At 69.7% G+C, this 114,454-nt stretch carries 103 protein-coding genes (2 of these 103 only partly in view); 59 read left to right on the forward strand and 44 right to left on the reverse strand.

Annotated features, from left to right (window positions below):
- Positions 1-227: the 3' portion of a PAS domain-containing sensor histidine kinase gene (locus FHR38_RS19095; protein ID WP_184535941.1), read on the forward strand. Its footprint begins 1,336 nt before the window's first position; 227 of the gene's 1,563 nt are visible here — the last part of the coding sequence; the start codon falls outside the window, past its left edge; the stop codon is at positions 225-227.
- A gap of 146 nt (positions 228-373) precedes the next feature.
- Here FHR38_RS19095 and FHR38_RS19100 read toward each other — a convergent pair whose 3' ends face one another.
- On the reverse strand, positions 374-1,870 hold the full coding sequence (locus tag FHR38_RS19100; protein WP_184535942.1) for a glycosyltransferase family 39 protein: 1,497 nt from the start codon (positions 1,868-1,870) through the stop codon (positions 374-376).
- Between the two features lie 422 nt (positions 1,871-2,292).
- On the opposite strand from FHR38_RS19100, the gene FHR38_RS19105 reads away from it, so the two are divergent.
- The 4 genes from FHR38_RS19105 to FHR38_RS19120 all read left to right on the forward strand — a co-directional run bounded on the left by FHR38_RS19105 (position 2,293) and on the right by FHR38_RS19120 (position 5,951).
- Positions 2,293-4,023, forward strand: a complete 1,731-nt coding sequence (locus FHR38_RS19105; RefSeq protein ID WP_184535943.1) for a nitrite/sulfite reductase — start codon at positions 2,293-2,295, stop codon at positions 4,021-4,023.
- A gap of 70 nt (positions 4,024-4,093) precedes the next feature.
- Entirely contained in the window at positions 4,094-4,255 is a 162-nt protein-coding gene (locus tag FHR38_RS19110; protein WP_184535944.1) for a hypothetical protein, read from the forward strand.
- The gene (locus FHR38_RS19115; RefSeq protein WP_246446621.1) at positions 4,252-5,151 is read left to right on the forward strand and encodes a phosphoadenylyl-sulfate reductase; all 900 of its coding nucleotides are present in this window, start codon (positions 4,252-4,254) and stop codon (positions 5,149-5,151) included. The genes FHR38_RS19110 and FHR38_RS19115 overlap by 4 nt, the downstream gene beginning before the upstream one ends.
- Positions 5,133-5,951, forward strand: coding sequence for a sirohydrochlorin chelatase (locus FHR38_RS19120; protein WP_184535945.1), 819 nt, complete (start codon positions 5,133-5,135; stop codon positions 5,949-5,951). Before FHR38_RS19115 ends, FHR38_RS19120 begins: the two co-directional genes overlap by 19 nt.
- Before the next feature lie 166 nt (positions 5,952-6,117).
- On the opposite strand, the gene FHR38_RS19125 is transcribed toward FHR38_RS19120, so the two are convergent.
- Together FHR38_RS19125 and FHR38_RS19130 are read right to left on the reverse strand one after the other, a co-directional pair.
- Entirely contained in the window at positions 6,118-6,375 is a 258-nt protein-coding gene (locus FHR38_RS19125) for a WhiB family transcriptional regulator (RefSeq protein WP_184535946.1), read from the reverse strand.
- Between the two features lie 434 nt (positions 6,376-6,809).
- Positions 6,810-7,760, reverse strand: a complete 951-nt coding sequence (locus tag FHR38_RS19130) for a diacylglycerol/lipid kinase family protein (protein ID WP_184535947.1) — start codon at positions 7,758-7,760, stop codon at positions 6,810-6,812.
- Between FHR38_RS19130 and FHR38_RS19135 the strand changes: the two genes are divergently transcribed.
- A complete protein-coding gene (locus FHR38_RS19135) occupies positions 7,759-8,193 on the forward strand; it encodes a hypothetical protein (protein WP_221449084.1) in 435 nt (144 codons plus the stop codon). The genes FHR38_RS19130 and FHR38_RS19135 overlap by 2 nt on opposite strands.
- A gap of 181 nt (positions 8,194-8,374) precedes the next feature.
- On the opposite strand, the gene FHR38_RS19140 is transcribed toward FHR38_RS19135, so the two are convergent.
- The 3 genes from FHR38_RS19140 to sodN all read right to left on the reverse strand — a co-directional run bounded on the left by FHR38_RS19140 (position 8,375) and on the right by sodN (position 9,727).
- Positions 8,375-8,782: an ATP-binding protein gene (locus FHR38_RS19140; RefSeq protein ID WP_312882271.1), complete on the reverse strand. Its 408-nt coding sequence runs from the start codon at positions 8,780-8,782 to the stop codon at positions 8,375-8,377.
- A gap of 25 nt (positions 8,783-8,807) precedes the next feature.
- Positions 8,808-9,260 (reverse strand): GNAT family N-acetyltransferase, encoded by a 453-nt coding sequence (locus tag FHR38_RS19145; RefSeq protein WP_184539905.1) that lies wholly within the window; start codon positions 9,258-9,260, stop codon positions 8,808-8,810.
- Between the two features lie 62 nt (positions 9,261-9,322).
- On the reverse strand, positions 9,323-9,727 hold the full coding sequence (gene sodN, locus FHR38_RS19150) for a superoxide dismutase, Ni (protein ID WP_184535952.1): 405 nt from the start codon (positions 9,725-9,727) through the stop codon (positions 9,323-9,325).
- Positions 9,728-9,807: 80 nt separating this feature from the next.
- Between sodN and FHR38_RS19155 the strand changes: the two genes are divergently transcribed.
- The 4 genes from FHR38_RS19155 to FHR38_RS19170 all read left to right on the forward strand — a co-directional run bounded on the left by FHR38_RS19155 (position 9,808) and on the right by FHR38_RS19170 (position 14,230).
- The gene (locus tag FHR38_RS19155) at positions 9,808-10,161 is read left to right on the forward strand and encodes a S24/S26 family peptidase (protein ID WP_281385102.1); all 354 of its coding nucleotides are present in this window, start codon (positions 9,808-9,810) and stop codon (positions 10,159-10,161) included.
- Positions 10,162-10,302: 141 nt separating this feature from the next.
- Positions 10,303-11,478, forward strand: a complete 1,176-nt coding sequence (locus FHR38_RS19160) for an NAD(P)-dependent malic enzyme (protein WP_184535953.1) — start codon at positions 10,303-10,305, stop codon at positions 11,476-11,478.
- An 85-nt stretch (positions 11,479-11,563) separates the two neighbouring features.
- Positions 11,564-12,526: a zinc-binding dehydrogenase gene (locus FHR38_RS19165; RefSeq protein WP_184535954.1), complete on the forward strand. Its 963-nt coding sequence runs from the start codon at positions 11,564-11,566 to the stop codon at positions 12,524-12,526.
- Positions 12,527-12,961: 435 nt separating this feature from the next.
- On the forward strand, positions 12,962-14,230 hold the full coding sequence (locus FHR38_RS19170; RefSeq protein WP_184535955.1) for a hypothetical protein: 1,269 nt from the start codon (positions 12,962-12,964) through the stop codon (positions 14,228-14,230).
- A 140-nt stretch (positions 14,231-14,370) separates the two neighbouring features.
- On the opposite strand, the gene FHR38_RS19175 is transcribed toward FHR38_RS19170, so the two are convergent.
- From FHR38_RS19175 to FHR38_RS19200, 6 genes are all read right to left on the reverse strand, one after another.
- Complete coding sequence (locus FHR38_RS19175) at positions 14,371-15,366, reverse strand: alpha/beta hydrolase family protein (RefSeq protein ID WP_184535956.1); 996 nt, start codon at positions 15,364-15,366, stop codon at positions 14,371-14,373.
- Positions 15,367-15,393: 27 nt separating this feature from the next.
- Positions 15,394-15,795 carry an aminoglycoside adenylyltransferase gene (locus FHR38_RS19180; protein ID WP_184535957.1) on the reverse strand — a complete coding sequence of 134 codons (402 nt, stop codon included), beginning with the start codon at positions 15,793-15,795 and terminating at the stop codon, positions 15,394-15,396.
- Positions 15,796-15,798: 3 nt separating this feature from the next.
- Positions 15,799-15,984, reverse strand: a complete 186-nt coding sequence (locus tag FHR38_RS19185) for a DUF6104 family protein (RefSeq protein ID WP_184535958.1) — start codon at positions 15,982-15,984, stop codon at positions 15,799-15,801.
- Between the two features lie 85 nt (positions 15,985-16,069).
- The gene (locus FHR38_RS19190; protein ID WP_184535959.1) at positions 16,070-19,795 is read right to left on the reverse strand and encodes a multifunctional oxoglutarate decarboxylase/oxoglutarate dehydrogenase thiamine pyrophosphate-binding subunit/dihydrolipoyllysine-residue succinyltransferase subunit; all 3,726 of its coding nucleotides are present in this window, start codon (positions 19,793-19,795) and stop codon (positions 16,070-16,072) included.
- Between the two features lie 302 nt (positions 19,796-20,097).
- Positions 20,098-20,928, reverse strand: a complete 831-nt coding sequence (locus tag FHR38_RS19195; RefSeq protein WP_184535960.1) for an ABC-2 transporter permease — start codon at positions 20,926-20,928, stop codon at positions 20,098-20,100.
- On the reverse strand, positions 20,925-21,863 hold the full coding sequence (locus FHR38_RS19200) for an ABC transporter ATP-binding protein (RefSeq protein ID WP_184535962.1): 939 nt from the start codon (positions 21,861-21,863) through the stop codon (positions 20,925-20,927). Before FHR38_RS19200 ends, FHR38_RS19195 begins: the two co-directional genes overlap by 4 nt.
- Before the next feature lie 258 nt (positions 21,864-22,121).
- Between FHR38_RS19200 and FHR38_RS19205 the strand changes: the two genes are divergently transcribed.
- The 7 genes from FHR38_RS19205 (at position 22,122) to FHR38_RS19235 (ending at position 30,374) form a co-directional block, all read left to right on the forward strand.
- Positions 22,122-22,793 (forward strand): PadR family transcriptional regulator, encoded by a 672-nt coding sequence (locus FHR38_RS19205; protein WP_184535964.1) that lies wholly within the window; start codon positions 22,122-22,124, stop codon positions 22,791-22,793.
- 83 nt (positions 22,794-22,876) lie between these two features.
- The gene (locus FHR38_RS19210; RefSeq protein WP_184535965.1) at positions 22,877-23,578 is read left to right on the forward strand and encodes a response regulator transcription factor; all 702 of its coding nucleotides are present in this window, start codon (positions 22,877-22,879) and stop codon (positions 23,576-23,578) included.
- On the forward strand, positions 23,575-25,143 hold the full coding sequence (locus tag FHR38_RS19215; protein WP_312882274.1) for a sensor histidine kinase: 1,569 nt from the start codon (positions 23,575-23,577) through the stop codon (positions 25,141-25,143). Before FHR38_RS19210 ends, FHR38_RS19215 begins: the two co-directional genes overlap by 4 nt.
- 52 nt (positions 25,144-25,195) lie before the next feature.
- Complete coding sequence (locus tag FHR38_RS19220; protein ID WP_184535966.1) at positions 25,196-26,767, forward strand: S1C family serine protease; 1,572 nt, start codon at positions 25,196-25,198, stop codon at positions 26,765-26,767.
- Between the two features lie 270 nt (positions 26,768-27,037).
- Positions 27,038-27,745 carry a BON domain-containing protein gene (locus FHR38_RS19225; RefSeq protein WP_184535967.1) on the forward strand — a complete coding sequence of 236 codons (708 nt, stop codon included), beginning with the start codon at positions 27,038-27,040 and terminating at the stop codon, positions 27,743-27,745.
- A gap of 167 nt (positions 27,746-27,912) precedes the next feature.
- Positions 27,913-28,974, forward strand: coding sequence for a glycosyltransferase family 4 protein (locus tag FHR38_RS19230; protein ID WP_184539911.1), 1,062 nt, complete (start codon positions 27,913-27,915; stop codon positions 28,972-28,974).
- 101 nt (positions 28,975-29,075) lie between these two features.
- The gene (locus FHR38_RS19235; protein ID WP_184535968.1) at positions 29,076-30,374 is read left to right on the forward strand and encodes an ABC transporter ATP-binding protein; all 1,299 of its coding nucleotides are present in this window, start codon (positions 29,076-29,078) and stop codon (positions 30,372-30,374) included.
- A gap of 168 nt (positions 30,375-30,542) precedes the next feature.
- Here FHR38_RS19235 and FHR38_RS19240 read toward each other — a convergent pair whose 3' ends face one another.
- Complete coding sequence (locus FHR38_RS19240) at positions 30,543-32,183, reverse strand: carboxylesterase/lipase family protein (protein ID WP_184535970.1); 1,641 nt, start codon at positions 32,181-32,183, stop codon at positions 30,543-30,545.
- Positions 32,184-32,347: 164 nt separating this feature from the next.
- Here FHR38_RS19240 and FHR38_RS19245 point away from each other — a divergent pair, with 164 nt between their 5' ends.
- Both FHR38_RS19245 and FHR38_RS19250 read left to right on the forward strand, forming a co-directional pair.
- On the forward strand, positions 32,348-32,926 hold the full coding sequence (locus FHR38_RS19245) for a TetR/AcrR family transcriptional regulator (protein WP_184535971.1): 579 nt from the start codon (positions 32,348-32,350) through the stop codon (positions 32,924-32,926).
- Between the two features lie 188 nt (positions 32,927-33,114).
- Positions 33,115-34,638 (forward strand): chitinase, encoded by a 1,524-nt coding sequence (locus FHR38_RS19250; RefSeq protein ID WP_446685687.1) that lies wholly within the window; start codon positions 33,115-33,117, stop codon positions 34,636-34,638.
- A gap of 54 nt (positions 34,639-34,692) precedes the next feature.
- Here FHR38_RS19250 and FHR38_RS19255 read toward each other — a convergent pair whose 3' ends face one another.
- Positions 34,693-36,120: a serine/threonine-protein kinase gene (locus FHR38_RS19255; RefSeq protein ID WP_184535974.1), complete on the reverse strand. Its 1,428-nt coding sequence runs from the start codon at positions 36,118-36,120 to the stop codon at positions 34,693-34,695.
- Between the two features lie 166 nt (positions 36,121-36,286).
- On the opposite strand from FHR38_RS19255, the gene FHR38_RS19260 reads away from it, so the two are divergent.
- The 6 genes from FHR38_RS19260 (at position 36,287) to FHR38_RS19285 (ending at position 44,742) form a co-directional block, all read left to right on the forward strand.
- On the forward strand, positions 36,287-37,123 hold the full coding sequence (locus FHR38_RS19260) for a patatin-like phospholipase family protein (RefSeq protein WP_184535976.1): 837 nt from the start codon (positions 36,287-36,289) through the stop codon (positions 37,121-37,123).
- Positions 37,123-38,145 carry a 1-acyl-sn-glycerol-3-phosphate acyltransferase gene (locus FHR38_RS19265; RefSeq protein WP_184535978.1) on the forward strand — a complete coding sequence of 341 codons (1,023 nt, stop codon included), beginning with the start codon at positions 37,123-37,125 and terminating at the stop codon, positions 38,143-38,145. Before FHR38_RS19260 ends, FHR38_RS19265 begins: the two co-directional genes overlap by 1 nt.
- Positions 38,146-38,193: 48 nt before the next feature.
- Positions 38,194-42,012 carry an SCO7613 C-terminal domain-containing membrane protein gene (locus tag FHR38_RS19270; protein WP_312882275.1) on the forward strand — a complete coding sequence of 1,273 codons (3,819 nt, stop codon included), beginning with the start codon at positions 38,194-38,196 and terminating at the stop codon, positions 42,010-42,012.
- A 131-nt stretch (positions 42,013-42,143) separates the two neighbouring features.
- Complete coding sequence (locus tag FHR38_RS19275; protein ID WP_184535980.1) at positions 42,144-43,226, forward strand: golvesin C-terminal-like domain-containing protein; 1,083 nt, start codon at positions 42,144-42,146, stop codon at positions 43,224-43,226.
- An 86-nt stretch (positions 43,227-43,312) separates the two neighbouring features.
- Positions 43,313-43,606, forward strand: coding sequence for a 4a-hydroxytetrahydrobiopterin dehydratase (locus tag FHR38_RS19280; protein WP_184535982.1), 294 nt, complete (start codon positions 43,313-43,315; stop codon positions 43,604-43,606).
- A complete protein-coding gene (locus FHR38_RS19285; RefSeq protein WP_184535983.1) occupies positions 43,603-44,742 on the forward strand; it encodes an FHA domain-containing protein in 1,140 nt (379 codons plus the stop codon). Before FHR38_RS19280 ends, FHR38_RS19285 begins: the two co-directional genes overlap by 4 nt.
- Positions 44,743-44,849: 107 nt before the next feature.
- Here FHR38_RS19285 and rocD read toward each other — a convergent pair whose 3' ends face one another.
- The 3 genes from rocD to FHR38_RS19300 all read right to left on the reverse strand — a co-directional run bounded on the left by rocD (position 44,850) and on the right by FHR38_RS19300 (position 48,007).
- Positions 44,850-46,094: an ornithine--oxo-acid transaminase gene (gene rocD / locus FHR38_RS19290; protein WP_184535984.1), complete on the reverse strand. Its 1,245-nt coding sequence runs from the start codon at positions 46,092-46,094 to the stop codon at positions 44,850-44,852.
- Positions 46,091-46,906 (reverse strand): dimethylargininase, encoded by an 816-nt coding sequence (gene ddaH / locus FHR38_RS19295; protein ID WP_184539915.1) that lies wholly within the window; start codon positions 46,904-46,906, stop codon positions 46,091-46,093. The genes rocD and ddaH overlap by 4 nt, the downstream gene beginning before the upstream one ends.
- Before the next feature lie 372 nt (positions 46,907-47,278).
- Positions 47,279-48,007, reverse strand: a complete 729-nt coding sequence (locus tag FHR38_RS19300; RefSeq protein WP_184535985.1) for a thrombospondin — start codon at positions 48,005-48,007, stop codon at positions 47,279-47,281.
- Between the two features lie 344 nt (positions 48,008-48,351).
- Between FHR38_RS19300 and FHR38_RS19305 the strand changes: the two genes are divergently transcribed.
- Positions 48,352-48,528: a hypothetical protein gene (locus FHR38_RS19305; RefSeq protein WP_221449086.1), complete on the forward strand. Its 177-nt coding sequence runs from the start codon at positions 48,352-48,354 to the stop codon at positions 48,526-48,528.
- 62 nt (positions 48,529-48,590) lie between these two features.
- Here FHR38_RS19305 and FHR38_RS32355 read toward each other — a convergent pair whose 3' ends face one another.
- Together FHR38_RS32355 and FHR38_RS19315 are read right to left on the reverse strand one after the other, a co-directional pair.
- Positions 48,591-49,028 carry a hypothetical protein gene (locus FHR38_RS32355; RefSeq protein WP_246446624.1) on the reverse strand — a complete coding sequence of 146 codons (438 nt, stop codon included), beginning with the start codon at positions 49,026-49,028 and terminating at the stop codon, positions 48,591-48,593.
- A 26-nt stretch (positions 49,029-49,054) separates the two neighbouring features.
- Positions 49,055-49,258 carry a hypothetical protein gene (locus tag FHR38_RS19315; RefSeq protein ID WP_312882276.1) on the reverse strand — a complete coding sequence of 68 codons (204 nt, stop codon included), beginning with the start codon at positions 49,256-49,258 and terminating at the stop codon, positions 49,055-49,057.
- Positions 49,259-49,419: 161 nt separating this feature from the next.
- Here FHR38_RS19315 and FHR38_RS19320 point away from each other — a divergent pair, with 161 nt between their 5' ends.
- The 3 genes from FHR38_RS19320 to FHR38_RS19330 all read left to right on the forward strand — a co-directional run bounded on the left by FHR38_RS19320 (position 49,420) and on the right by FHR38_RS19330 (position 50,850).
- Positions 49,420-50,304 carry a helix-turn-helix domain-containing protein gene (locus FHR38_RS19320; protein ID WP_184535988.1) on the forward strand — a complete coding sequence of 295 codons (885 nt, stop codon included), beginning with the start codon at positions 49,420-49,422 and terminating at the stop codon, positions 50,302-50,304.
- Positions 50,297-50,500: a DUF397 domain-containing protein gene (locus FHR38_RS19325; RefSeq protein ID WP_184535990.1), complete on the forward strand. Its 204-nt coding sequence runs from the start codon at positions 50,297-50,299 to the stop codon at positions 50,498-50,500. Before FHR38_RS19320 ends, FHR38_RS19325 begins: the two co-directional genes overlap by 8 nt.
- Positions 50,501-50,646: 146 nt before the next feature.
- A complete protein-coding gene (locus FHR38_RS19330) occupies positions 50,647-50,850 on the forward strand; it encodes a DUF397 domain-containing protein (protein ID WP_184535992.1) in 204 nt (67 codons plus the stop codon).
- Positions 50,851-50,866: 16 nt separating this feature from the next.
- On the opposite strand, the gene FHR38_RS19335 is transcribed toward FHR38_RS19330, so the two are convergent.
- Positions 50,867-51,337 carry a hypothetical protein gene (locus FHR38_RS19335; RefSeq protein ID WP_184535993.1) on the reverse strand — a complete coding sequence of 157 codons (471 nt, stop codon included), beginning with the start codon at positions 51,335-51,337 and terminating at the stop codon, positions 50,867-50,869.
- Between the two features lie 56 nt (positions 51,338-51,393).
- Between FHR38_RS19335 and FHR38_RS19340 the strand changes: the two genes are divergently transcribed.
- Positions 51,394-52,218 (forward strand): Fpg/Nei family DNA glycosylase, encoded by an 825-nt coding sequence (locus FHR38_RS19340; RefSeq protein WP_184535994.1) that lies wholly within the window; start codon positions 51,394-51,396, stop codon positions 52,216-52,218.
- A gap of 63 nt (positions 52,219-52,281) precedes the next feature.
- Here FHR38_RS19340 and FHR38_RS19345 read toward each other — a convergent pair whose 3' ends face one another.
- Both FHR38_RS19345 and FHR38_RS19350 read right to left on the reverse strand, forming a co-directional pair.
- Entirely contained in the window at positions 52,282-52,629 is a 348-nt protein-coding gene (locus FHR38_RS19345; protein WP_184535996.1) for a hypothetical protein, read from the reverse strand.
- A gap of 240 nt (positions 52,630-52,869) precedes the next feature.
- The gene (locus FHR38_RS19350; protein WP_312882277.1) at positions 52,870-53,187 is read right to left on the reverse strand and encodes an SRPBCC family protein; all 318 of its coding nucleotides are present in this window, start codon (positions 53,185-53,187) and stop codon (positions 52,870-52,872) included.
- A gap of 155 nt (positions 53,188-53,342) precedes the next feature.
- Here FHR38_RS19350 and FHR38_RS19355 point away from each other — a divergent pair, with 155 nt between their 5' ends.
- The 3 genes from FHR38_RS19355 to FHR38_RS19365 all read left to right on the forward strand — a co-directional run bounded on the left by FHR38_RS19355 (position 53,343) and on the right by FHR38_RS19365 (position 56,350).
- Positions 53,343-54,758: an enterochelin esterase domain-containing protein gene (locus tag FHR38_RS19355; protein WP_184535997.1), complete on the forward strand. Its 1,416-nt coding sequence runs from the start codon at positions 53,343-53,345 to the stop codon at positions 54,756-54,758.
- Positions 54,759-54,872: 114 nt separating this feature from the next.
- Positions 54,873-55,673, forward strand: a complete 801-nt coding sequence (locus FHR38_RS19360) for a MerR family transcriptional regulator (protein WP_184535999.1) — start codon at positions 54,873-54,875, stop codon at positions 55,671-55,673.
- Entirely contained in the window at positions 55,667-56,350 is a 684-nt protein-coding gene (locus FHR38_RS19365; RefSeq protein ID WP_184536001.1) for a GyrI-like domain-containing protein, read from the forward strand. Before FHR38_RS19360 ends, FHR38_RS19365 begins: the two co-directional genes overlap by 7 nt.
- Positions 56,351-56,497: 147 nt before the next feature.
- On the opposite strand, the gene FHR38_RS19370 is transcribed toward FHR38_RS19365, so the two are convergent.
- Positions 56,498-58,234, reverse strand: a complete 1,737-nt coding sequence (locus FHR38_RS19370; RefSeq protein ID WP_184534137.1) for a transposase — start codon at positions 58,232-58,234, stop codon at positions 56,498-56,500.
- Positions 58,235-58,321: 87 nt separating this feature from the next.
- Positions 58,322-59,275: an endonuclease domain-containing protein gene (locus FHR38_RS19375; protein ID WP_246446627.1), complete on the reverse strand. Its 954-nt coding sequence runs from the start codon at positions 59,273-59,275 to the stop codon at positions 58,322-58,324.
- Between the two features lie 265 nt (positions 59,276-59,540).
- Between FHR38_RS19375 and FHR38_RS19380 the strand changes: the two genes are divergently transcribed.
- The gene (locus FHR38_RS19380; protein ID WP_184536003.1) at positions 59,541-60,368 is read left to right on the forward strand and encodes an isocitrate lyase/PEP mutase family protein; all 828 of its coding nucleotides are present in this window, start codon (positions 59,541-59,543) and stop codon (positions 60,366-60,368) included.
- Between the two features lie 50 nt (positions 60,369-60,418).
- Here FHR38_RS19380 and FHR38_RS19385 read toward each other — a convergent pair whose 3' ends face one another.
- The gene (locus FHR38_RS19385) at positions 60,419-61,825 is read right to left on the reverse strand and encodes an FAD-dependent oxidoreductase (protein ID WP_184536005.1); all 1,407 of its coding nucleotides are present in this window, start codon (positions 61,823-61,825) and stop codon (positions 60,419-60,421) included.
- A gap of 176 nt (positions 61,826-62,001) precedes the next feature.
- Here FHR38_RS19385 and FHR38_RS19390 point away from each other — a divergent pair, with 176 nt between their 5' ends.
- The 8 genes from FHR38_RS19390 (at position 62,002) to FHR38_RS19425 (ending at position 71,477) form a co-directional block, all read left to right on the forward strand.
- Positions 62,002-63,129, forward strand: a complete 1,128-nt coding sequence (locus FHR38_RS19390) for a LacI family DNA-binding transcriptional regulator (protein WP_184536006.1) — start codon at positions 62,002-62,004, stop codon at positions 63,127-63,129.
- 38 nt (positions 63,130-63,167) lie between these two features.
- Positions 63,168-64,763 carry an FAD-dependent oxidoreductase gene (locus FHR38_RS19395; protein ID WP_184539923.1) on the forward strand — a complete coding sequence of 532 codons (1,596 nt, stop codon included), beginning with the start codon at positions 63,168-63,170 and terminating at the stop codon, positions 64,761-64,763.
- A gap of 110 nt (positions 64,764-64,873) precedes the next feature.
- A complete protein-coding gene (locus FHR38_RS19400) occupies positions 64,874-66,157 on the forward strand; it encodes an ABC transporter substrate-binding protein (protein WP_312882279.1) in 1,284 nt (427 codons plus the stop codon).
- Positions 66,158-66,169: 12 nt separating this feature from the next.
- Entirely contained in the window at positions 66,170-67,156 is a 987-nt protein-coding gene (locus FHR38_RS19405) for a carbohydrate ABC transporter permease (protein ID WP_184536007.1), read from the forward strand.
- A complete protein-coding gene (locus tag FHR38_RS19410; protein ID WP_184536008.1) occupies positions 67,146-67,988 on the forward strand; it encodes a carbohydrate ABC transporter permease in 843 nt (280 codons plus the stop codon). The genes FHR38_RS19405 and FHR38_RS19410 overlap by 11 nt, the downstream gene beginning before the upstream one ends.
- Complete coding sequence (locus FHR38_RS19415; RefSeq protein ID WP_184536009.1) at positions 67,985-68,974, forward strand: ROK family protein; 990 nt, start codon at positions 67,985-67,987, stop codon at positions 68,972-68,974. Before FHR38_RS19410 ends, FHR38_RS19415 begins: the two co-directional genes overlap by 4 nt.
- Positions 68,971-69,660 (forward strand): N-acetylmannosamine-6-phosphate 2-epimerase, encoded by a 690-nt coding sequence (locus FHR38_RS19420; protein ID WP_184536010.1) that lies wholly within the window; start codon positions 68,971-68,973, stop codon positions 69,658-69,660. The genes FHR38_RS19415 and FHR38_RS19420 overlap by 4 nt, the downstream gene beginning before the upstream one ends.
- 155 nt (positions 69,661-69,815) lie before the next feature.
- Positions 69,816-71,477, forward strand: a complete 1,662-nt coding sequence (locus tag FHR38_RS19425; protein ID WP_184536011.1) for a DUF4127 family protein — start codon at positions 69,816-69,818, stop codon at positions 71,475-71,477.
- A 52-nt stretch (positions 71,478-71,529) separates the two neighbouring features.
- Here FHR38_RS19425 and FHR38_RS19430 read toward each other — a convergent pair whose 3' ends face one another.
- Positions 71,530-72,087, reverse strand: coding sequence for a GNAT family N-acetyltransferase (locus tag FHR38_RS19430; protein WP_184536012.1), 558 nt, complete (start codon positions 72,085-72,087; stop codon positions 71,530-71,532).
- 113 nt (positions 72,088-72,200) lie between these two features.
- On the opposite strand from FHR38_RS19430, the gene FHR38_RS19435 reads away from it, so the two are divergent.
- The 5 genes from FHR38_RS19435 (at position 72,201) to FHR38_RS19455 (ending at position 78,091) form a co-directional block, all read left to right on the forward strand.
- Entirely contained in the window at positions 72,201-72,500 is a 300-nt protein-coding gene (locus tag FHR38_RS19435; protein ID WP_312882280.1) for a DUF6412 domain-containing protein, read from the forward strand.
- 108 nt (positions 72,501-72,608) lie between these two features.
- Complete coding sequence (locus tag FHR38_RS19440) at positions 72,609-73,373, forward strand: YidC/Oxa1 family membrane protein insertase (RefSeq protein ID WP_184536013.1); 765 nt, start codon at positions 72,609-72,611, stop codon at positions 73,371-73,373.
- A 115-nt stretch (positions 73,374-73,488) separates the two neighbouring features.
- Positions 73,489-74,919: a carbohydrate-binding protein gene (locus FHR38_RS19445; RefSeq protein ID WP_184536014.1), complete on the forward strand. Its 1,431-nt coding sequence runs from the start codon at positions 73,489-73,491 to the stop codon at positions 74,917-74,919.
- Between the two features lie 154 nt (positions 74,920-75,073).
- Positions 75,074-76,498, forward strand: coding sequence for a chitinase (locus tag FHR38_RS19450; RefSeq protein WP_184536015.1), 1,425 nt, complete (start codon positions 75,074-75,076; stop codon positions 76,496-76,498).
- A gap of 33 nt (positions 76,499-76,531) precedes the next feature.
- Complete coding sequence (locus tag FHR38_RS19455; protein ID WP_184536016.1) at positions 76,532-78,091, forward strand: cellulose binding domain-containing protein; 1,560 nt, start codon at positions 76,532-76,534, stop codon at positions 78,089-78,091.
- A gap of 48 nt (positions 78,092-78,139) precedes the next feature.
- Here FHR38_RS19455 and FHR38_RS19460 read toward each other — a convergent pair whose 3' ends face one another.
- Positions 78,140-78,796 carry a DedA family protein gene (locus FHR38_RS19460; RefSeq protein WP_184536017.1) on the reverse strand — a complete coding sequence of 219 codons (657 nt, stop codon included), beginning with the start codon at positions 78,794-78,796 and terminating at the stop codon, positions 78,140-78,142.
- A 134-nt stretch (positions 78,797-78,930) separates the two neighbouring features.
- On the opposite strand from FHR38_RS19460, the gene FHR38_RS19465 reads away from it, so the two are divergent.
- A complete protein-coding gene (locus tag FHR38_RS19465; RefSeq protein WP_184536018.1) occupies positions 78,931-80,586 on the forward strand; it encodes an alpha-amylase family protein in 1,656 nt (551 codons plus the stop codon).
- Between the two features lie 99 nt (positions 80,587-80,685).
- Complete coding sequence (fabG, locus tag FHR38_RS19470) at positions 80,686-81,444, forward strand: 3-oxoacyl-ACP reductase FabG (RefSeq protein WP_184536019.1); 759 nt, start codon at positions 80,686-80,688, stop codon at positions 81,442-81,444.
- Between the two features lie 54 nt (positions 81,445-81,498).
- On the opposite strand, the gene FHR38_RS19475 is transcribed toward fabG, so the two are convergent.
- Complete coding sequence (locus FHR38_RS19475; RefSeq protein WP_184536020.1) at positions 81,499-81,918, reverse strand: hypothetical protein; 420 nt, start codon at positions 81,916-81,918, stop codon at positions 81,499-81,501.
- Positions 81,911-82,336 (reverse strand): hypothetical protein, encoded by a 426-nt coding sequence (locus tag FHR38_RS19480; protein ID WP_184536021.1) that lies wholly within the window; start codon positions 82,334-82,336, stop codon positions 81,911-81,913. Before FHR38_RS19480 ends, FHR38_RS19475 begins: the two co-directional genes overlap by 8 nt.
- A 194-nt stretch (positions 82,337-82,530) precedes the next feature.
- Here FHR38_RS19480 and FHR38_RS19485 point away from each other — a divergent pair, with 194 nt between their 5' ends.
- On the forward strand, positions 82,531-83,208 hold the full coding sequence (locus tag FHR38_RS19485) for a hypothetical protein (protein ID WP_184536022.1): 678 nt from the start codon (positions 82,531-82,533) through the stop codon (positions 83,206-83,208).
- A 63-nt stretch (positions 83,209-83,271) separates the two neighbouring features.
- The gene (locus FHR38_RS19490; RefSeq protein WP_184536023.1) at positions 83,272-84,177 is read left to right on the forward strand and encodes a Gfo/Idh/MocA family protein; all 906 of its coding nucleotides are present in this window, start codon (positions 83,272-83,274) and stop codon (positions 84,175-84,177) included.
- A gap of 64 nt (positions 84,178-84,241) precedes the next feature.
- Here the strand turns inward: FHR38_RS19490 and FHR38_RS19495 are convergent, their stop codons facing one another.
- Complete coding sequence (locus tag FHR38_RS19495) at positions 84,242-86,698, reverse strand: acylase (protein WP_184536024.1); 2,457 nt, start codon at positions 86,696-86,698, stop codon at positions 84,242-84,244.
- Positions 86,699-86,956: 258 nt separating this feature from the next.
- Here FHR38_RS19495 and FHR38_RS19500 point away from each other — a divergent pair, with 258 nt between their 5' ends.
- From FHR38_RS19500 to FHR38_RS19515, 4 genes are all read left to right on the forward strand, one after another.
- The gene (locus tag FHR38_RS19500) at positions 86,957-88,954 is read left to right on the forward strand and encodes a sensor histidine kinase (protein ID WP_184536025.1); all 1,998 of its coding nucleotides are present in this window, start codon (positions 86,957-86,959) and stop codon (positions 88,952-88,954) included.
- Positions 88,918-89,571, forward strand: coding sequence for a response regulator transcription factor (locus FHR38_RS19505; protein ID WP_184536026.1), 654 nt, complete (start codon positions 88,918-88,920; stop codon positions 89,569-89,571). The genes FHR38_RS19500 and FHR38_RS19505 overlap by 37 nt, the downstream gene beginning before the upstream one ends.
- 61 nt (positions 89,572-89,632) lie before the next feature.
- Complete coding sequence (locus tag FHR38_RS19510; protein ID WP_184536027.1) at positions 89,633-90,127, forward strand: MarR family winged helix-turn-helix transcriptional regulator; 495 nt, start codon at positions 89,633-89,635, stop codon at positions 90,125-90,127.
- Positions 90,120-90,890: a bleomycin resistance protein gene (locus FHR38_RS19515; protein ID WP_184536028.1), complete on the forward strand. Its 771-nt coding sequence runs from the start codon at positions 90,120-90,122 to the stop codon at positions 90,888-90,890. Before FHR38_RS19510 ends, FHR38_RS19515 begins: the two co-directional genes overlap by 8 nt.
- A 79-nt stretch (positions 90,891-90,969) precedes the next feature.
- On the opposite strand, the gene FHR38_RS19520 is transcribed toward FHR38_RS19515, so the two are convergent.
- Positions 90,970-91,161 carry a DUF2795 domain-containing protein gene (locus FHR38_RS19520; protein WP_184536029.1) on the reverse strand — a complete coding sequence of 64 codons (192 nt, stop codon included), beginning with the start codon at positions 91,159-91,161 and terminating at the stop codon, positions 90,970-90,972.
- Between the two features lie 96 nt (positions 91,162-91,257).
- Between FHR38_RS19520 and FHR38_RS19525 the strand changes: the two genes are divergently transcribed.
- Positions 91,258-92,514 (forward strand): erythromycin esterase family protein, encoded by a 1,257-nt coding sequence (locus FHR38_RS19525; RefSeq protein WP_184536030.1) that lies wholly within the window; start codon positions 91,258-91,260, stop codon positions 92,512-92,514.
- A 3-nt stretch (positions 92,515-92,517) separates the two neighbouring features.
- Here the strand turns inward: FHR38_RS19525 and FHR38_RS19530 are convergent, their stop codons facing one another.
- Positions 92,518-94,158: an ABC-F family ATP-binding cassette domain-containing protein gene (locus tag FHR38_RS19530; protein WP_184536031.1), complete on the reverse strand. Its 1,641-nt coding sequence runs from the start codon at positions 94,156-94,158 to the stop codon at positions 92,518-92,520.
- Between the two features lie 133 nt (positions 94,159-94,291).
- A complete protein-coding gene (locus FHR38_RS19535) occupies positions 94,292-94,933 on the reverse strand; it encodes a TetR/AcrR family transcriptional regulator (RefSeq protein WP_184536032.1) in 642 nt (213 codons plus the stop codon).
- A 145-nt stretch (positions 94,934-95,078) separates the two neighbouring features.
- Between FHR38_RS19535 and abc-f the strand changes: the two genes are divergently transcribed.
- On the forward strand, positions 95,079-96,707 hold the full coding sequence (gene abc-f, locus FHR38_RS19540; protein ID WP_221449088.1) for a ribosomal protection-like ABC-F family protein: 1,629 nt from the start codon (positions 95,079-95,081) through the stop codon (positions 96,705-96,707).
- Here the strand turns inward: abc-f and FHR38_RS19545 are convergent.
- On the reverse strand, positions 96,689-96,859 hold the full coding sequence (locus FHR38_RS19545; RefSeq protein WP_184536034.1) for a hypothetical protein: 171 nt from the start codon (positions 96,857-96,859) through the stop codon (positions 96,689-96,691). The genes abc-f and FHR38_RS19545 overlap by 19 nt on opposite strands.
- Before the next feature lie 243 nt (positions 96,860-97,102).
- Here FHR38_RS19545 and FHR38_RS19550 point away from each other — a divergent pair, with 243 nt between their 5' ends.
- Positions 97,103-98,314 (forward strand): helix-turn-helix domain-containing protein, encoded by a 1,212-nt coding sequence (locus FHR38_RS19550; RefSeq protein WP_184536035.1) that lies wholly within the window; start codon positions 97,103-97,105, stop codon positions 98,312-98,314.
- On the opposite strand, the gene FHR38_RS19555 is transcribed toward FHR38_RS19550, so the two are convergent.
- Genes FHR38_RS19555 through FHR38_RS19585 form a run of 7 tightly spaced genes read right to left on the reverse strand, consistent with a single transcriptional unit; the run spans position 98,311 to position 111,467 of the window.
- Positions 98,311-99,135, reverse strand: a complete 825-nt coding sequence (locus tag FHR38_RS19555) for an SseB family protein (RefSeq protein ID WP_184536036.1) — start codon at positions 99,133-99,135, stop codon at positions 98,311-98,313. The two genes, FHR38_RS19550 and FHR38_RS19555, sit on opposite strands and share 4 nt — an antisense overlap.
- Positions 99,132-101,048 (reverse strand): type VII secretion protein EccE, encoded by a 1,917-nt coding sequence (locus FHR38_RS19560; protein ID WP_184536037.1) that lies wholly within the window; start codon positions 101,046-101,048, stop codon positions 99,132-99,134. The genes FHR38_RS19555 and FHR38_RS19560 overlap by 4 nt, the downstream gene beginning before the upstream one ends.
- Positions 101,041-102,435, reverse strand: coding sequence for a hypothetical protein (locus tag FHR38_RS19565; protein WP_184536038.1), 1,395 nt, complete (start codon positions 102,433-102,435; stop codon positions 101,041-101,043). Before FHR38_RS19565 ends, FHR38_RS19560 begins: the two co-directional genes overlap by 8 nt.
- Complete coding sequence (locus FHR38_RS19570; RefSeq protein ID WP_184536039.1) at positions 102,432-102,662, reverse strand: hypothetical protein; 231 nt, start codon at positions 102,660-102,662, stop codon at positions 102,432-102,434. The genes FHR38_RS19565 and FHR38_RS19570 overlap by 4 nt, the downstream gene beginning before the upstream one ends.
- Positions 102,663-102,713: 51 nt before the next feature.
- Positions 102,714-110,678, reverse strand: a complete 7,965-nt coding sequence (locus FHR38_RS19575; protein WP_184536040.1) for a WXG100-like domain-containing protein — start codon at positions 110,676-110,678, stop codon at positions 102,714-102,716.
- A gap of 37 nt (positions 110,679-110,715) precedes the next feature.
- Complete coding sequence (locus tag FHR38_RS19580; RefSeq protein WP_184536041.1) at positions 110,716-111,069, reverse strand: hypothetical protein; 354 nt, start codon at positions 111,067-111,069, stop codon at positions 110,716-110,718.
- Complete coding sequence (locus FHR38_RS19585; protein ID WP_184536042.1) at positions 111,066-111,467, reverse strand: YbaB/EbfC family nucleoid-associated protein; 402 nt, start codon at positions 111,465-111,467, stop codon at positions 111,066-111,068. The genes FHR38_RS19580 and FHR38_RS19585 overlap by 4 nt, the downstream gene beginning before the upstream one ends.
- A gap of 150 nt (positions 111,468-111,617) precedes the next feature.
- Here FHR38_RS19585 and mycP point away from each other — a divergent pair, with 150 nt between their 5' ends.
- Positions 111,618-112,943 (forward strand): type VII secretion-associated serine protease mycosin, encoded by a 1,326-nt coding sequence (mycP, locus tag FHR38_RS19590; protein WP_184536043.1) that lies wholly within the window; start codon positions 111,618-111,620, stop codon positions 112,941-112,943.
- A 22-nt stretch (positions 112,944-112,965) separates the two neighbouring features.
- Here the strand turns inward: mycP and FHR38_RS19595 are convergent, their stop codons facing one another.
- From FHR38_RS19595 to eccB, 3 genes are all read right to left on the reverse strand, one after another.
- Complete coding sequence (locus FHR38_RS19595; protein WP_184536044.1) at positions 112,966-113,256, reverse strand: WXG100 family type VII secretion target; 291 nt, start codon at positions 113,254-113,256, stop codon at positions 112,966-112,968.
- A 28-nt stretch (positions 113,257-113,284) separates the two neighbouring features.
- Positions 113,285-113,620 carry a WXG100 family type VII secretion target gene (locus FHR38_RS19600; RefSeq protein WP_184536045.1) on the reverse strand — a complete coding sequence of 112 codons (336 nt, stop codon included), beginning with the start codon at positions 113,618-113,620 and terminating at the stop codon, positions 113,285-113,287.
- A gap of 176 nt (positions 113,621-113,796) precedes the next feature.
- Positions 113,797-114,454, reverse strand: partial view of a type VII secretion protein EccB gene (gene eccB / locus FHR38_RS19605; protein WP_184536046.1) — the 3' end only. The gene runs 752 nt beyond the window's last position; the window shows 658 of its 1,410 coding nt (coding positions 753-1,410); the start codon falls outside the window, past its right edge — the gene reads right to left on this strand; its stop codon occupies positions 113,797-113,799.

A 114,454-nucleotide genomic window follows, 5' to 3' on the forward strand; every position in this document is an offset into this window, starting at 1 on the left:
CGGCCCACCGGTTCCGCAAGCAGTTACACGTCTGCGTCGCCGACAACGGTCGCGGCCTGCCCGCCGACTTCGACTCCGAACGCAGTGGCCGACTGGGGCTCCAGATCGTCCGGGCCCTGGCCACCGGTGAGCTACGGGGCACCATCGAGCTGCGTAACCGGGAGAGCGGGGGCGGAACCGAGGCGGTGCTCGTCGTCCCGCTCGGAAACGCGGCAAGACCCCGCTGAGTGGCCCGGAACCCGAGCGCCAGTCAGCTGACGGGCCGGGTAGCAGGGCGGCGTCAGCTGACGGGTCGGGTGAGCAGGGCGGCGTCAGCTGACGGGCCGGGTGAGCAGGGCGGCGTCAGCTGACGGGCCGGGTGAGCAGGGCGGCGTCAGCTGACGGGCCGGGTGAGCAGGGCGACGGTCAGCCCCGGCACGGTCCACACCCGACTGGCCGGGAACTCCGTCCGCAGTGCGTTCGCCTTCGGCTCGGGCAACCCGCGCAGCGGATCCGTCTTTTCCCCGATCACCAGCAACCAGACCCGCTCCACCGAGGCGAGACATCGGGCCGGCTGGTCGCACTCGGTGGCCCACAGGTCGGCCCGGTCCAGCTGGTCACGGCTGGCCAGTACGTCCCGGGGTCGGTCCGTACCGAGGTGGTAGGCGGTCGCGATGTCGAGAAACTTCCATCCGGTACGCGGCGAGTAGACGATTCCGTCGCCGGGCTGCTGGTGGTGCGCGATGATCCGGGCCGCACCCCGGTAGTCGATCGGCGCCGAGCGTGGCCACTCGTGGGTCCGCCGGAGGCTGGCCTGCTCCGGGGTGCCGAGCAGACCGGTGACCGCGACGATCGCCAGTGCCCACGGCAGCCGGATCGTGGCGAGCACGTCGGCGGCGAGTAGACAGACGAAGGGCACCGTGAAGACGAGGTAACGCGGCACCCACAGCGGGGTGACCAGCCCACCGACGAAGAGCAGCACCACCGGCAGCACCGCGCAGAGGCCGAGGGCGACTCCCCACCGACCTCGGCTGACCAGGGCGACCGCCGCCAACCCGACCAGCAGACCGCCGACCACACCGGCCTGCGTGACGGCACCGGGGAGCCCGGGCAGTTCCAGGACGCCCGGTTTGTCGACCCAGTCGAGCTGCTGGTCCTGCTGGCTCCGCCCCAGCAGGGCCAGCGGAGCCAGTGCCAGTCCGACCGGCAACACGGTGACCAGCCAGCGCAGCGGTAGTCGGCGGTCACCGGCGGCCCGCCAGGCGAGCAGGACAGCGGCGGCATGACCGGCGATCAGGACCACCGCCACCAGATGTGCCAGCCCCAACCCGAGCACCGCCAACGCATAGCTGGCCCACCGGGGCCAGCTCGGTCGCCGTACCGCGCCGACCAGGAGCAGCGTGGCCAGGACCGCGAAGAAGGTGGCGAAGGCGTACGGCCGGGCCTCCTGCCCGTACCGGGAGGTGCTGGGCACTACGGCGAAGAGCAGCCCGGCGATCAGGCCGGTACGGGCACTGAACAGCCGCTCGCCGAGTACGGCGATCAGCCCCGCCGCCCCGGCCATGGCCAGGATGGTGGGGAGTCGCATGGCCAGTACGGAATCGCCGAAGAGCTGGATCCAGCCGTGCATGAGCAGGTAGTAGGGGGCACTGACCCCGTCGATGTTGCCGGCCATCCGGAGCAGGTCACCGAGGGGGCGGCTGGCGGCACTCCAGGTGGCCAGTTCGTCGCGCCAGAGTTGGGCTCGGTCGGCCTGCACCAGGGTGACCGCCAGCGTCGACAGCACCGGCCAGAGCCACACGGTACGGCGCAGGAAGCGGGGTAGGTCAGCCTCGGCCCCGTCGGTGCGGGTCGACGCCCTCACCGGTCCGGCTCGGGAGCAGGTGGTCATCGATAGCCCGTCCAATCGTCGTCACCACAAAGTCACCCGATGTGACAACGTGTCAACGAGTGGGTGCGGTGGCGGGCAGACGGCGTTTCATCTCGCAACTGCCGCGGTTTCTACCGACGGGGTGGGTCGTTCATCGGTCGCCCGTGATGTGGGAGCTACTGGCCGGGGCACGGGGGGTGTGACAGCATGGCGGACATGACCGCCGCCGTTGACCGTCGCTTCGTGGCCCGCCGCCACGTCGACTACGGCCGCGTGCGTAGCGCGATCTGTCCGGCTCACTAGACGCCGCCCGACCCATCTGTCCGGGCGCGCCCTCGCGCCGGCTTCACCGACACCGTCGTCCGCAGCCTCGACAGCGAGGCTGGCCGTCGCCTCCGCGCGCCACACCCAGCGATTTGTCACAGCAGACGGAGGACGCCGCGATGGCGGTCAGTAGCAGCACCCCAGCACCGCCCGACACCGCCGGCGCTCCGGCCCCTCCGGCCCGCTCGGCCCGCTCGGCCCGTCGGGTCAGGGGCGAGGGGCAGTGGGCGCTCGGTCACCGAGAACCGCTCAACCCCAATGAGCGAACCAAGGCCGACGATGATCCGCTCAACGTGCGGGCCCGGATCGAGAACATCTACGCGCATCGCGGTTTCGCCGCCATCGACCCCAGCGACCTGCGGGGCCGGTTCCGGTGGTGGGGGCTCTACACGCAGCGCAAGGCCGGCATCGACGGCGGCCGTACCGCCGTGCTCGAACCGCACGAACTCGAAGACGAGTACTTCATGCTCCGGATCCGGATCGACGGCGGGCAGCTCGACCTCGACCAGTTGCGGACCATCGCCGACGTCTCCCGCCGCTACGGCCGGGACACCGCTGACATCACCGACCGGCAGAACATTCAGCTGCACTGGGTACGCGTCGAGGACATGCCGGCGATCTGGCGTCAGCTGGAGGCGGTCGGGCTGCAGACCACCGAGGCGTGTGGGGACTGCCCCCGGGTGGTGCTGGGCAGCCCGGTCGCCGGGGTGGCCGAGGCGGAGGTGCTCGACCCGACCTCGGCGGTCGACGAGATCGTCCGGCGGTACGTGGGCAACCAGGACTTCTCCAACCTGCCCCGCAAGTTCAAGACATCGATCTCCTGGCTGGTCGACACCCCGTACGAGACCAACGACATCGCCCTCCTCGGTGTCGATCACCCCGAGCACGGCCCCGGGTTCGACCTCTGGGTCGGCGGCGGCCTGGCCACCAACCCGATGCTCGCCAAGCGGCTCGGAGTCTGGGTGCCGCTGGCCGAGGTGCCGGACATCTGGGCCGGGGTGGTGGGGATCTTCCGGGACTACGGCTATCGCCGGCTGCGCAACCGGGCACGGCTCAAGTTTCTGGTCGCAGACTGGGGAGTCGAGCGGTTCCGGGAGGTACTGGAGAGGGAGTACCTCGGTCGGCGCCTGCTCGACGGGCCGCCGCCGGTGCTACCGGAGAAGCCGATCGACCACGTCGGCGTGCACCGGCAGCGCGACGGGCGCTACTACGTCGGGGCCGCCCCGGTGGTCGGCCGGACCTCCGGGACCCAGCTCGCCCAACTCGCCGACGTGGTGGCCGCGCACGGCAGCGGGCGGGTACGGCTGACGCCGTACCAGAAGTTGCTGGTCCTGGACGTCCCGGCGGACCGGACCGAATCGCTGGTCACCGCCCTGGGCGGGATTGGGTTGGCGGCGCGGCCGTCGACCTGGCGGCGGGGCACCATGGCCTGCACCGGCATCGAGTACTGCAAGCTCGCCATCGTCGAGACCAAGGCGCGGGGCCAGGAACTGGTGGAGCGGCTGGAGGAGCGGCTACGCGAGTTCGACGCCGACATCTCGATCCACATCAACGGTTGTCCGAACGCGTGTGCGCGTACCCAGACCGCCGACATCGGGCTCAAGGGGCAGCTCGTGGTCGGCCCGGACGGCCGGCAGGTGGAGGGCTTCCAGGTGCACCTGGGCGGTGGGCTGGGCATGGCGCAGGGGCAGACCGCCGGCTTCGGCCGGAAGGTACGGGGACTGAAGACCACCGCCGAGGAGTTGCCCGGGTACGTCGAGCGGCTGGCCCGCCGTTATCTGGCCGCCCGTTCGACGGGTGAGTCGTTCGCCCAGTGGGTCGTCCGGGCCGACGAGGCGGAGCTGCGGTGACCGGGCGGAGGAAAGCCGCGGTGGTGACCGGGCGGAGGAAAGCCGCGGCGACCGGGCGGGTGGTGTCGCCATGAGTGGGGAGACCCGAGCCGCGCCGCTGTACTGCCCGTACTGCGGTGAGGAGGACCTGCGGCCGCACGACGGGGCGCATGGTGCCTGGGAGTGCCATGCCTGTGCCCGGGTCTTCTCGGTGCGGTTCTCCGGTCTGCTGCCCCGGAAGGTGGAGCGATGAGTGAATCCGTGCTGCCGTCGGGGCTGGTCTCGGCGGTGGGTCTCGATCTGGTGAGGCTTGCCCCGAGGCCCGCCGCCGGTCCGAAGCCCGCACCGGCTGCTGGTCCGAAGCCCGCACCGGTCACCGTGTCGCAGCCCGTACCGGCCACCGTGTCGCAGCCGGCGGCCGTGTCCGCTGTGCCGATCCCTGCGGACGCACCGCGCCGGCGGAGCCCGGACGAACTCCGGGCCCTGGCCGAGGCGGCTGGCCCGGCCCTGGCGGCAGCCTCGGCCGAGGAGATCGTCGGTTGGGCGGTCAGCACGTTCGGGGATCGGTTCTGTGTCACCAGCTCGATGGCGGATGCGGTCCTCGCCCACCTGGTGTCCCGGGTCGCTCCCGGGGTGGATGTGGTCTTCCTCGACACCGGCCTGCACTTCCCGGAGACCCTGGCGGTACGGGACACGGTGGCCCGGGAGCTGCCGGTGAAGGTCCACTCGGTCCGTCCCCGGTTGACCGTGGGCCAGCAGGACGGCGAGTACGGTCCTCGGCTGTTCGCCCGGGCTCCCGACGAGTGTTGCGCCCTGCGCAAGGTGGAGCCACTGGAACGGGCGCTGGCCGAGTACGACGCGTGGGGGACCGGCCTGCGGCGGGACGATTCGTCCAGCCGGGCCGGTACCCCGGTGGTGGACTTCGACGCCCGGCGCGGCAAGGTCAAGGTCAATGCGATCGCGGCCTGGACCCAGGCGGATGTGGACGCCTACATCTCCCGGTGGAACGTGCCGGTCAACGAGTTGTTCCAGCAGGGCTACACCTCGATCGGCTGTTGGCCGTGCACGCGGCGGACCCGACCGGGGGAGGATCCCCGAGCTGGCCGCTGGGCGATGTTCGACAAGACCGAGTGCGGTCTGCACGGGTGACGGTCGACGGCTTGCCGGCCCCGGTCGTGCTCGTCGCGCATGGCAGCCGGGATCCCCGGGCCGCTGCGGCGACCCGGGGCCTCGTCCGGGCCGTGGCGGCGGCGCGGCCGGGCCGGACCGTACGGGCCAGCTATCTGGATCACACCGCGCCGACGCCGGCCCAGGTGTTGCGTGAACTGGAGTCGGCCGGTCATCGGCGCGCGGTGGTGGTGCCGCTGCTACTCACCGACGCCTACCACGGGCGGGTGGACGTTCCCGGGGCGGTCGCCGCCGCTCGGGCGGACGGGTTACGGATGCCGGTACGGATCACCGGGGTGGTCGGCCCGGTGGGTGGGACGGTCGACGAGTTGCTGGTCGCCGGACTGCGTCGCCGGCTGGCCGAGAGCACCAGCGTCGACCGGATGGGGTACGACGGGGTGGTGCTGGCTGCGGCCGGCACCCGGGACGCGGCCGCCCGGCGTACGGTCGACGCTGCCGCAGCGGCCCTCGGGGCCGATCTGGCGCTGCCCTGCCTGGCCGGGTACGCCTCAGCGGCGTTACCCACGGTAGCCGAGGCGGTGTCCCACCTCCGGGCGGCGGGGGCTCGCCGGGTGGCCGTGGCGGCCTACTTCCTCGCCCCTGGGCGGCTCTACGGGGTCGCTGAGACGTCCGGTCGGGCGGCGGGTGCGGTGGTGGTTGCGGGCCCCTTGGGCGAGCTGCCGGAGCTGGCCCGGTTGGTGCTTGCCCGAGTGCGGTCCGCTGAGTCGGTGGCAGGCAACCTACTCGCGATGGCCGCGACGGCAATGGGCGGCGCAACCTAGCGCGTCGGCAAAATGCCGATCGGAACGCGGATAGCGAGCGGAATACCACGGTGTGGTGAATAGCGGATCGGTGGAATGCCGACGCGGATGAAATACCGATAGTGGGCAGAAAAACACCCTGGGGAGGGGTTCCCCAGGGTGTTTTTCGCGCGCTGTGGTGGTGTGATCAGGCAGAGTGAGCGCGGAGGACCCGAAGGCCGCCGCGGCGCTTGACGGCGCGTCGCTCTTCCTCGCTCATCCCGCCCCAGACGCCGGCGTCCTGACCGGACGCTAGTGCCCACTGAAGGCACTCGTCGGTCACGGAGCAGCGCCGGCAGACGGCCTTGGCCTGCTCGACCTGCAGGAGAGCCGGTCCGGACGTCCCGATCGGGAAGAACAGTTCCGGGTCCTCGTCGCGGCAGACAGCACGGTGACGCCAGTCCATGGCGGCAACACTCCTCATTCTGGATGGGTGGCGGTGTTGTATTGCTGATCGTTCTCATATGCAGACGCGGTACCAATCACGATAGTGGGCACCCATCGTTTTGGCAGCGCGAGAGCAGGCTGTTGGGCCCGTGGGACCTGCCCGGAACCTGCCGCAAAAAAGCGGGCATGTCCCAGCAATGACCCGGTAACTCAAGTTCGCTTGTGAATACTTTCACGAACTTGCGTGATGTCAAGAGTAGCGCTCAGAAAATGTCTGAGCGGGTGAGCAAGCTCACGACCCCTTTGTCCGGATTTCGGCGCTTGCCGAGACCCGCCGTGCCACAGCCAATAGTCAATATAGTACACTCCAGGCGACATTGCAGACATTTCAGGCGGCGGGTTTTCTTGTTCGAGTTCGGGGGGCGAGCGCCCGGTCTGTGTAGTACCCCAGGGTCAGCAGATTACTCTTAGTGCTGCTGGTGCGGAGGAAAAACGAACTTTTTCTCGCTCACCAAGATAGTCGCCATCCAGTTGGAACGCTTGGGGACGGGCGGTGACCAGGGTGAAATCGTCAAGATCGGAAAGTCGGAGCACCTGTTCGCCACGCGGGTCGGAGTTGCGGGACAGGATCTGCGTCACGGTACGTGCAGTGCTTGGTACGCGGAGCCGTCGGAGCGCGAGCACATCCAGTCCCCGGTCGAACGAAGCCCCGGGATTGGGGTTGATGGGCCGCTCACCCAGATAGGTCCAGGGGGCGGTGTTCTGAATGATCACGGTGGCCAACTCACCCTCCGTAGGCTCACCTGGCCGCTCCAGCCTGATCGCCGGATGTCGGCGGTCACTCCCCACGAAGTACTGGTTGAGCGCCGCGCGTACGTAGAGCCCAACGGTGGAGACCTGACCACGGCTACGGGCCCGCTCCACCCGGCGGACCACCGCCGCGTCCAACCCCAGCCCGGCGCAGAAGGTGAAGTAGCGATCGTCGGCCCGCCCGAGACCGATGGTCCGGGTCCGGCCCTCGCGCAGGCCCTCCAGAATCATGCTCGTCCCCTCCGGCCACTCCCGGGGCAGGCCCAACGCACGGGCGAAGACGTTGGTTGAACCGCCGGGGACCACCGCGAGGGCGGGCAGCCGCTCTGCCGACGTACGGCCGGTGGCCATCGTCGCCGGCTCGGCGGTCATCATCCCGTTGACCACCTCGTTGACCGTGCCGTCACCACCCAGTGTCACCACCAGGTCGACGCCGTCCCGCACCGCCTCCTGGGCCAGGGTCGCCGCGTGCCCCCGGCGACGGGTGTACCGGACGGTGAGGTCGACCTCACTACGGAGCGCCCGGACGAGTACGTCCCGGCTGCGCTCACTGGTGCTGGTGGCTTTCGGGTTCACGACCAGGACGGCCCGCATGGCCGGCACTGTACCGCGATCAGCCGCGGGTATCGTTTGGTCGGTGACCACCGACTCCGACACCCGCCCCGGGTCGCTGCGCTGGGCGGTGTTGCTGCTCCGGGGTGAGGCGGTCGCCCTCGGGCTGCTGGCCGTCTTCCTGATCTACAAGGACCTCACCGCGACTGCCAACGATCTCGCGTCGGCACTCTTCGTAACCGGATTCGCGGTAGGCGGGGCGATCGTGCTGTGGGCGCTCGCCACGGCGCTCGGCCGTCGCCGGGCCGGGGCACGCGCGCCGACCATCGTGTTGCAGCTGATGTTCCTCCCGGTGGGCTACTACATGATCCAGGGTGGCCTGGGTTGGCTCGGTGTTCCACTGATGGCGCTCGGGGCCCTGGTCTGCGGGCTGCTGGTCTGCGCGCCGACGAACCGCGCCCTCGGCGTCGGCTGACGGCTGCGGGTCGTCGCGGTGGACCCGGGGCCCGGGTGCCCACGGCCGGCGAGCAACGCAGCCTGGCCGGGCCACGGGCCGATGCACGCTGGGCCGGCGGGCCAGATGGGGCGTCAGCCGGCGGGCTAACGCAAGCTGGGCAGATGGGGCAGATGGGCCAGATGGAGCGTCAGCCGGCGGGCTAACGCACGCTGGGCCGACGGGTGCGCAGCGAGATCGTCGCCCGCCCGTTGTCTACGGTGGCCGAGGCGGCGGCGGTCAGTGCGGTGAGCACCTTCCAGGCGAAGGACGACTCGGCGGGCAGTTGGGCACCCGGGGTGGTCGCCAAGGTGACCATGACGGTGAGCGCGTCGTCGGTCACGGCGAACCGGCAGTCGAGTTCCGTGTCCGGGCGGGCGATGGCGAGGAGCATCGCGCACGCCTCGTCCACCGCGATCCGTAGATCCTCGATCTCGTCGAGAGCGAACTGTAGCCGGGCGGCCAGCCCAGCGGTCGCGGTCCGTAACACGCTGAGATAGCCGCCGTCAGCGGGCACGGTTAGTAGCACGACGTCGTCATCGATCGCCTGCTGGGCCGTCAGGTAAGTCACCGGTGCCATCCCCCCGTTCCGGACTCTACCGGTTGGCCGGTTCCGGCGCGGGGGCGCGGGCGGCGAGCGCCCGCAGCGCCGGCCCGGTCAGCCGGTAGGGCAGCCATTCGTCCAGTTGTACGGCGTCGATGGCCCGGTAGAAGCCGGCCGCCGGATTCCAGTGGATCATCATCCAGTCCAACCGGGGGTAGCCGCGTTCGACGCAGAGGGCGGCCAGGGTGGCGAGCAGCAGCCGGCCGGCACCGGTGCCCCGAGCCGCCGGTCGTACGTAGAGATCCTCCAGGTAGATGCCGTGCTGGCCAGCCCAGGTGGAGAAGTTGAGGAACCACAGGGCGAAGCCGAGCGGCTCCCCGTCGCCCCCGAGCGCGACGTGACCGAAGAGCGCCGGCTGTGGCCCGAACAGGGCGACGGTGAGCTGTTCCTCGGTGAGGTGGCACTGCTCCGGTGCCTTCTCGTACTCGGCCAACCCGTGCACCATCGCGACGATGGCCGACACGTCCTCGGGACGTGCCGGCCGGATCGTCGGTGCCGGGGGAAGGCTCACGCCTGCTTGGTCTCCCAGAAGATCTTCGAGATCTCCTCGATCTTCTGGAGCAGTTCGTCGGCCTTCGCCGGGTCGGTCGAGCCCTTGGCCCCGGTGCCACCGGCCAGCTTGGTGGCCTCGTTGAAGAGCTGGTGCAGGTGCGGGTACTTCTCGAAGTGCTGGGGCTTGAAGTAGTCGGTCCAGAGCACCCACAGGTGGTGCTTGACCAGCTCAGCCCGCTGCTCCTTGATGATCAAAGCCCGGGTGCGGAACTCCGGGTCGGTGTTCGCCTGGTACTTCTCGGCGATCGCCTTGACCGATTCGGCCTCGATCCGGGCCTGCGCCGGGTCGTAGACGCCACACGGCAGGTCGCAGTGGGCGCTGACGGTGCGGTGCGGGGTGAAAATGCGCGGAAGTCGCATCAGGACCCTCCAAGGAAGTTTGCGATGATCCAAGCCGACACTACTCCTGTGGTACGTCCCCTACCGAGCGGAGGTGAAACCTGGTGTCCACGGGTCGGACGGCACCAAATGCAGGGACTTTTGGCCCCCTGTTCGCCGTACTCGTGACGGGTCCCTCCATGGTGCCGACGCTGCGGCACGGTGACGCGCTGTTGGTGCGTCGGGGCGGTCGGGCCGTGCGTCCCGGCGATCTGGTGGTGGCCACCTTCCGGAGCCGTCCGGAGCTGCTGGTGGTCAAGCGCGCGGTCCGCCCGGCGGAGGGCGGTTGGTGGGTACGTGGGGACAACGATCTGGTGACCGACGATTCCCGTAGCTTCGGGGTGGCCGACGTGCGGGGCCGGGTGGTGCTGCGCTACTGGCCCCGGTTGCGATGGTTCGGTTACCGACCGGTATGACCCTGCCCACAGAAGATGGCGCTGGGCGACACTATGCTTTGGATGAAGTGCTCGGGCGATCCCCGCAACGCACCGCCGGTCATCGCTGACCTTGCGCCGAGCCGGCTCGGTCAATTCGCTCGAAGCCGTCTGGAGTCATCAATGTCATCGTCTACCGTGGAGTTCACCGATCGCGTCTTCGGGTTGCATCGGGGCGGGAAGATGGCGGTCACCTCGACCGTCCCCCTGACCAGCCGCGACGACCTCTCCCTCGCCTACACCCCGGGAGTCGCCCAGGTGTGCGAGGCGATCGCCGCCGATCCTCGCCTGGCCGCTGACTACACCTGGGCGTCGCGTGCCGTCGCCGTGGTCACCGACGGATCGGCCGTACTGGGACTGGGCAACATCGGGCCCCGCGCCGCCATGCCGGTGATGGAGGGCAAGGCGGTGCTGTTCAAGCAGTTCGGCGGGGTCGACGCCGTGCCGATCTGCCTCGACACCCAGGACGTCGACGAGATCGTCTCCGTGGTGACCGCGCTCGCGCCCTCGTTCGGTGGCATCAACCTGGAGGACATCAGCGCGCCCCGGTGCTTCGAGATCGAGCGGCGGCTGGACGAGGCGCTGCCCATCCCGATCTTCCACGACGACCAGCACGGTACGGCCATCGTGGTGCTGGCCGCGTTGCGTAACGCCGCCACCCTGCTCAACCGGAAACTCGGTGACCTGCGGGTGGTGATCAGCGGGGCGGGTGCCGCCGGGGTGGCGGTGACCAAGATGCTGATCGCCGGCGGGGTCAACCCAGCCGAGCTGGTGCTCTGCGACTCCCGGGGGCTCATCCACTCCGACCGGCCGGACCTGACCCCGGTCAAGGCCGAGCTGGCGACGCTGACCAACGCGGCCGGTCGTACCGGGGGCATCGGCGACGGGCTGCGCGACGCCGACGTGCTGATCGGCGTCTCGGGTGGGCAGATCCCCGAGTCGGCGATGGCGGGGATGGCCCCCGGCGGCATCGTCTTCGCGCTGGCCAACCCGACGCCCGAGGTGCATCCGGAGGTGGCCGCCCGGTACGCCTCGGTGGTAGCGACTGGCCGCAGCGACTACCCGAACCAGATCAACAACGTGCTCGCCTTCCCGGGGATCTTCCGGGGAGCACTCGACGCGCGGGCAACCCGGATCACCGAGGGCATGAAGGTCGCGGCGGCGGATGCCATCGCCAACGTGGTCGCCGAGTCGCTCCAGGCGGACGCGATCGTGCCGTCCCCGCTCGACCCCCGGGTGGCTCCAGCGGTGGCCGAGGCCGTGGCGGACGCGGCCCGCCGCGACGGCGTCACGCCTTGAGGTCAGGAAGGGTCTCTTCTTATCGCTTTCTGCCCTTGAAGAGGGGCCCTTCCTAACCTCCCACCCAGCCGTGTGCGCTGTTAGCGTGCGGATCATGCATGCCGCGTACGCCTCGATGTTCGATGCCGACAACCCGCTCGCCGCGCTCGCCGTCGGAGAGCGGCCGGAGCCCGTCCTGCCCGATCCGGGCTGGGTGACCGTGCAGGTCCGGGCCAGTTCCCTCAACCATCACGACCTGTGGTCGTTGCGGGGGGTGGGACTGTCGCCGGAGCGGCTGCCGATGATCCTTGGCTGTGACGCCGCCGGTATCGATCCGGACGGCAACGAGGTCGTCGTCTACCCGGTGGTCGCCGATCCGGCGGACCCGCGCGGCGTCTCGATCCTCTCCGAGCATCATCAGGGCACGTTCGCCGAGCAGGTGGCGGTGCCCCGGGCGAACCTCGTGCCCAAGCCGGCCGGCATGTCCTTCACCGATGCGGCGTGCCTGCCGACGGCCTGGTTGACCGCCTGGCGGATGCTCACCACCCGGGGACGGATGGCGGAGGCCGAGGCGGTCCTGGTGCAGGGGGCGGGTGGCGGTGTCGCCACGGCCGCGGTGGCGATCGCCGTCGCCGCCGGCAAACGGGTGTACGCGACCAGCCGGAGCGCGGCCAAGCGGGAGCGGATCATCGCGCTCGGTGCGACCGCGGTGGAGCCGGGGGCACGACTGCCGGAGCGAGTCGATGTGGTCATCGAGACGGTGGGCGCGGCGACGTTCGAGCATTCGATGAAGTCGGCGGCGACCGGTGCCCGCATCGTCGTGTCGGGTGCGACGGCTGGGCACGAGCCGAAGGTGAACCTGCGCCGCGTCTTCGCGATGCAGTTGGAGATCCTGGGCACCTCGATGGGTACGCGCGACGAGTTGGGCGACCTGCTGGCGTTCTGCCAGACCCACGACGTACGTCCGATGGTCGACACCGTCTACGGGTTTTCCCAGGTGACCGAGGCGTTCGCCCGGCTGCACTCCGGTGATGTCTTCGGCAAGGTGGTGCTGGACCACACTCGGTGATCCGGTCAGCTCTTCCTGACACTGTGGAGCGGTGGGGGCCTGCGGGAAACCGCTGGACCCCACCGTCGTTGCTGTGTGCGGTCGATCGAACACGCGCGGTTCGGATCCTGAAAATCCGGACCTTTTCTCGGTTCAAAACGGGCAGGACCGGGAAATATGTGTCTCTGAAAACGCGGAGCTAAGTCTCGGTAAATACTTTCTTCAGGAAAACCAAAGGTTGCGGTTTCCGCCTCTTCTCGAAGCATCCTGATCGAATTGGGCCGTTGGGTACAGTCAGGCCGTTCTGCTGCTGATCGCCCAAACGATATCCCGTTTCGAAAGGATCAGATCTTGAAGTTCTCGGCGGCACGCAAGGGTATACGAAGAGCGCCACGCTTCTTTTCGGCTGGGCACGGGCGGCTGCGCCGCCCGACGCGCTCATTGGTGGTGGGGCTGGTGGCACTCGGCGTCGTGGTGACGGGGGTGGGTGTCGCGGTGGCTGATGACGAACACGGCTCGGTCACGGTGACCCGGGATGGCGCGGTCGTCGAGGGTCGAAATATCAAGGGGTACGTGCATATCAAGGCCGACAATGTCACCGTCCGGAATTCCACGATCAGGTACGACGGGAATCACGCAATCCGGATCTTCAGTGGCTCCGTCGGCACCGTCATCGAGGCGACCAGGGTCTACTGCGAGGCGGAGAAGACCAACGGAATCGTCTTCGGTGACTACACCGCCCGGAAGGTGACCGTCCACGGGTGTCGGAACGGCTTCATGTACTCGGACGAGTCCCCGGCCACGATCACCGACTCGACCTGGAACGGACGCGCGGTGGTGGCGGGAGCGGAGCCCGAGCCGCTTGCGTCCTCGGCCGCGACGTCCGCGCCGGTCAAGTCGGCTGCGCCAGCCGCCAGCCGGCCAGCGCGACCGGCCACGTCCGGAGATGCTCGGACCAAGCAGTCGGGTAGCGGGACGCTGGCGATCCCCGAGGGCTTCCCGGGGCCGGACAACACCGGCGTGCCGGAGGGCACCACGCTGCGGCCATCCGGGTCGATCACCCTATCGAGGGACGGCCAGGTCGTCAGCGGCCTCAACATCAGCGGATGCGTCGTGGTGACCGCGAAGAACGTGGTCATCCGGAAGTCGCGGATCACCTGTGGTGGCCAGTACTCGATCAAGACAACCGGGGCGAAGAACCTGCTGGTCGAGGATGTGGAGATCAACGGAATGGGGCGCAATTCGGCGGCGGTGTGCTGTAGCGACTACACCCTCCGCCGGGTAGACATAAGCAACGTCATCGACGGTCCCCGGCTGGCCGACAACACCGTCGTGGAAGACTCCTGGATCCATCACCTGACCCGGGTATCCGGTTCGCACAATGACACACTGCAAACCACCGGAGCGGCGAACATCGTCGTACGGGGCAATTCTCTGGATGCCTACAACCCGGTGACCAAGGACCCGCTCAACGCCTGTCTGATGATCGGTTCCACCACGGGTCCGCTGGTCTCGAATCTGGTGTTCGAGCAGAACTACTGCAACGGCGGAAACTACTCGATCGGGATCCGGGCAGATCTTCGTGCGGCGAGCATAAAGATCCGGAGCAACGTGTACGGCCGGGACTGCCGGTTCGGAATCGTGGCGCGGCCGAAGCATCCTGGCATCAACTGGGAGACGGCGACCAACCTCTGGGCGGACAGTCGTAAGCCTGTCGTCAAATAACCCCCTCGGCGGCCCGGCCAGGCGGCCGCCCCACCGTGGACCCGTGACCCTCGACACGGGTCCACGGCCGGTTGCGTCACCCCTACCGAAGCGGGTGGTCAGCCGAGGGAAACGGGATGGTCAGCCGAAGCGAGACCGGATCAGAGCCGGTCGTCCAGGGTGGCGAGACCGTCCCGATTGGCCCCGGTGGCGAGTCGCCCCTTGGCGGCCGGATCGCCGTACAGGGTCCAGCGCAGGAAGTCCGCGGTCGTCCCGGTGACCACCCCGAAGGCCGGGTTGTTGGACTTCAGCAGAGACTGACCGTGGTCCCCCTGGGGCAGGCTGAGCATCGCCTTCGGCCAGGGCACCCGGTCGTAGGCGGCCTTGCCCGAGGCGTACGACACCACGTCGTCGAGCTGTCCGTGCACGAAGAGCAGCGGCGCGGTCGGGCCGGCGAACGCCGTACCGACGCCGAGCGCGCTGCCGGCGAGCACGATGCCGGCGTCCAGCCGTTCGTCCCGGCCGCCGGTGAACAGCCCGATGGTGGTGACCCCACCGGCTGAGTGCCCGGTGGCGGCGACCCGGTCGGTAGCCAGGCGACCTCGCAGCGGATCTCCCGCCCGGGTGTCCAGCTTCAGCACCTCGGTCAGCACGTAGGAGGCGTCAGCCGGTTGGTTGACCACGTCGAGTATGTCGAACCGGGCCGCGCCCCGGCTGGTGTGCGGATAGCGGGGTGCGACGACCACCAGTCCGGCCGCCGCCCACTCGGTGAGCAGCGACTGGTAGTCGGCGGGGCTGGCGGTCAGCCCGTGACTGAAGACGACGACCGGGAACTGACCGCGCGCCACCGGAGCGGAACGTTCCGCCGTACCGCCGGCCTGGCCAACCGCGGGGTACCAGACCGTGGTCGGCAGTGGCCGGTCGCTGCCCCGGGCGAGCTTCAACTCCCGTACCCCGACTGCGAAGGAGTCGGACGGCGCGATTCCGGCCGGCGGTGCGAAGGGCGCGGCGGTGGTGGCCGATACGGACGGGGCCGTTGCCGTCGGCGATGGCCCGCCAGCGGCGGGATCGCGATGGTCGGCAGGGGTCGAACAACCGGCGATGCCCGCCGCGAGAAGGACAGCGGCGAATAGGGGCCCGGTACGACGTCGGCGCATGGCTCCGATTCTGCCCTGCCCCGTCGATCAACTCGGCGATGCCGGGGAACCGTCCAGCACACTGCGCAGCCGGGCGACGTCGTCGCGGTCCTTGGGCCGTCGGGGCCGCTCCGGCATCCAGACCGGGTACATCTCCTTGAGTTCGATCTGTGCCCTCGGGCTGATGATCGGGCAGGTCACCGCACCGAGGCGGCCAGTCGGCCCGGTCAGCATCCCGTCGGGGTACGCCGATCCCGCCCATGGGCCGGCACCGCCGACCACGACCCGTCCCTGTGCGTCTTGGGCGATCAGAGCGAAGCTCACCTCGACCCCGTCCCGGACCAGGTCACGCTGGATCTCCGGCGGTACCCGCAGGTCCGCGGAATAGCCCCGGGCATGCAGGGCAGCGGCGAACCGGCCCGCGTCGGCGGCCCAGCAGAACCAGTCCACGTCTCAGAAATCGTCCTCGTCGGCGTCGTCGAGCCGGGCCAGCCAGGTGGCGAACCGCTCGACCGGCGTCTCGAACTCGGGGTTGAGGTCGACGAAGTCCCGCAGCCGCTCGCCGAGCCACTCCAGGGTGACCGACTCGTCACCCCGCCGCTCGACCAGCTCCTCGATGCCCCGGTCGGTGAAGTACATGGCCTTCTCGTCTCTCGATCGGAAACCGACCAGCGGCCGGGCGCCAGTGGTGACTGGTGCCCGACCGCCGGAACGGATGGGTGGGTCAGGGGCGGGGGAGTGCCGCCTCGATCAGCGCCGCGTGCTCGGCGTCGTGCGTCTTGACCGAGCCGGCCGCCGGGGCGGCGGCGGCCGGGCGGGAGATCCGCCGCAGCCGTACGCCGTCCAGGTGCTCCAGCAGGTTCAGCGCCACGAACGACCAGGCACCCTGGTTGGCCGGCTCCTCCTGCACCCAGGCGAAGTCCTCCGCGTTGGGGTACTCGGCGAGGACGGCCCGCAGCTCCGCCGCCGGCAGCGGGTAGAGCTGCTCCAGGCGGACCAGGGCGGTGTCGGTGATGCCCCGCTCGGTCCGGGCCTGCACCAGGTCGTAGTAGACCTTGCCCGAGCAGAGGAGCACCCGCTTGACCGCGTCCGGCCGGATGTCCCCGGTGTCGCGCAGTACCGGCTGGAAATTGTTCGACGTGAACTCCTCGACCGAGGAGACGCAGAGCTTGTGCCGCAGTAGCGACTTCGGCGTGAAGACGACCAGCGGCTTGCGCTTGGGCGACAGGGCCTGCCGGCGCAGCAGGTGGAAGTAGTTCGCCGGGGTGCTCGGGATGGCGACCCGCATGTTGTCCTCGGCGCACATCTGCAGGAACCGCTCGGGCCGGCCGGAGGTGTGGTCCGGGCCCTGGCCCTCGTGGCCGTGTGGCAGCAGCAGCGTCACCGACGACTGCTGTGCCCACTTCACCTCGCCGGAGGAGATGAACTCGTCCACCACCGACTGTGCGCCGTTGGCGAAGTCACCGAACTGCGCCTCCCAGAGCACCAGCGCCTCGGTGTTCTCCACCGAGTAGCCGTACTCGAAGCCCATCGCCGCGTATTCGCTCAGCAGCGAGTCGTGTACGAAGAACCGGGCGGCGTCGCTGGTCAGCGCGGAGAGCGGGATGTGGTCCGCGCCGGTACGGGCGTCCACGATCGCCGCGTGCCGCTGTACGAAGGTGCCCCGCCGGGAGTCCTGGCCGGCCAGCCGGACGGTGACTCCGTCGTGCAGCAGCGAGCCGATGGCGATGATCTCGCCGAAGCCCCAGTCGATGCCACCCTCGACGGCCATCTTGGCCCGCCGGTCGAGCAACTGCTGGATCCGCTTGTGCGGGGTGAAGTCCTCCGGCAGGGACGTGTGCGCCGCGCCGACCGCGTGCACCACGGAGACGTCCACCGCGGTGTCGACCTGGGGCTCGGGCTCGTCCTCGCGCCGTGGACGGCCGGCGGCCTTCGGTACGGAGGCGGCGTCCCTGGTGGCCTTGAAGACCCGTTCCAGTTGGGCCTGGAAGTCGCGCAGCAGCTCCTCGGCGTCCTCGACGGTGATGTCGCCCCGGCCGATCAGCTCCTCGGTGTAGAGCTTGCGTACGGACCGCTTGGCATCGATGATCGAGTACATCAGCGGGTTGGTCATGGCCGGGTCGTCGCCCTCGTTGTGGCCCCGCCGCCGGTAGCAGACCAGGTCGATCACGACGTCCTTGTTGAACGCCTGCCGGTACTGGAAGGCCAGCCTGGCGACCCGTACCACGGCCTCCGGGTCGTCCCCGTTGACGTGGAAGATCGGTGCCTCGATCATCCGGGCGATGTCGGTGCTGTAGAGGCTGGAACGCGAGTGTTCCGGTGCGGTGGTGAAGCCGACCTGGTTGTTGACCACCACGTGCACCGAGCCGCCGGTCCGGTAGCCGCGAAGCTGGGAGAGGTTGAGCGTCTCGGCGACCACACCCTGACCGGCGAACGCGGCGTCACCGTGGACGAGTACCGGCAGTACCGTGTAGCCCTCCAGCTTGAGGTCTATCCGGTCCTGCTTGGCGCGGACGATGCCCTCCAGGACGGGGTTGACCGCCTCCAGGTGCGACGGGTTCGCGACCACCGAGACCTTGACCGAGTTGGCACCGTCCGGCGTGCTGAACTTGCCGTTCTGGCCCAGGTGGTACTTGACGTCACCGGAGCCCTGGGTGCTTCGTGGGTCGAGGTGTCCCTCGAACTCGGAGAAGATCTTCTCGTACGGCTTGCCGACGATGTTGGCCAGCACGTTGAGCCGGCCCCGGTGGGCCATGCCGATGACCACCTCGTCGAGCTGGTCCTGGGCTGCCGCCTCCAGTACCTCGGCGAGCAGCGGAATCAGGGACTCGCCGCCCTCCAGGGAGAACCGCTTCTGGCCGACGTACTTGGTCTGTAGGAAGGTCTCGAACGCCTCGGCGGCGTTGAGCCGGTTGAGTACGTGCTTCTGCTCGTCCGTCGGGGGCTTCTCGTACTTGCGCTCGATCCGTTCCTGGATCCAGCGCCGCTCCTCCGGGTCCTGGATGTGCATGAACTCCACGCCGACCCGACGGCAGTAGGAGTCCCGCAGTACACCCAGGATCGAACGCAGCTTCATCCGCTGCTTGCCGGCGAAGCCGTTGACCGGGAACTCCCGGTCCAGGTCCCAGAGGGTCAGCCCGTGCTGGAGTACGTCCAGGTCCGGGTGCTTGCGGATCTTGAACTCAAGTGGGTCGGTGTCGGCCATCAGGTGCCCGCGCACCCGGTAGGCGTGGATCAGTTCGTGCACCCGCGCGGTCTTGTTGATCTGACCCTCGGAGTTGACCGCGACATCCCGCACCCAGCGCACCGGCTCGTAGGGGATACGCAGCGAGGTGAAGAGCTGGTCGTAGAAGTTGTGCTCGCCCAGCAGCAGCTCGTGCATGACCTTGAGGAACTCGCCGGACTGGGCGCCCTGGATGATCCGGTGGTCGTACGTGCTGGTCAGCGTGATGATCTTGCTGACCGCGAGGTCGGCGAGGGTCTCCTCGGACATGCCGGCGTAGGGGGCCGGGTACTCCATCGCGCCGACGCCGATGATCGTGCCCTGGCCGACCATCAGCCGAGGCTGCGAGTGGACCGTGCCGATGCCGCCCGGGTTGGTCAGCGAGATCGTCGTACCGCCGTAGTCCTCCATGGTCAGCTCGTTACGCCGAGCGCGCCGGACCACGTCCTCGTACGCCTGCCAGAACTGGCGGAAGTCCATCTGCTCGCAGCCCTTGATGGAGGGCACGACCAGGTTGCGCGAGCCGTCCTTCTTGACCAGGTCGATGGCGATGCCCAGGTTGACGTGCTCGGGCTGCACCAGCACCGGCTTGCCGTCCACCTCGGCGAACGAGTTGTTCATCTCCGGGTGCAGGGCCAGTGCCCGGACCAGGGCGTAGCCGATCAGGTGGGTGAAGCTGACCTTGCCACCCCGACCGCGGGTCAGGTGGTTGTTGATCACGATCCGGTTGTCCACCAACAGCTTGGCGGGGACCGCCCGTACGCTGGTCGCGGTGGGCACCGACAGCGAGGCGTCCATGTTCTGGACGATCTTTGCCGCCACGCCGCGCAGCGGGCTGGTGGCGGCGCCGTTCGGTGCTCCCCCGGAGGCGGGCTTGGTCGCGGTCTTCACGGTCTTCTCGGCTACCTTCGGCGCGGCTTCGATCTTGGTGGTGGGCTGGGTGGGGGCCGGTGGTACGGCCTTCGGAGCCGGCTCGGTCTTGGCGGGGGCTGGTGCCGTTGCCGGGGAAACCTTCGCTGCCGCCTTGGTGTCGGCCGGAGCGCCAGCGGGTGCCGCTGCACCCGCCGTCGGCTCAGCCGCCGGACGGTAGTCAGCGAAGAACTCGTGCCAGGCCGGGTCGACGCTGGCGGGATCGGCGAGGTATCGCTGGTACATCTCCTCGACGATCCACTCGTTCGGGCCAAATCCCGCTAGTGGGTTGTCCTGAGAAGTCTGCTGGGTCGACACGGCCGGTAATCGCCTCTTTCAAGCGGGTTGTGTAGCACGCGGGGTCTGCCGCCCACGTGGGCCTGGAAGACGGCTTCCAGGCTACGCCGTGCGGTTGCCGCAGGCATTTCCGCCTCCGTTGCGTGCTCCGTTTCACAGAAGATGCCAGAAGTCCGCCAGATACTGCGTGTTCCGACAGTTGCTGATAAGGCGTGGCGCGTCGATGACGCCCGGGTTCCGCTGATCGGATGGGGTGATGGAGCCAGCAACCGGACATGGCGCGACGGGGGTGCCGTCGGCACCCCCGTCGCATACCGCACGCGTCAGGAGATGTCGCGTTTGCGGACGAGTAGGGTGCCCGCCACTCCGGTCACCACCGCGTAGCCGATCAGAACTGCCGCGCCTACCCACTGCGGCGGGCTGCCGGGCAGTTCGTCACCCGTGATCATCAGCTGGGAGGCAATGGACGGCACGATCACCTGGAGTTCGAGGATCCAGTCCGCTTCGAATATCTGCTGGAGGACGACGAAGAGGACGCTGGCCGCCACGGTACCGAGCAGGTAGAGCACCACCACCGTGATGGTGGCACCGATCTGACTGCGGATGAGCACGCCGAAGCCGACCCCGAAGATCCCCCAGAGCACATAGGCGAGCAGGTTGAGCAGGAGCGCCTCGATGATCACCGAATCACCGAGATGATGATCGACCCCTTCGGCCGACAGGAAGATCATCGTTGCCGGGATGTTGATTGCTGTGGTGACCAACCAGAAGACGGCACCGAGCAGGGTGGCGGCGACCAGCTTGGCGAGTACCACGGCGGTGCGGCGCGGCGTGCTGAGGAAGGTGGTGGTCGCGGTCTGGTGGTAGAACTCGTTGGTCACCACGAGGATGCCCAGCAGCGTGACGAAGAGCAGGCCGAAGAACTGCCCCGAGGTGAACAGGTTCGTCGCCTGTACCACGACATCCTTCTGGGCCTGAAGCTGTTCGACCTGCTCCGGCGGCAGACCTTCGGGGATGTCGAGGTCGAATGTGACGTGGGCGCTGAAGGCGTTGAGCGCGAATGTCAGCGCCCACGCGAGCAGGGCACCGAGACCGAACAGCCACCAGGTGTTGGTCGTACGGATCTTGAGCAGTTCGGATCGGACGAGGTTCATCGGATTCCCGCCTTTCCGGACGTCAACTCCAGGAAGACGCCTTCTAGGTCGAGGCGTTCGGTGGTCAGCTCGTGCAGCTCGACCTGGGCGGCCAGCGCGGCCCGGCCGACCGCCGGGGCGTCCACCCCGTCGATCAGCAGCACCCCGTCCGCATCCCGGGTCACCGTGGCGCTCTGCGCCGCCAGCGCGTTCGCGAGCGCGTCAGCCTGCGGCGTACGGACCCGAACGCGGCTGCTGTGCGCCATCGAGCCGATCACCGTGTCGACCGGGCCCTGCCGGACGAGCTTGCCGGCCGCGATGATCACGACGTCGTCGGCGAGCAACTGCATCTCGGAGAGCAGGTGGCTGGAGACCAGCACGGTGCGTCCCTCGGCGGCGAGCGCCCTGAGGAAGCCCCGCATCCAGCGGATGCCCTCCGGGTCCAGCCCGTTGGCCGGCTCGTCGAGGACCAGTACCTGTGGGTCGCCCAGCATCGCCGCGGCGATGCCCAGCCGCTGCTTCATGCCGAGCGAGTAGCCCTTGAACTTGCGGTTGGCCGCCGGGGTCAGTCCGACCATGGCCAGGGCCTCGTCGGCGCGCTGCCGGGGCAGCCCGGCTGCGGCGCAGATCACCCGGAGATGGTTGATGCCGGTCCGGCCCTTGTGGGCACTGGACGCCTCCAGCACCGCGCCCACGTGCTGCAGCGGCTGCTGCAGGTCGGCGTAGCGCCGGCCGCCGAAGGTCGCGGTGCCGGCCGTCGGCGTGACCAGGTTGAGCAGCATCCGCAGGGTAGTGGTCTTGCCGGCACCGTTGGGGCCCAGGAAGCCGGTCACCCGGCCGGGCGCGATGGTGAACGACAGATTGTCGACCGCGCGTAGGTTGCGGTACTGCTTGGTCAGGCCGGAGACGACTATCTGACCGCTTCCGGATGTGGGCCTTGACTGCCCGTCGGACATCTCACTCCTTCCGTGGACGGCGTGTTCGCTCCAGGCGGACGCGCCATTGCACAGCGTGACGTATCTGCTGGGCAAGACAATCATGAGTAATGCCGAATTTGGTCTCCTACCCAGGCAGGAGACGGTCCTACGCGAGCAGGACATCCCCACGGACGGTAGCGCACGATCTCCAGGCATCGCGATGTATCGCGTTATGATCGGTGCCGTGGGCGAGAGTCACGCTCCGAGCCGACGCGACCCTGTGGGAGGAGACCCGGTATGACCGCCGTGTTCAGCCATGGCCGATTGCGGCTCTACCTGCTCAAACTCCTCGATGCCGGGCCGAAGCACGGCTACGAGCTGATCCGGCGGTTGGAGGAGCGGTTCCTGGGCTACTACGCGCCCAGTGCCGGCACCATCTATCCCCGTCTGCAGCGGATGGAGGTCGAGGGACGGGTGACTCACACCGCCGCCGGTGGCCGGAAGGTCTACGAGATCACCGATGCCGGTCGGGCGGAGCTGCGCCAGCGGGCCAGAGAGGTGGCCGACCTCGAATCGGACATTCGGTCCGTGGTCGCGGAGCTGGCTGGCCTGACCGGGGAGACCCAGACCGAGGTGCCCGAACCCACCCGGGAATACCCGGGCCAGTCGTCGGTCCGGGAACGCCCGGACGAGTTGTCGGTCCGGGAACGCCCGGGCGAGTCGCGCGGGGCGGCCCGGCGTTCCCGGCCGTCCCAGCCGATCCAGCCAACTCGGCTGACCCGGCTGACTCCCCGGGCGGCACCCGGCGCGACACCGACCGGCACCGAGGAACTCGATCACCGACTGGCCGCCTTCGTCGTGGAGGTTCGATCCCTCGTCGGGGAGCGTCAGCTCACCGAGGCCCAACTGGGTACCGCCATCCGGATGCTCGACGGCACCATCGACGGCCTGCGGCGCCTCCTGCGGTGAGATGATCGACCGGAGAGGTCGTTCTCAGCTTTTCCCCAGGAAACCATCAGCGGCCGTGCAGCGGCGCGACGGAGGATGAGGGCATGGCCGCACCGCAGACCGAGGCACGACTGCTCGTCGTCGAGGACGATCCGAACATCCTCGAACTGCTCTCCGCCAGCCTGCGCTTCGCGGGCTTCGAGGTGGCCACCGCGACCAGCGGCAGCGCGGCCGTCAGCGCCGCCAAGGAACGTCGACCCGACCTGGTCGTACTCGACGTCATGCTGCCGGACCTAGACGGTTTCGAAGTGATCCGGCTGATGCGCGAGGGCGGCACCCGTACCCCGGTGGTCTTCCTGACCGCCCGGGACGCGACCGACGACAAGATCCGTGGGCTGACCCTGGGCGGGGACGACTACGTCACCAAGCCGTTCAGCCTGGAGGAGCTGACCGCCCGGATCCGGGCGGTGCTGCGCCGTACCGCCACCGGGGAGCACGCGCCGTCCCGGTTGACCTTCGCCGACCTGGAGTTGGACGAGGAGACCCACGAGGTGACCCGGGCCGGGCAGCGGGTGCAGCTGTCGCCGACCGAGTTCAAGCTGCTGCGCTATCTCATGCTCAACGCCAACCGGGTGCTGTCCAAGGCGCAGATCCTGGACCACGTCTGGAACTACGACTTCCGGGGTGACGACAACATCGTCGAGTCGTACATCTCCTATCTGCGTCGCAAGATCGACAACACCCAGCCCCGGCTCATCCACACCCTGCGCGGGGTCGGCTACGTGCTGCGTAAGCCGCCGGCGTGACCGGCCCGGGGATCCTGAAGGGCGGACTGCGCGCCATTCCGTTACGGGTCAAGCTGGTCGCCGCGGTCCTGGCCCTGGTGGCCGCCGCCCTGGTGGTGATCAGTGTGATGACCGCCTTCTTCCTGCGCAGCTACCTGGTCGAGCAGGTCGACTCCGAGCTGCGCGACCAGGTGCACACCCTGGAGACGGCAACGTCCATCCCGGACGTGAGCCGGATCCAGGTCAACCTGGCCACCGACTACGTGCTGGTCGTGCCCGGTGCCGGCAATCAGGAGCGGGACCACGCGTACGACATGGTTCGGTTCCGCCCGACGGACCTGCCGCCGTGGCCGGACACCGTCCAGGGCTTCGCCGAACTCAAGGGCGATCCGTTCACGGTCCGGGCCCGGGGCAGCCAGATCCGGTGGCGGATGCTCTACACCGAACTGCCCACCGGGCAGATGATCGCCGTCGGGCAGAACCTCATCGACGTCGACAAGGCGGTGCACCGGCTGGTCTGGATCGATGTGCTGGTCGGCAGCTCGGTACTCATCGTGCTTGCCTCGCTCGGCGCGGCGATCGTCCGTACCAGTCTCAAGCCCCTGGTCGAGATCGAGCGGACCGCCGCCGCGATCGCCCGCGGCGACCTCAGCAAACGTGTCCCCGACCCGGAGGCCGGCGATCCGGAGCCCACCAGCGAGCTGGGCCGACTCTCCCGGGCCCTGAACGCGATGCTCACCCAGATCGAGGCGGCGTTCACCGCGCGGGCCGCGTCGGAGACCGCTGCCCGGTCGGCCGAGTCGGCGGCCCGGGACGCGGCGGTCGCCGCGCAGGCCTCGGAGGCGCGGGCCCGCCGGTCCGAGGAGCGGATGCGGCAGTTCGTGGCGGACGCGTCGCACGAGCTACGAACCCCGTTGACCACCATCCGAGGCTTCGCCGAGCTCTACCGGCAGGGGGCGGCCGGCTCGCCGGAGGACACCGCCCGGCTGGTGCGTCGGATCGAGGACGAGGCGGCCCGAATGGGGCTGCTGGTGGAGGATCTGCTGCTGCTCGCCCGGTTGGACCGGGAACGGCCGCTGACCCTGGCCCCGGTCGAACTGCCGGTGCTGGCCGCTGACGCGGTACAGGCCGCTCGGGCGGTCGCCCCCGACCGGGACATCCGCCTGGAGGTGGTACCGGGATCGGGGCCGCTGGTGGTGTACGGCGACGACGCCCGGCTGCGACAGATCATCGGCAACCTGATGGCCAACGCGGTCAACCACACGCCAGCCGACGCACGGGTCACCCTGCGACTGCGTACCGAGCAGGGCAACCTGGCCGTCGTCGAGATCGCCGACACCGGCCCGGGGCTCACCCCGGAACAGATCGAGCGGGTCTTCGAGCGGTTCTACCGGGCCGACTCCGCACGTACCCGCCGGTCGGACGGGGTTGCCGGGACCGGGCTCGGCCTGGCCATCGTCGCGGCCCTGGTGGCCGCGCACAACGGCTCGGTCGAGGCGAGCGAGACCCCGGGCGGGGGCGCGACCTTCCGGGTACGACTACCGCTGGCCCCCGACAGCGGCGAATCGGCTGATTCTCACAGCTAACCTCCAGGATGATCACAGGCGTGTTCCAGTACGGGAGGGGATGGTGGAAGGCATGAACGAGTACGAGACCGATCCGCGACGGCCCTCGGCCAACGCCGAGCCGACGAACCCTATCGATGAGTCGACTCGCGCTGAGCGCGGTTCGGCCGACTCCTCCGGCTCGATGCCGCAGCCGACCGAGGCGGAGTCGATGCCTCGCCCGGCCGATCCCGGGCCGACGGCACCGCCGGCCGACGGTTCGCCGCTGGCAAGTGTCGAGCCACCGACGGGCACCGAGCCGCCGGCCAGTGCGCCGTCCGGTCCGGCGAGTGCGCCGCCGGCTGGTGTGTCCGGTCCGGCCAGTGCGCCGCCGGTTGTGCCCGGGGGATATCCGCCGAGCGCCTGGCAACCGGCCCACCACCGTCCAGTGACGCACCACAACCAGCCCGGCTGGGCCGGCAATCCCTCCGCCTACCAGGGGCACTACCCGGGTTCGCCTGGTCCCGTACCCTTCTCTGGGCCGGCGGACCCTCGCGGTGGCCCACCACCGATGTGGAGCCCGCACGGGCCGGTCGTCTCCGGTCGGGTCCCGGGGCCGAGCCGGCTGGGTCGGGTCCTGGCCGCCGCGGCGGCGGCCCTGGTGCTGATGGCCGGCTCCGGTATCGCCGGGGGTGTCGTCGCGCTCGCCATCGACGGCAATCTGGGATCGGGCGGACGTACCTACACCGCCGCGCCGATCATCGACAGCGCCGACCTGCCGAAGATCGCCGCCGCGGTGGAGAACAGCGTCGTGTCGATCAGCACGGGCAGTGGTGAGGGCTCCGGGGTGGTGCTGACCGCGGACGGCTACGTGCTGACCAACAACCATGTCGTGGCAAGCGGATCCGGCGACCGGGTGCGGGTGATCTTCGCGAACGGCAAGAACGCGACCGCGAAGATCGTGGGTACGGATGCGAAGACCGACCTGGCGGTGCTGAAGGCCGACGGGGTGTCCGGGCTGTCCCCGGCCAAGTTCGGCGACAGTGACGCGATGCAGGTCGGCGACACGGTGCTCGCACTCGGTAGTCCGCTGGGTCTGCAGGGCTCGGTGACCGCCGGCATCATCAGCGCCCGGGAGCGGACCATCCGGGCCGGCGACCAGTCGGACGAGCTGGAGCAGCAGCGTGGGGCGACCTCGATCTCCGGCCTGTTGCAGACCGACGCGCCGATCAACCCGGGCAACTCTGGCGGAGCCCTGATCAACACCAGGGGCGAGGTGATCGGCATCAACACCGCCATCGCCACCGCCGGGCAGGGGACCGGGAACATCGGCCTCGGCTTCGCGATTCCGAGCAACAAGGCCAAGGCGGTGGCCGAGACCCTGCGGGGCGGCGGCAAGGTCAGTCACCCGTCCCTCGGGGTCAGCGTGGGTGACGCCGAACAGGGCGGAGCCCTGGTCAGCACGGTCGTCCCGAACAGCCCGGCGGCCCAGGTCGGCATGCAGCAGGGTGACGTCGTCGTCAGCTACGGCGGAAAGGCGATCAACGACGCCAACGACCTGGTGGCGGCGGTCCAGGCCGGCAAGGTCGGCGACCGGGTGGAGTTGAAGTTCCTCCGAAACGGGGCGGAAAAGACGGCAACCGTAACGCTCGCCGAAACGTCCTAACAAGAAGTACGGCAACATCGAGGGCGGATAGCCGGCAAAACCGGTTAAATCTGTCCCCGTCAGCAACCTGCCTCCTCCCCACGGCGGCGGGCGGTGTGACCAAGGGGGTTGGTCACGCTGCCCGCCGCCGCCTCCATGCGTGGCCTTATCACCCTCCTCGGATGATGGCCTCTCACCCGAACCCGACAAAGGATCGGTAGTGGACGCGGTGCCTGTCTGTCGCGCGGCGCTGACCGGCGCCGAATCGGCTCACAACGCGCGGAGGCAGGCATGATCACGGCAACCATGACCCGCAGCGACGAGGAGATCCAGCGGGATGTGCTGGAGGAGCTGAGCTGGGACGCCTGGGTGCAGCCCAACGAGGTCGGGGTGAGCGTGCACGACGGCATCGTCACCCTCACCGGAGCGGTGGACAGCTACGCCAAGAAGTGGGCGGCCGAGCACTCCGCGCACCGGTTGCACGGGGTCCGTGCGGTGGCCAACGAGATCGAGGTACAGCTGCCCGGCTCGGCGGAACGCAGCGACACCGACATCGCGTTGGCGGCGAGCCGAGCGCTGGAATGGGATGCCTTCGTACCGTCCGAAAAGCTCGACGTGACCGTTGCCAACGGCTGGGTGATGCTGCGGGGCGAGGCCGAATGGGGCTACCAGCGGCGGGCTGCCGAACGGTCGGTTCGTCGGCTTTCCGGCGTACGCGGGGTCACGAACCTCATCGCCGTCCGGCCGCCCGGTGGCCCGCCGGCCCCGGAAGCGGTCAAGCGGGACATCCGTGATGCGCTGCTCCGTACCCTGCAGGGGAACGTCGACCAGATCACCATCGACGTGCGGAACGACGTAGTCGTGATCGGTGGCACCGTACGGTCGTGGATGGAGAAGGAGGCGGCGGAACGGGCAGCCTGGTCCGCGCCCGGCGTGAGTTCCGTGGACGACAGACTCGTCCTCGCGCCCGGGGAGACCGCCCGGTTCCTGACCGAATAGGTTCCTGACCGAGCAGGGGAGTGGAGGCGTCGGACCGGGGAACCCGCGAGTGGCCGCCGGGGAGTCCCGGAAGGGCACGCAGGCCTGCTGGATCCATCCGGAGGGCTCGTTCCGTGAATCAGACCGCACTCGACCGCTCGCTCCGCCCGAAACCGTTGCGGGTCGCGATGGTGGTACCCCCGTGGTACGAGGTGCCGCCGCCCGGTTACGGGGGTCTGGAGCAGGTGTGTGCCGCGCTCGTCGATGGTCTGGTGGCCCTGGGACACGACGTGACGTTGTTCGGGGCCGGCACCTGGACCGGCACCAGCGGTCGCTATGTCGCGACCGATGCCGAGGTGCAGCACGACCGACTCGGCCAGGTACTGCCCGAGCTGGTACACCTGGCCCGGGTCGACCAGTTGCTCTCGACCGACTCGTACGACGTGGTGCACGACCACACCACCATCGGGCCGCTCGTCGCGCCGCAACGGCCGGTCCCCACGGTAGCCACGGTGCACGGCGATCCCGCTGGCGAACTGGGTGACATCCTTCGAGGCGTACGCCCCTCGGTGGGGCTGGTGGCCATCTCCCACGCGCAGCGGCGACTGGTCCCGAAGCTGCCCTGGGCCGGTGTGGTCCACAACGGAATGCGCGCCGACGGCATGCCGCGCAAGTCGGCGCCGGGCACCGGGCCGGTGCTGTGGCTGGCCCGGTTCAGCGCGGACAAGGGGCCGGACCTGGCGATCCGCTCCTGCCGGGCGGCCGGGCTGCCGTTGGTGTTGGCCGGCAAGTGCAACGAGGCCTCCGAGCAGGCATACTTCGCCGAGGTGATCGAGCCGATGCTCGGCCCGGACGTGACCCTGGTCCGCGACCCGGACCGGGAGACCTGTCTCGAACTGCTGCTCGCCGCCCGTTGCATGATCATGCCGATCCGCTGGGAGGAACCGTTCGGCATGGTCATGATCGAGGCGATGGTCACCGGTACGCCGGTGGTGGCGCTCAACCGGGGGGCGGTGCCGGAGCTGATCCGCTCCGGTGAGACCGGGCTGATCTGCGACGATCCGGCAGAGCTGCCCGCAGCACTACGAGCCGTCGAGGCGCTCGATCCGGCCAGATGTGTGGCGCACGCCCGTACGGCGTTCTCGGCCGAACGAATGGCGCGCGGCTACGAGCAGGTCTACCGGGAGTGGCTGGCGAACCCCCGACCGGTCACCGTGGCCCGGCAGGCAGCCAGCACCCTGTTTCGGTGATCGCGTTTCGATAGTCCCCGTGACCGCGTTTCGACGGTCACCGATAAGGGGTAGCGCGACCGGTGCCCCCACCGAGACCATGGCGGCAGGAGGTGATCGCCATGGTCGCCATCAGCATCGATCGGTTGACGAAGTCCTTCGGTGATGTCGTCGCCGTGGACGGGGTGAGCATCGAGGTACGACCGGGCGAGGTGCTGGCCCTGCTGGGGCCGACCGGCTGCGGCAAATCCACCCTTCTGCGCCTGGTGGCCGGGCTGGACCAGCCGAGTGGCGGGCAGGTACGCATCGACGGTCGACCGGTGGACCAGACCGTGGCCCGGGAGCGGCGGGTGGCGTTGGTCTTCCCGGAGCAGGGGCTCTATCCGCATCTCACGGTCGAGCAGAACATCGCCTTTCCGCTGCGTGCCGAGGCCGATCCGACGGTGGACGTACCGGCCCGGGTGGCCGAGGTCGCCGAGCAGTTGGGCGTCACCGATCTGCTGCGTCGTCGGCCCGACCACCTCTCCGGTGGCGAGCGCCAGCGAGTGGCGATCGCCCGGGCGATCATCCGTCGGCCGTACGTGCTGCTGCTCGACGAGCCGCTGTCCAATCTGGAGGCGGGGGTGCGGGCGGAACTGCGTACCGAGGTGGCCGCCCTGGCCCGCCGGCTGGCGGTGACCACCCTGTACGTCACCCACGACCAGGTCGAGGCGATGACGGTGGCGGACCGGGTGGCGGTGCTGCGTCGGGGTGTGCTCCAGCAGGTCGGTCCGCCCGCGCAGATCTACGCCGATCCGGACACCCTCTTTGTTGCCGCCTTCGTCGGTACGCCCCGGGCCAGCCTGGTGCAGGCCGCGATAGTGGTCGAGGGCGACCGGGTGGTGGTCGATTTCGGCACGCAGACGCTCGAATTTGCCCGGGACGATCCGAGGTTCGCCTCCCTTGTGACGCGGCACACCGAGCGGGTGACGGTCGCGCTCCGGCCCGAGGCGCTGACCCCGGTCGCCGCAGACACGGAACCCGAAGGTAGGCCGGTGCTGCGCGGCCGGGTACGCCTGGTGGAGAACCTGGGGCACGAGGCGGTGGTGCACGTGGCCACCGGTGCGGTGCCGACCTCGGTGGCCGAGTCCAGGTTGGAGCTTCCCGACGTCGGCCGACACCTGGCCGACCTGCTCACGGACAGCTCGTCGTCGGCCGCCTCACACCGACCAGACGGCTTGCCGGCGACCGCCCGTACCGAGTACGGCTTCTATCCGGTCTACGACCCGGAACTGCCCGGCGACCCACCGCCGGCCGGCGATGTCGTGATCCGGGTACCCGCTCCGGTTCTGCCCCGCGTCGGCGAGGCGCTGACGCTGGCCGTCGACCCGGACCGGTTGCTCTTCTTCGACCGGGCCGGTGATCGCATCCGACTGGGCTGAGCAGCGGTTGGGGCTGCCCGTCGCCGTGGCCGGCTCGCACGATTGGTGCCCGTCGCCGTGGCCGGCTCGCACGGTTGGTACCCAACGACGTGAGTGGGCCCGCTCACCTAGGCAAGCGAGCCCACTCATGTATTTGTCGGTACGGTCACCGGCCGGTGACCGTCCGGGTCACGCCGCCAGCGACTTCCAGAACGAATAGCCGTGGTCCTGTGCGAACGCCGTCGACTGCCAGGGGCCCGCGGTCAGGCTCTGGACGTACCAGCCGGACGGGGTCTCGCCCCGGAACTGCGGCCAGGCCCTCTCGCCCCCACCGTTCGGGTTGCCGACGGCGGCGAACCGCACCCAGGTCGAGATCATCCGGGTCCTGAGCTTCGCCTGCTCATCCGTCAGGTCCTGGAAGAGGTCCAGGTCGAACAGGTAGGCCAACTCCGCCATGTGCTGGGCGTTCATCGGGAAGCTGGGGTAGTCCATTCCCTCGAACCAGGGGGTGTCCTTCTCGGCGAACTCGTACATCCGGGTGGTCGTCCACCGGGACAACAGTCGTGCGGTGTCCAGGGTCGGCGTCGACCATTTCGCGTCGGTCTTGACGGCCGCCAGTGCTTCCCCGGCCGACCCGAACCTGTGCAACGGGTACTGCCGCAACACCGCGTCCGCATCGGTGCCGAACTGTGCGCGGATGGCTGGCTCGTATGCCTCTGGCGCCATGGGCGCGCCGTCCGGCGCCAGTTCCTGGGCGCCGACCATCCCGTTCTCCTCGTCGTGGTTCACCCCGACGAGAACCGGCACCCGGTTGAACCGCCCGGTACGTATTGCCTCCGCCGGGGACAGGGGGAGCAGTTTGGTGCCGGTCACCGGGCGGGGCTCCTTCAATTCCCCGTCCTCCCACTGCCCGTACTTCGCCAGTAGTACCTCCACGTCGACCGTCCGCAGGCAGGCCGGCAGATCGGACGCGTCAGCGCATTCGTCCAACTTGATCACGTCATCGCTGTCGGCCTCGGCCTCCGCCCGGGTACGGGAGCTGGAGCCATCCGTGGCGCACGCCGCGCTCTGGATGATCGCCCGGTTGAACAGCCCGGCCGATACCGGCGACGCGAGGTGGTCGCAGACGGCGTATCCACCACCGGACTGACCCATGATCGTTACGTTTCGAGGGTCACCGCCGAAGGCGGCGATGTTCTCGCGTACCCACCGCAGCGCGGCCTGCTGGTCCTCCAGGCCGAAACTCCCGGAGCCGTAGGTGGCCTTCGGGCCGTCGAGGACGCGGTCGGTCAGGAAGCTGAACACGCCCAGCCGGTAGTTCATCGACACGACGACGGCACCCTCGGCGGCGAGCCGATCCGGACCGTACATGTCGCCGGTGCCGTACATCATGCTGCCGCCGTGGATCCAGACGATCACCGGCTGCTTGGCCTTGGCCTTGGCCTTGGTCTTGGTTGGCGCGGTGACATTGAGGTACAGGCAGTCCTCGTTGTTGCTGGGCACCCCGATCGCCAGACCGACGGGTTGTGCGCAGGCCGGACCAGGTGCCGTGGCATCGCGTACGCCGGTCCAGGCCGTTGCGGGTTGGGGTGAGGTCCAGCGCAGTTCGTCGACGGGCGGCGCGGCGTACGGGATGCCCTCGAACGTGCGGAGGCCGGGGCTGACCGTGCCGCGCACCTTGCCGTGTGTGGTGTTGACCACCGAGGGGTCGGTTGCGGTCCGGGCGGCCGTTGCCGGGGCGGCTGTGGCGAGCAGCCCGGTGAACGCGAGTCCGAGGCCCAGAGCCGCGGCGACCCGCCTCGGACGCCAGCCGGTGGAGGTGGTCCTCATGTCTGTCTCCCATCGTTTCGGTGCGACGGATGGAACTGTAGACGCTGTTAGCGCGAACGCGCAAGTCGATCGCGCAAGGCGGTCGCATCAGGCATCTGCATGAGGCAAACGAGTCAGGCGATCGTCTTAGTCGGATGTGCAAACGGATTGCTAGACTGAGGGACATGGGTAACCGTGAAGATCTGCTGGCCGGCGCGAAGCAATGCCTCCGTGAGAAGGGCTACGACCGGACCAGCGTGCGAGACATCGCCTCCGCCGCCGGGGTGAGCATGGCGGCCATTGGCTACCACTACGGGTCGCGGGAAGCGCTGCTCAACCAAGCCTTGTTCGACATCCTCGACGAACATGGCGACGCGATGGGGCGGGTGCTCGTGCCCGAGGGGGGTGACCAGGAGGAGGCGGCACAGCACTTCGAACGCATGTGGAACGGCCTGATCGATCAGTTCCGGGAGCAGCCCAGCCTTTGGCTCGCTTCCGTTGAGTTGTTCATGCAGGCGCAGCGGCAGCCGGAGCTGCGTGCGCAACTCGCCGAGGGCACCCGGCAGGGCCGGCGGGGTATGGCCGCCATCCTGGAGAGCGTGCCGGAGGGTGACGTGTCGGAGGAGTCGGCCCGCACCCTCGGCAGGGTTCAGGTCGCGTTGATGAGCGGCATGATGATCCAGTGTCTCAGCGACCCGGACAATCCACCCACCGCCGCCGAGGTGTTGGCCGGGTTGCGGGCGCTGGCAAAGCTCCTGAACTGACAGCCACGCCGCACTGGGCGGTCAAGAGGGGTCCCTTCGGTGTGCGCCTGCGGAGGGGCCCCTCTTTGTGGCGGGGCCGGGGTCTGGACAGAAACAGTTAACAGTCCTAATAATTAGGGCCATCTTGTTGATGGCTGTGGATGTCTGGGTTGGTGGGAGGGGTTGGGGTGTGGCGTCGGTCGAGGTCGTTGGTGGTGGCGGTGGTGGCGGGGTTGGTGGCGGCGTTGGGGGTGGTGTGGGGGCAGTTGCCGGCGTTCGCGGCGGGTGTGACGGCGTCGTTTGTGAGGGTGTCGGATTGGGGTTCGGGTTGGGAGGGTCGGTACACGATCACGAATGGTGGGTCTACGGCGGTGTCGTCGTGGTCGTTGGTGTTTGATCTTCCGGCGGGTACGTCGGTGGGTTCGTATTGGGATGCGTTGTTGTCGTCGTCGGGGCAGCGGTTCACGTTTTCGAATCGGTCGTGGAATGGGTTGATCGCGCCGGGTGGGTCGGTGTCGTTCGGGTTTCTGGCGTCGGGGTCGGGTTCGCCGGTGGGTTGTTTGTTGAACGGGCAGGCGTGTGGTGGTGGTACGGGCCCGACGGGATCTCCGACGGCGACGCCGACGGCTTCGGCCTCACCGACGGTGTCCCCGACCACGCCACCGCCCACGACCCCTCCACCCACCACCCCGCCGCCGGTTGGCGGCCTGCCGAAGCACGCGCTGATCGGTTACCTGCACGCCAGCTTCGCCAACGGGTCGGGCTATCTGCGGATGGCCGACGTGCCGGCCGAGTGGGACATCATCAACCTCGCCTTCGGCGAGCCGACCTCGGTGACCTCCGGTGACATCCGGTTCCAGCTCTGCCCGGTCAGCGAGTGTCCGAGCGTGGAGACAGAAGCCGAGTTCATCGCCGCGATCCGGGCCAAACAGCAGCAGGGCAAGAAGGTGCTCATCTCGATCGGCGGGCAGAACGGCCAGGTCCAACTGACCACCACCGCCGCCCGGGACGCTTTCGTCCGGTCGGTCGGCGCCATCATCGACCGCTACGGACTGGACGGCCTCGACATCGACTTCGAGGGCCACTCGCTGTCGCTGAACACCGGCGACACCGACTTCAAGAACCCCACCACTCCGGTGATCGTCAACCTGATCTCCGCAGTCCGCACGCTCAAGCAGCGGTACGGCGCGGACTTCGTACTCACCATGGCACCGGAGACCTTCTTCGTGCAGCTCGGCTACCAGTACTACGGCTCCGGCCCGTGGGGCGGACAGGACCCGCGCGCCGGGTCGTACCTGCCGGTCATCCATGCGCTGCGCAACGACATCACCGTGCTGCACGTGCAGGACTACAACTCCGGCCCGATCATGGGGCTGGACAACCAGTACCACACGATGGGCGGGGCCGACTTCCACATCGCGATGACCGACATGCTGCTCGCCGGCTTCCCGGTCGCCGGTAACACCGCCAACGTGTTCCCGCCGCTGCGCCCCGACCAGGTCGCCTTCGGCACGCCTGCGTCGACCAGCGCGGGCAACGGGTACGTCGCACCCCCGGGTGTGCAGGCGGCGGTCAACTGCCTGGTCCGGGGTGCGAGTTGCGGCGGCTACGCGCCGCGCAGCGGCACCAGCCCCGGCTTCCGAGGACTGATGACCTGGTCGATCAACTGGGACCGGTACTACGGCTGGGAGTTCAAGAACAACCACGAACCGTTCCTCAACGCGCTGCCGTGAGGGTGTCAGGAAGGGCCCTGCCCAGGGCAGAAAGCGATACGAAGGGGTCCTTCCTTACATCGAGGCGAGGTGGGCGAGGGTGGTGTCGAGCTGTCGGGCGTGAGCGGTGGTGATCGTGCCCTCGGCCACCCGTACCGCGATCTTGTCCCGGATCTCCGCGACCGGGCGGGTCAGGTCGGCTGGCTCGGTGGGCGAGATCGGCAACAGGTGTCGTACGTGGTTGCGCAGGTCGATGCCGACGTCGTCCCGGATCGCCCCGGCGGAGACCCCGTCGTCGATGATCCGATGCAACTGGGCCACCAGTTCGGCCGCCGCCACCTGTGGTGGTGCGGCTCCGGTCGGCGACACATCGGGTACGACGGTGGCGGGCTGCGCCGGCTGGTTGCCGGCGGAGGACGACGCGACCGGTGCGGTGGTCGGGGCTGTCACCGGTGACGGAGGTGGCAGTGCCTGTTCGGTGTGTTCCCGGGGCGGCGATGTCGTGACGAGCACGCCGACCGTCACCGCGACGAGGCCCAGTACGGCGGCGGCGACGACGCCGACGGCCCTCTTCGGTGCCAGCCGACGATGGGGGATGCCGGGTTGGTGCCGCTGTCGAAGTCCCTCCCGGATCTGGTCGCTCGGGTCCTCCCGGATCTGGTCGCGCGGGCCCTCCCTGGCCTGGTCGCGCAGGATGTCCCGGGTCTGCCGGGCGCTCGGCCGGTCGGCCGTTGACCGGGCCAGGCAGCGCCGACAGAGGTCGGCTACCGCGGCGGGCAGGTCCGGTACGCCGGTCAGCGGCGGCATCGTGGCCGTGGTCGGTACACCGGTCAGGTCGTCCCAGGTGGTGGCCGGGAACGGTACCCGACCGGTCAGCGTCTCGTAGAGCAGCACCCCCAGGGCGTAGACGTCGGTGGCCGGTTGGGCGGGGAGGCCGTCGAGGCGTTCCGGTGCGACGTAGGCCGGGGTGCCGAAGGTCGTGCCGTCCTCGTCGTCGTCCGGGGTGCCCGCCCAGGTGGCGATGCCGAAGTCGAGGACCTTTGCGCCGGTTGACGTCAACATGACGTTGGCCGGGGTGACGTCCCGGTGCACGATGCCCAGCCGGTGGGCGGCGGCGAGTGCGTCCGCCACCTCGGCGCAGATCCGTACCGCCTCCGGCCAGGGCAGTGGCCCGGCGACCAGCCTGGCAGCCAGCTCCTCCCCGACGAGCAGTTCCATCACCACGAAGGCGGTGACCGTGCCGTCGGGGGCGACCACCTCACCGTAGTCGTGCACCGCGGTCACCCCCGGGTGTACGAGCTGCGCGGCGGCGCGGGCCTCCTCCCGTACCAGGTCACGGAAGCGGGCGTCGGCGGCGAGGGCGGCAGTGAGGATCTTCACGGCCACCAACCGGTCGAGCACCTCGTCACGGGCCCGCCAGACCACCGACATGCCGCCGGCACCAATTCGATCGATGAGGCGGTATCTGCGGGTCAGCAGCTCACCCGCGTGCAGCGCTGTCATGATGCGTCGCACCTGCCTGTGGGGAGGGGACGGGATCGTATCAGGGTCCGTGGATGGCTGCTCGCTGTCAACGATCGCCCACGGATCGTCGGCCGTGCCGGCCGGCGGTTGCCGTCGGCGTCGACCGCCGGGCGGTGGCCGACTGGCACGTGTCAGGATGAATGTCATGGTCAACGGCCCGGTGGCGTTCGTGCTCGGTGGTGGCGGCGTACTCGGCGCGGTCGAGGTCGGCATGCTGCGGGCACTGTTCCGCGCCGGGATCCAGCCCGATCTTGTCCTCGGTACGTCGATCGGTGCGGTGAACGGGGCACTGGTCGCCGCCGACCCGACCGAGGGGGTCACCGACCGGCTGGTCCGGCTCTGGGCCTCGCCGGAGGCGAGCGAGGTGTACGGCGATTCGGTCGCCCGGCAACTGCGCCGGTTCGCCGCCCGTACCCACCTGCACTCGCCGCGTCCACTGCGCCGGTTGCTGGAACGCGAACTCGGCGAGGAGACCACCTTCGCCGACCTGCGGGTGCCGTTCCACTGCTGCGCGGCCAGCATCGAGCGGGCCGCCGAACACTGGTTCACCTCCGGCCCGGTGGTGGACGCGGTGCTCGCCTCGGCGTCGGTGCCGGGCCTGCTGCCACCGACAGAGATCGACGGCGAGCACTTCATCGACGGTGGGGTGGTCAACTCGATCCCGATCGGGGAGGCGGTGAGCAACGGTGCCAAGCAGATCTTCGTACTCCAGGTGGGCCGGATCGAGCGGCCGTTGAGCCCGCCCCGGCGGCCCTGGGAGATCGCTCAGGTGGCGTTCGAGATCGCCCGCCGGCATCGGTTCGCCCGGGAGATGGCGGCGCTACCCGATGATGTGGATGTGCATGTACTTCCGACCGGCGGACTGAATCCTCGCGACGACAGCCCGTGGGCGTACCGGGACATGGCGGCCGTGGGACGGCGGATCAGCCGCGCCTACACCGCGTCCCGGCGCTACCTGGCGTCTCATGTGGACGATTCCTGATGCCGCTGCCGCCGAGGTGGTTGCGCCGGATACTGATCGCACCCGGCGTGGTGTTGCTCGCGTTCCTGCTCGTCACGACCCTGCCGGTGTGGCTGTTCATCGCCGCGGCGGCTTCCCCACTGGTGCCCGGTTACCTACGCCCGCTGCGGGTGCTCTGGATGGCCTGCGTCTATCTGGTCTGGGACGCTGCCGCGCTGATGGCGCTCTTCGGGCTCTGGGTCGCCTCGGGCTTCGGCTGGAAGATCCAGTCGCCCCGATTCCAGCGGGCCCACTACGTGCTGACCGGCTGGTTCCTCAAGATTCTCTTCTGGCAGGCCCGCTGGACGTTGCGGTTGCGGATCGACATCGTCGGCACCGATCCCGACACCGCGCTACCCGGCCGCCCCGAGCTGGTGCTCTGCCGGCACGCCGGACCGGGTGATTCGTTCATCCTGATCCACGCCCTGGTCAACTGGTTCGACCGCGAGCCGCGCATCGTCCTCAAGGACACCCTGCAGTGGGACCCGGCCGTCGACGTGCTGCTCAACCGGCTACCCAACCGGTTCGTCGCGCCCGGCCGCGAGCCGGGGGAGACGATGACCGAGCAGATCCGCCACCTGGCTACCGGCCTGGACGACGACGACGTCTTCGTGATCTTTCCCGAGGGTGGCAACTTCACGCCGCGTCGCCGGCTGCGGGCCATCGAACGGCTGCGGTCCCGAGGGCTGGAGCAGATGGCGGTACGCGCCGAGGCGATGCGGCACGTACTCGCCCCGCAGCCCGGCGGGCTGCTGGCGGCGCTGGAGGCCGCCCCCGAGGCGGGGATCATTTTCGTCGCGCACACCGGATTGGACCGGATGCTCACCGTCACCGACGTGTGGCGGGAACTCCCGATGGACAAGCGGATCGTGATGCGCTTCTGGTCGGTGCCAGCCGAGGAGGTGCCGACCGAGCGACAGGAACGCATCGACTGGCTCTACGACTGGTGGGCGCGCATCGACGAGTGGATCGAGGCCAACCGGGTGTCCGACGACCGAGGCTGAGTACCCGCACTCTGGCCGGCGGTCGGTGCCGCCCCAGAACATGTGAGGGTGCAGCCTCCCCACCCCAGCGGCCCGCCCCCGACCGGCAGCCGGTCCGTGACCGGCGGCCCGCCCCCGACCGGCGGCCCGCCCCCGACCGGCGGCCCGCCCCCGACCGGCGGCCCGCCCCCGACCGGCGGCCCGCCCCCGACCGGCGGCCTACCCGCTTCGTCCGGCAGCCGGGTCGTCCCGACCAGCGGCCTACCCGCTTCGTCTGGCAGCTATCCGTGTCCGGTGTGTGGTGCCACCGCCAACCTGACCGCCGGCTGTCCGGGCTGCGGTCGGACCCCGGATCCCGTCGCCGCCGAGGTCATCCGGATCAATGGCGAGATCGCCGGGCTCGTCGGTCGGGTCGAGCAGGCCCGACAGGCGTACCTGACGCTGGCGGCGACGTTGCGGGACCACCAGCGGCGACGAAACGAACTGGCCGCTCGGGTGCGGGTCGCCAGCTACGTCGACCGCTCGGCCCGTACCTCGCCACCCACCTCGGCCCGTACCCCGATCCCTTCGGCTGCCCCGACCCCAGTCGCCTCGGTGACCGGGGCGACCGGGGAGACGGGCGGCGTACGACCGGAGACGTCCACCCGCACCGTGCAGAACCTGCTGTTCATTCTCGGTGGGCTGCTGCTCGGTACGGCCGCGATCGTCTTCACCGCCGTCGCCTGGGCCACCGTCGGGGTCACCGGCCGGGCAGTGATCCTGGCCGCCGTCACACTGCTGGTGCTGGCCGCCCCGCCGTTGGCGAAGCACCGGGGTCTGACCGCTACCGGGGAGACGTTCGCGGCGGTGGGGCTACTCCTGGTGCTGCTCGACGGATACGCGGCCTGGTCGGTCGACCTGTTCGGGGTGGCCGGCTGGCCGGGGCTGCGCTATCCGACGCTGGTGGCGACGCTCGGCACGGTGATCGCCGCCGGCTACGGCGCGTCCACCCGACTCGCCGCGCCCTGGTTCGCCGCGCTGCTCATGGTCCAGCCGGTGCCGGTGCTGCTGGCGGTCGACGCGCACCTGGGGGCCGCCGGGTGGTCGTTGACGCTCGCCGGGTTGGCCGCGCTGAACCTTGCCGTGGTGCGGCTGGTACGTGGCGACGCGGTGGCGCTGGCCGGACGGGTCACCGCCTGGGTCGCGTACGGCAGTGCTCTGCTCGGGGCGGCCGGCTGCGGCCTGGTCGCCCTGTTCGTCAGCGATCCGCCGATCCTGGCCGGCGGCCCGTTGCTGCTGGCGGCACTGCTGCTGGTGACCGGCGCGTTGGTCGGTCGGGGCGTTGTCTTCCCGGCGGTGGCGGTCGGCCTGCTGGTGGTCGTGCTGGCCGCAGCGGCGGTCCGCCCGGTGGTCGAGCTGCCCGGGTCGCCGTTGCTGCCGGCTGCGCTGGTCGTCATGGCGATCGCCCTGCTCGTGGCGGGCGCGGTCAGTGCCGTGCCGGCAGCAGGCGTGGCCAGTGCCGTGCCGGCAGCAGGCGTGGTCAGTGCCGTGCCGGCAGCAGGCGTGGTCAGCGCGGTGCCGGCAGCAGGCGGATCGTTGCCGGTCGGACCCGTGCCGTCAGCGAACGGATCGATGCTGGTCCGGATGGGCCTCGGGGCCCGGATCGGTGGGCTGGTCACCGTCGGGGCGCTGTGGATTCCGGTCGGGATCACGGTGCTCGTGGTGATGGCGGCCACGGTGCTGCGGTCGATGCCAATGTGGCGGGGGGACCTCGACGCTGCCGTGCCGCTCGACTGGCGGGCACCGGTGTCGGTGGGATTGGCCGTCGGGGCGTTGGCGTTGCTGCTGCCCCGGACGGCCCGGACCGCTCGGATCGGCACCGCGATCGGTGGTACGGGGCTGGTGGTGCTGGCCGTGCCGGCGGCCGGACCGGTCTGGTGGCTGGTGCCGGTCATGGACCTCACGGTCACCGTTGGCCTGCTGATGGCCACCGGCGGTGGCCGGTTCCTGCCGCGCTGCCCGGTCGCGGTGCGGGTGACGGCCGCCCTGACCGGTGCGTTGCTGACCGGACACGCGCTCCTGGTGGGCCTGGCCCGCCCGGCGAGCGCCACCGCCGTACTCGCCGGGATCCTGGTCATCGGGATCGCGGTCGCGGTCACCGCATCGGTCGACTCCGCGGTGGAGCGGGCGATCGGGGGAACCGCACTCGCGATCGGGTTGCTCGCCGGGCCAGCCGCGTTGACCGTGGGGCTCTTCGCCGCCGGAGTCGGTCCCGCAGGGCAGGCGCGGGGCGGCACCGTCGCTGTCGCACTGCTGGTGGGTGCGCTGGTCGCGGTTCGCCGGTGGCGGCCCGGCCAACTGCCGTACGCCACCGTCGCGCTCGCACTCGCCGTCCTGGTGCCGGGCCTGTCGCCGGCCGTCGAGCGGGCCGGGGAGCCACGAGCGGTGTACGTCTCGATCCTCGTCGGACTGGTGGCCGTCGGACTGGTGCTGGTCCAGCCGATCCAGCGGGCGGTGCCGTTGTTGCTCTCCGCTGGGCTGCTGTTACTGACCGGCGCCATTCTGCTGGCGCCGGCCGTCGGGGCGGTGCTCGTCGGCCCGTACGCCTGGCTGGGCGGGATCTGGTCCGGGGTGCCCAGTGGAGTGGGGCTGATGCCGATCGGTGGCCCATCCGAGGAACTGGTCCGCCGGGCGGACGCCCCGGCCGGGATCGCCCTGGCCATTCTCACCATCGCCGTGCTGATCCGCCCCGGGGTCCGCCGGCCGACCCGACCGGGTCACTGGGCGGGCACACTCGTCGCGGCGGCACCGCTCGGGGCGACGGCACTTCTGGTCGGGCTGGCGGCGTCGGGGGCCCGATGGCCGGTCGTACCGGCGGTGGCATTGCTCAGCGGCCTCGCCGGCCTGCTCTTCGCCGCGTTGACGCCGTGGCGGCCCCGGTTCGGCGCGGTGACCGTACCGCTGGGGGTGGTCCTGGCCGGGCCGGGACTGGTCGGACTGCTCCCGACGAAGGTCAGCACGCTCGTGGCGGTGGGCCTGGTCGTCACGGTCGCTGCCGTGGCCGGGGTCGCAGGCCGGACCCGCAATGCCCGGCTGACCGGCTGGCTGACCGCGATCGGTGCGGGGGTGACCTTCGCGATGGCCGCGTCCCGGGCGGCCGAACTGCCGCTGCGGTTCGCCGCCTTCACGGTGCTCGGGGTGGCCGGGGCGGCCCTCGCCGTCGGTGCCGCGTTGCGCGGCCGACGACCGGTGGAGTCGATCGCGGTCGAAGCCGCCGGTCACGCCGGTGCGCTGGTCGCCCTGTTGCTCGCCGTGACCGACCTGCGGTACGCGGCTGCGGTCTGCACCCTGTGGGGGGTCGCGACGGGGGTTCGGGCCCTGCGTCCGGGGGAGTCGGCCGGTCGTCGCTGGAGTCTCGCGGCGGTCGCGGGCGGCAGTGAACTGCTCGCCACGTGGCTGCTGCTGGCCGCCGAACGGGTGGCGGTGCTGGAGGCGTACACCCTGCCGGCGGCGGCCCTGGCGCTGATCGCCGGCTGGCTGGCCAACCGGACCCGGCCGGGGCGGAACAGTTGGTTGACGTACGGGCCGGGACTGGCCGCGGCACTGCTGCCCGGTCTGGTCTCGATCCTGGTCGCCGACGGGCAGCCCTGGCGGCGGCTACTGGTCGGTGCGGGGGCGCTCGTCGCCGTGCTGGTCGGTGCCAACTGGCGTCGGCAGGCTGCGGTGCTGCTCGGCGGCGGGACGCTCGCCCTGGTCGCCCTGCACGAGGTGGTCGGGGTCTGGGACCGGCTGCCCCGGTGGATCTTCCTGGCGCTCGGTGGTCTCGTGCTGATCGGACTGGCCATGACCTACGAGCGCCGACGGCGGGACCTGGCCCGGCTGCGCGCCGCGGTACGCCGGATGACCTGAGCGCTATCCGTCGATCCTGGCGCTACGCATCGAAGTCGGTCTAGCGGGGGGTGTCTATGTCTGGTAAGAATTCCTTCAATCTTTGGCGGTGATGCTAAAGAAATCTTCACTCCTGATCCGGAGGCCATCCAATGACCGGTCACCTGTCCCGCCGGGACGTCATGCGTGGTGCGGTACTCCTCGGCGTCGGCACCGCCACCGGCGGACTGTCGCTCGCCGGTGCCGCGCCGGCCCTCGCCGTCGAATCACCCACCATCGCCAGCTGCGCCACCTGGGGTGCCCGCAACCCCTCCAGCCCGCTCAACGTCATCTCGTCCTCGCCGGACAAGATCCTCATCCACCACACGGCCAGCGCGAACGTCAGCGACACCTCGCTGTCGTACGCCTACTCGTTCGCCCGTACCGTCCAGGGCTGGCACATGGACGGCAACGGCTGGGCCGACAGTGGCCAACACTTCACCATCAGCCGGGGTGGGCACGTGATGGAGGGCCGGCACAACAGCCTCAGCCGACTGCGGGCCGGCAGCGGGATGGTCGTCGGGGCGCACTGCCCCGGCCAGAACGACAAGGCCATCGGGATCGAGAACGAGGGGACCTACACCTCCGCCACCCCGCCGGCCGTGCTCTACAACAAGCTGGTGCAGTTCTGCGCGTACATCTGCGAGCAGTACAACATCGCCCCGACCCGGATCTACGGTCACCGCGACTACGTGGCCACCGCCTGCCCGGGTGACGTGCTCTACGCCAAGCTGCCGCAACTGCGCTCCGACGTCGCCGCCGCGCTCGGCGGCACCACCCCGCCGGCGTTCAGCGTCGTCGTCGACAACATCACCGCCGGTCGGTTCACCGCCAGTGCCAACTGGCTCACCTCCAGCTACTCCGCCGAGCGGTACGGCGCGGACTACCGGTACGCCAACCCGCAGGCGATCAGCGACGCCGCCTACTACAAGGCGAACATCCCGGCCGAGGGCAACTACCGGATCGAGGCCTGGTACCCGGGCATTGCCGGCTACAACACGGCCACGCCGTACGTCGTCCTCGCCAAGGGCGGCAACCAGACCGTCATCGTCGACCAGAGCACCGGAGGCGGGGCGTGGAAGACGCTCGGCACCTTCACCCTCACCGCCGGTGACAAGGACGTGGTCGGGGTGAGCCGGTGGTCCAGCGCCACCGGATACGTCATCGCCGACGCCGTACGGATCACCCGCGTCTGACCAGGTCGGCAACGCCCACAGCGGAAAGGTGGGCAAGCTTCACGACGGCTCCTGAGCCGGACCGGGCAGACGGTAAGGTCAGCCGCATGGCAGAGGTGCTCGACGCTGAGGCGGTGCGCAGTGAGCTGGACGGGTTGACCGGCTGGACCGGCAACCCGGCCGGCATCTCCCGTACCGTGGAGTTGGCGGGATTTCCCGACGCGATTTCCCTGGTCGACCGGGTCGCGGTGGTCGCCGAGGAGATGGCCCATCATCCGGACATCGACATACGCTGGCGCACCGTCACCTTCCGGTGCGCGACCCATTCCGTCGGCGGAGTGACCCGACGGGACATCGAGCTGGCCCGTCGTATCGACGAGATCGCCCAGGGAGCAGCGTGAGATTCGAGATCAGCAAGGTCCTGGACGCGATCGAGGGCCGGGTCTGCACCGATCCCGCGCTGGCTCGGGCGGTGCTCGACCTGGCCGACGTGGTCCGGTACGTCGACCTCGACGGGGGCCGACCGGCCAGCCTGTTGCGGCTCGGCATCACCATCGACGCGCTGGGCCGGCAACTCCAGGAGGACGGCGCACCGGTCTACGCGGTGGTGCACCGGGGGTTGCTCTCCGACGCCGACCTGACCTCCAACGAGCGGATGGTGATCCGCCGCTGGGCCGACGACGGCCTGGTCGAGGTCCTGGACCACCACCCCGCCGACCGGATGCTTGAGGTGGCCGACCTGCTCGGCCTGCCGGTACTCAGCCGGCAACGTTTCGACGGGCTCGCCGGGCGCTTCCCGTGGGTGACCGAACCGGGGCGGGTGCTTGCCCCGATCTCCAGCGCGAATGGTCCCACCCTGAAGGCCCGAGTGGGCGTCAGCGTGCCCACCGCGGTCGGCCCGTCACCGACCGGTGCCAAGCTGCTCGCCCGCATGTGGCGCTGCCCCGAGCTGGGATGTGCCCTGTTCGGCGGGGGTGGGGGCGGTGCCTTCGCCGATCTGCGGGCCGAGCGAGCGCCGTACGGCCAGCCCCCGCCGAGCCTGCGTACCGGGGTGCCGACCTGTCCCCGGCACGAGCGTCGGCTCTCCGACGTCGGTCCGCGCCCCAGGATCGAGGTGCTCGCCGTACGGATCGGTGGGCAGATCCGGCGGCGGTTCGTGGTCGCGCCCGACGAGCAGGTGGTGGTGGGCCGGGCACCGGAGCAGTCCGACGGCATCCGGCTCGGCCAGTGGCTCAACGACGAGGCCCGGCGCTGGATCAGCCGCAACCACGTCAGCTTCGAACTGCGGGGCGGCGACCTGGTCGCCCGGGACGTGAGCACCAATGGTTCGGGCATCCGGCCGGGTGGCTCGATGGACGAGGCGCAGCGGGTGGCCCTGACCAATCAGCAGGCTCGGGCGCTGGGCACCGGCGACATCGTGGAGTTGTACCCGGGCGTGCAGATCGGACGGGCGGCGAAGATGACCTCCGGCGGCGACTTCAACCCGACCTCGGTCATGGCCGAGGCTCCCACCATGGCGATCCGCCTCAACCGGTAACGGCCTCCCCAGGATCCGCGCACTTGCACGGAAAGTGTGGCTACTCGCGCGCGAACAGCCACACTTTCCGTGCAAGAGTGCCCGGGGTGGGGACGAGTGTCCGGGCGTCAGCCGCGCAGTACGGCGGCCAACTGTTCGACCGCGTGGTCCAACTCCTCGACGGTGACGACCAGCGGCGGAGCCAACCGGATGGTCGAACCGTGGGTGTCCTTGGCCAGGATGCCGCGCTCGGCCAACCGCTCACACGCCTGCCGGCCGGTCATCAGCGCCGGGTCGATGTCGATCCCGGCCCACAGGCCCCGGCCGCGTACCGCCAGCAGGCCCTGGCCGACCAGCTTCTGCAACGCGGTGTGCAGGTGTACGCCCAGCTCGGCGGAGCGCCGCTGGAACTCCCCGGTGGCCAGCAGCCGGACCACCTCGGTCGCCACCGCACAGGCCAGCGGGTTTCCGCCGAAGGTGGAGCCGTGCTCGCCGGGGCGCAGCACCCCGAGCACCGACCGGTCGGCGGCCACCGCCGACACCGGCACGATGCCCCCGCCCAGCGCCTTGCCGAGCAGGTACATGTCCGGTACGACGTCCTCGTGGTCACAGGCGAACGTCGTACCGGTCCGGCCCAGCCCGGACTGGATCTCGTCGGCGAGGAAGAGCACGTTCCGCTCGGTGCACACCCGACGTACGCCGGAGAGGTAACCGGCCGGCGGGACGACCACGCCCTGCTCGCCCTGGATCGGCTCCAGCAGTACGGCCACCGTGGTGTCGTCGATCGCCTCGGTCAACGCGGCCAGGTCGCCGTACGGGACGATCCGGAACCCGGGGGTGTACGGCCCGAAGTCGTCGCGGGCGTCCGGGTCGGTGGAGAAGCTGACGATGGTGGTCGTACGCCCGTGGAAGTTGCCGTCGGCGACCACGATGGTGGCCTGGCCGGATGGCACGCCCTTGACCTGGTAGCCCCACTTGCGGGCCACCTTGATGGCGGTCTCCACCGCCTCCGCCCCGGTGTTCATCGGCAACACCAGTTCCTTGCCGCACAGCTGCGACAGCTCTTGGCAGAAGGCGGCGAACTGGTCGTGGATGAACGCGCGGCTGGTCAGGGTGAGCCGGTCGAGCTGGGCATGGGCGGCGGCGATCAGCGCCGGATGCCGGTGCCCGAAGTTGAGTGCCGAGTAGCCGGCCAGGCAGTCCAGGTAGCGCCGGCCGTCGACATCGGTCAGCCAGGCGCCCTCGGCTGATTCGATGACCACCGGTAACGGGTGGTAGTTGTGCGCGGTCCAGCGTTCCGCGTCGCGCACCGCTGACGGGGTACGCAGGGTGTCGTCCGCCGTCGGGGTACGCAGGGCGTCATCCACGATCATTTGCTTGCCTCTCCTTTACGCAACGTCAACGTGCAGCACTTCGGGCCGCCGCCGGCTTTGTGCAGCTCGGACAGGTCGACGCCGATCGTCTCGTAGCCCCGGTCGCGCAGCGCGCCGGCCAGCGCGGTGGCCTGGCGGGGCAGCACCACGTGCCGTCCGTCGCTGACCGCGTTGAGGCCGAACACCGCCGCGTCGGCGGCGGTGGCCAACACCGCGTCCGGGAAGAGCCGCCGCAGCACCGCCTGGCTGCCGGGGGAGAAGGCTTCCGGCAGGTATGCGACGTTCCGTTCGTCGAGAACGCAGAGCGCGGTGTCCAGGTGGTAGTAGCGCGGGTCGACCAGTTGCAGCGTGATCACCGGCCGCCCGAAGACCTCCTGGAGGTGGGCGTGCTCGGCGTGGGCGGTGCGGAAACCGGTGCCGGCGAGTAGCAGGTCACCGGCGAGCAGCAGGTCGCCCTCGCCCTCGTTGACGTGCTTGGGGTCGTACATCTCGAAGCCGGCACGCTCGAACCAGGCCCGGTAGGCCGGTGCCTCGTCCGCGCGCTGCGGGTCGCGGAACTGCACCGCCAGCGCCCGACCGTCGATGACGATCCCACCGTTGGCGGCGAAGACCATGTCCGGCAGGCCGGGCAGCGGTTCGATCTCCTCGACGTGGTGCCCCAGATCGAGGTACGTCTGACGCAGCGTCTCCCACTGCCGGACGGCGAGCGCGGTGTCGACCGGGGCGGTGGGATCCATCCACGGGTTGATCGCGTATTCGACAGCGAAGTACGTCGGCCGGCACATCAGATAGCGCCGACCGGTGGCGTCCAACGTCATTGGTCCTGCCCCCATGGGATCGGACGCGCCCGGCCACGGCATGGCTGCGGGCTGGCGTCCCGATCCACGCTATTCCGGGGCGGGCGGCGGGAACCACTGGTGAGACTTGCGTGATGACGCGGAACGTTGCGTCTGGATGCGGTCTCACCGTCGGTTCGTTGCGTCCAGCGGAAGCCGAACCCGCTTCGAGGGACATCGCGGACTCGTTTTCGAGGAACATCGCGGACTCGCTTCGAGGGGCGGCCCGGACATGTTTCGAGGGGCGGCTGCGCTGCCGCCCCTCGAAGATGTGCGCTCGGTCGGTGAACCACCTGTACCTAGTCGCTGGAGCCGGTGAACCACCGTTCCGAGATCAGTAGTTGCCCGTCAGAACCGGTTCACAAACTGTGAGTCAAGCCACTCCCGGAACCGCAGCACGGTGTCACCGTCCATCGTCGGCCAGCCGAACTCGCCGCTGACCGCGAGTACGCCGATGAGTAGCGCGCCGAGGCCGAGCATGAGGCCGATCAGGGCATCGGTCTTGCCGGCCACGTGGCGGCGGCCGGTGGCCGAGACCCCGCCGATGCTGAACAGCAGGGCGAGGACACCCAGGCCGATGCCGTACCCGGCGAGGGTGCCGGTGAGCACGAAGAGCGCCGCCGCCACGCCGAAGATCAGGCCGAGAGTGGCGAGCATGCTGGCCCGGGGGCGAGGGCCAGCGGGTACGACCCGTTCGGTGCTCGGGTCGACCTGCGGCCCCCGGTCGACGTCCGGCTTCCGGGGAACGTCCGTCGTCCGGTCGGTAGCCGGCCGGCGGTCGGTCTCTGGCCGGCGGTCGTCCACGTCGACCGGTCGCGCCCGACCGGCCGTACGTGTATCGGTGGTGCGTGTCTCCGTGGTGCGGGCGGGGGCGGTCGTCGTACGCGATTCGGGGGTTCGGGTCTTGGTCGTCGGTGTGGGATCGGGGCGGTCGGTGACCGCTACCCGCCCACCGTCGCGGGTCTCGTCGGTGCGAGTGACGGTCTCGGTGGTCGACCGCTCATCGCTGGCGACCTGGCTGCCGGCCCGGGTGGGCGCCGTCTCCTGGTTGCGCGAGAACGAGGGAATTCTGACCATGGTTCACCTCCTGAGCCGAGCGTGGGTGCCGTGTCCGGTGGCGCCTACGCGGGGGACCACATCGCTGTACCCCGATGCGATGGGGGTCACACCTGTCCGTGGAGGGTGCAGCTCGGTACAGCCCGGTTCGGGAACCAGGTGCAGCGGCAACGGCCACGCCGGGTCGGCTGTCACGATCGGACCATGACTGCCAACGTTGAGGCCGCGACTTGGTCGTTGCACGGAGTGGCGCTGGGCGGCGCGTTTGGCGAGACGTGGTTCTTCCGGCCCGCCGAGCAGATGCGGCGGCTTGTCGATGACCGCTCGTACCACCGGGACCTTGGCTGTGGACCGATGACACCGCGATGGCCATCTCGCTTTACCGGACGCTGCGCGATCACGGACAGGTGGTCCAGGATGAGCTGGCCGACGGGTTCGCCAGCGAATACGCCGCCGATCCGTATCGCAACTACGGCCTGGCCATGCCCCGACGAGGTGATCACGACCCTATGGACGTTAAAACCGACTGGTTAGGTCCATAGCATCATGATCACCAAGGTCGAAGGGGCAAGGCGGGCTGCCCAATCCCGCGAGCCGGACACGGTCACGACGTTGCCGGAGCCCCGTCCGCGCGATGGGTGGTTGACGTCGACCTGGGTAGCGGTACGGCGATCGCCGGTCCGGCTGGGTTGATGCGTACCCAGCAGGTGTCCGGGTCGCCGCAGGTCGGGCAGCACCCCTGGTGGTCGATCGTGTGCTCGGTGACCAGGTCGTAGGTGCTGACCAGCACGTCGGTGGCGCTGTGCGGCAGCGGCTCTGCGGGGTGGCGGATCCAGCCGAGGAATCGGTTGTGTAGCCAGCCGGCCGGAATGTAGTCGAGTTCGGGGGCGGCCTCCACGAGTTGACTGGCCAGGTAGATCGACAAACTGATCATTGCCCCCTGGTATTCGGCGAACAATTCTCGTCGTTTCGTCGGGCAGGGCCAGTCGGCATCGCAGCCGGTGCAGGTCCAGTAGGGGCGTAGCGGGTTGTGCCAGCTCATTCCTGCTCCTCTGGGTTGGGCCCAACTCATTTCTGCTCCTCCGGGGTGGGCCAGTGTTCGCGGCTGATCGGTATCCGGTGCCGGGCCTGGCAGGGCAGGTCTGCGCCGCACGTACACCTGTGTGCCAGCGGGAGCGGACGGTGCCGGCGGGCGAAGGTCATCGCCGCTGCGGAGAGGTATTCCTCGTAGGAGACGCGCCGTTTCATTCCGCCCTCCCGGGAATCGTCCACCGCTGACTTCTTTTGTTTATCGAGTTTCTGTCCGTGCCGCTGTCTTGCGCAATGGATTCCGGCTTCATAACCTCAATTGCCGGTGTTAACCGAAGCCCGCGGAAAGGCTGGTGAGGGGATGATTCCTATTTGTTGCACGAGGGAATGGGAGATGTTGCATCGTGGATGAAACATCGGGTTCCACCGTCCCGAGGCGACAGCTCGGGCGGCTGCTCACCCAGCTCCGCGAGGAGGCGGCGGTCACGCTCGACGCGGCGGCCGAGGAGTTGGACTGCTCCCGGCAGAAGATCTGGCGCATTGAGAAGGGCCTCGTTCCGGCCCGGGTCATCGACGTACGGGCGCTCTGCACGCGCTATGGCGTGGCCGAGGAGGTGACCGAACTCGTACTCGGGTTGGCGCGGGAGACCCGGGCCACCGGCTGGTGGCACTCCTACGGCAGCGCCGTGCCCACCTGGTTCTCGCTCTACGTAGGCCTGGAGGAGCGGGCCCGGCAAGTGCGGATGTACAACGGCGAGCTGATTCCCGGCCTGTTACAGACCCGGGCCTACGCCACCGAGCTGTTCCGCCGTAAGTCACCGACGATGCCGCCGGAGGAGCGGGAGAAACTGGTGACCGTTCGGTTGCAGCGGCAAAACGTGTTGACTCGCCGACTGCCACCGGCCCCCACCCTCCGGGTGGTGCTGAGCGAGGCGGTGTTGCTCCGCTCGCCACTGGACCGGGCCGGGATGGGAGACCAGTTGCGGCATCTGTTGGAGGCGGGCGACCGCGACAACATCTCCATCCGGGTGCTGCCGCTCGCCGCCGGGCCGTCCCTGGCCAGTGAGACCGGTGCCTTCGTCATCCTCGACTTTCCGGCCGCCTTCGGCCGGGTCGCCACCGAGCCGACCACCATCTACGTCGAGGGCATCACCGGCGCGCTCTATCTGGACAAGCCGGCCGAGGTGGCCGCCTATGCGTACGTCTGGTCGGACCTGGATTCCCGCGCCCTGGACGAGAGACAATCAGCCAGGCTGATTGGCGAGACCATAGGAGAGCGCTATGCCTGACCTGAGCGGTGCCCGGTGGCGCAAGTCCACCCGCAGTGGCGGTAGCGGCGGAGAGTGTGTCGAGGTGGCCGGCAACCTCGTCGGGGTCGTCGGTATTCGGGACAGCAAGGACGTTGCCGGTCCGGTGCTGGCGGTCGAGCCGAGCGCCTGGACGGCGTTCCTGAGCGGCGTGAAGTCCGGCCGTCTGGCCCGGTGACGATTGTCGGGGCCGCCGGACGGGTTGCCGGCGGCTCCGACCATATTGACGACAATGAAAGACCGGGGCACGCTGAGCAGCAGAGCTTCTCGTTCCGGGCGCGAGACCATCAGCAAGGCCGATCGGCGAGATCGTAGGAGGGCACTATGCCTGACCTGAGTGGTGCGAAGTGGCGCAAGGCCACCCGCAGTGGTGGCAGCGGCGGAGACTGTGTCGAGGTGGCCGGCAACCTCGTTGGTGTGGTGGGCATTCGGGACAGCAAGGACGTTGCCGGTCCGGTGCTGGCGGTCGAGCCGAGCGCGTGGACGGCGTTCCTGGCCGGGGTGAAGACGGGCCACCTGATCCACTGATCCGGGGTTGGCGTTGTCAGTCGATCATATGGACGGTGATCGTCTGGGCCACGGGCGTCAAGCAGAAGACGGCATAGGCCGCCGAGAAGGCGATAGCCGCCAGGCACCAACGGATCATTCGAGCGGTGAGCACCCGGCGGTACCTGGCCAACGTAACGAGTCCGGTGAGCGCCAAGGGAATCGCGAGCGCCGGTCCGAGTAGCGTGATGACAAATCCCGGTACGCCCAGCAGCCAGCCCGGCACGATCCACAGCCAGGTCGGGGGGTAGGGACGTGGGCTCCAGAGGTACGGGACTACGGCGGCGGCGAGGTAGGCCGCCACCACGTAGAGCTGGACGCCGGTGAGGGCCCGAAGCAGCCTGACCGGCGTCCAGCCGCGCTTCTGGCCGGTCTCGACGGGGAGCATCTGTGCCGTGGTCGACTTCCGGCTGCGGCCCGCTGCCCAGAACAGATACTGCCGGCGTGCGGTTGTTACCTCCTGAGCCATGGTGACCAGGTCTCCCATCCACTCGTTCTGTTGCCGCTCACGTACCCTTGATTGTCGTGCCTGAAGGACATGTGATCCACCGCCTGGCGACGCGACACCGTACGTTGTTCGCTGGCGACAAGGTGCTGGCCGCCAGCCCGCAGGGCCGGTTCGCCGAGGGCGCGGCGCTACTCTCCGGATCGATCCTGGACGACACCGAGGCATGCGGCAAGCACCTGCTGCACCACTACGACAACGGGCTGAGCCTGCACATCCACCTCGGGCTCTACGGCAAGTTCGCCGACGGCGACGGCGAGCCACCGGAGCCGGTCGGCCAGGTACGTCTCCAGTTGGCCAGTGACCGGCACTGGCTGGAGTTGCGCGGCCCCACCGTCTGCGAACTGCTCTCCCCGCCCGAGGTCGACGCCTTGCGCAACCGGCTCGGCGTCGACCCGCTGCGCGCCGACGCCGACCCGACCGCCGCCTACGCCCGGATCGGGCGCAGCAACGTCGCCCTGGCGGGGCTGCTGATGGACCAGTCGATCGTGGCCGGCACCGGTCTGATCTTCGTGACCGAGGTGCTGTTCCGGGCCGGTCTGTCGCCGACCCTGCCCGGCCGGCAGCTCACCCCGACGGCGTGGGCGACGATCTGGGCGGATCTGGTCGAGCTGATGGGCGCGGCGGTGGATGTCGGGCACATCGACACGGTCCGCCCCGAGCACCTGCCGGAGGCGATGGGTCGCCCACCGCGCGTCGATCCGCACGGTGGCGAGGTGTACGTCTACCGTCGCGCTGGCCTGCCCTGCCACGTCTGCGGCACGGAGATCCGTCAGGGCGAACTCGCCGGGCGCAACTCGTACTGGTGCCCCACCTGCCAACCACCCTTCGACGATGAACGCTAGATGCGGCGCTTTCGCGCCCCGCGGCGTCCCCGCGTCGGGTGACGACCACCGGGAAACACACGGTCAACTGGCCTTGTATGTGAGGTATTGACCCTTCGGCCAGCTGTGGAAGTGGTTGAGCTCGGACGCCTGACCGCTGCAGTCGGGGGTCCGGTAGCCGGAGACGCTACCGAAGCCGCCGCTCCAGGCGAGCAGCCAGGTCGCGTCGGCCGGGACCTGACGGCAGACATCGTCAGGTGTGGCCTGCCTGCCGACCACTTCGGTGGGGTAGCTCGAGTAGAAGACCAGGCCATTGTCGGGGCTTTGGACCGGCTCTCCAGCGGCTGCGGGCGACGCCGGTAGCGTCGCGGTCAGCGTGGTGATCAGGGCGGCGGCGAGACCTGCGGCGATCCGGCTGACGGGTTTGCGCATGAGTGTCCTTCCGGGACGGCGTTCGGGGACGAGACCGAAGCTCGGTTCAACCCGGGGGTAGAGGCCGAAAGCTCGGCTCTCAGCCCAGGTGAAGGATGATCTGCATCGATGCACAATCTACTCGGAAAGTGCCGGTGTCAACCAAACGAAGGCTGCGGTCGACGTCGGGGGATTGCGATGAACGCCGGGCTGGCCGGAGTGGCATGAGTCCGCATCCCGCGATCGTCACGCGGTCACGCTCTACGGTTCGCGGGCTTCCGCCAGGTACTTGATGTGGGCTGCCCGCTGCCTTAACAGTCGGCGCAGATACGGAACGATCAGTGCCCGGGTCACCACCGTGCCCAGCAGCCCTAGGGTCATGCGCCAACGCAGCCCGAAGTGGCGGGCGCGGAAGGTGACCTCGTCCCCGAGCGCGAGCTGGCGTCGACCGCTGCTGGTCGTGGCCGTCTCCTGGCTGGTGCGCACGGATGCGGTGTGAACGTCCACATCAAGTTCCAGGTCGAAGACCACGCTCGGGGCAGCGTCGATGACGGACACGACCTCGATCAGCGCCGGCACATCGGGAGCCTAGCGTTACGCAAAGCCCCGACGGGCATTCGTGATACGACCGGGCACAGTTCGAGCGCCTGTTCGCTGTCCAGGCGGCATGGGGAACCCACGTCGAGGTTAGTTAGGCTCCCCTAAGACTGACTCTCTGGCTGGAGCACGAACCTATGGGCAGTACCGCACCGCGCACCGAGGGCACCTTCGAAGGGCTGAGCCGCCCGACCGGGCCAAACGATGTCTTCGACGTGCCACGCAGTCCGGTCGTGCCGCCGCACCGGCCCCGGCCGTACCCGTTGCCGGTCTGTACCAGCCCGCGCATCACCGCGTTGGCCGCCGCCGTTGTCGACTTGGACGAGTCGGCGACGGCAGCGGCGGTCGCCTCGTTCTGGGCGCAGGTCGCGGTGGAAGGTACGCCACTGGTCGAGTCGGACGGCACCGATCACGTGGTCACGTTCCTGTGGCGGGATGATGCGGCACAGTCGGTCGTACTGCACCTGAACAAGTTGACCGACTTCCACGACCTGCGGCAGAGCACCATGCGCCGGCTGCCCGGTACGGACGTGTGGCACCTCAGCTACCGGATGCCGGGCACCTGGCGGGGGAGCTACACGATCGGCCCGCTGGACGTACCGGTGTCGGAGTTCGACCCGACCGGCGCGCCCGACCGTACCCTCTGGCAGCGGCTACGGTCGGCGACGGTGACCGACCCACTCAACCGGTTTCCACTGGCGGACGGACCCGACGGGCCGGTGCTGTCGACGGTGAGTTTGCCCGACGCGCCCGCCCAGCCGTGGCTGGCCCCGCGACCAGGCACACCGAGCGGCACCATCACGGTGCACCGGTTCGAGAGCGTCGCGCTCGGCGGTACACGTACCGTCCGGCTCTGGGCACCGCCCGGCGACGGGCAGGCTGACCTGGGCGGGTACGGCGACGGGCAGGCTGACCTGGGCCAGCGCGGTGACAGGCAGGCTGACCTGGGCCAGTGCGGCGACCTGGCGGTGGTGGTCCTGCTCGACGGCGACCTCTGGGGCGACCAGGGTGCCCTCGGCTCCACTCTGGACAATCTCGTTGCGGCGGGCCGCATCCCGCCGACGGCGGTGCTCATGGTCGATCCGGTCGACATGCCCACCCGTACGCGGGATCTCGCCTGCAACCCGTACTTCGTGGACTTCCTCGTCGACGAGTTGCTGCCCTGGGCAGGTCGGCGGGTGCCGATCACCGTCGACCCGGCCCGTAGCGTCATCGCCGGTCAGAGCCTGGGTGGGCTCACCGCCGCCTACGCGGCACTGCGCGCACCGCACCGGTTCGGGGCCGTACTGTCGCAGTCCGGCTCGTTCTGGTATCCCCGCGACGACTGGTTCGCCACCCGGGTCGCCGGGACGGCAGCGGTCCGCGACATCCGCTGGTACCTCGAAGTCGGCACCCGGGAGTGGGACCTGCTCGACCGGACCCGGCAGCTCCGCGACATCCTGCGGGCCGCCGACGCCCCCGTCGACTACCACGAGTACGACGGCGGCCACGACCCGGTCTGCTGGCGAGGCGGCCTGGCCGACGGCCTGATCGCGCTGGTGGGTCGCGCCTGACCGGCGAGGTTTGGGTGCATCCGTTGTCGTCGGGGCAGCAACGGGTGTTCACAAACCTGGTGACCTGCCCGCGCCGCTGGACTCTCCCACGATGGGAGAGCCGACGATAAGGGCATGCCCGAGGAGTTACTGCCCATCGGCCGCTTCGCCCGGATGTGCCGGCTGAGCGTCAAGCAGCTACGGCACTACGACGATGTGGGACTGCTGCCGCCGGCACACGTCGACCCGGTCACCGGCTACCGCTACTACCGCCGTGACCAGGTACGCGACGCGCTGGCGGTCGCCCTGCTCCGTACGCTCGACGTGCCACTGGCGGCGATCACACAGACGCTACGGGGTGACGGGAGCGCCCAGACCGCCGCCCTGCGCGCCGAGCGGGACCGGTTGGAGGCGCGGCTGGTTCGGCAGCGGAACACCCTTCAGGCACTGGAACGGCTGCTCCGCGACGGGCTACTGCGGCAGGAAGTCGGCCTGACCCGGGAACCGCCCCGACGGCTGCTGGTCGTCCAGACCGTATGCGCAGTGGACGAGATCGGTACGGCGGTCGCCGGATGCATGACGCAGTTGTCGAGCGTGCTGCCCGGCCTGCCGTGGACACCGCCGATGTGGGGGCTGTTTCCGGTCGACGTCGACGGGCGGTTGCGGATCGCCGTCGGCGTGGAGAGCGCCGCCGACCCGGTGGGCGGGATGACGGTGGAGCACCTGTCCGGGGGACTGGCCGCCGTCGCCACCCACGTTGGCCCGTACGAGCACCTGACCCTGACGTACCAGGCGATCTTTGCCTGGATCCATGAGCGGGGGCTGCGCCCCCATGGCCCGGTACGCGAGGCGTACCTGGCCGATCCGACAACGAGCGATCCGGCGCAGTTGGCGACCCGGATCGTGATCCCTATCGAGGATGAGGACGAATGCTGAACACGGACTTCAAGAAGGTGCACAAGGATCTGTACGGCGCGACGACCGAGCCGGCCGTGGTGGACGTACCCCCGTTGCCGTTCCTGGCGGTCAGCGGTGCTGGCGATCCGGACGGGCCGGTCTGCCAGGCGGCGGTCGAGGCGCTGTACGGCGTCTCCTACTCGGTCCGGTTTGCCCTGAAGAATGCGGGCATCGTGGAATATCCGGTGATGCCGTTGCAGGGGCTGTGGTGGGTCGACGGCGGGTGGGACATTACCGAGCGGGATCGGGATGACTGGCGGTGGACCATGATGATCATGCAGCCGCCGCAGGTCACGGCGGAGCTGGTGGCGCAGGGCATCGCCGCGACGGCGAAGAAGAAGCCGTCGGCAGCCGTGGATCAGCTTGAGCTGCGCGAGTACGCCGAGGGGTCGGCCGCGCAGATCCTGCACATCGGACCGTACGCGGACGAGCGGCCCACGATCGAACGGCTGCTCGCCTTCGTGGCGGAACAGGGTCGGCAGGTCTCCGGCCTGCACCACGAGATCTACCTGTCGAATCCCGCCCGCACCGCAGCCGAAAAACTGAAGACGATCATCCGCTATCCGGTGATGGCGGTGACCTCGTCGGTGTCGGGATCGGCATCGGCGTCACCGGTGGCATCGTCTGTGTCTGCGTCTACGTCTGTGTCGGCCTGAGGTTTGGGTGCATCTGTTGCTGCTGGGCGGGCTGTTGCGAAATGAAGTTGGGGGGTGTTAGCGGGTGCTGGTGGTATTCGGGGTTTGATGTTGTTGGGGCCTGTGGGGTGTGGCCGGCGGGTTGGGGTGGTTCGTGGACTGGCTGCGCTATGCCTTGCCGGGTAGGAGATGGCCGGTGGTGCGGAGGGTGTGTACCAGCCGGTTGATGTTGTAGGTGGCGCAGATGAACTTCCATTCGGCGGTAGCACGGTCCAGACCGCGGCGGGTGAGGGTGCGGATGCCTGTGTTGTGTTTGATGTGGCCGTGGGGGGTCTCGGCGATGTGTCCGCGTTGGCGGTAGGTGGCGATGCCTTCGGGGGTGCGTAACCGCTGGGCCATCTGCTGGACCGGATCGGTGTGGTGGGGCTGGTCGGGATCCGGTGGCGGGTCGGCGGGTTGGGTACGGGCCGATTTCTCCACGTCGTGGCTTTTGCCGGTGGCGATGAGCCGGTCGGGTCCGGCGGCGGTGAGATTCTCCTCGGACAGGTAGCCGGCGTCCATGACCATTGTGCCGATCCCGTTCGGGTGGCGCGGACAGGATCGGCGGGTCGCACCGGTGGCCGGCGAGGCGGTTGGTGTTGGCGGTGAGTCCTGGCTGTCTTTTGGTGGGCAGGTGCAGGTCAGTTGCGCTGCTTCGGCCTGGTCGCGATGGGCACCGGTGATGAGGTTGGCGGCGTCTTCGGCGGCGGCCATCATCGGCTTTGCCTGTTCAACATCACCGGTGTCCTGGGTCAGTTCGGTGGCGATGATCAGATGGTCGGCCGAGACCACGTTTTGCGGGTTGTAGCCCTGGATGAACCCGGACTTGGTCGGCATGAGCCGACTGTCCGGGTCGGTGACGTTACGCACCCGCGGCCGTTGATCGGCCACCTGGCGTTCCCGCTCGGCCGCCCGCGCCAGCGCCTTGTCCAACCACGTACGCGCCCGCACGACCGCGAAGTGTTCATCGACCGGGCGGGGCCGCGCACCGACCAGCCCGCTACCCGTCGCGGCGATCTTGTCGGCGTTGCGCTGCTCCCACTCGGCGATCGTGGCTTGCCGAGCGGCGATGGCCTGTTCCAGCCGTAGCCTGGCCGAGGCAACCTCCGCGTTGACCGGCACGTTACCGCGGATACGCTCACCGCGACGTTGACGCTGCAGATACTGATCCGCCTTAGCCCCAGCCTCGGCCTGTCCGGCGGTCCGCTCGGCCTCCAGCTCGGCCAATGCCCGCCGCAGCCGCGGCCCACGACAGCGCTCATCGGCCAACTCCTCGGGCAGCTGGTCACCGCCGCAGGCGCCGCCGAACAGCGCATCCTCGGCCGTGTCCGTGGCCCGGTGCTCGGCCACCGCCTCGGCGGCCACCTCGGCCAACTCGGCGCGAATCCGTTCCTCGCTGCGGTTGGCCTTCATCGACGCGTTCGCGCCGATCTTCATCCCATCCAGCGTGATCGTCTCCAGCCGCCCCATCCCCGCCTTCGCGCACAGCAGCAGCACCTCGGCGAACAAGTTCTCCACCAACTGCGGGGCCATGTCAGCGAACCGCCAGATCGTCGTGTGATCCGGCACGTCCTGCGCGCAGATCACCCGGAACCCCACGTCCTCCCAGCACAGCCGCTCAATCCGCCGTGACGAGCGGATCCCCCGCGCGTAGGCATAGAACAACAATGTCAGCATCATGTCCGGGTCGAAGCCCGCCCGACCCACCCCACCCGTGCGACACCGGGCATGTATCTGCGTGGTGTCCAACAGCCGCACCGCCTCGATCAGCACCCACACCGGATGATCAGCCCGCAGCCACTGCCGCATATCCGGCGGCATCAGAAACTGTTGATCACGATCAACGGGTCGGTACCCCTTTGCCATACCACCATTCTATCTAAATATGCACAAAAAGGAGATCAACCGCCCCCAACTTCATTTCGCAACAGCCCGCCCAGCAGCAACAGATGTTCACAAACCCGGTCGCCAGCCGGCTGCTTCGAGGGCCGCGCGGACCTGTGCGACGACCTGCGCCGCCCGCCGCCGTACGTCGAAGGCGGCAAACCGGAGAATCCGGTCACCGGCTATCCAGATCTCGTTCTGTCGGCGTAGGTCCGCAGCCCAGTGCCGGGCGTCCAGGTGGTGTGCCCCGTCCACCTCCACGTGCAGCCGCCACCGCCTCCAGTAGACGTCGAGATAACGTGTACGGCCGCCGGCGTCGACTCGTCGTTCCTGCTGGTCAGGAACAGGTAGCCGATGCCGGCGGCAGAGCCGGATGAAATCGATCTCGGACAGCGCCTCCGCGCCGCCCGCGATGTCGGCCACCGTTAGCCGCAACAACCCGCGTCGCCGGGTCTTGGGCATCCGCTCGATCACCGCCCCGATCTCGGCCGGGGTCGCGCGGCGTTGCTGGCAACCGGCGGCGACGATCGTCTGTGCCTCGTCGTCGGTACCCGCCCACTGCGCCGCGTCGACCAGCGACCGGGCCATCGTGGTGCGATCCGGGCGGCCCCGCTGCCGGTCGTCCGCCGACAGTTGCCGGGTACGTCGTACCCGGACCGCAGGCAGCTCCACCGGCATCCGGCTCAGCAGGTCGGGGGCGCGTCGGTCGTACGGGATGAGCACGTCGATCCGGTCGGACCGCCAGTTGCCGCGCAGCCCGCCAGCCCGTGCGGCGGCCAGACCGGCCAGGATCGCCCCCTCCCCGCTGGCCAGTACGGCGACCCACCACTGCTGCTCGCGGGTGAGCGGGCCATCGTGCGTCAGCAGTACGCCCCGGCACACCCGACGCCAGCGTCCCGTGGCCAACAGATGGCGCACCTTGCCGGGGCTCAGCTCGGTCATAGCCTGTCGCCAGGTCAGCGTGCCGGCCTGCTCGAACAGCAACCAGTCCAGCGAGGACGCGTCATCGTGGGGAAGCCGCATCCGGCGATGCAACACCGCTTCGTGCGCGATCAGTGTCGTCCCAGCGACATGGACGAGCACATCACCCGACACTTGCGCCACGCGGGAGTCATCGCTCGCCTGATCGCGGGCGGTGAGATCCGGTGGTGATGCCGGTGGTGATGCCCGGTGGTGACGGTGCCCTGCGGTGGTGATGCCGGCGGTGATGTCCGGTGGTGATGGTGGCCGGTGGTGGTGTCCGAAAACCGCCAGACGACCTCTGGTGCGGGCAGCCAGACTGGCTGTCATGACCAACAACCAGTCGGAGCAGGCACTGCTCTTGCGTCAACTGCACGACGGCCGCCAGATCCTGGCGCTGCCCAACGCGTGGGACGTGGCCAGCGCGTGTCTGATCGAGGCCGCCGGGGCGAAGGCGATCGCCACCACCAGCGCGGGTGTCGCGTGGAGCCTCGGTGCCGCCGACGGGGACCAGCTCGACCGGGACCGGGCGCTGGACCTCATCGCCCGGGTCGTCGCCGCTGTCGACGTACCGGTCACCGCCGACATCGAGAGCGGCTACGCGACGGATCCGGCCGGGGTGGCCGAGACGATCCGTGGCGTACTGGCTGCCGGGGCGGTCGGCGTCAACCTCGAAGACGGGCCGTTCCTGTCCCGTCCGGTCGAGGAGCAGACCCAGCGGATCGCTGCCGCCCGACAGGCAGCCGATACGGTGGGCGTGCCGATGTTCCTCAACGCTCGCATCGACACCTACCTGCGCCAGTACGGTGACCCGGCCGACCGGTTCGCCGCCACTGTGGAGCGGGCGGCGGCCTACCTCGCAGCCGGCGCGGACGGGATCTTCCTACCCGGGGTGGTCGACCAGGAGACCATCTCGGTGCTGGTCAAGGCGATACCGGCCCCGGTGAACGTGTTGGCCGGTCCCGGTGCCCCCACCGTCGACGTGCTGGCCGAGTTGGGGGTGGCCCGGGTCAGTCTCGGTGCCGGGATTGCGAGCGCGGCGTACGCGTTGGCCCGGCGCAGCGCAGAGGAACTGCTTGCCACCGGGAGCTACTCGACGCTCGCCGACACCGTGGACTACGGCGATCTCAACGCGCTGGTGGGCGGTCGCCCCTGACGGTTGGCGGTTAGGGGGTGGCGGCTAGGAAGGGGCCCTTCCTTACCACCTCAGCCGGTGGCTTCCACCGCCTCCATGGCCTTGCGGGCGGCGATCAGCACCGGATCCCAGACCGGGGCGTACGGCGGTGCGTAGCCGAGGTCGAGCCCGGTCATCTCGTCCACCGTCATCCGGTTCCACAGCGCCACGGCCAGCGCGTCGATTCGCTTGGCCGCCTCGGACCGGCCGACGATCTGCGCCCCGAGCAGCCGTCCGCTGCGCCGCTCGGCGATGAGTTTGACCGTCATCGGGGCGGCCCCCGGGTAGTAGCCGGCCCGGCTGGTCGACTCGACCCGTGTGGTGACGAACTCGAAGCCGGCGGCGGTGGCTTCGCGCTCCAGCAGGCCGGTACGCGCCACCTCCAGGTCGCACACCTTGGTGATGGCGGTGCCGAGGACCCCGGGGAAGGTGGCGTAGCCGCCGCCGATGTTGATGCCGGCCACCCGGCCCTGCTTGTTGGCGTGCGTGCCGAGCGGGATGTGCACCGATTGGCCGGTGACCCGGTGCAGCGACTCGACACAGTCGCCGGCCGCCCAGACCCGTTCGACGTCGGGCACCCGCATCCGCTGGTCGACCCGGACCCCGCCGGAGAGGCCGAGCGGTAGGCCGGCTTCGGCGGCGAGTGCGGTATTGGGTCGTACGCCGAGGCCGAGGACCACCACGTCGGCCGGGATCTCCCCGGCGTCGGTCAGTACCCCGGTGACCTGCCCGTCCTTCGCGGAGAGACCGGTGACCGCACATCCGGTACGCACGTCGACGCCCAGCCCGACCAGCGCGTCCCGGACCAGCACGCCCATGTCCGGGTCCATCGTGGACATCGGCTGCTCGCCCCGGTCGACCAGGGTGACCGACAGACCGTGGTGGAGCAGGGCCTCGGCCATCTCCACCCCGATGTAGCCGCCGCCGACCACCACCGCCTGCCGGCACCGCAGCCGGTCCGACGAGGGTGACCGTCGAGCGGTCCCGTCCAGCCAGTCGATTAGGGCCGCGCCGTCGTCCAGGGTCTGTACGCCGAAGACGCCCTGCGTGTCCGCCGTACGGGCCCAGTCCGGATGGGTGGGGGTCGCGCCGGTGGCGTACATCAGCAGGTCGAAGCGTTCGCGCACCTCGCCGCCACTGGTCAGGTCCCGGGCGACGACCTCCCGCCGGTCCAGGTCGATCGCGGTGACCTCGTGTCGCAGCCGTACGTCGATCTGGTGCTTGTCCCGGAACGTCGCCGGGTCACGGGCGATCAGGTCGTCGCGTTCGGGGACCTGCCCCCCGACCCAGTACGGGATGCCGCAGGCGGAGTACGACGTGAAGTGACCACGCTCGAACGCGACGATCTCCAGGCCGTCCACTTTGCGGCGTCGCCGCGCCTGCGAGGCGGCGGCCATCCCGGCCGCGTCTCCGCCGATCACGATCAGCCGTTCCGTCACGGTGACATTCTCCCTCAGGGAGCGGTCAGGTCTTGCTAATGCGCATTAGCCAGGGAACTTACCCGCGAACGAAGTTCTCGTCCAGCTCTTGACAGCTACCCGGAGCGCGCAGCAGTATCCCTGGATACCGATCCGGTTATACGTATTAGCGCTGTTGATCGAAAGGCCTGACCACTGTGACTCCTGCCTCCCGGCGCGTTACCCAGCGTGACATCGCCCGGCTTGCCGGTGTCAGTCAGGCGACGGTGTCCCTGGTGCTCAACAACCGGGCCGACACCGAGGTGCGGATCGCCCCCGAGACCCGGGAGCGCGTGCTGCGCGCCATCCAGGAGACCGGCTACGTGGCCGACCCGGTCGCCCGCCGCCTGGTCTCCCGGTTCAACCGCATCATCGGCGTCTTCACCTACGAGCCCGCCTTCCCCAGCGGCAGTCGGGACTTCTTCCACCCGTTCCTGGTCGGCATCGAGGAATGTGCCGAACGGGTCGGCTGCGACCTGCTGCTCTTCACCAGCGCGCCGGTGGTCGACGGACGACGTCGGATCTTCCACCAGGACAACCGGCTCCGGCTGGCCGACGGCTGCCTCCTGCTCGGGCGGGAACTCGACGCGACGGAGCTGCGCCGGCTCAACGACGACGGCTTCCCGTTCGTGGCGGTCGGTCGACGCGACGACGCCGGTGGGCCGGTGCCCTACGTCGGCGCGGACTACGCCGACGCCGTACGGCAACTCGTCCGACGGGCCCACGGGTACGGGCACCGCCGGATGGCGTACCTGCGGATGGGAATGGCCGCCGAGTCGGCCGCCGACCGCCGCCAGGGCTTCGCCGACGAGATCGGGTCAGCGGGCAGCGGCATCGAAGTCGGCACCGACGGCCGTACCGTCGACGAACTGCTCGACCAGGTGCTCGCCGCCGACGCCACCGTGGTCTTCGTCGAGGACTTCGCCGTCATGGTGGAGCTTGAGCGCGCCGCCCGCCGGCGTGGCCTGGCCGTACCGGGGGACCTGTCGATCCTGGCGCTCGGCGACCCCACGGTCCCGGTGCCCAGCGACGTCGCCTTCACCGGCTTCCTCATCCCGCGCGAGGAGATGGGCCGCCAGGCGGTGGAGGTACTGGTGGCGATGGTCAACGGCGGCCCGGCCGGTGGCGGCACCGGCGTAGGCGGCCCGGCCGGTGGCAGTACCGGCGTGGGCGGCCCGGCCGGTGGCAGCCCTGACGGCAGTGGGGTGCAGCAACGGCTCCTGCCCTGCGAACTGGTCGAGGGCAGCACCCTCGGCGCACCTGATCGGACGGTCGGCCGCAGCTGAGCGGCGACCGGACTACTGGAAGGAAGCAAGTGGCACAGATGCGTGCGGACGTCCTCGTCGTCGGCGGCGGACTCGGCGGGGTCGCGGCGGCCCTGGCGGCGGCGCGGGCCGGTCGGTCGGTCGTACTCACCGAGGAGTTCGACTGGCTCGGTGGGCAGCTCACCAGCCAGGCCGTCCCACCGGACGAGCACTCCTGGATCGAGCAGTTCGGCGCCACCGCCAGCTACCGGGAGCTACGCAACGGGATCCGCGACTACTACCGGCGGCACTACCCGCTGACCGCCCGGTCCCGTGGCTGGACCGACCTCAACCCGGGTGCCGGCTGGGTCAGCCGGCTCTGCCACGAGCCCCGGGTCGCGGTCGCGGTGCTGGAGGAGATGCTGGCCCCGTACCGGGGGTCGGGGCGGTTGACCGTGCTCCAGCCGTACCGTCCGGTGGCGGCCGAGACCGACGGCGACCGGGTCGTCGGCGTCACCGTCGCCCACCGCGACCGGGACGAGCGGATCGACATCACCGCCCCCTACATCCTGGACGCCACCGAGACCGGTGACCTGCTGCCGCTGACCGGCACCGAGTACGTGACCGGCTTCGAGGCGCAGTCCGAGACCGGCGAGCCCAGCGCCCCGGCGCAGGCGCAGCCGATGAACATGCAGGCGGTCTCGGTCTGCTTCGCGCTCGACCACGTCGACGGCGACCACACCATCGACCGGCCGGCCAACTACGACTTCTGGCGGGACTACAAGCCGGACTTCTGGGGCGACCGGCTGCTCTCCTGGCGCTCGCCGCACCCGCGCACGTTGGAGATCGTCGAGCGGAGCTTCACCCCGAACCCGGACGACGACCCACTGAGCGTCAACGCCGACCAGCGGCTCAACCCCGGGGACGGCAACCTGTGGACGTTCCGGCGGATCGCCGCCCGGCGCAACTTCGTCGACGGCGCGTACGCCAGTGACATCACCCTGGTCAACTGGCCGATGATCGACTACTTCGAGGGTCCGGTCATCGACGTGCCGAACGCGTCCTGGCACCTCGCCCAGGCCCGGGAGCTGTCGTACTCGGTCCTCTACTGGATGCAGACCGAGGCACCGCGTCCCGACGGTGGCACCGGGTTCCCCGGACTGCGGCTCCGGGGCGACGTCACCGGCAGCGCCGACGGGCTGGCCCAGGCACCGTACATCCGCGAGTCGCGGCGGATCCGCGCCGAGTACACCGTCGCGGAGCAGGACCTGTCCCTGGCCGTACGCGGTGACCGGGGCGCGGTGAACTACCCCGACTCGGTCGGCGTCGGCATGTACCGCATCGACCTGCACCCCTCCACCGGCGGCGACAACTACATCGACGTCGGCTCGTGCCCGTTCGAGATTCCGCTCGGCGCGCTGATCCCGAACCGGGTGGAGAACCTGCTGCCGGCCGGCAAGAACATCGGCACCACGCACATCACCAACGGCAGCTATCGGCTGCACCCGGTCGAGTGGAACGTCGGCGAGGTCGCCGGCCTGCTCGCCGACTTCTGCCTGGCGCGGGGCGAGTCGCCGCGCGCGGTCCGCAACACCCCCACCCTGCTGGCCGAATTCCAGGACCGCATCACCGCCGCCGGCGTGGAACTGCGCTGGCCGCAGATCGCCGGCTACTGAACCACCGTCGAACTGCGCTGGCCGCAGATCGCCGGCTACTGAACCACCGGTCGGCTACTGCACCAACTGCGGGCAACTGAATTGCACACCCCCGAACGAGGAGACATACCGTGAAGACAGGAAAGGGCCTGCGCGTCACCGCTGCCGCGCTGGCCGGGATGGTCGCCCTCGCTGCCTGTGGCGGCGGGGACGATGCCGCCGACAGCGGCCCGGCCACCCTGCGGATGACGGTCTGGACCGCCAACGAGGCGCACCTCAAGCTGTTCAACGAGATCGCCGACGAATACAAGAAGACCCACTCGAACATCGCCGAGATCAAGTTCGATCCGCTGCCGTTCGACAACTACACCACCACGCTGACCACGCAGATCGCCGGCGGCAACGCCCCCGACCTGGCGTGGATCTTCGAGAACTCGGCCCCCGACTTCGTCTCCTCCGGCGCGCTCCTGCCGCTGGACGAGACCCTGAAGAAGACCGAGGGCTACGGGTACGACGACCTGTCGCCGGCCACCCTCAAGCTGTGGCAGGACGGTGGGAAGCTGTACGCGTACCCGTTCTCCACCTCGCCCTTCGGTGTCTTCGTCAACACCGACCTGCTCAAGAAGGCCGGTCAGAAGACGCCGGCCGAGCTGATCGCCGCAGGCCAGTGGAACTGGACCAACGCGTTGGCCGCCGCCTCGGCCGCCAACGCCGCCACCGGCAAGGCCGGCATCGTGATCCGGGACTTCGACTACAAGGGCTGGGACAACCTCTCCACCTACTTCACCGGTTGGGGTGCCCAGGCGTGGAGCGCGGACGGCAAGACCTGCGGCTTCACCTCCCCGGAGATGGTCGACGCGATGACCACGCTGCACAAGGCGATCTTCGTCGACAAGGCGATGCCCGGCCCGGGTACGACCGCCGACTTCTTCGCCGGTGAGGCGGCCATGACGGTCACCCAGATCTCCCGTGCCTCGCTGCTCAAGAAGGACGGCTTCGGCTGGGACCTGGTGCCGCTGCCGGCCGGTCCGAAGGGCAACTACTCGGTGGTCGGCCAGGCCGGCCTCGGGGTGCTGAAGAAGAGCAAGCACGCCCAGGCGGCGGCCGACTTCCTGGCGTACTTCACCAACGCCACCAACTCGGCGAAGCTCGCCCAGTTCTTCCCGCCGCCGCGCCAGTCGCAGCTGACCGCCGAGACGCTGGCCAAGACCAACCCGACGCTCACTCCGGAGCAGCTCCAGAAGGTCGTCATCGACGGCATCACCAACGGGGTCGTCAAGCCCAACCACGCCGGCCAGGCCGAGTTGAGCCAGCAGGTCCGGGCCAGCCTCGACCCGCTGTGGAAGGCGGACGCCGACGTCAAGGCGGTACTGGACGGCGTCTGCACCAAGATCCAGCCGTTGCTGGCGAAGTAGGGACTCCCAGACATGTCCGAGACGGACACCGTGGCGGGCCGGGAATCGGCCCGGCCCGCCACCGGGGGGCGTACCGCCGAACCGGCCGGTCCGCGGCGGGCGGGTGACCGCCGGCCGTACTGGACCGCCCGACGACGGGACCAGCTCACCGGTTACCTGTTCATCACCCCGCAACTGCTGGGCAGCGCGGTCTTCGTGATCCTGCCGCTGATCCTGGTGGTCTGGTACAGCCTGCACGAATGGAACGTGCTCGCCGGCACCTTCGACTACGTCGGGGCCGAGAACTACCAGGCGCTGGCCGACGACACCAACCTGCCGGGCGTACTGAAGGCCACCGGGCTCTTCTCGATCGGGCTGGTGATCTTCAACCTCGCCCTGGCGCTGCTGCTCGCGGTCCTGCTCAACCAGCGGCTACGCGGCAGCATCGTGTTCCGTACCCTCTTCTTCTCGCCGGTGGTCGTGTCGCTGGTGGCCTGGACCATCGTCTGGGGCTTCCTGCTCCAGGACAACGGCGGGATCAACGGGCTGCTCGACACCATCGGCGTCGACGGGCCGAACTGGCTGCGCGGCGAAACCACCGCCATGCTCTCGGTCATCGTCGTACAGGTCTTCAAGAACGTCGGCCTCAACATGGTGCTCTTCCTGGCCGCGCTCCAGGGCGTGCCGGGCGAACTGTACGAGGCTGCCGAGGTCGACGGGGCCAGCCGGATGCGCCAGTTCTGGCGGATCACCGTGCCGTTGATCAGCCCGACGATCCTGCTCACCTCGATCATCACGGTGGTCGGCTCGTTGCAGGTCTTCGCGCAGATCGCCGTGCTGACCCAGGGCGGGCCGGGCACCTCCACCACCGTGCTCGTCTACTACCTCTACCAGCAGGCGTTCCAGTTCCACCACTTCGGCTACGGCGCCACCCTGTCGATCGTGCTTTTCGCCATCGTCCTCGCGCTGACCGTGCTCCAGTGGCAGATGCGCAAGAGGTGGGTCTTCCATGAATCGTGACATCTCGCGTCGGACCAAGCTCGTGCTCTACGGCGTACTGATGGTCCTGTGCATTCCGTTCGTCTTCCCGACCTGGTGGATGGTCACCTCGTCGCTGAAGCCGATCGCCGACATCTTCGCCTTCCCGCCGCAGCTCTGGCCGACCGACGTCCAGTTCGACGCGTACCAGCGGGTGTTCGAGTTGCAGCCGTTCGAACGGCAGTACTTCAACAGCCTCTACATCGCGCTGATCGTCACCGTCGGCACGCTGGCGGTCTCGGCCCTCTCCGGGTACGCCTTCGCGCGGATCCGGTTCCGGGGACAGAACGTGCTGTTCCTGGTGGTGCTCGCCGGCCTGCTCATCCCGAGCGAGGTGACGATCGTCCCGCTGTTCCAGATGTTCTTCAAGCTCGGGCTGGTCGACACCCACTGGCCGCTGATCCTGGTGCCGATCCTCGGTGCGCCCAGCGTGCTGGCGACGTTCATCATGCGGCAGTTCTTCATCAGCCTCCCCGGTGAACTGGAGGAGGCGGCCAGGGTGGACGGGCTGGGCCGGTTCGCGACCTTCTGGAAGATCGCCCTGCCGCTGTCCCGCCCGGCGCTGGGTGCGGTGGCCATCTTCACCTTCCTGCACAGCTGGAACCTCTATCTCGAACCGATCGTGTTCCTCTCCTCGCCGGAGAACTTCACCCTGCCGCAGGCGTTGACCCAGTTCGTCGACGCGTACGGCGGCCCGATGTGGAACGTTCAACTGGCTGCCGCCTCGATGACCGCACTGCCCGTACTGGCGGTGTTCGTGGTAGCGCAGAAGCAGTTCGTCGAGGGTCTGGCGCACACCGGTCTGAAGGGATGAGCAACCCGCAGCACCATCATGTCGGCATCGACACACTGCACGTCGGGGTCGGCATCGACACACTGCACATCGGCATCGACATCGGCGGCACGAAGACCCTCGCCGTGCTGGTGACCCCAGCCGGCGAGGTCGTGGCCCGGAGCACGGCCGGCACCCCGGCCCGGCAGGGTCCGGCAGCGGTCCTGGAAACCGCCGCCGGGCTCGTCCGGCGGTTGCTCCCCGACAACGCTGGCGACGCGCTGGTCACCGTCGGGGTCGGCGCGGCCGGCACCATCGACCCGGACACCGGCACCGTCCGGTACGCCACCGACAGCCTGCCCGGCTGGGCCGGCACCCCGATCGCCGACGAACTCACCGCCCGACTGGCCGGCAACCTGGGGGAGCGGGTACGTCTCGCCCCGGTACGCGTCGACAACGACGTGAACGCCGCCGCACTCGGCGAGACCTGGGCCGGTGCCGGCCGAGGCCGACGACACCTGCTCCTGGTCGCCGCCGGCACCGGGCTCGGCGGCGGACTGATCCGGGACGGCCGGGTCGACCACGGTGCCCGGGGCGGGGCCGGTGAAGTGGCCCATCTGCCGGTGCCCGGAGCCGAGCGCCTGCGCTGCGGCTGCGGTCGGTACGGTCACCTGGAGGCGATCGCCTCCGGCACCGGGCTCGCGGCCGCGTACGAGTTGGCCACCGGGGAACGGATCGCCGGGCAGTTGGTGGCAGAGCGGGCCACGGTCGGGGACACCACCGCGCAGGCGGTGCTCGACCGGGCCGGCACGGCGCTGGGCCGGACCCTCGCGGGGCTGGTCACCCTGCTCGACCCGCAGGCCGTACTGGTGGCTGGCGGGGCGGGGGACGCGCTGCTCCCGGCCGCCGCTATCGCGTACCCGGCAGAACTTCCCCCGGCCTGGGCCGACGTGCCGTTGCTACCCGCCGCGCTCGGCGCCGACTCGGTCGCCGTCGGCGCGGCCCGACTAGCCATGGAGGACCTGTGACGATTCTGGACGACCTGCGTGGTGGCCTGGTCATCTCCTGCCAGCCGCTGCCCGACGAGCCGGACGACCCGATGCGTGACCCGTACGTGCAGGCGCGGGTGGCCGCTGCCGCGGTACGGGGTGGCGCGGTGGCGATTCGGGCGAACGGGCTGGCCGACATCGCGGCGATCAGGGCCACTGTGGACGTACCGGTGATCGGGTTGGTGAAGGCGGGCAGCGACGGGGTCTTCATCACCCCCACCGCGACGCACGCCGTCGACGCGGCGTTGGCCGGGGCGCACATCGTCGCGGTCGACGCCACCGACCGGCCCCGGCCGGACGGGCGCAGCTTCGCCGACACCGTCCAGGCGGTACGCGAGTGCAGCCGCGCCCTGGTGCTCGCCGACATCTCCACCGAACAGGAGGCGGTGGCGGCGGTCGAGGCGGGAGCCGACGCGGTGGCCACCACCCTGTCCGGCTACACCCCGGACAGCCCGGCGACCGACGGACCCGACCTGGATCTGCTGGCCCGGCTGACCAAGCTGCTGTCGGTGCCGGTGATCGCCGAGGGGCGCTACCGGGACACCGAGCAGATCGGCGAGGCCTTCGCCGCCGGGGCACACGCCGTGGTGATGGGCAATGCCGTCACCTCACCGCTGTGGATCACCCGCCGGCTCGTCCCGGCCACCCCCCGGGCCACCGGCTGAGTGCAAGGAAGGGTCCCTTCCTATCGCTTTTTGCATAGGAAGGGGCCCTTCCTAACCCCTCGGCGGGCCGGACGGGTGCGGCGGAGGACTCCCGTCCGGAGGGCGTACGACTGGATGAGCCCGACGCGACGGGGGTGGTTGAGGATGGAGAGACGATGAGAAGACGTAACGTCCTGGCTGCGGGACTGGGCGGTCTGGCCGCCGGCAGCCTGGCGGCCGTGACCCTCGGCGGCGGCTCGGCGCTCGCCGCACCGGCAAAGGGTAGGAACCGGACGATCGCCCTGGTACCGCTCGACGACCGTCCGGTCAACGTGTACTGCTCGGAGATGACCGCCGCCAGCGCCGGGGTACGCCTGGAACTGCCGCCACGGGAGCTGCTCGGCCGGTTCTTCACCCCCGGCGACGGGGCGGGGATCGGCCGCTGGCTGGGCTCGGTCGGCAACGTCGACGGGTACGTCATCTCGGTGAGCATGCTCGCGTACGGCGGCCTGATCGCCTCGCGTACCGCCACCGCGACGATGGCCGAGGCGCTGGCCAACGTCGAGGCGATCCGTACGCTGCGTAGGGCTCGTCCGGACGCCACGATCGAGGTGCACGACACGATCCAGCGGCTCGCCCTGACCAGCACCGGTACGCCGCTGGACGCGTACATCTCGTTGTTGGTCAGTTGGGCGAAGCTCTACGACCAGGTGGTGAACCTCGGCCAGGAGGAGCTGCGCGGGCAGCTCGACGCGACCCGGGCGCAGATCCCCGACGAGATCGTCGACGACTACCTCGCGGCGCGGGCCCGCAACCACCAGGTCAACAAGCTGATGGTGGAGTGGGTCGCCGACGGGACCATCAGCCACCTGGTGCTCTCCGAGGACGACACCGCGCCGGTCGGGCTGGCTCGGGCCGAGCGGGTCGAGCTGGAGGCGCTGGCCGCCCAGCTCGGCGTCACCGACCGGGTGGAGATCTTCCCGGGCGCGGACGAGGTGAACGCGCTGCTGGTGGCCCGGCTCATCGCCGCCGGAGACAACCCCACCTACCGGCTGGAGTACGCGGGCGTATCCGGCGAGAACTGGACGGCCCAACTGGAGGGCATCCCGTTCGCCGAGAACATCCGCCGGCACGTCAAGTCGGTCGGTGGCCGGGTGGTCGACGGCCCCGCCGACATTGTGCTCGCCGTGAACACCCCGTCGGCGGTGGCCGCCAACCGGGGCACCGACCTGGACACCTTCGTGGCCCGGATCGGGGCGCTGCTCGCCGCCGGCACCCCGGTCATCGTGGTGGACCCGTTGATCGTCAACAAGGGGGACCACGACCTGGTCTCCCGGATGGAGGCGGGGCTCGACCTGGCGGCGCTGCTGTCGTACTCCGGCTGGAACACCGGGGGCAACGCGCTGGGGCTGGCCCTCGGGCACGGCACCGCGCGCTGGTCGTACCTGCGTAACTCCGGCAGCGGCTTCGGGGTGCCGCAGATGTCGGCTCCGGGACAGGCACACGCCGAGTACCTGCTCTACCGGTTCGTCAAGGACGACCCGTGGAAGAACGTGGTGCAGACCGAGGCGTACGCCCACGCCCGTGCCCAGGGCTGGGACCCGTTGCGCCTCACCGACGAGCAGAAGGTCTACTTCGACGGTTGGCTACGTGACCGGCTCGCCCCGGTGACCTCGCGGTACTTCGCGGACCACTTCGCCGGGCACCGGATCGTGCTCGGTCGGCGGGGTGCGAAGACGTTCACCGCGAAGTTGGCCCGGCTCGATTCGGTGCACGTCGAGCTGCCCTGGGACCGCCTCTTCGAGGTGACCCTGGAACCACACCTGCGCCTGTCCTGAGGTGTGGGAAGGGCCCCTTCCGAGGCAGGAAGCGATAAGAAGGGGCCCTTCCTTACCGCCGGGCGCGGACGTGGCGGTGGCCGTCCTGCGGAAAGGCGGGCGGCTGGGCGGGCAGGGTATGTGCGAACCGGTAGCCGGTCTTCTCCGCCACCCGGCACGATGCTGGGTTGTCCACCTGATGGAGCAGGTCGAGGTGGTCCAACCCGTCGGCGGCGAAGGTGTCGAAGGCCCAGTCGGTGAGCGTTTCCAGAGCACGCGGGGCAATTCCGCGACCCCGAGCATGCGCCGCCGTCCAGTAGCCGACCTCGGCGGTCCGGCCGGTGGGGTCGGCTCGCTTGAGGACGACGTTGGCGACCAGTTGGTCCTTACCGCTGTCCGGCCGCTCCTCCAGCACCGCGAAGCTGAGCCGCTGCCGGCTCTTCCAGCCCTGCCGCTGCACGTCCAGCCACCGTACGGCGTCCTCAGCGTTCTCCACGTGCAGCCGGGTCCACTGCCGCAGGATGGGGTCGCGGTAGATCTCGATCAACGCGGTGACGTCCCGATCACTCCAGGGGCGCAGGCGCAGTGCGGGAGCGGCTGGCGTCGCCTCTGTCCGTAGGACGGTCGTCATCGGCATGCTCCTGTGGCTTCCGTCGGTGGATCGTCATTCGATCATGGTGCCGTCAGTGCCGCCGAATGACGGGCCTCAGCCGGGGACTGGACGCGATCTTCTAGGCTGACCCCGTGCCTGCGTTTCCGTTGATCGTGACGAGCCTCTGGGCGTACGTCGTCACACAGTTCGCGGAACTCACGACCCACCCGGCCGAGCTGGTCGCCGGGGCGGCGCTCGCCGCCGCGACGTTGATCGCGGTCGCCGTCACGGTTTACTTCGTCGGCTGGCCGGGTCGCCCGACTGATCCGGCACGACACGCCAGCATCCTGCGGGATCGGGCCCGCCGTAGCGGTGTGCCCCGACAGATCGATCCGGACGCGTCCGGGCGGCCCCGTCCACGAGCCCCGTCGGCGCTTCCCTCGGCCGCGTAGCGCCCGTTTTCTCCTGCCGCCACGCGGCCGATTCCACGCCATGCCCGCACATCAGGCGGGCTCGCCTGTCGTAACACGACACCCGGAATCGAGCCGAGGGGTTCAGCCATGCTTGCCTTCGCACCACTCGACGGCGCGGTCGCGGCCGCCTCCGCCGCTGTCTCCGTACTGGCCGACGCCGTCGGGCCACTGGCCGGGACGGCGGCCACCGCCGCCGCCATCGTGCTGTTCACCATTGCCGTCCGACTGCTGATCTCGCCGCTGACCCTGGCGCAGGTGCGGGGCCAGCAGCGGCAGGCGGCGCTCGCTCCGAAGATCCAGGAAATCCAGAAACGGTACGCCGACCAGCCCGACCGGTTGCGGACGGAACTGGTGGCGCTCTATCAGGAGGCGGGTGCCTCGCCGCTGGCCGGCTGCCTGCCGGCACTCTTGCAGGCACCGTTCTTCTTCGTGATGTACCGCCTCTTCACCACTCCTGGTGAAGCGGATGGGCTGCTCTCCGAGCGCCTGTTCGGGGTGCCGCTCGGCCACCACGTCGGCGATGGGCTGGCTGGCGCGGCGGGGCCGCTCTTCGGCGTACTCGTGTTGCTGCTCGTAGGGTTGGCCTGGCTGTCGTCGCGGCGGATGCGTCGGGCGGCGGCCGGTGCGGTGACCGCCCAGCCCGCGGCGAACGGATCGGCGGCCGGTGCGGTGGCGGCCACATCGGCCGACGGAGTGCCGGCGGCAGCGACCAATCCGCTGGCCAAGATCATGCCGTTGCTGCCGTACGGGACACCGCTGATCGTGTTGGTGGCACCGCTCGCGGCGGTGATCTACCTGGTCACCACGACGGCGTGGACGGCGCTGGAGCAGGCGGTACTTCGGCGCGGGTAGGGCACGGGACGACATCGCGTACGTCGACGAGACGGCAGTTGACAATCGTCGATATGCGCCGTACAACCGTGAGAGAGCGCTCTCTCGACTCCCGCTCCGCAGAGAGGCCACCCTGATGAGACCGTACGAGCTCGCCGGGGCGACCGTCGTCGTCGCCCCGGCCCCCAGACGTCGCCTGCTCCTGGTCCTGTCCATGATCACCGTGGTGGTGACCATCCTGGCGGCGGTCACCGTCACCGCGCGTGCCGCCGTGCCGCCCACCCCACCCGGCTGGAGTCTGGTCTGGAGTGACGACTTCACCGGAGCCGCGGGCAGCCCGCCATCAACGAGCAACTGGATCGTCGACACCGGCACCAGCTATCCCGGTGGCCCGGCCAACTGGGGCACCGGTGAGATCCAGACCTACACCGGCAACGGTGCCAACATCGGCCACGACGGGAATGGCAACCTGCGGATCACCGCGCTCCGCGACGCCGCCGGCGGGTGGACATCGTCGCGGATCGAGACGGTACGCACCAACTTCAAGCCGCCGAGCGGGGGAGTGCTCGCCATCGAGGGGCGGATCCAGATGCCCAATATCACGGGCGCGGCGGCGGCCGGGTACTGGCCGGCGTTCTGGGCGTTGGGCGCGCCGTTCCGGGGCAACCACTGGAACTGGCCGGGCATCGGCGAGTTCGACATCATGGAGAACGTCAACGGGATCGACTCGGTGTGGGGGGTGCTCCACTGTGGAGTGGCGCCCGGCGGACCGTGCAACGAGTTCACCGGTATCGGCGCGTCCCGTACCTGCCCGGGGGCATCCTGCCAGTCGGCGTTCCACACCTACCGCTTCGAGTGGGACGCCGGAGCCAGCCCGCAACAACTGCGCTGGTACGTCGACGGCCAGCACTACCACACGGTCACCCAGTCGCAGGTCGGTGAGCCGCACTGGGCCAACATGACCAGCCACGCCGGCTACTTCCTGCTGCTCAACCTGGCCATGGGCGGGGCGTTCCCGAACGCCATCGCCGGTTCGACGACGCCGACGGCGGCCACCGTCTCCGGTCGGTCGATGCTGGTGGACTACGTGGCGGTGTGGAGCCGGGGTGGGGGTACCGTGCCGACGACCCCACCGGTCACGACTCCGCCGCCGGGCGGCGGGTTCGACGCGTACTCGACCATCCAGGCGGAGGAGTTCAGCGCGCAGAACGGTGTGCTCACCGAGGCGTGCAGTGAGGGCGGACAGAACATCGGCGGGCTGCGCAACGGTGACTGGGTCCGGTTCGATCGCGTCAACTTCGGTGCGACCCCGCCCCGGGACTTCGTCGCCCGGGTCGCCTCCGGCGCGCCCGGTGGGGTGAGCGGTCTGGTGGAGGTACGCCTCGACAGTCCCACCGGCTCACCGATCGGTAGTTTCGCGGTGGCGAACACGGGTGGCTGGCAGAGTTGGCGCTCGGTGCCGGGCAACGTGTCGACGGTGACCGGCAACCGAACGGTCTACCTGACCTTCACCAGCGGCCAGCCGGAGGACTTCGTCAACGTCAACTGGTTCACCTTCCGCCGCTGACCTCCCACTGGTTGTGGTTGTCGGGAGGGCCCCTTCCAGGGTGGGAAGCGATAGGAAGGGGCCCTTCTCCCATCACAAAATCATCAGGGGCCGGGGTCTGGACAGAAACAGTTAACAGTCCTAATAATTAGGGCCATCTTGTTGATGGCTGTGGATGTCTGGGTTGGTGGGAGGGGTTGGGGTGTGGCGTCGGTCGAGGTCGTTGGTGGTGGCGGTGGTGGCGGGGTTGGTGGCGGCGTTGGGGGTGGTGTGGGGGCAGTTGCCGGCGTTCGCGGCGGGTGTGACGGCGTCGTTTGTGAGGGTGTCGGATTGGGGTTCGGGTTGGGAGGGGCGGTACACGATCACGAATGGTGGGTCTACGGCGGTGTCGTCGTGGTCGTTGGTGTTTGATCTTCCGGCGGGTACGTCGGTGGGTTCGTATTGGGATGCGTTGTTGTCGTCGTCGGGGCAGCGGTTCACGTTTTCGAATCGGTCGTGGAATGGGTTGATCGCGCCGGGTGGGTCGGTGTCGTTCGGGTTTCTGGCGTCGGGGTCGGGTTCGCCGGTGGGTTGTTTGTTGAACGGGCAGGCGTGTGGTGGTGGTGCGGACCCGACGGGATCTCCGACGGCGACGCCGACGGCTTCGGCCTCACCGACGGTGTCCCCGACCACGCCACCACCGACCGATCCGCCCACCGATGGGCTGCCCAGGCACTTTCTCACCGGCTACTGGCACAACTTCGTCAACCCGGCGGTCGAACTGCGGCTGCGGGACGTACCGGCCGACTACGACCTGGTCGCCGTCGCCTTCGCGGACGCCACCAGCACCCCGGGTGCGGTGACGTTCCACGTCGACCCGGGGTTGTCGGCGGCGGTCGGTGGCTACACCAACGCCGACTTCAAGGCCGACGTGGCAGCGCTGCACGCCCGGGGCAAGAAGGTGATCATCTCGGTCGGCGGTGAGGCCGGTCGGGTGTCGGTCAACGACGCGAACTCCGCCGTCAACTTCAGCAACACGGTCTACCAGCTCATCCAGGAGTACGGCTTCGACGGCGTCGACATCGACCTGGAGAACGGACTCAACCCGACGTACATGGCGCAGGCGCTGCGATCCCTGCGCAGCCGGGTCGGCAGTGGACTGATCATCACGATGGCACCGCAGACCATCGACATGCAGTCGCCCTCGGTGTCCTACTTCAAACTCGCGCTGGACATCAAGGACATCCTCACCGTCGTACACACCCAGTTCTACAACTCCGGCGCGATGCTCGGCTGCGACCAGAACGCCGCCTACTCCCAGGGCACGGTCAACTTCATGACCGCGCTCGCCTGCATCCAACTGGAGGCTGGGCTGCGGCCCGACCAGGTGGCCCTCGGCCTGCCCGCCGGACCCGGCGCGGCCGGCGGTGGCGTGGTCGCTCCGGCCCTGGTCAACCAGGGGCTGGACTGCCTGGCCAGGGCCACCAACTGCGGCAGCTTCCGGCCGCCGCGCACCTACCCGGGCATTCGGGGCGCGATGACCTGGTCGATCAACTGGGACGTCGCCAACGGCAACAACTTCGCCCGCACGGTAAAGCCGCACCTCGCCACCCTGCCCTGACTTCGTACCTCTTTCTTGGCCTTGGGAGATCCGATGAGAATCCGTTCCCTCCGAACGGCGGTCTTCGCCGCCGCCCTCGTGGCCGCGACCGCCGCGGCCACGGTGCTGGTGGCACCGGCCGCGTCCGCCGCCACCGCGTCCTTCAACCGCACCACCAGCTGGAGCACCGGGTACGAAGCCAGATTCACCGTCACCAACGACACCTCGACCGCCATCACCTCGTGGAACGTGCAGTTCGACCTGCCGGCGGGCAGCACGATGGGCACCTACTGGGACGCCCTGGTGAGCACCTCGGGGCAGCATGTCACCGCGACCAACCGGTCGTGGAACGGCAGCCTGGCCCCGGGGGCCAGCACCTCGTTCGGCTTCATCGTCACCGGCACCGGTGACCCGACGAACTGCACGGTCAACGGGCAGTCCTGCACCGGCGGCCCCGGCAACCAGGTGCCCGGGGTCCCGGGCAACCCCCGGGCCACCACGACCACCACGTCGTCGATCTCACTGGCCTGGGACGCCTCCGCCGGCACCGTGACCGGCTACCGGGTGTACGAGGGCACAGCGGTCAAGGCCACCGTCACCGGGACCTCGGCGACCATCTCCGGGCTGGCCACCTGCTCGGCGCACAGCTACACGGTCACGGCGTACAACGAGCACGGCGAGTCGGCGAAGTCGGCGGTCGTACCGGCGTCCACCGGTGGCTGCGAGCCGCCCACCGGTGGAATGGCCGCCGCGCCGTACCTCTATCCGGGCTGGGGCAACCCGCCGGCACCGGCGACGGTGATGAACGCGACCGGGATCAGGTGGTTCACCATCGCGTTCATCCTCTCCAACGGTGGCTGCGCGCCGGGCTGGGACGGCAACGCGCCGCTCACCGGTGGGGTACACGCCAACACGATCAACGCGATCCGGGCGGCCGGTGGCGACATCATCCCGTCGATCGGCGGCTGGAGCGGCAACAAGCTCGGCCCGAACTGCTCGACCCCGCAGGCCCTGGCGGCGGCGTACCAGCAGGTGATCGACGCGTTCGACCTGAAGGCGATCGACGTCGACATCGAGAACACCGACGAGTTCGAGAACACCGTGGTGCAGGACCGGATCCTCAACGCGCTGAAGATCGTCAAGCAGAACAATCCAGGAATCAAGACGATCATCACCATGCCGACCACCACGACCGGGCCGAACTACTACGGCACCCGGCTGATCAACCAGGCGGCGGCGTTGCAGGCCAACATCGACGTATTCACGATCATGCCGTTCGACTTCGGTGGCGGCACCAACATGTACCAGAGCACGGTCAACGCCTCGGAGGGACTGAAGAACGCCCTCAAGACCGCGTTCGGCTGGACCGACGCCACAGCCTACAGCCGGATGGGCATCTCGGGCATGAACGGCCTCTCCGACCAGCGGGAACTCACCACCCCGGCGACCTGGACGCAGATCCGCGACTGGGCGGAGGCCCGGGGACTGGCCCGGTTCACCTACTGGGCGGTCAACCGGGACCGGCCCTGCCCGGACGGTGGCGTGGTGTCGCACTGTAGCGGCATCGCACAGAACGACTGGGAGTTCACCTCCATCACCGCCCAGTTCGGCTGACCTGAACCGACCTGAGTCCGATCAACGGCAACACATCACCCGCACAGTTCAGCGGGTGATGTGTTGCTGGCTGTGCCGTCGACGCAGGCGCTTGACGACCCAGGTGCCGATCATGACGACGAAGAGGAGCAGGATGCCGTAGTCGAACCAACTGCTGTACCGCTCGGCCTGCTCCCAACGAGAGCCGAGGGCGTAGCCCAGCCCGACGAAGAGCGAGTTCCAGATACCGCTACCCAACGCGGTCAGGGCCAGGAACTGGCCGATCGGCATCCGGTCCGCTCCGGCGGGCACCGACACCAGACTGCGCACCACCGGAACCATCCGGCCGAAGAGCACCGCCCACCGGCCGTACCGCTCGAACCAGCGATCCGCCTTGGTCAGGTCGTCGGACTCCACCAGGGGAATCCGGTCCAGCCAGCGCTTCAACCGGTCCTCGCCGAGTTTCGCGCCGAGCCAATAGAGCGCGAGCGCCCCCAGCACCGAGCCGGCGGTGGCCGCCAGCACCACCAGGAAGACGTTGATCCGGCCCTCGCCGGCAAGGTAGCCGCCCATCGCGAGGACGATCTCACTGGGGATCGGCGGCACGATGTTCTCCAACGCGACCAGCAGACCCACCCCGATTACGCCCATCGAGTCGATCACCCCGGCCACCCAGCCGGTGAGCCCGCCCATCTCGGTCGGGTCGACCTCGGCGGCGACTGCCATCGGCGGGTACCTCCTGTACGCATCGATGCCACTGGTGTGGTCGGGACCCTCCTACCCGCTGACCACGCTAGTCACACTCCGTACCGTGGCGGTTCAGGTTTGTCCGACTGCCGGATCGGAAAAGTCCCTCAGGTATGGGTGACAGGTGGTATTCCGAGGCGGTCGTCTACTGCCTCGACATCGACACGTTCGCGGACTCCGACGGCGACGGGGTCGGTGACATCAAGGGCTTGATCGGCCGGTTGGACTACCTGGCCCGGCTCGGGGTCACCTGCCTCTGGCTGCACCCCATCCATCCGTCCCCCAATGAGGACGACGGCTACGACGCGACCGACTTCTACAACATCGACCCGCGCTTCGGCACCCTCGGCGACTTCGCCGAGTTGCTGCACCAGGCCGGCAACCGGGGCATCCGGGTCATCATCGACCTGGTCGTCAACCACACCTCCGACCAGCATCCCTGGTTCCAGTCGGCCCGGTCGTCGCCGGACTCGCCGTACCGGGACTGGTACATCTGGTCGGACGAGCAGCCGCCGGACCGGCACCAGGGCATGGTCTTCCCCGGCGAGCAGCACGAGACGTGGAGCTACGACCGCACCGCCAAGGCCTGGTACTACCACCGGTTCTACCGGTTCCAGCCGGACCTGAACACCGCCAATCCGGACGTACGCGCCGAGATCGCGAAGATCGTCTCGTTCTGGCTACAGCTCGGTGTCTCCGGGTTCCGTATCGACGCGGTGCCGTTCATCATCGAGCACACCGAGCCGGGACGCCCGAACTCACCCAAGGACTTCGAGTACCTGACCCAGCTGCGCCAGCACGTGCAGTGGCGACGGGCGGACGCCGTACTGCTGGCCGAGGCGAACGTGGAGCCCGACGACCTGCCCGCCTACTTCGGTGACAACGGTGGTTCGGCCAACCGGCTGCACATGCTCTTCGACTTCATGCTCAACGGTCGGCTGATGCTGGCCCTGGCCCGCCACGACCCCGAGCCCATCATCGACGCGCTGCGTGACACCCCGACCCTGCCACCCGGCGGCCAGTGGGCGACCTTCCTGCGTAACCACGACGAGATCGACCTGTCCCGGTTGACCGCCGAACAGCGGGAGCAGGTGTTCGACGCCTTCGGGCCCGAGGAGAAGATGCGGATCTACGGTCGGGGCATCCGCCGCCGGCTGGCCCCGATGCTCGGCAACGACCGCCGCCGGCTGGAGCTGGCCTACGCCCTCCAGTTCTCGTTGCGCGGTACGCCGGTGCTGCGCTACGGCGAGGAGATCGGGATGGGTGACGACCTGTCACTGCCCGGCCGGCAGTCGATCCGTACCCCGATGCAGTGGTCCGACCAGCCCAATGCCGGCTTCTCCTCGGCTGCGGCGGAGAAGCTGGTCCGGCCGGTCATCGACAGCGGCGAGTACGGCTATCAGCGGGTCAACGTGACGGCCCAGCGCCGGGACCCCGGGTCGCTGCTGAACTGGTTCGAGCGGATGATCCGTACCCTCCGGGAGACGCCCGAGATCGGATCGGGCAGCTGTACCCACGTCGACGTACGGCTACCACCGGCGGTGCTCGCGCACCGGGCGGACGGGCCGACCGGCAGCATGCTCTTCCTGCACAACCTCGGCCCGGACAAAGCCGTACTCGACCTCGGTGAGCTGTATCCGGAGACCGAGCTGCCGGGGGACGTCCTGGCCGACCGTCGGTACACCCCGGTGGGCAAGTTCGACGCGTTGGAGCTGGCCGGTTACGGCTACCGGTGGATCCGGCTCAGCCGTGGTGCTGCCTTCGAGTGAGGGCAGCGGGCAGGTCGGCGTCGTCCTCGGGTGACGGCGGACGGGCGTACCCCTGGGTTAAGCTCCTCCGACCGTCGCCGTGAGTTGTCGGAGGTCGCCATGTCGGAGCAGTCCCGAGTTGCCATCGTCACCGGTGCCGCCCGGGGGATCGGCGCGGCTACCGCACTGCGGCTGGCCGCCGACGGTCTGGCGGTGGCCGTGGTCGACCTCGACGAGGTGGCCGCGCAGAGCACCGTGGACGCGATCAGCGCGGCGGGCGGTCGGGCGCTCGCGATCGCGGCCGACGTCGCCGACCGGGCGCAGGTGCAGGCGGCCGTCGACCGGGTCGCCGCCGAACTGGGTGCGCCGTCGGTGCTGGTCAACAACGCCGGGGTGCTCCGGGACAACCTGTTGTTCAAGATGACCGATGCCGACTGGGACACCGTGCTGGGAGTGCACCTGCGGGGTGCGTTCCTGTTCAGCCAGGCGGCGCAGAAGCACATGGTCGACCAGCGCTGGGGACGGATCGTCAACCTGTCCAGCACCTCCGCGTTGGGCAACCGGGGGCAGGCGAACTATGCGGCGGCCAAGGCCGGGCTCCAGGGGTTCACCAAGACGCTCGCCATCGAGCTGGGTCAGTTCGGGATCACCGTCAACGCGGTGGCACCCGGCTTCATCGCCACCGACATGACGGCCGCGACCGCCGCGCGTATCGGCGTCGATTTCGACGACTTCCAGGAGCGGATCGCCGCCCAGACTCCGGTCCGCCGGATTGGTCGGCCGGAGGACATCGCGCACACCGTGTCCTTCCTGGCCAGCGAGGGTGCTTCGTTCGTCTCCGGTCAGGTGATCTACGTCGCCGGCGGTCCCTGCGACTGACCGGTCCGGGCCGGTGCGATTGACGGTCGCGGGTCTCGTCGGTTCTGCGCTCCGTCAGCTCTGCGTCGCCGGGGGGCGGCTGGTGCGCAACAGCCAGAGCAGACCGAGGATCGGCAGCACCAGCGGCACATAGCCGTACCCTGAGCCGAACCCCGACCAGACGGTGTCATCGGGGAAGAGCGCGGGCTTGAGCAGGCTGATGGTGCCGACGACGAGCACTCCGGCGAGTTCGACGGCGCAGCAGACCAGGGCGGTGCGGCGTCCGCCGGCGCTGTCCCGGGCCAGTCCGACGGTGGCGACGATGTAGATCACCGCAGCCAGGGCGGAGAGCAGGTAGGCGAGCGGGGCCTCGTCGAAGCGGAGGATCGTCTGTACCCCGGCCCGGCAGGTGGCGGCGATGGCGAAGAGCAGGTAGACCGCGACCAGCAGCCGGCCGGGCCCCCGGTTGGTCGACCGGGTTGGGGCGTCAACCACCGACGACCTCCCAGGTCTGCTGGAGCCGGACGATCAGGACCGGATTGACCAGGCAGATGACGGTGATGATGGCCGAGCCCCAACGAGTCGGTTCCATCCGGGCCAGCACCGCGGCCAGCGGCGGCAGACAGACCAGGGTGACCAGGTAGCCGGCGAAGGTGGCCGCCTCGTGGGGCCGGTCACCTCCGAAGATCGCCACCAGCGCGGCGGCGGTCAACGCGAGCAGCGACAACTCGACCACCGCCAGGCCGATCAGGTGGGAACGGTCCGGCGCGCGGTCACGCACCGTTGCGATCAGGCTCCATACGGCGAGTACGAGTGACAGCGCGATGGCCACCGTCGCCAGTATCCCGTCCACCGGCGTACCGGCTGTCGCCGTGGTTGCCGCCTCGGTTGCGCTGACGGTTGCGCTGGTCACCGGAGGTCCCCGGTCGTTGGGTCGGTCACCGGCACAGCCTACTAACGCCGATGTCGTCGGCTGCCGACGCCGCCAGCTCCTTCGGCGCTCGGCGGCACCCTCCCCATCGCATCAATAGATGCCTATCATCGAGTTGTTTGTCGGACGCGCAGCCTGGGGAGTCGAGAGGCGTGGACGCGACAGGGATATGGGCAATGTTGATTCTCGGCGTGCTGGGCATGTTGTCGCTGCTCGCGCTCGCCCTACTGACCGATCGGCAACGCGCGGCACGACCCGACCCGGACCAGTTGCGGGCCGAGGCCGAGGAGTTGGCCACCCATTCCGCCGAGGCCCAGGCAGAGGCCGGGCGGGCGGTCGCCATCGCGGTCGAGGCCCGGGAGGAGGTGGCCGCCACCGAGCGTCTCCGCGACGAGGCCTGGGCCGCCCAGGAAGCGACCGAGAAGGCGTACGAGGAGGCGTTGCGCGCCGCGCAGGCCGGTCGGCGGGCCGGTGACGGTGCGGACGGTGCCGACACCGAGCAGGAGCGGGTGGTGTCCCGGGCCGCCCTGTCGGCGTACCGGCGGGGGGACATCTCGGTGCGGGAGATGCGCGAGGTGTGGCAGCGGGCCGGCGATCGGGATCCGACACAGCGGGAGCGGGAGCAGGCTGCCGAGCGGCAGCGCCTGCAACAGGTGGCGGCGCGACGGGTGCACGACCAGGCCGCAGCGGAGGTACGGCGGGCCGACCAGGCGGCACGGGTGGCCGAGGTGGCGGCCCAGGCGCTGGTGGACGAGGCGGCTGTGGCGGCGGTGGAGGCACACGAGGCGTTGCTCACCGCCGAGCGGTACGCCGTACGTCGGCGACCGTCCCGTTCCCGGAAACGGTCAGGCTAGCGGGTCCCGATGTGTTAGGAAGGGACCCTTCCAAGGCAGAAGACGATAAGAAGGGGCCCTTCCTTGCTTCGGTTCGGACTGTTTGGGACTGGTCACTGGGCGGCCAAGACACACGCCACGGCGCTGGCGGCACACCCCGGGGCGGAACTCGCCGGAGTGTGGGGACGTGACCCGGCCAAGGCCGCCGCGTTGGCCCAGCAGTACGACGTACCCGCCTTCGACGACGTCGACGCCCTGATCGGGGCGGTCGACGCGGTGGCCGTGGCCCTGCCACCGGACGTACAGGCGACGGTGGCCGTACGGGCTGCTGCTGCTGGCCGGCACCTGCTGCTCGACAAGCCGCTGGCACTGAGCACGTCGGACGCCGACCGGGTGGTGGCAGCCGTCGGGCAGACCGGCGTGGCGTCCCTGGTCTTCTTCACCAACCGGTTCCACCCGAACATCGCCAGCTTCGTCGCCGCCACGGCGGCGGCCGGCGGGTGGCAGGGTGCCCGGGCCATCATGTTCGCGTCGATCTTCGAGTCGGGCAGCCCGTACGCCGGTTCGTCGTGGCGTCGGGAGCGGGGTGGCCTGTGGGATGTGGGGCCGCACGCCCTGTCGGTGCTCCTGCCGGTGCTGGGCCGGGTCACCGAGGTGGCCGCCGTGTCCGGACCCCGGGGCACCGTCCACCTGTTGCTGAAGCACGGCACCCAGGCGACCAGCACGGTCTCGCTGACCCTGGACGCGCCCTCTGCGGCGGTCGGTAGTGAACTGGTCTTCTATGGCGAGAACGGCATCAAGAGCATGCCGCCCCGGGAGGGCGGACCGGCCGACGCGCTCGGCCTGGCCATCGACCAGCTGCTGGCGGAGGTCGACTCGGGCACCCGGGACCAGCAGTGTGATGTCCGGTTCGGCCGGGATGTGGTGGCCGTGCTCGACGCCGCCGAGACCGCCCGTGCCCAGGGCCGTACGGTGACCCTGCCCGGGTAGGCCACGGGCACACGGGCCGGGTACCCCGATGCTGACGGCCAGCCCCGGGGTACCCGCCTGGTTGTCAGCCCAGGTTGTCGTGCCGGTTTCCCCGTACCCGGTAGGTGCGTAGGTTCGGGTCGGCCGAGATCTGTGCCTCGGTGTACTTGATGGTGTCCCAGCCCTTCTGCGAGTAGAGCCGGGTCTGGTCGGCGTAGTAGGGCGAGTTCGGGTTGGTCGACTGCGAGTAGGTCAGGATCTGCCGACCGGACGGACCATGCCGGCCGAACTCGACTGCCATCACGAACGACGTACCGTAGTTGACCTTCGGGTAGCCGACCCCGGGCGTCAACCCGCTGTTGATCGCGTTGAAGATTCCGGAGCCGCCCGGGCCGCCGTGGATCGGGATCTGTTCGCCACCCCGTGGCTCGGTCTGTACCTCGCCGAGCGGTGCGTCCAGCGGGACGCCGGCCAGGCGTTGCACCGCGTCGGCCAGCGCGGTCAGCACCCTCGGGTTGTCGGCGGCGAGAACCCGGGGCGTGTTGACCGGATCGGTCACCACGAACGGGTCCCGGAACACGAGGCCGCGAGCGCGATTGAACTCGTTGAACAGGTGGGCACCGCGACTGTCCAGGTTGGCGCGCAGGTCCCAGCCCCGTAGCGCCGCGCAGGCCGCGGTGAGGTCGACCGTGGCACCGTTCGACGCCGTGGCGCTCGGGTTCGCCGTGCAGAGCGCGACCAGGTCGTCGCGGACCAGTTCACCACCGTAGACCCGGTTGCCGAACTGGACCTGCCAGAGGTTCTCGGTGGTGAACCTGGTGCCCGGCAGGCCGTCGGTGCCGGCGAGCCGCTGCTGCACCTGGCGCACCCCGAGCCGGGTACGCAGGCCACGTTCCGTCTGCTCGTCACCGATGATTCGTGGGAAACCGGTCAGCGGCTGTTCCGGGTTGGCCAGCCAGTGGCTGTTGTTGGAGTTGGTGACGTAGTCGGTCCGGATCAGCACCGGCAGGTGGGCCGGGCCGAGGATGCCGGGCACGGCGGCGTCGGGGTCGGCACCCAGCCCACAGGCCGACGTCGACCCGTCGAGCACTGCCTCGCCGGATTCGGCGTACCGGGTTCTGAACCGCGCCGGGATGCAGGTGGCGGCGAGTTCGTCGGTGACCCGGGGGACGACCGAGTGGTCGCCGTAGAGCGCCTCGCCGGCCGCGTCCGCGGCGACGATGTTGACCCAGGGCAGGAACTGGTAGCGGTCGAGGATCGTCTTCGCTGCCCGGACCGTCTTGGCCCGACCGAGCTGCAACCAGCCGTCCAGCGCGCGGCCGTTGTCGGCGTTGATGTCCGTCATCGCGTACGCGGTGCTGGTCGTCCAAGGGAAGGTGGGGGAGGCGATGACCGGGCCGAACCGGGTGTCGTAGAAGGTGTGGGTCACGGGTTCCGTGCCGCCGGTCGGCGTCGGCACCCGAACCGTCACGGTGCGCTGGGTCATCTTCTCCGGCTTCCCGTCGACCAGGTACGACGTGGGATCGCCGGGCACCAGCTTGAGTTCGTGCCACACGTGCCGCAGGGCGGTGGAGACGGTGTGACTCCAGCCCATCGAGGCGTTATGTCCGATTTGGACGATCGGGTCGCCGAGCAGCGACGCCCCTTCGACGTCGTAGCTGCCCGGGATCTTCAGGTGGATCCGGTAGAAGCGGTCGGGCCCGTCCCAGGGGAAGTGCGGGTTGGCCAGCAGCATCCCGCCGCCGCTGACCGTCGCCGCACTGCCCAACCCGTAGGCGTTGCTGCCCAGCCCGCCCGCGTTGCCCTCCGCGGCGTCGGCGCTGCCCGGGTCGGCGGCGCTCGTGCCCGGCCCGCCCGCGTCCAGGGTGGGGCTGGGCGCGGATCCCGGTGCCGGTGCAACCGTGTCGAGGAGCGGACGGAGCAACTCCAACGTCCCTGACCGGATCATGTTGGCCCAGTTGGTACGCCAGAGGTCGAGCGCGTTGATCTGCCGTACCCAGGGCTTGTCGCGGCACTGCGGGTCGGTCAGCTTTGCCACGCCGGTCTTGCGCAGGTAGTTGTTGTAGCCGGCGGCGAAGCCACGGACGAGGTCGCGGACCTCTCGCGACGGCGCGGCTACGCCGTCGGGGGTGCCGGCGAGGAGCCCTTCGGCGACCTTGTCCTCCTTGGCCTTCTGGAAGAACAGGTCGCTGCCCACGTTCGACTCGGTGGCACCGAAGTACCGGGACCGGGCGGCATCGGCGGTGACGACCTTCTCGGCGATCACACAGATGTTCTCCTCGGCCTGCACGTAACCGGCACCGAAGCCGAGGCTGGCGAAGTTCCTGGCGGTGACGTGTGGCACGCCGTACGACGTGCGGCGGATCTCGGCCGAGTACCCACCGGCCGACTCGGTCGTTTCGGCCTGGGCTGGTGTGGTGCCGGCGACGAGACCAGCGGCGAGCAGGGTGGCAGCGGCGATCGTGGCGGTGCCGGCCCGGGCGTGAGGTCTGGGTCGGGTGCCAGCCGACCGTACGGCAGGTGTGCTGTCTTTGCCCTTCATGAGGAGAAACTAGGCACGACGTGACGGGTCGCACATCAGCCCAGAGATGTCATCCCATGGATGGATGGCAGATTCGTGCGTCGTCCGGATGACGGGTGAATCGGTTGCTGTGCTGACCGGTCGACCGGTATTCCGGCGGCGACCGTAGGGGTGCCGAGCGTGGGCGAGAGCCGACGGGTGCGGGGTGTAGCTAGCCACACCCCGGTTCGGGCCCTGCCGACAATACGGTGGGCCCGCAGCTCAGGGCATGCTTGCGACATGACGAGCAGGGGGGTACGGCATCACCTGATCGCCGTCGCACGTGGCCTGGCCCTGGCCGGGGTGGCGCTGACCGGCGCGGTCGCGTTCCTGGCCCAGTTGGCCGTCTTCGTGCCCGGGTTCGGGCTGGGGCTGATCTTCCTGCTGCCCCGCCCGGTCGAGTGGGGGCGGCACCTACCCAACCTGGCCCGACGGCTGGCCCACCGCTGGTCGGGGATACCCGTCGCCGTGCCGTACCGGCCCCGACCGTCGGCACCCCGACCGGAACCGGACGGCCGGTATCGACACCTCAACAAGCTCTACCGGTCGCCCCGGTTCCCGGCGTTCTCCGCCCGCCTGGACTGGCTGCTCGGAGACGGGGCGACCTACCGCGACCTGACCTGGATGGCACTCAACACGGTGGTGGGCGGGGTGCTCGGGGCCCTGCCGGCGGGGCTGGTCGTGGGTGGTCTCGGCGTGGCCGCCGGTGGTGCCTGGTACGCCGCCGCCCGGGCCGGTGCCTACTGGTGGGCGGTGCCGGCCGGACTGGTTGGCGCGGTGGTCGGCGTGGCGACCGCTCCGGCGCTGGTGGCGCTCCACGGTCGGTGGACCGCGTTGCTGCTGCGACCGACCGTCTCGACCCCCCGGTCCGAGTGTCGGAAGGCATGGATCGGTCGCCATCTGCTCGTCCTGGTACGCCTGCTCTACCTGCTCGCGTTGGCCCTGCTCGGCGTGCTGCTGGCCGTACTGACCGTGCTGGTGATGGTGCTCGGCTTCGGCGTCGGTCAGGTCTACCTTCTTCCACCGATCATCGAGATGACCCGCTGGCTGACCGGGTACCGTCGCGAACTGCTGGGAAAGTGGTCCGGGGTGGCGGTGGAGACGCCGTACCGGCCTGAGCCGGAACTGCCCGCACCGCGGCCGGACGGGCTCTACCAGGTCGACGACCACCTCTACGAGACGGCGCGGTGGGCGGCGTACAACCAGCGGCTGAAGTGGCTGAACCGGGACCCCGCCACCTGGCGGGACATGCTGTGGCTGGTGACCGACCCACTGGTCGGTGGCGCGACGCTGCTGCTGCCCTTCGGGCTGATCTGGTACGGCCTGATCAGCCTGACGGTGCCCGGGATTCTGCGGCTGGCCGGGGTGGACGCGGCGGGGCAGAGTTGGCTCTTCTCGACCTCCGCCGGACTCGGTCCGATGGCGATGTCCGGGCTCGGCCCGACGGTGGTGGCCGGGCTGGCGATCCCGGTCGGCCTGGCGCTGGCCCTGCTGGGTGTGCTGGTCGCGCCGAGCATGCTGCGGCTGCACCACCGCTGGACCAGGCTGCTGTTGGCCCCGACCAGGCGGGCCCAACTCGCCCTGCGGGTGCAGCGGCTCACCGAGACCCGGGCGGACGCGACCGAGGCCCAGGCCGTTGAGCTGCGTCGGATCGAACGGGATCTGCACGACGGGGCACAGGCCCGGCTGGTGGCCGTCGGACTGACCCTGGGTGCCGTGGAGCAGTTGATGGATCAGGATCCGGCCGCCGCGCGGGCGCTGCTGGCCGAGGCGCGGGAGAGTTCGGCGAAGGCGCTGGCCGAACTGCGTGACCTGGTTCGGGGCATCCACCCGCCGGTGCTGGCCGAGCGTGGGCTCGGCGACGCGATCCGGGCGCTGGCGCTGGACCTGCCGATAACGACCGAGGTGACTGTCGAGGTGCCCGGCAGGCTGGTGGAGCCGATCGAGTCGGCCGCCTACTTCGCGGTCAGCGAGCTGTTGACCAACGCGGTGAAACACGCCCGGGCGAGCCGGATCACCGTCGACCTGCGGTACGCCGACGGCCGACTGCGGGCCGTGGTGACCGACGACGGTCGGGGTGGGGCCGATCCGGCTGCCGGCAGCGGCCTGCGGGGGGTGGAACGTCGCCTGGGTACATTCGATGGCGTCGTCGTGGTGAGCAGCCCGCCGGGTGGGCCGACGGCGATCAGTCTGGAGTTGCCGTGCGTGTTGTCGTCGCCGAAGACCTCTACCTCCTGAGGGAGGGTTTGGTCCGGCTGCTGTCCGTACACGGGTTTGACGTCGTCGCGGCGGTGGAGACCGGCCCGGAGCTGCTGCGGGCGCTGGTCGAGCTACGTCCGGACGTCGCCGTGGTGGATGTACGGCTGCCGCCGACCCAGACCGACGAGGGGTTGCAGGCGGCGCTGGCGGCCCGACAGGAGGTGCCTGGCCTGCCGGTGTTGGTGCTGTCCCAGCACGTGGAGCAGCTCTACGCCCGGGAGTTACTTGCCGACGGGTCGGGCGGGGTCGGCTATCTGCTCAAGGACCGGGTGTTCAATGCCGAACAGTTCGTCGAGGCGGTACGCCGGGTCGCGGCTGGTGGCACCGCGATGGACCCGGACGTGATCGCCAAGTTGCTGGTTCGGTCCGGCCGGAACGAGCCGGTGGCCCGGCTGACCCCACGGGAGCGGGAGGTGCTGGGCTTGATGGCCGAGGGACGTTCCAACAGCGCCATCGCCCAGCGACTGTTCCTGAGCGAGAGTGCGGTGGGTAAACACACCGCGAGCATCTTCGGCAAGCTCGACCTGGCACCGTCGGATGACGACAATCGGCGGGTGCTCGCGGTGCTGGCCTATCTCAACGGGGCCGGCGACTGAGCCGTAGGGCGTTGGCCAGCATGAGTTGACAGGGTCCTGTCAAGGCGGCAGGCTGCCTGCCATGACTCAGCTCACCCCGTCCGGGTCGGCCCTGTCCGAACTGGTCATCGAGGTGTTCCGCGCGAACGGTCTGCTGCTGGCCTCCGGTGATGGGCTGGCCCGACCCGCCGGCCTCACCAGTGCCCGCTGGCAGGTGCTCGGCGTGGTCGACCACGAACCGAGCACGGTGTCGGAGGTCGCCCGGGTGATGGGCCTGACCCGGCAGAGCGTGCAACAGACCGCCGACGCGCTGGCCCGGGACGGCCTGGTCAGCTTCGAGGAGAATCCGCGACACCGCCGCGCGAAGCTGATCACCATCACCGCACGGGGCCGGGTGGCGCTGGACTATGTGGAGCAGCGGCAGGCCGAGTGGTCCAACCGGATCGCCGAACGGGCGACCCTCGACGAGTTGCACGCTGCCACCCGAACCCTGCGGGAACTCGCCCGGCAGCTGGAGATCGACGCCGCACACACGCCAGACGACGACGCACAGCCGGACGGGAGAGACCATGGCTGACGAACGGACCGTGCCCCTGCTGCCGTGCCGCTCCATCGACGAGACAGCCGACTTCTACCGGGCGCTCGGGTTCGAGTCGACCTATCGACAGATCCGCCCCAACCCGTACATCGTGCTGCGGCGGGAGGATCTGGAGCTGCACTTCTTCGGGCTGGCCGACTTCGACCCGGAGCAGTCGTACGGGACCTGCCTGGTGTCCGTACCCGACATCGGAGCGCTCTACCAGGCCTTCGCCGAGGGCATGCGGGCGACGTACGGCAAGCTGCTGGTCGCCGGCATCCCCCGGATGACCCGACCTCGCGCCCGGAAGAACACCGGCAGCCTCTCCGGGTTCAGCGTCGTCGACCCTGGCGGCAACTGGATCCGGATTTTCCAGGCCCCGGATGCGGGTGACGCGCCGGCCGAGGACGATGTGCCGGACGAGACCGGTGTCGACGCAGGTGACACCCCCCAGAGCCGGCTGGCGAAGGTGTTGCAGAACGCCATCGTGCTCGGCGACTCCAAAGGGGACGTTGTGCAGGCGGTGCGGATCCTGGACGCGACTTTGGCCCGGGAGGAGGCGTTGGCGTCCGCCGTCGACCGGGTTGGTGCGCTGGTCTACCGGGCGGAACTCGCCGCTCGGCAGGCGGACGGCGAAACCGTGGATGCGCTCCTGACCCGGGTACGCGCCATCGAGCTGACCGACGCCGACCGGGCGCGGTTGACCGACGCGCTGGCCGACGCGGCGGAGCTGGAACTCGCCCGTCAAACCGATCAGCCGTAGTAGCGGGTAGGTGCCTTGCTCAGGCGGCCACTTCAGCTGCCTTGCGCTCAGGCGACCTTGTGCTCAGGCGACCTTGTGCTCAGGCGACCTCGCTCAGGGCGGAGTCGACCTCGGCCGGCGAGGCGAACTGGTCGGCTGGCAGGGAGCGTAGGAGCTGGATGACCGCCGTACCGGCACCGGACTCCTGGGCGCGCCGGACGAGATCCTCCTTGGAGATCGGAAAGTCCAGGCCGACGAGGTACTCCTGCACCTGTAGGGCGTTGACCGTCATGTCGACCGGTCTACCCGCAGCGGGCACCCGCACACCTGACCACCCGGCCGGGTTCGGGTGGCGTTTGTCGCCGATCCGGTCGGGTAGCCGCAGGGCATGGTGGTGCACCGGCTCGGGGGACCGGGCGACTTCGATCCGCTGCTGGAGCGTGTCGGCTCGGCCAGGGTGGTGATGCTGGGCGAGGCGAGCCACGGTACGCACGACTACTACCGGCTACGGGAGCAGCTGACCCGGCGACTCATCGCGGAGCAGGGCTTCTCCTTCGTCGCGGTCGAGGGGGACTGGCCGGACTGCGACCGGGTGCACCGGTCGGTGACCGCGATGCCGGGCGGCATGGTGGACCCGTTGGCCGCTCTGGGGCGGTACGACCGGTGGCCGACCTGGATGTGGGCCAACGGCGAGGTCGCCCGGTTCTGCATGTGGTTGCGCGCCTGGAACCTGGAGCAGGCCGAGCCGGTGCGGGCCGGCTTCCACGGGCTGGACGTCTACAGCCTCTGGGAGTCGATGCAGGCGATCTTCGACTACCTGGGTGAGGAGGAGCCGGCCACCCTGGAGGCGGCGCAGGAGGCGTACCGCTGCTTCGAGCCGTACGGCAGACGGATCGAGGAGTACGGCGTCGCCAGCCGGTTCGTCTCGGCGCGCTGCGAGGACGAGGTGGTGCGGCTGTTGGCGCGTACCCGGGAACAGGCGCTCGCCGACGGGCCGGACCGCTTCTCGGCATGGCAGAACGCGGCGGTGATCGCCGGCGCGGAGCGCTACTACCGGGCGATGGTGGCCGGTGGTCCGCAGTCCTGGAACGTCCGGGACACGCACATGGCGGACACGCTGGAGCGGCTGCTGGACTACTACGGCCCGGACGCGAAGGCCGTGGTGTGGGCGCACAACACGCACGTCGGGGATGCCCGGGCCACCGACATGACCGACGACGGGATGGTCAACATCGGTCAGTTGGCCCGGGAACGGTACGGCGACGAAGAGGTCGTGCTGGTCGGGTTCGGCAGCTACCAGGGCAACGTGATCGCCGGACCGCGCTGGGGTGCCCCCTGGGAGTCGATGGTGGTGCCGCCGGCCCGCTCCGGCTCCCTGGAACACCAACTGCACGGACTGCTGCCCGAACGGGCGTTGGTCCTCTTCGACGACGGCGAGCAGCCCGACTGGGCCACCGAGACCCTCGACCACCGGGCGATCGGCGTGGTCTACGACCCGTCGTTCGAGAAGTGGGGCAACTACGTGCCGACCCGGTTGGCGCAACGCTACGACGCGTTCGTCTGGTGCGATCGGACCAGTGCGCTGAATCCGCTGCCCGCGGCCCCGGTCCCCGGCGAGCTGGAGACCTACCCGGCGGGGGTGTGACGCCTAGCGCCTTCCAACACGGCGCTCGTCCCATCGGCGCTCGTCCCAGACCGGTTCGGGGTGCTCGTAGACCCGCCCGTCCGCGCCGAAGATCAGGAACCGGTCGAAGTCGGCGGCGAACCAGCGGTCGTGGGTCACCGCGAGCACCGTCCCCTCGAATGCGGCCAGGCCCTGCTGTAGCGCCTCCGCGCTGGCCAGATCGAGGTTGTCGGTCGGCTCGTCGAGCAGCAGCAGGGTCGCGCCGGAGAGTTCCAGCAGCAGGATCTGCAACCGGGCCTGCTGGCCACCGGAAAGCGTCTCGAACGGCTGCCGCCCAGCCGGCCCCAGCTCGTACCGGGCCAGCGCAGACATCGCCTCGTTCCGGGTGCACGCGTGTGTGCTCATCACGATCTCGGCCGTCGTACGACCGTGCAGGTCGGGGCGGGTGTGCGTCTGGACGAAGTGGCCGGGGACCACCCGTGCGCCGAGCCGGGCCTCGCCCTGATGCGCCACCGCCGGTGGCCTGTCCCCGCCCAACTGGGCGAGGAGACCGAGGAAGGTGGACTTGCCCGAGCCGTTGGCCCCGAGCACCGCGACCCGCTCGCCGTACCAGATCTCGGTGTCGAAGGGGTGCATCAGCCCGGTCAGCTCCAGTGCCTGGCAGAGCACCGCCCGTTTGCCGGTCCGGCCGCCGTGCAGGCGCATCCGGACGTTCTGTTCCTTCGGTGGCCGTTCGGGCGGCCCGGCCGCCTCGAAGCGGTGCAGCCGGGACTGGGCGGCGCGGTAGGCGGAGGCCATCGAGTCGTTGTTGGTGGCGCTCTGCCGCAGGGTGTGCACGAGCTGCCGGAGCCGGGTGTGCTCGTCCTCCCAGCGGCGGCGCAGCTCGTCCAGCCGGTCGATGCGGTCCGCACGGGCCTGGGCGTACGTCGCGTAGCCACCCCCGTGCACCCAGACGGTACGGGACTCGACGGTGACGATCCGGTCGGCCACCGTGGCGATGAGCTGCCGGTCGTGCGAGACCAGCAGTACGGTCTTGCGGCTGGCCAGCAGCTGTTCCTCCAGCCACTGCTTGCCGGGCACGTCGAGGTAGTTGTCCGGTTCGTCGAGCAGCAGGATCCGGTCCGGCCCGCGTAGCAGCGCCTCCAGTGCGAGCCGTTTCTGCTCGCCCCCGGAGAGGGTGTTCACCGGCCGGTCCCGGGCCTGGTCGAAGTCGAGCGCCAGGGCGGCGGTGGTGCAGCTGTCCCAGACCACCTCGATGTCGTACCCGCCGGCGTCGGTGTGGTCGGTGAGCGCCTGCGCGTACGCCAGTTGGGTCGACTCGTCCTCGGGGGCGTCGGCGAGGGCGCGCTCGACCCGGCGCAGTTCGGCGGCGCTGGCCCGGATCCGGTCCGGGGCGACCGAGAGCAGCAGGTCGGCGATGGTCCGGTCGTCGCGTACGCCGCCGATGAACTGGCGCATCACGCCCAACCCGCCGGCGTGTCGGACCTGCCCGGAGCCGGGGTGAAGGTCGCCGCAGATCAGCCGGAGCAGGGTGGTCTTGCCGGCACCGTTCGGGCCGACCAGTGCCGCCTTGCCGCCTTCGCCGATCCGGAAGGAGACCGCGTCGAGCAGGGGTCGCCCGTCCGGCAGCAGGTGGGTCAGTTCGCTTACCTCGATGTGGCCCACTGGCTCCTCCGCGTTCGGCGATGAGACCTCCCCGAAGGCCAGCTTTCCCGGCGGCCCGGTCTGATCACCACCGAATTACCGGTCGTCGTCTCCCGGTGGCGGGGTTACGAGGACGTCGACTCGGGCGGTGGGGTTACGAGGACGCCGACTCGGACGGTGGGGTTACGAGGACGCCGGCTCGGGCGGCGGCGAGTGCGGCGGCGGCGGCCCGGTCGGCGACGGTCTCGTCGATCGGCTCGCCGCTGACGAAGAGGCGGTAGTACAGCGGTGCGATGGCGAACCGGACGACCTCGACCGGGTCGGTGCCGGCGGGTAGCTCGCCCCGGGCGATGGCACGGTCGACGATCGGGGCCGACTGTTCGTGTCGGGCCTGGAAGAAGGCGTGGAGCGCCCGACCCGCCGCCGGGTTCTGGACGGCGGCGGCGACGAAGGCGGTGGCCACCGGGCCGGCCTCTGGGTCGGTGAAGCCGGTCAGTACCTCACGGGCCAGGGCGTGCAGGTCACCGTCGATGGTTCCGGTGTCGGGGACCGGCCACGGTTCGCCGCTGGCCAGCTCCAGTGCGTCGGCGATCAGTCCTTCGATGTTGCCCCAGCGCCGGTAGAGGGTGGTCTTGTGTACGCCGGAGCGAGCTGCCACGCCCTCCACGGTGAGCCCCTGATAGCCGTGGGCGACCAGTTCGGCGAGGGTGGCCTCGCGGACGGCGGCGCGGGTCCGGGCGGTGCGCCCGCCGGGCCGTACGGTGCCGTGTGTGGTCAAAGTCAACTCCAGTTGCATCAACTGATAATCGCTGGCATCCTCGACAGGATATTGCAACAGTAGTTGCATTATGCGGTCGCTGACCAGGGAGGGCAGTAGCGATGGGGCACCCGTCGAGCGTCGACGTCGACCAGTTCCACCCACCCCGATCGGAGACACGCTCTTGGCTACCCAACTCGCACTCCACGACGTCACCATGTCGTACGGGGAACGGCTCGTTCTCGACCGGATCTCGCTGACCGTAGCACCGGGCGAACACGTCGGCATCGTCGGTGAGAACGGCTCCGGCAAGTCCACCCTGCTCCGGCTGATCGCCGAGGTCGAGGCGCCGGAGAACGGCCAGATCACCGTCACCGCCGACGGCGGGATCGGGCACCTCACCCAGACCCTGGACCTACCCGAGGAGCACACCGTCGGGCAGGCGATCGATGGTGCCCTCGCCGAACTGCGCACCCTCGAACGTCGACTCCGCGAGCTGGAGGCCGACCTGGCCACCACCGACCTGGCCGCCGCCGAGCGGCTGTCCGCGTACGGCGAACTGCTCAGCGCGTACGAGGCACGCGGCGGCTACGAGGCCGACGCCCGGGTGGACAAGGCGTTGCACGGGCTCGGATTGGCGCACATCGGTCGGGATCGACGGTTGGGCAGCCTCTCCGGCGGTGAGCAGGCCCGTCTGGCACTGGCCTGTCTGCTGGCGGCCGACCCGGAGGTGCTGCTGCTCGACGAGCCCACCAACCATCTGGACGGGTCCGCGTTGACCTGGCTGGAGGAGCGGCTACGGGCCCACCGGGGGACCGTCGTGGTCGTCTCGCATGACCGGGTGCTGCTGGACCGGGTGGCCACCGCCATCGTCGAGGTGGCCGACGGTGCGGTGAGCCGCTACGGCAACGGCTACGACGGCTACCTGACCGAGAAGGCCGCCGCCCGAGCCAGGTGGAAGCAGGCATACCTCGACTGGCAGGCGGAGATCCGCCGGCTGGCGGACTTCGCCACCACCACCGCGCACCGGGTGGCGCCGGACCGGCCGATGAAGGACCGCAACAAGCTGGCGTACGACCGGGACAAGGGGCGGGTGCAGAGTTCGATCTCCAGCCGGGTACGCAACGCGCAGGAGCGCCTGCGTCGGCTGACCGAGGAACCGGTGCCGGTACCGCCCGAGCCGCTGCGGTTCGCCGGTCGGCTGGCCGGTGGCGACACCGGCGGACCGCTCGTCGAGTTGACCGCCGTACAGGTGGCCGACCGGCTCGCGATCGACACGCTGTCGGTGGCCGGCGGGGAGCGGCTGCTCGTCCACGGCCCCAACGGGGCCGGCAAGACCACCCTGTTGCGGGTGCTCGCCGGTGAACTGGCGCCGGAGCACGGGACGGTACGGCGGCACGGCCGGATCGGCTACCTGCCGCAGGAGTCACCGGTCCACCGGCCACGGCAGAGCGTGCTGGCGGCGTTCGCCGAGGGGCGACCCGGGGACATCGAGGAGCATCGGGACCGGCTGCTGGCGTTCGGGCTGTTCGCCCCGGACACCCTGCGGGTGCCCGTCGGGGCGCTGTCGATCGGGCAGCGACGCCGGCTCGCGCTGGCCCGGCTGCTGGACAGCGAGACGGACCTGTTGCTGCTGGACGAGCCGACCAACCACCTGTCACTCACCCTGGTCGAGGAGTTGGAGGAGGCACTGGCCGACTATCCGGGTGCGCTGGTGGTCGTCTCGCACGACCGGGCGTTCCGCCACCGGTTCGTCGGCGAGCAGGTGGAGCTGCGCGATGGTCGGCTGGTGCGTCAGGACACGACCGCCTGACCGCGCTGGTATTCGGCGAGATAGGCGCGGGCCCAGTCGTGCCACCAGCAGCCGGCATGGTCGCAGCGCCAGCATCGCGCGTTGTCCCGATGCTGGCGGATCGCCAGCCGCGCCGCGTCGTACTGGTCTTCGGTGTGGTGCCTGTCCGTCATGGTGATCGCCGCCTTCGCGTCCGGACCGGACGACCTCGTGGATGGTCAGGCCGGCTGCGCTGGCGGCGAACTGGTGGCGCCGTGGAGGGCGGCCTGGCATCGCGCGGATGGTCACCGGGGTTGTGGCCGGAGCGGATACGCGACGATGATTGACAGAACGTAAGGCAGTGGTTGCGTAAAGCTGTTGCATTGCCGCAACATTTCCTTAATCTGGCGATCCACGGCATCTCGGGAGGGCTGCACATGTCCCGCAGAGCCACCGTGGACACCGTCATCGGGCAGCGCATCCGGGACCGGCGGGAACTGGCCGGTTGGAGCATCCGGCACGCCGCCGACCGCGCCGGCATCGCGGCTTCGACCTGGTCACGGATCGAACACGGTCGGATATCCGCCGACAGCCGGGCCACCCTCGCGGCCATCGCCCAAGCCCTGCGATGTCCGGTCGCCGACCTGACCGGCCTGCCCGCGGATCCGGTGGGTCGGGACCGGATCGAGACCGGCGGTGCGCTCTACGAGACGATCCGCGCCGTGGTCGACGCGGACCTGGACTGCCGCCCGGACGGCTCTGACCATGCGTCCGACCCGCTCCCCGCGCTGACGCGGGAACTGGACCTGGTCTGTGACCTGCGGGCCCGGTGCGAGTACGTCTCAGCAGCCACCCGCCTGCCCGCCCTGATCCGTGGCCTGCATCGGGCTACCTTCGGCTCGGAACGTGACCGGGCGCTACAGGCACTGGTCGTCGCGATGGACACCGCCTCGTTCGTGGTCCGCTACGCCGGTCATCCCGGCTCGGCCTGCCTGGTGGCCGAACGGACGCGGCAGGCCGCCGAGACGCTGGGGGATCCGGTGCTGCTGGGGCTGGCCACCTGGTCGCGGGTGCACGCGGCCCTGGGCATGGGGTTGCTGCCCCGCGCCCGGCAACTGGCCGAGCGCGGAGTACACGACCTCAGGAACTGCACGAACGCACCGGCCGGGGCGGAGATGTACGGGCAACTGTTGATGACCCAGGCGTTCACGTTGTTCGTCGAGGGACGTACGGAAGACTCGTTGGAGCCGGTCGCGGAGGCGCAGGCAATTGCGGCGCGGACCGGCGAGTCGGCGGCGTTACGGCTGATGTTCGGCCCGACGAACATCAGCCTTTGGCGCATTTCCATGGAAGCCGGCGGAGCCGATCCGGACCGGGCCGTCGAGATCGCCCGACATACCCAACCACAACTCGTCGACTCGGTGTCCCGGCAGTTCGCGTACTACGCCGACACCGGGCGGGCGCTGGCCCGAACCGGCAAGGACCAGGAGGCGCTACGGATGCTGCTCACCGCCGAGCGGCTGGGGCCGCAGCGGATGCGCTCCCCGTTGATCGCCGAGACCGTACGCGGAATGTTGGACCGAGCCCGGCGCGGCACCGGATGGACCGAGCTACGTGGCCTGTGTGAACGTCTCGGCCTCGGCCATTAGCCGACCGGCCTGGCCCGCTCGGGTGGCTCGACTGAGGTGTCGGCCCGCTCGGGTGGCTCGACCGAGGTGTCGGCCTGGATGGCCGCCTTGATCTGGGCGGTGAGCGAGTCCAACACCGTAGCCGGGATCCGGAGACCGTTGTGGTGATCCGGGTCTACCAACGCCGCGCAGCCCGCCGGCCAGTACTCCAGCACATCGAGGAAGGGCGCGATCATCCACGGCACGTCGCCGAGTCGGGCCCGCAACCGTACCGCCGAACTGAACAGCACGATTCCCTCGTCGGCCGGGCTCGTTCCGTCCCGCCACCACGCGAACTCGGCATCGGAGAGGTCACGCGACGGCGACCCCGTCGGCAGGGTCGGTACCACCACATCGGATTCCAACAGCGCGCCAAGGTACGCCGCCGGATCGTCGCCAGCCGCCCGTAGCGCGGCGTCCAGGGGATGCTCGCTAGTCGCCCGGTCCGCCAACTCGGCCATCAGCTCCGGCTCCAGCAGCACCTGGCTGGCCAGGGTCGGGTCGATGAGCAGCGCCCATCGTGGGTCGGGCCAGTGGTGGACCAGGTCGAGGACCGGCCAGACGATCGGTGGGGCCTGGATCTCGACCGGCCCGGTGCACAGCCGGTCGACCGAGGTGAAGACCACGACCATGGTCGAGCCGTCGGGGCCCGCCACGGTCGGCCACCTCGCCCCGTCGGAATCGGCCGGCATGACCACACAGGTCTCCAGCAGAGCGGTCAGATAGCCGTCCACGTCCCGGCGCTGGGCAGCCACATCCAGCAGCCCGATCAGGTAGTCGTCCGGCCGCCACCCCGCCGTCATCGTCCGCTGCCCGGCGCACCGGCCGCCGCGACCGTGGCCACCTCGGTCTCTCCCGGCCCGCCGAACCGACGCTCCCATTCGGTCAGGTCCAGCCAGACGTAGCTGTTCACCCCGCCGCCGACCAGGGCCACCATCTCGTCGGGCAACCGGGTCAACGCTCGCGGGGTGTCGCCGGTCATGTCGAGCACATCGGCGACGATCTCCGCCTCCTCCGTGCTCAACCGGCCGAGCACCACCAACTGCGCTCCGGCCAACCGGCGGGTGTCGTGGCTGGTCAGCCGGGGCAGCACGGTGAGCCGGGTCTGCCACGGCCGAAGGCCATCGGAAACGGTCAGCTTGTCGGTCTGTTCGACCACGATCAGCGTGGGCTGTTGCGGGTTGCCGGCCGGCGGTGGTGCCAGGTCCAGTCGTACCCGGTCCGGAACGCCGCTCGCCGCCGCGAACGCGTGCCATTGCGCTGCTCCGTCGGTGCGTACGCACACCAGGGCGCCGCAGGCGAGCGCGCGACCGGCGAGCAGTCGCGCGATCCCGTCGCCGCCGACGAGCACCACCTCGGTCGGGCGACGGCGGAAGAGGCGTACGACGCTGGGGTTCTGGTCCACGTCCTGGCCGAGTCGCAGCCCCACCGCGGACTGGGACGTTGTGGTGGCACCGGCCCCCGCCGGGTCTCGTGCCGAGCTTGCCCCGGGCGGGGTGAGTGGCCACCAGGGCGCACCGATCGGATCGAGACCGACGGCCAGTGCGGCGGTGGCGTAGCCGCCAGTGGGCGGAAGGGCCGCGGCGGTGGGGCCCGCGGCGTACGCGGCAACCGGGTGCCGGTCGTCGAGCCGACGCACGTGGTGTCCGGTCCGTCGGGCCTGCTCACGTAGGGCCCGGTCGCTGGCGTCGACGTGGTCTGCGGAGGCGAGGAGCCGCACCAACTGCCGGGCGTAGCTGCTGTCCGAGGTGCCGCCGATCGTGAGCGAGCTGGTCACCGCGACCGCGGGCGACCCGGCGGCGAGGGTCGGCCCGACTGGTTCACCTCCCGGCTCCCCGCCGACCAGGTAGCAGACCTGGTGTAACCCGTCGGCGAGAAGCGCGCCGCGCTGGTCGTGCACCGTTGCGGGGGAGCCGGGCACCAAGCCGGCGGCGTCGAGCACGAACCCCAGTTCCTGGGCGTCCAGGATGCGGTAGGTGAAACCGGACGACCGGAGGATGCGGCGGGCCCGCAGCATCGCCGATGCGGTAGTCGATGCCGCCGCATCCGGACCGCCGCCCCGCCGGTTCGCCGCGATCGCTCCCCCGCAGGCGTCGACCCGCACGCACAACCAGGAGATATGTTGGGCGGCCGTGGGGTGTCCGGCAGCGAGCTGACGGTACGACCCGACGACCGGGACACCGTCCGGTAGCAGCCCGCTGGGACCGGGCAGGATGTGCTCGACCACCTGGACCGCAGAGGGATCGCCGGCACCTTGGAAGATCCGGCGGAGGACCGCGACCGGCGGTCGTCGAGCCGCGTCCGGCCGCAGATCGGTGCGCTCGGCCAGTTCGGCCACCGCGAACCAGCCTCCACTGTCCTCGGCCACCCCGACCCTGCCGCCTCGGCGTTCCACGGAGCGGGCCCGGACCGGCCCGGAGAGTGCGAGCAGGTGGGTATCGGCGGGCGCGTTCCCGGTAGGGACGTCCCCGGCCGGGGCGGAGGGCGGCCGTGGCGCGTCCCGGGAGCCGGGATCAGTCGAGGGTGCCGGGAAGCGGCGTCGCCGTCGGCTCTCGGATGCGGCGGCGAGCAGCCCCGCAGCCGGCAGGGCCAGGCAGAGCGCGACCCCGGGCCACCACGGGCCGGGCCGGGTAACGGCGAGCAACACCGCGGCCAACCCGGACTGACCGGCCAGCAGTACGCCGATCAGCCGGCCACCGGTGGCCGAGTCAGGCACGTCTGTCCCCGTTCTCCGTCCGGTCGCCGTCCGCCACCCCGTTCTCCGTCCGGTCACCGTTCGCCACCCCGGTCCGATCCGACGCCGGGGTGCTGTCGGGTTGGGCGAACCGATCTCCCACCAGCCCGGCGTGGGCGGCGTCGAGGAGTCGGGTCCGTTCGGCCGAGAGCCAGACTACGTCGAACGCTTCGTCGGCGACCAGGTTCCGGACCGCTCGACCCTCGGGCGTCCAGGATGCCTCCGGTGGTACGGCGGAGGCACCGGGCGGCAGGAAGTTCAGCACCTCGCTGATCGCCTCGGCCGCAAGCCGGAGCAGGTCCTGGACGTGCTCGCGTTCGGCGGGGTGGTCCATTGCCGACTGGGCCGCCTCCGCCTCCGACCCTCGGGCCACCGCCAGCCACTCGCCCGGGTCGATGATGGTCGAGGGGCGGCCGGCCGGCCCGAACCGGGTACCGGGACCGGAGGCGGGATTGGCCGGCAGGCGGAACGTGTAACTGCGAGACCGTCCACAGTCGACGCAGTTGCCCTCGTACCGGGTGAGGTGGGCGTCGGGTAGCCGGCTGGTGGCCGACGATGGCGGGAATTCGTTCGAGCCGCAGCCACACGGGTTCAACCGCAGGAACATCATGGCTTCTTCGGTGCTGCGGGCCGATAGGTGATCGCTGCTTTCGGCGGCGGGTAGACCGTCGGTCCGACCGGCTTCGGCTGGCGTCGATGTCGGTACGACCGGCGATGGCCGCTGCTCGGGCGATTGCGCTGCGAATGGTGCCGCGACCGGGACCGCCTCGGCGGCGGGAATCGGAGTGCTGGACAGTGTGCCGTTCGCGTCCAGGCGCTCCGCCCACATCCGGTAGTCGTCCCGCACGGCCGCCAGCCGAGGCGCGTCGAACCGCTCGGGTGCCTCCTCCCACATCTCGCGTCCTCGTTCGGTCCAGAACGCCGTGGGCGGCGGCGTGGCCGCCCCGGCCGGAACGAACTTGAGGACCTCGTCCATGGCGGCCGAGGCGAGCGCGAACTCCTCGGCGGTCTCCGTCGGGTCCTCCTCGACATCCTCGCCGAGCCAGACCGTCAGGCCGGCGACGATCCGGTCTGCCACCCAGAGCCACTCGCCCGCGTCGACCAGTCGGGATGGTGTATCGCCGCCGAACGCCTCGGGCTGGGCTTCACCGTCGGGAGCGATCGCATACCTGAACTCCCGGCCGACTCCGCATCCCGCGCACTGTCCGGCGTAGCAGTCGATCGGTTGGCCGTCGATCAGCAGGAGGGCGTGTTGATCGAGTTCCAGTCCGGCCTCGCCACATGTGGGACAGGCCAGCAGTTCCAGGTGGAGCTGCGCCTCGTTACGGGACCGGGCGGGTAGCGGCGTCATCGGACCGGTCCCGCTCATCCGGCGAACGTGACCCGGCTCGGGAACTCGCCGTTCGCACGCCACAGCCGTTTGATCTTCGCCGCCATCATCGCCCCGTTGGTGTCCAGTTCGCCGGCGCCACCGCTCGCCGCCCCGGTCTGTCTGTCGATCACCAACGTACGGTCAAACCGTTCGTCGAGACCGTAGGCGTAGCGGATCACGGCAGGATCCTCCGCGATCTGTCTGGCGACCATCAGAATTGCCACCGGTGCCGGCCTCCCGCTGACGTGTCTCGATCAGAACTCTGCCGACGAGTCTCAGCCACGGACCGTCAGCCTGTCGAGGGCACCGGGCACCGGACCGGACGGGCCGGCGGCGGGTGCCGGACGGCTGGTCATCGCCGCGAGTTCCGCGTGCTCGGCCCGGGTGACGGGAATGCCCAGCTCGTCCAGCGTCGCGCAGAGCCTCGTGACCACCTGTTCCCGTCCACCGTCGTCCACCAACTGCCGCAGGGCGGTGAACCGATCCGGGGGCAGGGCACCTTCGAAACCCTCCAGCACCTCGCTGAGCCGTCGCGGAATCCGGTCCTGCCAGTTGGCGGTGTGGTTCGCTGCCGCGTGTGCTTCGGCGTACGACGCCGTGGGATGGGCGGCGAAGTATCGCGCCTCGGCGAGTTCGTGCTCCAGCAGCACGAGGTCGGCGGGCAGGTATTCGCCGGTCCGGAGCCGGAGCCACGCCTCGGCGATGTCCGGGTGCGGATCGTAGCGCCGCGGCACCACCCTCCGACCGTCGTCCGAGTCGATCGGGTGCTCGTCGAGGAACAGGTGCTGGCGTACCAGCTCGATCTCCTCGGGGCGGAAACCTCGGGAGCCGTCCTGCCGGGCTGCGTCGGCGAGCGCCACCGCGATCTCCGCCACGTCGTCGACCGCCCGGATCTCGGCGTACGCGTCGGTGGCCCACTGCTCCAGCCGCGCGTCCAACTCCCAGCCCTCCTCGGGCCGGAGTTCCAGCAGGCCGCCAAAGGCTCGGAACGGTGGGTCGAAGGTGCCGGAGATGACATCGTCGAGTGTGCGCCGGGCAACGCTGTCCGCATCGAAGTATCCGTTCAGTCCGGAGTTGACCGGACCGATCGGCACCTGTGTCGCCTGACGTGGAGCGTTTGGTTGGCTGCCGTCCGGGTAGCCGACGGTGATCAGCACCCCCGCACTGGCCAGCTGGTCCAGCCGTTGGCGGAGCGCCGGATCTCTCAGGTCGGCGTCGAGCAGTAACAGCCGACGTATCGACACGGTGGACATCGGCTGGGGGTTCGGCAGGACGGGCCGGTTGGTGGGCGGTGGCGCGATGCCCAGCACTATCGGCGCGTGGCGCGAATGGGCGATGACGGTGACATCCGCGCCGCTGTGTCGTACCGTGTCGATGCTTTGCAGTACCGAGTGCAACGCATCCCTCCCGGCCGGGCCGGACATGAGCGGGCCGTTGAGCACCACGGTAGCCACCCCGCTCGAATCACTGAGCCCGGCGGCGGGCGGCAGGGTGTCGGCGAAGCCATTCGGGTGGTTGGCGATCACCACCGCTACGTGTTGGGCATTTGCCAGATCACCGAAGACCTCTGCGGCGTAGGAGAGGTCGGGTGAATGCCACAGGATCTGCCGGGAAGTATGCGGGGCAGTGGGGTCCGCCGGGTCGGGCCACCCCTGCTTCAGCTGGGTGAGCGCGGCGAGCTGGGCGTCCTCCTCCGGCGTACGTGAGGAATTCCGGCGGAGGTCGGCCAGTCGTTCCTCGAGCAGGCTCTTGTGAGCCTGATAGAGCACGTCAGCCGGCACCCCGCGATACCCGGCGACCGTCGCCGCATAGTTCTCCGCCACCTCTCGGGCGGTGTCGCGCGGCAGCGCGGCGAACGCCTCGTGAACCGCGTTGACCAGGTCTCGATCGCGCAGGCCGCTCTGCATGAGGCCGTCGATCGCACTCGCCACCTTCGCCGTGTCCCAACCCCTGGCCTGGTAGAGGGCGTCGTAGGCTGCGTCGATCACATCCGCCACCTGCCGAAGCCGTGCGTTCTGTGCGAGGACGTAGTTCAGCCGTACCGCCGACGGCCCGCCGGTCATGTCGGCGAGCACGTTCTCCGCTCGGGCGCGGTCGACCGCCAATCCTCGGCCGAACCACTGTCCCGTGTACGCGTCGGTCACCACCTGTCCGGACCCGTAGAGGGCCCGGGTGAAGGCGGATCTGGGCACTCCGTTGACCCCCAGCACCGCCGAGGCGAGCACCCCCGCTACGCCGGCACCCGCTACCACCGTGGTGTTGCCCAAGATCTTGGTCCAGGGCACCTCGCCGTTCGGCGAGGTGAGCTTGAGTTGAATGTAGGCGTTGAGCACCTCGACGAACGCCTCACGTGGAGTCGGTCGGGCCCCCGCACCCGGCTGCGCACCACCCGGGGCCGGTGCCTTGTTCGGATCTACCACGATCAGGAGTTCGGCCGAGTCGTTCACCGGGTAGACCGCGACGGCCCGATCGCCCTCAAGAGGTTTGAACGCGACCTCGATGACCAGGCCGAAGGAGCTTTCGTTACGCAACACCCGCCCGGCTGTGCTGCCTTCGGGTACGACCTTGAGGAGGTAGCGCCCGCCACCCAGATCAACGGCCTCCGTGACGTGGGGAAGCTCGCCGTGCTCCTTCGGTTTCGTCAGTCTCGCGATGATCTCGTCCGCGACCGCCTCTTGCTTCTGGGCATCGAGGAAGTAGTCCCGTAGGGCGTCCTTCAGGGCCTGGACCTCTGCGGGTCTGGCGCTCCCGAGGAGCTTGACCAAGTCGTTGATGGTTGCCGACTGCTGCTGCTCGGCATGGGTGAGGCCCGCCCGGAGATCTGCCGGACTACTGTGCTTGGACTTGTCGTATCCGAGCCCAGCCGCCTCAAGCTGGCCGTGCAACCATCCCTGCTCGTTCATCCTGCCGGCTGGGCCGGTGCCGGCGGCACCGGCACTGCGGTTGCCGAAGGCGCTGAGCCCGGAACCGCCCAGCACCGCGGAGTTGATGGCCGTCGTTCCGCCGATCACCGCGACATTCGGACCCGAGGGCTTGAGGAACTGGAACAGGCCGCGAGGACTGATTGCCTGGGCAACTTTTACAGCGTTCGCGGCGGCCTCCTGGACCTCCTTGATGAAGATCTCGCCCCTGCCGTCGCGTGGCACCTCCACGATGAATCCCTTGCCGGCGTGCACGAGGCGTACCCAGTTGTGCGGGCCTTCGTGGATCTCGATTTCGATCGAGCGTCCGGTTGTGGGCTTGAGCACGATCCGGCCGTTTGCCAAACGCTCCGCGGTGAACCCCGGATCTGGACTGGTGCGGGACGGATTGACGAGGGCACTCTCCGCCGCCAGAACGCCCAGGAGGCTGGCAGACGGTGGTGTGCCACTGTCCAACAGATGCGCGTTGTAACGCATCCCCTCCACGATGTCGGCTACGTGGGATATCCCGTGCAGTACCTTCGCACCGAGTCCCATCCGGTTGGCCTTGCCGGAATGCCCCATGTCGGAGCTCCGCGCGGCACCGGAGAAGGAACTCTCCGCAGCGGCGGTGTGGTCATAGGCGAAGTCGACGGGAGCCCGCGTCACGGCCCTGGCGAGGAATCCCGCCCCCACAGCCAATCCCAGTCCCGGAACGCCGGTACCGGCGAGCACCGCCCAACTCCCGACCCCAGCCGCGGCCGTCGGACCGCTCCGGGCCAACTGCCAGCGCAGACTCTGTTCCTTGCTGAAGAGGTTGGCACGGTCCTGGACCGCCTCCGCCAGGACCGAGAGCATCTCCTTGCGCACCGGGTCGGCACCCGAGCTTGTTGGTGACTGTTGGTGCTCCCGAAACTTCGCGACCACATCGGCACCGAGGTAGGCGTCGTAGCTGACCCGACCGGTCAGCTTGTTGAACTTCGTCCCCTGTAGCACCAGCTCACCGCGGGCGGCCACTCCCTTGATCGTGATCGTGAGGCTTGCGGCACCGTGCGGGCTGGCCAGTCGGATGGTTATCCTGATCGGCGCGTTGGGGTCGTTCGGGTCCAGGCGCGCAATCTTTATCCTTGCCGCGCCGGGCACCTCGGACGAGCTGACCCCTGTCTGCAATATCTGCTTGACCCGGGCCAGCAGAGCGGCACTATCAGCTGAATTCGTCGAGACGATCGCGTTCTCTGTCGGCTCGCTCGTGGGCGGTCGCCCGTACTTTTCCAGCATTGGTTTGGTCGCCTGGATGTCCGCGTTCACATCCCGCGCCAGCGTGGCCCGATCCGGCGGGCCAGTCTGACTCTGCTGCCAGCGGGCCCGTTGGTCACCCGCCGTGGCGGATTGGCGGGCACCGCGCCAGCCACCGACCATCTCCCCGGCTGCGGATGTCAACCCAGCGATCAAGAACAGCTTCGCGCTGATCGGGCCACCGACCGATGCCGCCTGGATCACGGCCGTCATGGTGATCGCCTGAGCACCTGATGGAATGCCTGACTTGGCCCACAGCCATCTTCGGCTCGGCAGTGGATAGGCCTCTTCGTTTACCAGGTTGCGTAGCTCCTTGGCCAGCGCGTCTCGCCCGGCGGCCCATGACTGCTCGGTGAGCTTGTCGGAGATGGTGATCCGGAACTGACTGTTCGCCACCCGCTCGATCGTGATCGCATCCGTGGCCGACGGGTCCCTGACGAAATAGAAGGTGACCGACCCCTTGGCCTTGCCGGCGGAGTTGGAGTACGCCACATAGACGTCCTTGAAGCGGTTGTTCAGGCCGTCCTGGGCGGCCCGGATGTCCTGCGGCTCCATCGGCGTGCTCCGCGCGCTGTCGGCGTCCAGGGGGAGTTCGTTCGTCGGTTTGATCCCCACCCCCTCCACCGCGTCCGTCGTGGCCAGGTGTCGGGCCAGCGCCAGCGCCCCGTCGGTGGACATTTCGGGGGCGGCGAGTCGATCGACGACGGCGAAGAGGGAGTCCGGCATGGCGTCCTTGAGTAGTTCCAGCCGCTGCCTGGCACCCGGAATATCCTTGCCCAGCCCGAGTCCGTGGTCGCGTCCCTCCGGGCCGTGGATGAGCTCACGGAGGCGATTCTCGACGGGAGCTAGTTTGCCGGCCGCTGCCTTGACCGCGTCGGGTGCCGTCGGGTGCGATGCCAGATCCTTGGCGGAGAGTCCGTCCAGGGTGCTGTCGTTCGCTTGGCGAAGCGCGGGGTCCAACTCCTCTCGACGCAGTTGCTCATACAGCCGCCCCAGCGCCGTCAGGGCACCGATGTGCTTCCGGTCGGCCGGGCCGAGCTTCAACGACTTCCCACCTGGAAGGTCAGGCGCCAGCGAGTCGGGAATGCCGCTGCTGAGCTGCTGTCGCCTTTCGAGCGCGGCGGACAGATCCCGCCCCAACTGCTCGACCATCTCCAGGTGGGACGTTGCGTTCCGAATCGCTACCCGCACCGATCCGCCCTGTGCGGTATAGGCGACGATCAAGCCGCCCTCCCGAGTCACCAGCCAGAAATCGGACCCGCGCTGGCTGGTCAGCAGTGGCAGGATCGCGTCGGCGGCCTGTTGCCACGCCGGGTCGCGAGGGGGCTGGGTGCCCCGCCACCTCGCCCGAGGGTCCGCCAGGTGCTCGACAAGTCCAGTCTCGTGTGGGTTCAGCAGTTGATTCACCGCATCGCGCAGAGCGGAGTTGGTCAGGCCCAACTCGTCGACCATGCGGCCAAGCTGCTTTTCCAGCGTTGGTCGATCCCGCACCGGTGCGCCGGCATACTCCCGGATCATCACCTGGAGTTCCTGTACCCGGCCGGCGTCGTGGCCGCTCAGGCGCACCGGACCCGGTCCGACGGTCGAGCCGGCGAACAGGACCGACGGCGGCCCGGTACGCCGGAGCGCCCGGCCAAACGCGCTGGAGTCCTGATGCAGCGTCTCCCGTACCTCGTGACTGATCGCGCGGCCAACCGCAGCGTCGAGGCTGGTGCCGGTGATGTCCTCGGAGATCGTCACCCGGTGGGTCTTCGCGCGCCGCGAACCGCCTCCGATGTTGGTCATGGCCGCCTGGTCCGGACCGGTGGGGCCGACGACGATCTCGAAGGTGTGGCTGACGCCCCGCCTGGTCACGACAACCAACCGGTAGGTGCCGCCGGATTGGTCGACGGTCACGCTCCGAACCTTGCCGACACTTTCCTCCAGGATCTCGCGGACCCGGCCCAACCCCCGGCCGATCGCCGCCTGGGTCTCGGCCGGCGACTGCGTGCCGCCGTGCGCCGACATGCCCACCCACTCGGTGGCGTTGATCTGAGTACCGGTGTGTCGTCCGTCCGGACTGCCATTCCGGGTCCCCGAGCCGTTGACCGCCTCCGCCCGGTCGGTGCCGGTCTCGGTCGGATGCTCGCGACTCGGGCCGGTCTCGGTCGGATGCTCGCGACTCGGGCCGGTCTCGGTCGGATGCTCGCGACTCGGGCCGGTCCTCTCGCCGCCGCCGCGACCTTCCGGCGGAGCCGTTTCGTGACTCCTGGCTGGCGGTGTGGGGCCGTTGGCCGGGGCACTCCTGGCGGCGGGCTCACCGGTCGGGCGGACTCCGGTGTTGTTCTCGGCATGCGACACCGACGTGACCCCACCGGCTCTGCCCCGGGGTGGCGGGCCGGACTGGGGTGGCGTGGCGGGCTCTCGGCCCCGCGTCGGGTTGGCCGGCTCGGCGGCGGTACGCGCACCGCCGGCCGGCTCGTTGGTACGCGCACCGCCGGCCGGCTCGTTGGTACGCGCACCGCCGGCCGGCTCGTTCCCGGGGCGAGCCAGGTCTGGCACCACGGTGGTCGGTGTCTTCGAGTGGGTCGGGGCGCTCGCCTCTACCGGCCGGGGGCTCGGGTGCGGGGCAGGGCTGGCCTTCGTGACGCTGGGCACGACGTCCGGACGGTTGAGGTGCCCGGTGGTCACCGGGTCGAGCCCGAACTTCAGCGGCTTCTCGGCAGGGTGAAGATGCTGGTACGGCAGTTCGGGTAGTGGAGCGGATTTCATCACCGGTTCGGGACTGGTCTTCGCGTACCCGACGGGGTTCTTCGCGTCGTTCAACGGCACCAGGCCCAAGCCGCCGAGCTTCCTGCCCCCGGCCTCGGCGGCCAGGCCGAGTCCCCGGGTGAAGGCGCCCTGATAGCCGGCGATCGCCCATTCGCGCGGGGTGGGTAGATGCCACTGCTGGTAGACCACGCCATTGGCGAGCATGCTGGCTGGCGGCAGGGTGGCCGCCATCAAGAGTCCCTCTTCCAGCATGGCGGCCGTACGCGGCCAACGCGTTGAGGTGGGCACCGCCGACGACGGGCCAGGCGACGGCTTGACAGGTAGGACCTTCCGGGTGCCCACGTGCAATGGCACGCGAACCGGGACCATCAGGAGACCGGCTGTCACCCCGGTCAGGGTGCTGGCACCGAAGCTGCGGAGGTCGAAGGCGTCCCGGGTGCCACGGCCGAGTTGCTCTCCCTGCACCGCCAGGTTGACCCCACTCATCAGGGCGACCTGCGACAGCACCGAGCGTTTGATGTTGTCCCGGGTGACCACGGTCTTCCAGGTCTGCGCCAGTGTGGGCCTGGCGGCGCTGTTGGCAGCCGTGGCCGCCTTGGCCGCTGTGGTCCTGGTGAACGCCGGCGCGGTGGTGCGGGCGGCGGCGGGCGCAGCGGCGCGGGGCAGCGTACGGCCGATCTGCTTACCACCCATCCGGGCGGTGAGCGTGGCTATGCGTTCTGTGGCCTTCTTTCGGGCCAGCATGATGAGACCAGCCTGTCCGGCCACCACGGCAGGCCGGGAAAACGGGTTCAGGAACGACTTGATGGCCAGCGCGAAGACCATTCCCATCGTGATGATGATCATCCCGATGAGGCTGTGTTTTGCGAACTCGATGTCGGTTCCGGCCTTGCGGGCACCCATGCTCGCCTGTACCGCGATCGCGTGGACGTCCATCAGGCCGCCCACCTCGCTGCTGAGTTCCTGCCAGCGTTCGAGTACGGCGGGGCCGACGTCACCACCCCAGGCCGACACGATCTTGGTGACGCCCGCGCCGTAATCACGTTGCAGAACGTTGATTTCGGCGGCGAAGTCCCGCCAGGTCTCGGCGAGGTCCCAGAGCCGATCTTCGTCACCCTCCGGCCAGAGCGCTCCTCCGACGCCCAGCAACAGCGCGTCATCGAGCTTGTCGCCGACCAGCGCGGCCAGGTCCGCCCCCAAGGCCCCGGACGTCTTGCCGAAGAGGATCGCGTCTCGCACGCCGTTCCAGAACGCGCCGCCGAAGTCGGGCGGGCCACCTGATGCCACCGCCATCGCCACCGCCTAGTCGATAGTGGACATCCGGCGGCAGTCAGAACCGCAGGTTGGGAATATCGACGACGGGGACCGAGGTGAGTAGCTCTCGGGTGAACTCGTCATCGTTGATCGACCCGCGCCATCCGCTGTCGAGGTGATCGGCCAGTTCCTTGAGGCGGTTGACGAGGTCCATGGCCACCTCTCGTGAGTCCGGCGCCGTGGCGTATCGCTTCTGAAACGCATCTCCCGAGGCATCGCCGCCCCACGGGCGACCAGCCTCTAGCGAGCCGATCTGCTCCTTGAGATCCCGTAGCCTGGCAAGGGTCTCGTTGTTGGCGACGGCGAGGAGATCGTCGATGCCCCGGCGCGCCGCGTCGGTGTCTATGGATGTGCGCGTCGGGTTGCTCATCGTGACCCCTCCGTGGGCAGGGTTTCGACCCGTCGGTCGAACTCGTCGAAGACGGCGTCCAGGTCGAGGTCGAACGGATTCGCGGGCAGGGCGGTCAGACGGTCGTCGCCAGCTGCCTCGGTCACCTGTCGACCGGCGTCGGCGACCGCGCGGCGGATCGTCTCGAGGATCGTCTCGGCCAGCTGCTTCGAGTCCGGACGACGGTAGACGCGGGGGTCGATGTCGAGCCGTTGCACCTGACCCTGGTGGTCCACGACGACCGTGACGTATCCGTCCGGGGAGGTGGCGGTGGCCCGGATGGCGGTGACCCGGCCTTGGACCTGGGCGGCCTCGACCCGGAGTTTCTCGAACCGGACGGTCAACTGGTCCGTGTAGGCGCGCATCGCATCGTGATCCATGAAGCCTCCCGAAACGTGCCGTGGAAGCCGGCGCGACCATGGCCCACGACTGATGATCGGCTATACGGTGAGACCACGATACTTAAGCAGCACGGCGTTCCACAATGCATCGACCGTCCGTGGCCTCACCCGTGCACAGTGGAGGGACAGGTGCGATACCAAGTACGATCGGCGGCCCGCTGCCTGGGGCTTCTGCTGGCGGCAGCGATCGGCACCGCGACCGGCGCGCTGGGGGTAGCCGTGCCGGGCTCGGCCGATGTCGCCTGCTCGACACCGGCGGAGCCGGGGCAGGTGGCCAGTCAGCTGCCACCGGAACAGCTCATGCTCGGATTCCGACGGGCGTGGCCGGTGACCATCGGCACCGGCATCACCGTCGCGGTGATCGGCACCGGCGTCGACGACGATCATCCGCAGCTACGGGGTGGGGTCGGCCGTGGCCTGGACCTCGTCACCGGGAGTCCGGACGGGCGGACCGACTGCGTGTCGCACGGGACGGCGATGGCCAGCCTCATCGCGGCCCGGTCGGCCCCGGGAACCGGCTTCGTGGGGGTCGCGCCCGGAGCCACCATATTGCCGGTCAGAATCACCGAACGAGGAGAGATGGGACAGGCGGAGACGAGCCTGCTCGCCCGAGCCATCACCTGGGCGGTGGACCACGGGGCGAAGGTCGTCAACGTCTCGCTGGTCACGCCACTCGACACCACTGAGCTCCGGGCTGCGGTGCGGTACGCGAGTGAGCGAGACGTCCTGTTGGTCGCCGCCGCCGGCAGTCGGCCGGATGGCGCTGAGGATCCCGGCTCGCCGGATCTGGCGGACCCGCCGTGGTTTCCGTCCGCCTATCCCGGAGTGCTCAGTGTCGGCGCGGTAGCCGGCGATGGGGTCCGGCTCGCCAGTTCACCCGTGTCACCAGAGGTCGACGTCGTGGCACCCGGGGGTGCGCTGGTGGCCGCGACCCGACAGCGTGGGCACGCGATCTGGTCCGGCACCAGTGTCGCGGCGGCGCTGGCCAGCGGGGTCGCGGCACTGATCCGGTCGGCAGAGCCGGGACTCACCGCGGCCGAGGTCGAGCGCCGGATGGTGGCCACCGCCAACCAGATCCCCGGCGGTACGGGGAGCGGAGGCTATACGCACGGCATGGTCGACCCGTACCGGGCCGTGACCGAGACGACGGCCGCCGGAGGCACCCGGGTGCTGCCGGACCTGCCCCCGCGTACCGCCGATCTGGTGGCGGAGCGGGCGGCTGCCCGGTGGCGATCCGCGCGACACTCGGCGCTGGTCATCGGCCTCTGTGCTGGTCTGCTGGTGCTGGGCACCGTTCTGGCGGTCGGCGTCCGGCGGCGTCGCACGGCCGGACGCCCCCGGGGCACGGGTATCGCCGGGCCGGGGTGGGCAGGCCCGGCGGTCGAGCCGGACCTGCCCGAGCTGACGGACAGTTACTTCGCTGTGCCGAAGCCGCCGGCCCGGACGCGGGGATGACGGCTGCTTGCCGGGCCGGTGGCTAGCCGCCGAAGAGGGCGGTGTTCGAGCGCTCCCGCGCCTGCATCGTCGCGTTGGAGTTGTTGACCGCGTCCTTCAACTGCGTCAGTACCCGGCCGATGTCGTCGGCGGCCCGGCGCCAGTCGGCCTGGCACTGCTGGTATGCCTGCCGGGCGGTGCCGTCCCAGACGGCCAGTAGCGGCTGCATGGCCGCCTCCAGGTCGTTGATCTGGGACAGGAGCGTCCGGTGTGCGCTGGCAAGGGCGTCCACACCCATGTCGAGCGCTCCGAACTGGACGGTGATCTGGGACATGGTGGGATACCTCCTGGCGGGCGGAGCCTCAGAAGTTGATGGTGCCGGCGATGGTGCCGGCCTCGGAGCCGGCCCGGGTCACTTCCTGGTGGGTTTCGTCGTCACTGGTCGTGTATTGACGGCTGGCGTCGCCAATCAAGGTGGACAACCGGCCGAGCGCGCCGTTGATCCGGTCCATGTCACCCCGGATGCGCTGGTGTGCCCCCTGGAACGCGCCGCCGCCGGCACCCACCCAGCCGGTGTTGAGTACGCTGAGCTGCGTACTCATCGCCTCTGCGGTTGCCGAGAGCTGGGCACTGATGTTCGCGGCATGCTGTGCGGCCTTCGCCATTACCTGGACGTCGGTTTCCAACCCGGCTGCCATTGCCGACCATCTCCTCTGTTGTCGGACCACTCCGGACGGCGGCCCGCTCGATGGCGGTGCCGGTTTGACGGTACCGAACTGGACCGACCCGGCAAAAGATAGACGACGACGGAATTCGCGTCGTCGTCCACTGTGGTGACGACGCTCGTGACGGCCCCCGATTGTGGAGGTCCTGCTCAGGGCAGCGCCGGCCGGCGGGCCGCGGCCGGGTCGAGCACCGGCCCCTCCGGTATTCGGGCGACCAGACCGGCTGGCAGCCGCACCGGGGCGGCCGACTCGTAGCCAAGACGCCGTTGCACGTCCTGATCCGCGAGAGCATGCCGGATACCCAGGTCGCTGACGAGGTAACGGGTGCCAGCAGCCGCATCGGGGGACGGCATGGCCTCGACCAGGGCGGCCCAGCCGGGTGGCACCTCGACCCGATCCACCAGCGCTGCGCCCTGCGCCGACCGGCCGGTGGTGGTCGCCGGACCGGTCTGCGCGGTGGCGGGGTCGATCGTCAGCCGGGGCGGGTCGACCGGGTTGCCGAACGTGGCGCAGATCGCGAAACGCGCCAGGTCGGGCGTGACGATCGGGGGTGCGACCGCCGGTGGGGCTGCCGGGTCGTGGTCCGGCGGGGGCTGTTTCTCGGCTGCGGCGGCCTGCATCGAGGTCAGGGTCAGGGCACGGACCAGCCCGGTGGGGTACGCGGCCCGGGTCGCCTGGTCGGCCAGCAGCATCCGGGCCTCCACCGGGGTGATGGCGGCCAGCCGGTTCGCCTCCGCGACCAGGTAGTACTGCTGACTGGTGCCGTCGACCACGTAGACCTGGCCGACCAGCGCACCGCTTACGGCC

Source organism: Micromonospora polyrhachis (genome assembly GCF_014203835.1).
GTDB lineage: Bacteria > Actinomycetota > Actinomycetes > Mycobacteriales > Micromonosporaceae > Micromonospora_H > Micromonospora_H polyrhachis.

Bases quoted from the DNA above. Each gene is read 5' to 3' on its own strand.
- FHR38_RS19135 (WP_221449084.1), top strand. From the start codon at position 7,759: ATGGCCGGCACTGTACCGCGATCAGCCGCGGGTATCGTTTGGTCGGTG.
- FHR38_RS19380 (WP_184536003.1), top strand. From the start codon at position 59,541: ATGACCAACAACCAGTCGGAGCAGGCACTGCTCTTGCGTCAACTGCAC.
- FHR38_RS19565 (WP_184536038.1), bottom strand. From the start codon at position 102,435: ATGAGCGGGACCGGTCCGATGACGCCGCTACCCGCCCGGTCCCGTAAC.
- FHR38_RS19500 (WP_184536025.1), top strand. From the start codon at position 86,957: ATGACGAGCAGGGGGGTACGGCATCACCTGATCGCCGTCGCACGTGGC.
- sodN (WP_184535952.1), bottom strand. From the start codon at position 9,727: ATGCGACTTCCGCGCATTTTCACCCCGCACCGCACCGTCAGCGCCCAC.
- FHR38_RS19440 (WP_184536013.1), top strand. From the start codon at position 72,609: ATGCTTGCCTTCGCACCACTCGACGGCGCGGTCGCGGCCGCCTCCGCC.
- FHR38_RS19580 (WP_184536041.1), bottom strand. From the start codon at position 111,069: ATGAGCAACCCGACGCGCACATCCATAGACACCGACGCGGCGCGCCGG.
- FHR38_RS19245 (WP_184535971.1), top strand. From the start codon at position 32,348: ATGGGTAACCGTGAAGATCTGCTGGCCGGCGCGAAGCAATGCCTCCGT.
- FHR38_RS19520 (WP_184536029.1), bottom strand. From the start codon at position 91,161: ATGACGGTCAACGCCCTACAGGTGCAGGAGTACCTCGTCGGCCTGGAC.
- FHR38_RS19220 (WP_184535966.1), top strand. From the start codon at position 25,196: ATGAACGAGTACGAGACCGATCCGCGACGGCCCTCGGCCAACGCCGAG.
- FHR38_RS19130 (WP_184535947.1), bottom strand. From the start codon at position 7,760: ATGCGGGCCGTCCTGGTCGTGAACCCGAAAGCCACCAGCACCAGTGAG.
- FHR38_RS19595 (WP_184536044.1), bottom strand. From the start codon at position 113,256: ATGTCCCAGATCACCGTCCAGTTCGGAGCGCTCGACATGGGTGTGGAC.
- FHR38_RS19510 (WP_184536027.1), top strand. From the start codon at position 89,633: ATGACTCAGCTCACCCCGTCCGGGTCGGCCCTGTCCGAACTGGTCATC.
- FHR38_RS19300 (WP_184535985.1), bottom strand. From the start codon at position 48,007: ATGGTCAGAATTCCCTCGTTCTCGCGCAACCAGGAGACGGCGCCCACC.
- FHR38_RS19375 (WP_246446627.1), bottom strand. From the start codon at position 59,275: ATGCGGCTTCCCCACGATGACGCGTCCTCGCTGGACTGGTTGCTGTTC.
- FHR38_RS19465 (WP_184536018.1), top strand. From the start codon at position 78,931: ATGGGTGACAGGTGGTATTCCGAGGCGGTCGTCTACTGCCTCGACATC.
- FHR38_RS19125 (WP_184535946.1), bottom strand. From the start codon at position 6,375: ATGGACTGGCGTCACCGTGCTGTCTGCCGCGACGAGGACCCGGAACTG.
- FHR38_RS32355 (WP_246446624.1), bottom strand. From the start codon at position 49,028: ATGAGCTGGCACAACCCGCTACGCCCCTACTGGACCTGCACCGGCTGC.
- FHR38_RS19345 (WP_184535996.1), bottom strand. From the start codon at position 52,629: ATGCGCAAACCCGTCAGCCGGATCGCCGCAGGTCTCGCCGCCGCCCTG.
- FHR38_RS19330 (WP_184535992.1), top strand. From the start codon at position 50,647: ATGCCTGACCTGAGTGGTGCGAAGTGGCGCAAGGCCACCCGCAGTGGT.
- FHR38_RS19205 (WP_184535964.1), top strand. From the start codon at position 22,122: ATGACCGCCGTGTTCAGCCATGGCCGATTGCGGCTCTACCTGCTCAAA.
- FHR38_RS19355 (WP_184535997.1), top strand. From the start codon at position 53,343: ATGGGCAGTACCGCACCGCGCACCGAGGGCACCTTCGAAGGGCTGAGC.
- FHR38_RS19175 (WP_184535956.1), bottom strand. From the start codon at position 15,366: ATGCGCCGACGTCGTACCGGGCCCCTATTCGCCGCTGTCCTTCTCGCG.
- FHR38_RS19255 (WP_184535974.1), bottom strand. From the start codon at position 36,120: ATGACAGCGCTGCACGCGGGTGAGCTGCTGACCCGCAGATACCGCCTC.
- FHR38_RS19535 (WP_184536032.1), bottom strand. From the start codon at position 94,933: ATGCAACTGGAGTTGACTTTGACCACACACGGCACCGTACGGCCCGGC.
- rocD (WP_184535984.1), bottom strand. From the start codon at position 46,094: ATGATCGTGGATGACGCCCTGCGTACCCCGACGGCGGACGACACCCTG.
- FHR38_RS19455 (WP_184536016.1), top strand. From the start codon at position 76,532: ATGAGAATCCGTTCCCTCCGAACGGCGGTCTTCGCCGCCGCCCTCGTG.
- FHR38_RS19105 (WP_184535943.1), top strand. From the start codon at position 2,293: ATGGCGGTCAGTAGCAGCACCCCAGCACCGCCCGACACCGCCGGCGCT.
- FHR38_RS19485 (WP_184536022.1), top strand. From the start codon at position 82,531: ATGTTGATTCTCGGCGTGCTGGGCATGTTGTCGCTGCTCGCGCTCGCC.
- FHR38_RS19515 (WP_184536028.1), top strand. From the start codon at position 90,120: ATGGCTGACGAACGGACCGTGCCCCTGCTGCCGTGCCGCTCCATCGAC.
- FHR38_RS19495 (WP_184536024.1), bottom strand. From the start codon at position 86,698: ATGAAGGGCAAAGACAGCACACCTGCCGTACGGTCGGCTGGCACCCGA.
- FHR38_RS19110 (WP_184535944.1), top strand. From the start codon at position 4,094: ATGAGTGGGGAGACCCGAGCCGCGCCGCTGTACTGCCCGTACTGCGGT.
- FHR38_RS19430 (WP_184536012.1), bottom strand. From the start codon at position 72,087: ATGACGACCGTCCTACGGACAGAGGCGACGCCAGCCGCTCCCGCACTG.
- FHR38_RS19405 (WP_184536007.1), top strand. From the start codon at position 66,170: ATGTCCGAGACGGACACCGTGGCGGGCCGGGAATCGGCCCGGCCCGCC.
- FHR38_RS19445 (WP_184536014.1), top strand. From the start codon at position 73,489: ATGAGACCGTACGAGCTCGCCGGGGCGACCGTCGTCGTCGCCCCGGCC.
- FHR38_RS19200 (WP_184535962.1), bottom strand. From the start codon at position 21,863: ATGTCCGACGGGCAGTCAAGGCCCACATCCGGAAGCGGTCAGATAGTC.
- FHR38_RS19370 (WP_184534137.1), bottom strand. From the start codon at position 58,234: ATGGCAAAGGGGTACCGACCCGTTGATCGTGATCAACAGTTTCTGATG.
- FHR38_RS19575 (WP_184536040.1), bottom strand. From the start codon at position 110,678: ATGGCGGTGGCATCAGGTGGCCCGCCCGACTTCGGCGGCGCGTTCTGG.
- FHR38_RS19275 (WP_184535980.1), top strand. From the start codon at position 42,144: ATGACCGGTCACCTGTCCCGCCGGGACGTCATGCGTGGTGCGGTACTC.
- FHR38_RS19545 (WP_184536034.1), bottom strand. From the start codon at position 96,859: ATGACGGACAGGCACCACACCGAAGACCAGTACGACGCGGCGCGGCTG.
- FHR38_RS19195 (WP_184535960.1), bottom strand. From the start codon at position 20,928: ATGAACCTCGTCCGATCCGAACTGCTCAAGATCCGTACGACCAACACC.
- FHR38_RS19360 (WP_184535999.1), top strand. From the start codon at position 54,873: ATGCCCGAGGAGTTACTGCCCATCGGCCGCTTCGCCCGGATGTGCCGG.
- FHR38_RS19305 (WP_221449086.1), top strand. From the start codon at position 48,352: ATGGCCATCTCGCTTTACCGGACGCTGCGCGATCACGGACAGGTGGTC.
- FHR38_RS19230 (WP_184539911.1), top strand. From the start codon at position 27,913: ATGGTGGTACCCCCGTGGTACGAGGTGCCGCCGCCCGGTTACGGGGGT.
- FHR38_RS19425 (WP_184536011.1), top strand. From the start codon at position 69,816: ATGAGAAGACGTAACGTCCTGGCTGCGGGACTGGGCGGTCTGGCCGCC.
- FHR38_RS19600 (WP_184536045.1), bottom strand. From the start codon at position 113,620: ATGGCAGCCGGGTTGGAAACCGACGTCCAGGTAATGGCGAAGGCCGCA.
- FHR38_RS19185 (WP_184535958.1), bottom strand. From the start codon at position 15,984: ATGTACTTCACCGACCGGGGCATCGAGGAGCTGGTCGAGCGGCGGGGT.
- FHR38_RS19395 (WP_184539923.1), top strand. From the start codon at position 63,168: ATGCGTGCGGACGTCCTCGTCGTCGGCGGCGGACTCGGCGGGGTCGCG.
- FHR38_RS19335 (WP_184535993.1), bottom strand. From the start codon at position 51,337: ATGGCTCAGGAGGTAACAACCGCACGCCGGCAGTATCTGTTCTGGGCA.
- FHR38_RS19160 (WP_184535953.1), top strand. From the start codon at position 10,303: ATGTCATCGTCTACCGTGGAGTTCACCGATCGCGTCTTCGGGTTGCAT.
- FHR38_RS19410 (WP_184536008.1), top strand. From the start codon at position 67,146: ATGAATCGTGACATCTCGCGTCGGACCAAGCTCGTGCTCTACGGCGTA.
- FHR38_RS19365 (WP_184536001.1), top strand. From the start codon at position 55,667: ATGCTGAACACGGACTTCAAGAAGGTGCACAAGGATCTGTACGGCGCG.
- FHR38_RS19265 (WP_184535978.1), top strand. From the start codon at position 37,123: ATGCCGCTGCCGCCGAGGTGGTTGCGCCGGATACTGATCGCACCCGGC.
- FHR38_RS19280 (WP_184535982.1), top strand. From the start codon at position 43,313: ATGGCAGAGGTGCTCGACGCTGAGGCGGTGCGCAGTGAGCTGGACGGG.
- FHR38_RS19525 (WP_184536030.1), top strand. From the start codon at position 91,258: ATGGTGGTGCACCGGCTCGGGGGACCGGGCGACTTCGATCCGCTGCTG.
- FHR38_RS19450 (WP_184536015.1), top strand. From the start codon at position 75,074: ATGTCTGGGTTGGTGGGAGGGGTTGGGGTGTGGCGTCGGTCGAGGTCG.
- FHR38_RS19145 (WP_184539905.1), bottom strand. From the start codon at position 9,260: ATGGTGCACGGGTTGGCCGAGTACGAGAAGGCACCGGAGCAGTGCCAC.
- fabG (WP_184536019.1), top strand. From the start codon at position 80,686: ATGTCGGAGCAGTCCCGAGTTGCCATCGTCACCGGTGCCGCCCGGGGG.
- FHR38_RS19415 (WP_184536009.1), top strand. From the start codon at position 67,985: ATGAGCAACCCGCAGCACCATCATGTCGGCATCGACACACTGCACGTC.
- FHR38_RS19555 (WP_184536036.1), bottom strand. From the start codon at position 99,135: ATGACGGCGGGGTGGCGGCCGGACGACTACCTGATCGGGCTGCTGGAT.
- FHR38_RS19325 (WP_184535990.1), top strand. From the start codon at position 50,297: ATGCCTGACCTGAGCGGTGCCCGGTGGCGCAAGTCCACCCGCAGTGGC.
- FHR38_RS19240 (WP_184535970.1), bottom strand. From the start codon at position 32,183: ATGAGGACCACCTCCACCGGCTGGCGTCCGAGGCGGGTCGCCGCGGCT.
- FHR38_RS19460 (WP_184536017.1), bottom strand. From the start codon at position 78,796: ATGGCAGTCGCCGCCGAGGTCGACCCGACCGAGATGGGCGGGCTCACC.
- FHR38_RS19100 (WP_184535942.1), bottom strand. From the start codon at position 1,870: ATGACCACCTGCTCCCGAGCCGGACCGGTGAGGGCGTCGACCCGCACC.
- FHR38_RS19115 (WP_246446621.1), top strand. From the start codon at position 4,252: ATGAGTGAATCCGTGCTGCCGTCGGGGCTGGTCTCGGCGGTGGGTCTC.
- FHR38_RS19585 (WP_184536042.1), bottom strand. From the start codon at position 111,467: ATGGATCACGATGCGATGCGCGCCTACACGGACCAGTTGACCGTCCGG.
- FHR38_RS19260 (WP_184535976.1), top strand. From the start codon at position 36,287: ATGGTCAACGGCCCGGTGGCGTTCGTGCTCGGTGGTGGCGGCGTACTC.
- FHR38_RS19210 (WP_184535965.1), top strand. From the start codon at position 22,877: ATGGCCGCACCGCAGACCGAGGCACGACTGCTCGTCGTCGAGGACGAT.
- FHR38_RS19550 (WP_184536035.1), top strand. From the start codon at position 97,103: ATGTCCCGCAGAGCCACCGTGGACACCGTCATCGGGCAGCGCATCCGG.
- FHR38_RS19235 (WP_184535968.1), top strand. From the start codon at position 29,076: ATGGTCGCCATCAGCATCGATCGGTTGACGAAGTCCTTCGGTGATGTC.
- FHR38_RS19225 (WP_184535967.1), top strand. From the start codon at position 27,038: ATGATCACGGCAACCATGACCCGCAGCGACGAGGAGATCCAGCGGGAT.